Genomic DNA, 115343 nt, shown 5'->3' on the forward strand with positions numbered 1-115343 from the left:
ATTGATAGGGTCTTTCTCTGCATAAAATATGCTTTAAATTTCCAATAGAAACTAAAAATGAAAACAATCATGATCAAATATGCAATAAGCACCATTGCGGTTACACTCATCATGGCATCCTGTTCCAGTTCCAAACAAACGGTTGCCACTGATTCCGGTTCTTCTAGTTCTACAACAGAAGTAACCACTAACACCGCGAAGACACAAGCTCCCGAAGTCCCTACGGATATGGAAAATACGGATAACACGCCCGGTCATTTGAATGTTAGTCCGGCTACCCAGGCCAATGGTTCTACCGGTGCAATGAACAACCGATTGGCAAAATCAAGCTTAACAGAAAGCCTGGAAAACGACAAAACGTTATTTGCCACATTAGGAATGACCAAAGATCAAATCAACACCTATAATGCGGCAATGGACAGATTTAAGAAACAGCAAAAGAATATGGCCAGTGGAGAAATGATGGGTTCCATAGATAGTGAACGTAAAAGGCAATTAGAGGAAATACTTACTACGGAACAATATGATATGTATAAAAAATTGGCAAAAAGCGGTAACTGATACACCATATTTTACAATTGAAAAAGAAAATTGAATATTAAATACCGTAAACGGTTTGTGACAACACAAACCGTTTTTGCATTTGACCCATTTAGAAATACCAACAAAACAAGGGTATTATGTATTTTTTATAATTCATTACGGAATACCGTAAAAACTTTAAAGTTTTAGCACTTAGGTTTGGGGGCTTAAATACTACATATAATTTTGGCCATCCTACTGAAAAAGTATTTCGGGGGAACTAACTGATTTGGTAGGCATGGCCTTTATTCTAAAAAAATTAATACCAAATTCTATGAAAAAATTATTCATAATCATTCTCACTGTACTCATTTTTGTTCCTAAACAAAATAATGCTCAAGATAATGGAGCGGTGGTCGCTGGCGCCGTTGGTGCTTTGGCTGCTATTGGCGCTGGAGTAGCTGCCGTTGAACAAATGAAAGAACGTGCAGAATTAACAGCTACAGAATGGTTGCTGGCCAATAATCCAGATATTACAAGCTTTTCCTTAAAAACAATCGATTTTGAAGGCAAAAAATTAAAGGATATGTCTTCTGCATCGGTAATCACATTTAAAATTCAAGAATTTACACCAGGTGACAAACCAGAACTAAATGGTAGAAAACAAGTATTGTTAGGTTTTACAAGTCACGGTTGGATTAATGAATATGGTATTGATTTCAATAAAATCAAATGGTTTTTAATCGATGAACCCGAATGGACAAAAATGATGGTTTCATATGTAAAAGTTGCTTCTGGAGAAACCAGTGACTTTAATGTAAAATCGACATTACAGAACGGCAGAATAGTAAATAAAGGAGTTAGATTAAAAAATAAAATGACAATTCCATTTTATCAACTATCTGGTGATATGTATGTAGTCACAGATTACAATAATGAAATGAAATTTGTGTACAATGAAAAATCACTTGGTATATTCCTTAAAGACACAAAAGACTTAGTACAAATAAAGCGAAGCAGTCTCATAGAGTTACATGAATTCTTTTTTGAAGAATAGCATTAAACCAAACTACAAACTAAATCTTATTTTCAACTTAAAATTTACCATCATTATAATATACTCTTGAAAAAAGTAAATATGTATTCAATTTTGGCAAATTCACTTATGGTGCTTACCTTGTTATGCTGACACAATTTTTAAGCACCTATAAATAATGATTGCATTAATTGAAAGAGCTAATTCATTTACCGACCGTATAGCCATTAAAAGTGATAGCCAAAATTATACCTACAATCAATTATTAGAGCAATCAACATCTGTTGCCGCTCACCTACTTCAAGACCAAAAAGATTTAAATCAAGCTAGAATAGCCTTTTTAGTTCCTGCTAGTTTTTCATATGCCGCTGTTCAATGGGGCGTTTGGAAAGCCGGTGGAATTGCGGTTCCGTTATGTGAAAAGCATCCCTTACCGTCTATTCAATATGTACTGGAGGATACTAAAGTTACAACAGTCATCTATACAGAAGCATTTGAAGAATTGCTTTCACCTCTTTTTAACAACACCACTATTCAATTTCTAAATTATGCGGATATTACTCCTAAAAAATGTGAGCTGCCTAAAATAAGTCTAGACCGTAGCGCACTGATTTTATATACCAGTGGAACTACAGGGCTACCCAAAGGTGTAGTAACCACTCATGCCAATATTGAAGCACAGATTACGGCTTTGACCACCTCTTGGGAATGGAACAAAGACGACCATGTGTTAAACGTGTTACCTCTTCATCATGTGCATGGTATCATCAATATGTTAAGCTGCGCCTTGTGGAGCGGTGCTTGCTGTCAGTTTTTGCCAAAATTCAACCCCAAAGTTATTTTTGACATCTTTTTAAAGGACGAAGTCAATGTGTTCATGGCCGTACCTACCATTTATTTTAAACTGATTACTTATTATAATGAATTACCACCATCGGAAAAAACGGCTATATCACAACATTTATCAAGATTTAGGTTAATGGTTTCTGGCTCAGCGGCCCTTCCTGTAAGTGTATTGGAAGAATGGAAGGAAATCAGCGGACATATTTTATTGGAACGTTATGGTATGACCGAAATGGGAATGGCAATAAGCAACCCTTATAACGGCATGCGAAGACCGGGCCATATTGGTCAGCCATTACACGGTGTTTCCATTAGACTAGCCGATGAGAATGACCAAGCCGTAAATGAAGGTGAACCTGGAGAAATACAGATAAAAGGCCCCAACGTATTTAAAGAATATTGGGAAAAACCAGATGCTACCGCAGAATCATTTACCAAGGACGGATGGTTCAAATCTGGAGATATTGCCATTTATGATAAGGACAGCTATCAAATATTAGGAAGAAATTCCATAGATATCATAAAATCCGGAGGGTATAAGATATCTGCCCTAGAGATTGAGGAAGTTCTTCGTACACATCCACAAATAAAGGATTGCGGAGTTGTTGGCATACCAGATTTGGAATGGGGAGAAATTATAGGTGCCAGTATCATTTTAAAACATGGTAAACTGTCTACAGATGAATTGACCAAGTGGATACAGGAAAAATTACCGGCATATAAAACGCCCAGAACATATATTTTTCAGGAAGATCTGCCTAGAAATGTAATGGGCAAAGTAACCAAAAACGAAATCAAAAAAATGTTCACCCCTTAAAACACAACATGAAAATATATGGAGTAGCATTACTGGCCGTTTGCTTTCTAACGGGTAAATTCTTAGGAAATCTGTTGGGCAAACTAATTGGTATTGACAGTGATATTGGTGGTGTGGGCTTTGCCATGATTCTTTTGATCGGATCAAGTATTTATCTTAGAAAGAAAGGCTGGCTAATTCCGGAAACCGAAAAAGGCATTTTTTTCTGGAGCTCTATGTATATTCCCATTATTGTTGCAATGGCTGCGACATTAAATGTAAAAGCCGCGCTATCTGGCGGCTTTGTGGCAGTTGTGGCCGGTATCGTAACGTCGTTTGCATGTATGCTACTTGTGCCCGTACTTTCCAAAATTGGCAAAAATGATAAACATCCAAAAATTTAGAAATGGATATTATAGAAAAGGTCATTGCCAAAAACGGACTCATATTCGCATTTCTCTTTGTTGGTTTTGTAATGCTTTTTTCATTTATAATTTCCAGGAAATTATTGCGCAATAAAATTCCAGGGGTAGCCATTGCCATACTTGCAGGGCTCTCCTTAGCATTTTTGGGGGACCAAAAAGGTATTGCCAATATTCCCCTATTTGCGGGTATGGCCATTCTTGGGGGATCCATGTTTCGCGATTTTGCAGTGGTCGCTACCGCCATGAGTGCTGATATTTCAAAAATAAAACAAGCTGGTTTGGCGGGAATAATTGCACTATGCGCAGGGGTGACGGTTACCTTTGCCCTTGGTGCAACGATCGCCTATTTCATGGGATATACAGATGCGGTTAGCATGACCACCATTGCGGCCGGGGCAGGCACCTATATTGTTGGTCCTGTTACCGGTACGGCTTTAGGCGCTAGTTCAGATGTAATAGCCATTAGTGTGGCAACAGGTGTCATGAAAACCATATTTACCACTATAATGACGCCTATTATCGCAAAAAGGATAAAGCTGGACAATCCCCATGCAGCGGTTGTTTTTGGGGGTTTAATAGGTACAACAAGTGGTGTTGTGGCCGGCTTGGCCGCAACTGACGAGAAGCTTGTACCTTACGGTGCCTTAACCGCTACTTTTTATACCGGGCTAGGCTGTTTGCTCTTTCCCTCCGTATTTTATTTATTACTGACCTTATTAGGGTTCTAGTATAGAAATTCCTTACTTTAATAGCACCCCTAAATATTCATTTATCAATATTCCCTTACATGCAATATTCCGTCACCGCAACCTCAACTTCAAAATTAAAGGCTACAGTAGATATTAAACAAACGACCATTGTTTTTGGCATTACTCCAGCTACTTCAGAAACCTTGGCCAACCCGGCAGAACTCTTTCTTTCTTCGTTGGCCGCCTGTATCTTAAAAAATGTGGAACGATTTTCTGAATTTATGAATTTTGAGTATACAAACGCAGTAATTACACTGAGTGCTACACGCCTAGAAAAACCACCACGTATGGATGATATAAACTACATCTTGCATATCCATAGTACGGACCAACATATCAACCTATCCTTACTCAAAAAAAATATAGAAAAATATGGGACAATATATAATACGGTAATGAAGTCCTGTGACATAAACGGTACAATTGAAATTAAAACCGGCCAACCAAATACCTAAACTTTGGTAATACCATTTATTGGATGTCTAAATCCTAATTGAATGCATCCCTAAAATTTTGTATCTTTTTTGTCCACATTTAAACCGCTACCAATGGAAAAGGCCTTACAAACCATGATTGACCATATGCCTGAAAAAACAGGTAAATCGTTGAATGAATGGAAGACCATTCTCAAAGAAAAATCATTTGCCAAACATTCTGAGGGTGTCAACTATTTAAAAAAAGAACATGGGGTTACCCACGGTTTTGCAAATACCATTGTTACCCTTTCAAAAGAAGAAAACCACGCTCCAACAGATTTGGTCGATCAGCAATATAAAGGAAAAGAAATCTTACTACCCATTTATGAAAAGCTCCTTCTTGCAATAAAACCTTTTGGCGACGATATTACCATAACTCCTAAGAAAACTACTGTGAGTATTATTCGCAAAAAGCAATTTGCATTGATAAAACCTGCTACTAAAACCAGAATAGATTTAGGTTTAAAAATAAATGACAAACCTACTACAGAGCGCTTGCAAAATTCCGGTCCGTTCGGTACCATGTGTACCCATAGAGTTCAACTTACCGAAGCTTCTCAAGTGGATACTGAATTAATTGATTGGCTGAAAGAGGCTTATGAAAAGGCTGTTTAACACAACCTTTTCATCAATTATATCGTATAAAGTTATCATACATTTTCTTGGCACTGTACCTTTGTTATATGAGTATTGAACAGACTGCCATTAAAACGACATACTTTAGTATTATAGGCAATATTCTATTGGCCCTAATTAAAGGTTTAGCCGGGTTTTTTGGCAATTCCTATGCACTGATTGCAGATGCCATTGAATCTACCACTGACATTTTCTCCTCTATTTTGGTGTTATTGGGCTTTAAGTATGCAGAAAGACCTGCAGATAAAAACCACCCATACGGACATGGCAAAATTGAACCAATAATTACATTTTTGGTTGTTGCGTTCTTGGTCATTTCCGCTACGGTCATTGTTCATGAAAGCATAGACAATATTCTTACTCCCCATAAAGTTCCCAAACCTTGGACATTATTTGTTCTAGGTGCCATCATTTTATGGAAAGAGATCTCATACCGAATAGTTATTAAAAAAAGTATAGAGACCAATAGCACTTCCTTAAAGGCAGATGCATGGCACCACAGAAGTGATGCCATTACATCTATAATGGCATTTGTTGGTATATCCATTGCCGTTATTTTCGGCAAGGGATATGAAACCGCGGACGATTGGGCCGCTTTGCTTGCTGCTGGATTTATTTTATATAATAGCTATTTAATTCTAAGACCTGCTCTGGGTGAAATTATGGACGAACAAAGGTATGATTCCCTTTTGGAAGAAATACGCGTTACCTCCTTACAGGTGCCCGGTGTTACGGGAACAGAAAAATGTTTTATCCGCAAAGCTGGAATGAAATTTCATGTAGACTTACATGCTTTGGTAGACGGAACGATTACCGTTACCGAAGGCCATGATATTGCACATAACCTAACGGACCATTTATGCGAAAAAATTCCCGTTCTGGGCCATGTCCATATTCATATTGAACCCAATGATGCCACACATCAAGACTATTTTTAACCCCAATATTTCCAAATAGATTAGTCCCTCAAAAAAATTTTGATGCGTTCCATAAAATTTCTAACACAAAGGATATCATCGTTTTTAATTGTTAGTCTCATATTTTAAATTAAGGCATAAAAGAAACTACATTGTTTCCCCCTTATGTAGGCATCTTTTAAACCCGTACCATAATTTAAACACTAACAATTAAACAAAAGTTTATGGAACATCCTGAAAACAATAAAAACCAAAAATATACCACGTTTTTATTAATGTGTATTTGCTCTGCATTTTCCATGTATATAACCATGTATTTCAATACTTATGAAATTAGCCATATTTATTTTAGCTGGACACGTTTATACATGACCCTAATTGGCGTTTCTGGAATGGCTATTATTATGTTCCTATTTATGCGTAAGATGTATACCAACAAAATAAAGAATATGACCATAGTAGGAGTAAGTCTATTGACAATGGGGCTATCCACATTTTTGGTCAGGAATCAACTACCAATAAACGACATTGCATGGATGAAAGCAATGATTCCACATCATTCTATTGCAATACTTACAAGTAACAACGCCAATATCAATGACCCAGAGGTACAAAAGCTGGCCAATGATATCATAAAAGCTCAAGAGCGCGAAATTATGCAAATGAAAGAAATGATCAAGAGGCTAGAGAATCAATAAATAAAATGTAAGCTATATTAAATGCCTTCTATAGATGCAACAAGGCCAAGGCATCTTCTGTTTTTCCTTCTGCCAACCACTGTTGTGCCAGTTTGTGCAATGCTACAGCATCTTCATTACCATTTAGTATAGATTTCACCTCTGCATGTGCTGCAATAGCAGCAATTGCTTCTTTTGTTGGTAACTCTTCTAGATTTCCCAATCTACCCAAGTTATTACCTGTTAATACCGTACTGTTACGCACAGCTTCTGGCAACATATCTACCCCAATGCCTTTGGTTCGTATAGGTTTAGGTATTTCAAACAAAGCATCGCCATTAGCCCTGCAATACCAATTACCGCCCATACGGGCAACCAAATCTAACTTAGGAGTATCCAACTTCCCTTCGGCATCTAGAAATTCTTTCTTTACGTGTATCTGAACTACTTTTGCCAACACTAGATTTCCTGCCCCTGGACCATCACCCAATGCTATTACCTGATCCACCACACACTCAAAAGCTACGGGAGCTTCCCCTACTCTTGGTGGCTTTACCTTATCACTTGGTACTTGGGTTAATCCTGATTTTACAAATTCATTTACACCATCACCGTATTCGGTACTTGATAATGACATTTGTTCTACCATGTCATAATTCACAATATTGATTACCGTTTCCTTTACTTCCAATACATTCTCCAAGGTGTGCTTGGTGGTATTGTCACGACCTCTTCTAGAAGGGGAAAAAATCATGATTGGCGGGTTTACACTAAATAGGTTAAAATAACTGAACGGACTCAAATTTACATTGCCGTCCTTATCTATTGTGCTGGCAAAACAAATAGGTCTTGGCGCTACAGCAGATAATAAATACCCATGCAACTCTTGTTGAGATATACTTGCCGGGTCTATTGTATTTATTTCTTTGTGTTGTGACATTGTGCTCATATTCTAAATTTCTTACTGGGTAAAATAGTACCCGTTACTTCACCAAAACCAACCCTTACGCCTTCTTTTTCCGCGAATCCGTTCAAGGTTATGGTGTCATTATCTTCAATAAAAGTGCGTTTGCTTCCGTCTTTTAATTTGAAAGGCTTTTTACCTCCCCACGAAATCTCCAACAACGATCCATAGGAGCTTTCATCTTTGCCCGATATGGTACCCGATGCCATGACATCGCCTACATTTACATTGCACCCATTTACGGTATGGTGTGCCAATTGCTGCATCATATTCCAATACATATACTTAAAGTTTGAGCGACTGATTATTGTTTCTTCCGAAGATTTGGAAGACATGCCTACTTCTAATTGTATGTCATAATTTTTGGCTCCGTCATATTGTAAATACGAAAGTACAGCAGGATCTTGCTTAGGACCTTGAACCTTAAATGGCTCCAGTGCCTCTAACGTAACAATCCACGGCGACATGGATGATGCAAAACTTTTGCCCAAAAACGGACCTAAAGGTACATATTCCCATTTTTGAATATCCCTAGCGGACCAGTCATTGAACAACACCAATCCAAAAATATGTTCCGATGCATTTTCAACTGTAATTCGTTCTCCTAATTGTGTAGGTTTACCTACAATGAACCCCATTTCCAATTCAAAATCTAAACGCCCCGATGCTTGAAATACCGGTGTCTCCATTTCATTGGTTTTCACTTGACCCATTGGTCTATGAATATCGGTACCGCTAACTACAATAGAAGAAGCGCGACCATGGTAGCCTACCGGAATATGCCTCCAATTGGGCAACAAAGCATTTTCTGGATCACGAAACATTTTACCCACATTGGTAGCATGCTCTATACTCGAATAAAAATCGGTATAATCGCCTATATGCACCGGTAAATGCATCGTAGCATCTTTCTGTTGCACAAATGCTTCCGGTTGATTTTTTAATGGCGAATTTTCTATCACCAGCAACTGCTGTATATCTAAACGGACTTTATTGGTAATCTTCTTTCCTAGAGCGATAAACTTGTTTAAAGTTGATTGATTAAAATAGTTGGCATTGACCGCTAACAATCCTAACTCTGATACCACAACCAAATCAACAATTTGCGCTCCAATAGCAATACCTGCTCTTGGCTGATCGTCGTTCACCGAAAAAATGCCAAAAGGAAGATTGTAAATGGAAAAATCTGAATTATGGGGTACGTTGACCCATGTTTTTAGTGTTGTCAAGTGTTTTCTTATTTCTGTTATAACCAAGATTTGTAATAATCGCCATCATCTAATTTCATGGCATTCTCAGTAACCATCAACGGCTTAAAGGTGTCTATCATAACCGCTAATTCTTCAGACCCTTTTTGACCTATGCTACGTTCTGCAGCACCTGGATGCGGACCGTGTGGTATACCTGCGGGATGCAAAGAAATATTACCCGGTTGCACACCGTTTCTACTCATGAAATCACCATCTACATAATACAGCATTTCATCTGAATCTATATTGGAATGGTTATATGGTGCCGGAATGGACTGCGGATGATAATCGTACAGTCTTGGCACAAACGAACAAATTACAAAGGCATTTGTTTCAAAAGTTTGATGTACTGGTGGCGGCTGATGAATTCTGCCCGTAATAGGCTCAAAATTATGAATGGAGAATCCGTACGGGAAGTTATATCCATCCCAACCTACAACATCAAAAGGATGCCCTACATACACCATTTCATGCATGACCCCTTGCTTTTTTACCTTTATCAAATGTTCATTGGTATCGGTAAATGTTTCAAGGTCTTGTGGCAACTTACAATCGCGCTCACAGAACGGAGAGTGCTCCAATAACTGCCCAAACCAATTGCGATACCTTTTTGGCGTATAGATCGGAGAATATGATTCGGCATATAATATGCGATTGTCTTCACTATCAAAATCTATTTGATAAATGGTTCCTCTGGGAATGATCAGATAATCACCATATTCAAACGGAATTTGTCCAAAAATAGTTCTTAAAGTACCAGATCCTTTATGTATGAACAACATTTCATCGGCATCGGTATTCTTATAAAAATATTCGCGTAACGACTTTCGTGGTGCCGCTACCCCAATGATGATATCACTATTGACCAAAAGTGGCTCACGAGCTACTAAAAAATCGTCTTTTGCGGGTGCATTAAAACTAACCAACTTTAACGAACGTATATTCTTCTCCAACGCAATTTTAGGAGACACATCTATACTCTTTACGATCTCTTTGACCATGGTAGGTCTATTATGATGATATAATAAAGAGGACATACCGTCAAAACCAATGGTACCGAACAATTGTTCCGAATACAACTCCCCATTGGGTTTTCTAAACTGCGTGTGCCTTTTTGGCGGCAACGCACCTTGCTTATGATAGATAGGCATATACGTTCGTTTTGTTAGTTACTACTATTTTATTAAAATTAAACTATTCTTGGCTTGTCAAGAAATCTGTTGAACTTATAAGGTTCCTCTTAATTCTTGCTCACGCTCAATAGCTTCAAATAAAGCCTTGAAATTTCCTTTTCCAAAAGAAGTTGCTCCTTTACGCTGAATAATTTCAAAGAACATGGTTGGTCTTGCCTGTACCGTTTTGGTGAAAATTTGCAACAGATATCCTTCATCATCACGATCCACCAAAATACCTAGTTTTCTCAATGATTCTATATCCTCATCAATTTCACCAACTCGCTCTGTCAATACATCATAATACGTTGTAGGTATGGTCAAGAACTCCACACCTCTACTTTTTAAATCAGAAACCGTTTTTACGATATCATCGGTAGCTACGGCAATATGTTGTACACCTTCACCTTCATAAAACTCCAAATATTCATCTACCTGAGATTTTTTCATTCCTGGAGCAGGCTCGTTGATCGGGAATTTAATACGACCGTTACCATTACTCATTACTTTACTCATGAGCGCGGTATAATCGGTAGAAATATCCTTATCATCAAAAGACATTATTTGCTTAAAGCCCATTACATTGGCGTAAAAATCTACCCAATAGTTCATTTTACCTTCGTTCACGTTACCTACCATGTGATCTACAAATTTTAAGCCAGTAGAGGTTGGCTGATAATCGCTTTCCCATTTTTGGTAGCCCGGTAAAAATGTACCGTTATAGTTTTTACGCTCTACAAAAATGTGCACTACTTCACCATAAGAATAAATACCAGAACTTACCACCTTACCGTGCTCGTCTTGTTCGGTTTTTGGCTCCATGTAACTTTTAGCTCCTCTTTTCATAGCCTCGTTGTATGCATAGGTAGCATCATCTACCCACAGTGCCGTTACCTTAACTCCGTCACCATGCTTGTCTATGTGCCTACCCACATCTGTACCACTCTTTAACGGTGACGTCAAAACCAATCTAATTTTATCTTGCTCTACCACATAGGATTCAAAATCCCTACTACCGGTCTCCAAACCTTTATAAGCTAAAGATTTAAAACCGAAAGCGGTTTTATAATAATGTGCCGCTTGTTTAGAGTTACTTACATAAAGTTCTAAATAATCGGTACCGTTAATAGGCATAAAATCTTGTGCCTCTTTGTGTTTGTTTTCTCCTACTGTTGAAGTTGACATAGTATATGATTTAGTTTTATATTGTTTTTTGTTGCTCATGCAACATATATGATAAAAAAATTTATGCTGTGGTAGTTTGGCTCTTCATTAAAACCTCAATTGCGGCCAAAAGTACTTTGTTAGCCTCTCTTACCCCAAAAGATATACGCACTTTTCCCGGCGCACCAAAATTACCTACAGGGCGTACCATTATACCTTTCTTTTCTAAAAACGAGGTAAACTCCATATCATTCACCGGCGGATCTATTAGCACAAAATTACCCTGTGTTGGCCAATATTTTATATTCATTGCATCAAGTCCGTTCAAAACAAACCTTCTTTCTTCCTTAACCAATGCTACAGTTTTGTTTACAAATGCTACATCTTCCAAAGCAGCAATTGCGCCCTCTAAAGCCAATGATGACAATAGAAAAGGTTTACAAATCTTACGCATGTAATTGCTTAGTTTTAAAGGGGCATAACAATAGCCAACCCTTAGACCTGCCAAACCATAGGTCTTTGAAAAACTATTGATCGCAATTACATTTTTACCTTCTACTACAAAAGGAATTCCCGAAGTGTAATCCTCTGCTTCTGCAAAATGTCTGTATACCTCATCTAACACCAGTACTACATGGGCAGGTAATTTATCAATGAAATTTCTTAAATCTGTCAGTGGAATATAATTTCCTGAAGGATTGTTGGGCGATGCTAGAAATACCAATTTTGTTCTATCATTAATAGCCTCCAAAATACCGTCCAAATTGTAATCATAATCCTCCGTCATGGGTACGTTGATCGCCTTAGCACCCATCCAACGGGTAAAGGCCGTATAAGGTAAAAAACATGGCTGACTCACAATTACCTCGTCATCTTCGTTCAAAAATGCCTTAGAAATCATATCTATAATTTCTGAACCACTATTTGCAGTAATAAAGTTATCTACGGTAAGTACACCATCAAAATCTTTCACCAACGCCTCACGTAATCGTATATCCGTATTATCCGGATATAGACTCAAATCATCTAAGGTATTTGCCAAGGCTTCCCTAACTTTTGGGGAATACCCTAACGGATTTTCGTTAGAGGACAATTTGTGAACGGTAACACCATCGGGCATTACAATCTTCTTACTTCCGCCTTTGTAAGTGCTATCTTCTAATATATATTTCTTAAAACCTGGTTGCATATTTCTCGAACTTTTTGCCAATTTGAACTAAGTAAAAATACAACTTTTTTTTATAATTGTTGCATTAGCAACAATTTTAACGATAAACTCCTGTATTTTTGGAAGAATAACTTTGAGATTATGGACAGGACGGAGGGCTTCGGCGTTTACATTGATCGTACTTTAAAAAAAGTACAGAGCACTTTTTTACAGGTATTTGCAGAAAACAACATTGATCTTACTATTGAACAATGGGTGATCTTACAACGTGTACATTTAGAAGGAAAAGACGCTTCGCAAGCTGACATTGCCAAATCTAACTTTAGAAATAGAGCTACAACCTCTAGGGTAATCAGTGGATTATGCAAAAAAGGGTTGCTTCGTAAATCAAGATTCAGGGATGATCAAAAAAGATATAAATTGGTCATCACGGAGGAAGGTTCAGCTCTAATAAAACAAGTAATGCCCTTGATTCTTGATTTAAGAAAAGTTAGTACTCTGGGAATCACTGAAGAAGAATTCGAAATTTTCTACAAAGTACTTGACCAATTATGGGAAAATTTTGATCAATACGAAGGTCGTTCATAGTCCTAAAACTTGGCTATTGGGAAATATTAAAATTTTTAAGTGATTTTGGTTTTACCAGTCTATAAATTTCACTAAGTTTGCACCCACATTTGAAAAATCAGTGTACGGTCGCATAGCTCAGCTGGATAGAGCATCTGCCTTCTAAGCAGACGGTCGGAGGTTCGAATCCTCCTGCGATCACTTTAAAGCCCCTTTTAGGGGCTTTTTTGTTACACCTATTTCTTTCCAAAGAAAGTATATCGCAACTACAGTACTTCTACCCATTTTTATTCTTATGTATTCTTGTGGTTCAACCAATTATATACGGCCAGAACAATGGCCAAAACAAGTAAAATATGGATGACCGCTCCTAATATTTTGAATACTAAAAAGCCAAGCATCCAGCCTATTACAAGAATAACTATAATGGTCCAAAGAATTTTTTTCATCCTACTTTTATTTTGACAAACTTATATCTGTGGGCATTTTTTGCCAATTGCCATAAGATTGCATTGTTCAATGCTAAAAGTATCATGGTAAACTAAATAAGATTGGTTCTAAAAGGTTGTTTGTTAATCCTATCAAAAGCGTAAATAACCCAATACAATTTTATCCCTAATTTTTTCTTGAATTATTTCTTTTTTGGGCTAACATATAAGCTGATAATGCTAATGCGCATAACCTAGGTGTTGGAAATTGCACCATAATGAATGCAGCAAATCAATTTAATAAAACGTACAATAGATTGTATCAGATTTCTGAAAAATCTGCCCACCTACTCTATGTCCTAGAGCAATTATTGGATAGGATGGATTATAGGTTGTCCAAAAATCTGAGAATAAAACAACGCTATTCTAGCGTGCATAAATTCTACGTTGAAATTACTACGGAACTTAAAAAATTAAAGATGGTCCATGGTTGCTCAACTAGTTTATGTAGGCCGCCCGCCAAACAATGGATAGATATACAAGCGCTGTTTTCGGCACAGAGCATGTTAGAAATTGAACATGTTTTGCAAGTGGCTACCTATGAACAACTTCAACAATATGATCAAATTCTTGGTACTACGGATATTCCCTGCAATCTGGCCAATGTACTTCATCTTCAAAGAAATCAAATACACACGGAATTATATAATTATGACACTTAAATAGAATTAAAAATATGGAAATAGATAATAATGTAACAATGGATATGGATATCCAAAAGTCTACGGGCATGGGCGCTATCTTAGCGAATGGCGTGGTTACCTTTAGGGTATGGGCACCCCATGCGGAAAACGTATATGTAAAAGGGGATTTTAATGATTGGAAGGATGATGGGGTTGCTCTTGAATCTGAATCCAATGGATATTGGGCAGGGGTAACCAAATTGGCAAAAGAAGGCGATGAATATAAATATGTTATCCATAATAACGGCACTACATATGAACGTAACGACCCATATGCTTTTGAAGTTACCAATAGTAACGGCAACTCTATCATAAGACAGTTGAACTTTGAATGGGAGGATGATGGGTTTCAAATTCCGGCATGGAACGAACTGGTCATCTATGAACTACATGTAGGCACATTTAACCGCAAAAAAGAGGACCAAGTAGGCACATTCAATGATGTTATAGAGAAGTTACCCTATTTAAAGGAATTGGGCATCAATTGTATTGAACTATTGCCGGTTGCTGAATTTGCAGGAGGTATATCCTGGGGCTACAACCCGGCCCATCCATTTGCCATTGAACAAGATTATGGTGGCCCGGATGCATTTGCAAAAATGGTGAACGAATGCCATAAAATGGGCATTGCCGTAATTATGGATGTCGTTTATAACCATTTTGGCCCTTCTGATGTTGACCTATGGCAGTTTGACGGTTGGAGCGAAAATGACAAGGGAGGAATATATTTCTACAATGACCATAGAAGTGATACCCCTTGGGGCGATACCCGACCAGATTACGGCAGAAAGGAAGTGCGCCAATACTTACGGGACAATGCCCTTATGTGGATAGAAAAATATCATTGTGACGGACTTAGAATGGATGCAACATCCTATATACGCTATGAAGGTGGAGGCTTAGGATACGATACCGAGATTGAGGAAGGGAATATACTTATGCGCGATATCAATGCGGAAATAAAAGAGAAATACCCGCATGTTCTTACCATTGCAGAAGATTTAAAAGGTGATAGCCGTGTAACGGACGACCCAATAGATGGCGGACTAGGATATGGAAGCCAATGGGATATGGAATTTGTACATCCGGTAAGGGAAGTAATCCAAGATACCCATGATGATGGCAGGGATTTACAAAAAATTGTGAATGCCCTTGAATTTAAATATAGCGGAGACTACTTTAAACGTATTGTCTATACGGAATCTCATGACGAGGTGGCCAACGGTAAGGCAAGGGTCCCTGAGGAAATACAACCAGGGGATGCCGAAAGCGATTTTGCAAAGAAAAGGGCCATTCTAGGTATGGTACTCACTTTAACCGCTCCCGGTATACCCATGCTGTTCCAAGGTCAGGAATTTATAGAGGACGAGTATTTTCAAGATACGGAAGGATTAGACTGGACTAAATTGGAAAAGCATACGGGCATTAAAAATCTAATTCGAGACCTGATCAACCTTCGTACCGGAAAGAGTAATCGTAGTTTTGGTCTACGGGCACAAGGCATTACCATCTTGCATTTTAATCAAGAAACTCAAATCCTTGCCTATGTACGTCATGATGAAAATGAGGAAAATGAACCGGTATTAATCATTTTAAATTTCTCCAACAAGGATTATACGGAATATGGTATTGGTGTTGAAGATAGTTCTGATTGGAAACTAAGAATCAATTCTGTTTACAAGGAATATGACAATGCGTTTACAGCAGAAGAAATCAAGGACCTTGATATTGAAGAGGAATCTACCGATGACAAGAAATGGACCGGTTTTGTGGATATTCCCGCTTATGGCGCCTTAATATTCACTAAATAAGCAATATACCTTGGAACATTAATACTGTGCCCCGTCAATATGATTTGAACGGGGCATATTTTTTAATACTTACCGACCTTTATATTCGAATACATTTAAATTAGAAACAACGCAATCAATGTACGGGAAGATACACTACAAAAGTGGCGCCCTCCCCAAGCGTACTAACGGCATGAATATGTCCTTGGTGGTTTTCAACTATCTTTTTACAAATAGAAAGCCCTATACCGGTACCGGAATATTCTGTTTTGGAATGTAATTTTTGAAATACCTCAAAAATGGTCTTTGCATATTCTGGCGCAAATCCAATTCCGTTATCGGCCAACGCAATTCTGTAGTATGCCGTAAAGTTTTTGGAAAATTTCTCCTGTATTTCCTGAGCATTCACCTGCGTAGATGAAATAGTGATGATTGGGTCTACATCATTCTTTCTGTATTTAATGGAATTGCTGATTAGATTGGCAAATACCTGCTCTAATTTAAAGGCTATCCCTTTTACCTTTGGCAAATGGCCATTGCTTATTTTGGCATTGGTTTCTTTGATCAGCTGTGAAAGTTCATCGGTTACCTTACTCACCACCCCGTTAAGATTTACTTCTTCAAATTCACCATCCTGTCTTTCAATACCACTATAGGTCAACAGATTTTGAATGAGGTCTCGCATCCTTAGGGCCGCAATCTTTATTTTTTCAAAATAGACCACAGATTTTTTAGGCAGGGATTCCCGCGCATCATCCTCTATACGGGAAATGAACACCTGAATTTTTCTTAACGGCTCCTGTAAATCATGACTAGCCACCCTACTAAAGGATTCCAATTCCTCGTTGCTCAACTTTAGTTTATCGTAACTGTCAATTAATTGATTGTCCTTCTTGACTTGCTCGGTTATATCCTGTACAATGCCCACAGAGACCGGTTGATTTTCTATCTGTATAAATCGCCCATTAATATTAAGGTGCAATACCTTTTTATCCTTCGTGAGTATTCGTAATGTAGATATGGAAGAGGTTCCGTTTTCAATGGTTTCAACACATAAGGTATCATAATCTTCCCTGTCATCCGGATGAACCATATTCCGATAGTTCTCCAAGGTAATGGGAAAACTATTGGGCTCATACCCTAATAGCCTATAAAAATTATCCGATATGGTTACCGAGCCATCATCTAAATACCATATATAACTGCCAATACCTGCTACGATTTCCGCTTCCTTAAATATCGTATTCTGCAAACTAAGCTCCTCATTAAGCTCATAAAGGGCTTTTTCCGTTTTTTTAATATTGGTGGTATCCCATGCCGTATTGGTAATACCTCCACCAGATTTTACAATGGTGTTGCAAATAGTCTTTGTACTATCTGCAAAGGCATATTCACTTTCATGCTCTTGGGACTCTCCGGTTTTATAGCAGTGTTTCATAAGGTCCAAAAGACCATTTTCTACTACCATAGGGTACATTTCCACCAAAGTTTTACCAATATTTTCAGCTTGATCGCTTCCTGTAACTTCCTCAATGGCGTTAGAGGCGTACACAAATTTGAAATCAATTACTTTACCGTGGCCATCTTTAATGGGTTCAAAATGACTGATTACATTATTGGAACTTTTATAGACACCCTTTAAAAACGTTTCTGTCTCCTGCAATTTTTTATTCTGTTCAATAATATGGGCATTAACCTTGGTAATCTCCCGTTTTTGACTATAAATACTAATAAAACCAATGACAAATATGATCATTGATGTAATAGCTACCAATAAAGAGGACAATGGTGTTAAGAATGATTGGGATGTAAACTCTTCCCTTCTGGAGACCATTAAATAGTTTTCCTCGGACAACATATTCTTTTTGATTACCTGGGCCTTGTTCACAATTTTGGAAATACGTTCCAAACGATCTAGCTGGGGCTGTTTATTGGCAACTTCCGTACTGTCCAATATAGGTGTTACCGGTAGTTCAGATATCATGTCGTTCCTCAGTGCCCTTAATACCTTTACCCTTTCCTGTTGGGAATCATTGTCCTTGGTCAACGCTTGTAAACGCTCTAGCCCTTGGTCAATTTCAATTATGACCATATCGCCCAAGTTTTCTTGATCTTGTTGTATTTGCGCTTTTAGCTGAATGGATTCCAGTAATAAAAAATTTGAAGATAATTCTACTATGGCGCGCTGTACATCAAGCGTGTGGGTTACCTTCTCCCCAGAACTATAAAGCCGCTCTACCTGTTTATATCCTACACCGGCGGTATATAGCAATAAGGCCGCAGCCAGAATCAATAAAAATACATACGTTTTGGTAGAGGCTAAAATTCGTTTAATGTCCATACGTTTAGCTATAAATGAAATTATCCCTAGTTAACTCCTTATCGCTCCGGGACCAATCTATCCTTAGTATATTATGTATAATTTCCGTCAATTTTTTAAAGGAATCCGGCTTAGTCACATATAGGTTCGCGCCTTCGGCAAATGCACTTTCAATATCAGTAGAAGATGAAGATGTAGAATATATAGCCACTTTTATTATATCCAAATGGTTATTGGAACGAATTTCCTTTAGACACTGAAGACCATTGATTATTGGCATGTTCAAGTCCAAAAAAATCAATTTTGGCAAAATGGGTTGGTTTAAGTTCAGGAACTTCAAAATTTCCTGGCCATTCTCAAAAAGAAAGAGTTGTGTAGCTATGTTAATTTCTTCTATAGCTTCTTCAAAAAAGGACCTATCATCCTCATCATCATCTACCAAAGCTATATGTAATTTATGTTCTTTCATCTATACGGGGGTTATTGCTAAATGTAGTCGATTATCTATTATATAGCTATTTAATACTCTATTATATTTACGTAAATCCTCATAAAAATGTTCATTTAAACCAAAAAATTAAAGGAATATTTAGATTTTGTAATTGTTTATAAACTAAAATTCAAATTCACAATTGAATCCCACAATTTACCAATGTTCAATTTAAATGAAAACTATCCTATTTTGGTCAATATCCACAATGCCGATACCCCAAATATCATGTGTGCACAAATCAACTGAACAAAAAAATAAACCAAATTGATTTCTGGTGGATCGGAATGTTTTTTAAACATAATCGTCCATCCCAGTACACCTATGATACCTAGAAAAAATCCTAAAACCACTCCAGAAATCAATACGCTGAATTCCTTGGCGTAATTTATATAAAAATACAGACCCATGGCCATAAGTATCCCAATTGCCAAATGTATGGCCCATCCCCTAATGTCATTATCCTCAGCATTAGAATCAAATGTACCGCAACGATCGATCAATTTATTTAGAAGATGCGCCTCATTAAATTTATGACCGCTCACTTTTTCCAAAATATGGCTAAAAACGGTCATTACCATAGTTCCTAATATTCCAGACAATATGATCAGTATTACGTCCATACCCATGCTAAAAAGATATCCAAATATAAAAATCATACAAAATTTTATAATGTGTGCATAGCAATATCAATTGAACAAACAATTCATGTGAATGTGCTAAAAGTTGAGCGATTATCATTAAAGGCATATCATTAATGCTACTAACTTTGCTAAAACGCACATAACGTTGCGACTGTCTTTTTGTTAATAGCCCTCTAAAAAATGCGTATGCGTATGGAAGAACTTATAGGAACATTCGCTGGATTTTTTACTACCGTAGCTGCATTGCCACAAATATATAAAGCATGGCGCTCCAAGAAGGTTGATGATGTTTCTCCAAAAATGTTCTATATCATTACTATTGGTGTTTTTCTTTGGACCATATATGGCATATTAAAGGCCGATGTTCCCATAATCGTAACCAATGGAATATCCGTAGTACTAAATTGTACCATGCTCGTATTGATCTACAGATACCGTACGGTGTACAATGGATAATTTAAAGGGCCACGCTTCTTAATTGGCTGTTCTATTTACGTACAAATTAAAAATACAATATCATGAAAACATTATTTGATACTACTTGGGAAAATGTACTCTTAATCATTGCTAGCGCTATTGGTATTTACCTATCAATTATAATCTTGACAAGAATAAGTGGCAAGCGTAGTTTTTCAAAAATGTCCAGTTTTGATTTTGCGATGACCGTTGCTGTAGGTTCCATTGTAGCTACTACCATTTTATCGTCCTCCGTAAAATTGATCGAAGGCATTGTTGGTCTGATAGCCATTTATGGGTTACAAATTTCCATTGCGTTGGCACGTAGAAAAAAAAGCATACAAGAACTTGTTGACAATTCTCCCCTATTATTAATGGATGGCGAAAAAATTATCGATGCCAATCTTTTAAAGGCAAGGGTTACGGAGGGCGACCTTCGTTCAAAATTACGTGAGGCAAATGTAACGGACCTACAACAGATTAAAGCGGTGGTTTTTGAGACTACGGGAGATATTTCCGTATTGCACAAAAAAGATGACAAACCCCTTAGCTTATGGATTATGCAAGATGTAATGAGGGCATGAAACATATTCAAAAGAAGTAATTTTCTTGAAACGACATAGACACCTTTTTCTTAAAAAACAATCGTAAATCCTTTACCGTTCAACTTCATTTTTTTTGAGTTATTCCAAAGTAAAATCCTGTTTTAATTTTAGATTATTAAAAAATACAGGGTTAACGAGATCTCTAGCATAATTATATAATTAGAACGATATAACCCAAGATGCCTCTTAACCTTTCATAACTAAAAATTAAACAATGATAGATATTGATATAAAAAAAAGTGAAGAACAGGCTAAACAACCTGGCAACGAACACAAGATGGACCCTACCCCCATTACCATACGAGAAGATTATAAGGGGAGCGAAAAATTGCTTGGCAAAATAGCCTTGATTTCTGGCGGTGATAGTGGAATAGGTAAAAGTACCGCATTACATTTTGCTAGGGAAGGCGCCAAGATTGCCATCATCTATTTTAACGAGGATGAAGATGCGAAACAGACCAAAAAAGAAGTTGAAGCCGAAGGTAGTAAATGTCTATTGCTTAAAGGAGATGTAAAGGACGAGGAGTTCTGTAAATCTGCCATTACAAAGACCATTTCACATTTTGGAAAATTAAATGTTCTTGTCAATAATGCTGCCATGCAATTTCCTGCTGACCGATTGGAAAACATAAGCTCGTCCAATTTTCAAAAAACCTTTGAAACGAATATATACGCTTATTTCTATTTAGCCAAGGCGGCAATGGCTCACCTTACCGCTGAAGATACCATTATTAACACTACATCCGTAACGGCATACCGTGGTTCTGAACATTTAATAGACTATGCTAGCACCAAAGGAGCCATAGTTTCATTTACGCGAAGTCTTTCCAAGGCATTGGCATCAAAAAACATTAGGGTTAACGCTGTTGCCCCGGGCCCAATTTGGACCCCACTTATACCAGCAACTTTTGAGGGAGAAGACCTTGAAAATTTTGGTAAGGATGTACCCTTGGGAAGGGCAGGACAACCGGCTGAAGTAGGTCCGGCTTACGTATTTTTGGCCAGTAAGGATAGTAGCTACATGACAGGACAGGTTATTCATATCAATGGCGGAGAAATAATAGGGGGTTAACTTAAAATGGCATGGAATTATGGGAACAATCGATAATGATGATTTTCTAATTTTTATGGCGGAGGACGATACCGACGATCAGCAAATTTTTACGGAAGCTATAGCAGAGGTAGACCAGAATATCCGTATTCAACTTTTTGATAATGGAGAAACATTGTTACACGAAATGGATACGACCTCTACATTACCAAATATCATATTCCTAGACTTGCTAATGCCCAAAAAAAATGGAGAGGAATGTCTAAAGGAATTGCGGGCCAACAGTTCCTTTGACAATATCCCCATTGTGGTTTATTCCAATCTGTATGATATAGATAGAATATCCAACTTATTTGAATGGGGTGCAAATAGATATTTGCATAAACCGGCCTCGTTTAAAATTCTTACAACTGCTCTAGGTAGAACCATACACTCTATTAAAAACAATAGTTTAGGTGGCACAGCCATTATACATTATGCCGATTAAATGAGGTATTTAAATTACGTATTGAGTCATCATTTGAGTTAATTGGGATACAAAAAAAATAGTATTTTTTTTATATTGCAAAGCAATTGAGCTAAATGACGACCTATTAATTTGTTAACATTAAAAAAAATTACATACAATTCTTTACCCCACAAAAGCGTTTAAAATGTACAATTGTTAGTTACTATGAATCAAACCCTCATAAATGTTTACCTCGCAGATGATGATAGCGATGACAGAACATTCTTTTCTGATGCCTTGAAAGAAATACCAATTAAAACCAAAGTCTCCGAATTTAATAACGGTGTTGACTTAATGGCCGATTTGGTATCCGAAAACGAAACACGGCCAGATGTTATATTTTTAGACCTTAAAATGCCAATGATGGACGGTTTTGAATGCCTGGCGGATATCAGGGAACTGCCTCAGTATATAGACACACCGATCATTATTTACTCAACATCCTACCACCCAAAGGAAATTACGCGATTAAAGGAAATGGGTGCTTCGTTATATCTTCAAAAACCATCATCTTACAATCAGCTAAAGACATTATTGCATAAATGTTTAAGCTATATTAAAAACACTTCCAAAAACGAAACTGCAGAACCTGAGTTCGTGATATCTATTTAAATTTCAATTACCGCATTCATTTTCTATACAAACTTTAGTATATTTAGTTAATAGTAATACAAATTAACGTTAAGGCTATTGATAATGGTTAACTTTGTGGGCTAGATGTAAATATCTTGTTATAGATAAATCCAAAATAAAAGAATGCACGAATTAACTTATCGTTCCACGGCCAAGTCCAACCTCACAAAAGATGATTTAGAAAATATTCTAACGACCTCAGTTGCCAACAATAAAAATTTGAACATTACAGGGTGCCTAATCTACCACAAAGGTATGTTTGTACAAACCTTACAAGGCGCAAAAAATCACATTTTTAATGTGTTTAACAATATTGAATCCGATATGCGCCATGATGAGGTAAATTTATTATGGGAAGGTTCAGCAACTAAAGCGGTTTTTGACGGATGGCACATGGCCTATTATTCACCTGATGAAAAAACGGATGACGTAGAATTAAAGGTATTTGAAAACAATCTATTAATATTATCCTCCTACCACAACAATGATTCCGCTTCGGTAAGATTGTTCTGGAAACAAATAAAATCCTTAATATTTGAACATTGATTTTAATATAACTATAAAAAAAGCGCCAACTATGATATAGTTGGCGCTTTTGCATGTCTGTCCTTTATTTTAAATTATGCGGATAACGATACTTTTCTAGTATTCATTAAATAGGCCTTAGGCGTACAATTAAATCGATTTCTAAATATTTTAGAGAAGTAACTTCTGCTCGTAAAACCAATGGTATATACAATTTCAGAAATATTTAAATCTGAAGTCTGTATCAATTCTTCTGCTAGAACCAATCTTTCATTTCTAATAAAGTTGGTTACCGTAGTACCTTCCATTATCTTAAATCCTTCCTGCAATTTAGTTGGGGATAACCCATATTCCCTACTTAAATAGGTGACGGTATAAGGATATTCTGGTTTTCTTTTAATTGCGTTCACCGCTTCCTCTATTCTCAATAACTCACTTTTGGTTAAAATGGTAGACACTTGACCTTCATTATTGATATCTTCTCTACACTGTAAAATTTCAAGTGCCAATGTAAAGCTCACAATACCATCAATAAGTAATTTTCTAACCAAACCTTTTTGGTGAATAGAGCGTATCTGTAACAATTGCTCCTTAATTTTCAAGTTAAACGTACCAATATGCTCATAACTGTCTTCATGTAAGAAAGAAGAAAACAACTGCTGGTATAGGTCACTGCCTTTTTGTCCTTGAATTTTTGGGGCATCGTCCTCAGAAACCCTGATAATGGCAATATTAGATTTTGTCCCCTCTTTCAATTTTATATCAATAGTATCGTTTTTACCACCGATCAACACGGTTTGCAAAGCTTCCACTTTTAAGGACTTAGTAGTACCGTAATTACGTTGTACGGTAAAATCACCTTCTAAACAATAGATGAAATATAAACATCTATGACCGTTCATTTCAAGGGAAAAATTAAAGTCCTGGGCCAAACTTAAATCGTATTCCGTATAAGAGATTCCAGATTCCAACGCTACCGTCTGTATACGGCCGGTTCCTTTTTCATTATCGTATTGAAGAATACGATCTCCTTCAAAACTAGAAATACTTCCTCCTAATACGTTATTAAAATAATTTAACTGGTTGTGGACTACTTGCATAATAATGGTTTTTGAGAATTAATAATTAATGTATTATTAGTCGTGCTCATTTTTGTTGGCACACCCATATCCTGTGGAGTGTTCATGGTATTCAACTTGCTCACCATCTTTTTTCTTACCATGCCTACTCTGGCGTATTGTAGATTTTTCATAACTGACTAATATTTCTGTTACAAATATCTAGGTATTGATGGGGTTTTATGTTACATCATTTTAAGAATGAGTTACACAATTTTAAGATTGGCCAATTAAATGAGTAAGACTGAAGAAATAATGAACTCAAATAAGTACGGGCAAATACACGATAAACTCAGCGCCAACGTTGGGTTTGCCCTTGGCCATAATGGCACCGTTATGCGATTCTACAATTTTTTTACAGATAGATAACCCTAATCCCGTACCGGTAAATTCGTTTTTGCCATGCAAGCGCTGGAAAATTTCAAAGATTTTATATTCATATTGCGCTTCAAAACCAATACCATTGTCCAAAAACTGCAATTTTACATAGACATCACTACTCAAACTCAATTCTTGGGGCATTTCATTTTTAGAAATTATGGTACTCTTTATCTGTATGTTGGGTTTCTTATTCGGTTTTATATATTTTAAGGAATTGGAAATTAAATTGGTAAACAATTGTTCTAACTGAAATTGCACTCCATTGACAATGGGCAAGTCGTCAGCACTAATTTGTGCCTTCAGTTCATTGATACGTTCTCCCAGATCATCCAAAACATTGTCCAATACGTCATTTAGATTTACGCTTTTGGGCAATTCTACCACTTCCTCCACTTTGGAGTAGGACAGTAAATTGTTGATCAAGTTTCTCATACGGTCAGACGAGGATTTTACCTTTTCAAGATATCCTTGGGACTTTTGGTTCATACGTCCCTTTTCCTCATCGCTCAACCTACTAATGAACATTTGAATTTTTCGCAATGGTTCCTGTAAATCATGACTGGCCACCCTGTTAAAGGCCTCCAGGTCAGAATTGGTTCTTTTAAGCTCCGCATTTCTGGCCTGTAAATTGGATTCTATTTCAATTTGCCGGGTAACATCCCGTATAACACCAACCATATACCAGTTTACATCCTTCTTAAAACATTCTCCTATGGTATTTAAATACTTTATTTCCTTTGTTTTGGTCAATATCCTAAAGACCAGGTCCGTTCTACCTTTGTGTTCACGAGCGTCCCTAAACCCTTTTTTTACCCTTTCTACATCATTTACATGGACAAAGGAAAGTAGACGTTCATAATTAGATTCAAATTCATTGGGTTCATACCCGAACAAGCGATACACGTTGTCCGAATAATTTACGTCTGTTTTTGCCAGATTCCATCTAAAGCTTCCAATATTGGCTACAGACTCCGCCTCTGTCAATAATCTGTTCTGAACAAAAAGTTGTTCCTCATATTCTTTTTCCCTAGAAACATCTTTGGAAAACAACACAATCCCATCATTCATTTTTATGGCCCTATTGCTGAACCAAAAATCTTCATCGTTAAAATGGTACTGCTTTAGAAATTCTACATTTTCTTCCGTGGTGTAACATTCCCTTAACAACTGTAGTACCCCATTGGTACTATTCTGAGGATAATATTCCAATAATGTCTTGCCAATAATCAAACTAGGTTCTTCCCTAGTGATCTCCACCATTCTATTATTAATATATTCTATTTTAAAATCTTCTATTACACCATTGGCATTATAGGTAGGCTTCACATAACAAATAATATTATTAAAACTATCCAGAACACTATTGTTGATAATACCTCCCAACTCTTGTTCATTGAAAATGCGCTTATCATTGGCACTTTCCAAAAAGCCCGCATTGGTCTTTAATATGTCGTTTTCTATATTATACAAAAACGTTAACACAACTCCTTCCCCATTGCCTTTTAGTGTAGCATAGGTATACCCTGTTTGCTCTGCCAATGCTGCGTATAAGGGAATGTTTACGTGGTCTTGGTTTTCAAAAACCTTTTGCAATACATTTTGCAACCCCTCTATCAACGACAACTTTTCTATTTCGGCAATTGTATGGTTGACCAAGGTGTTTTTAGATGAATCCAATAGCGTTTGTGCTGCAACATTGGCATATACTATCTTGAAATCTATATCATTACTATCCTGTGAATCAATAGGCATTACATATACTATTGCGTCCTTGGAATCGTCAACAATATTTTTCAAAAAACTCATGCTAATTAAAATTTGGATATTCTAAAAGTAAGCGAAGAATAACAATCAACTACGAAATACGTAAAAATGATTTAAAACGACTAATGCTAAAACTAAAAAAGTTGTTTCTATGGAAACAACTTTCATTTATTCTTTAGGATAAAAATTAAACCTTCAATAAAAAGTTTTCTTTCTTAAAATCATTTAAGTGGTACGACCAATTCATTTTCACCACTTGCTTTAACGACTTTTTAAGTTCGTTGAAACTAGACGGTTTTTTTATATAGATATTGGCTCCTTTCTCAAAAGTTTCCTCTATATCCCTTTCCGCAGAGCTCGTGGAATATATGGCTACCATAATATCCTTTAAATGGGGTGTACTGCGTATAGCCTCCAAACATTCAAAACCGTTCATGATCGGCATATTCAAATCAAGAAATATCAGATCCGGTAAATTTTCCGTTTCCTTGTTTAAATATTCCATACAGCTTTTGCCGTTTTCAAGTAAATGCAATTGGGTATTTAATTCTATACCTTCTAGGGCATCGGCAAAAAACTGCCTATCATCCTCATCATCATCTACAAGAAGTATTCTTAATTTATTCATTTCGTTGTTTTAGGTATTGGCTGAAGAATTCTTCTCCTTTTTCTTTTTAAACTTTAAATATTGGGTAATGGTAAGCCCAGTCACTTTTTTAAATTGATTTGATAAGTGTGGTACACTACTGAAATTTAATTCATAGGCAATCTCGCTCAATTTAGCATTCTCCAATAATACCATTTCCTTAACTTTCTCAATACGCACTAATATATAAAAATTCTCAATTGAAGTGTAGGTCTGACTAGAAAATTGATTGGATAGATAGGAATAGCTGAAACCTAACTGATCGGTTAACCGATCAGACATTTTTATGTTCCTGGTATTCCCTTGCCTAACCATCTCCCTAACGCACAATTTTATGTCCTCTACCAAATCAAGATCATTTTTTGACCGCAATTCAATGGAAAAACGTTCTAGACTTTCTTTAATAAGCGCTAGATTTTCCTTACTTAAATTTTCGGTAATCTTAATTGTCCTACCCTCAATGATTTCATAATCAATTTGTACTTTACCCAAAATTTCCGCGATTAAAGCGGAAACAATTTTATCAGGGTCAAATACTAGATTAAATTCCATTCATTTTAAGTAAACTAATTCTACTTTAATTCGGCTAAATTATCCATTTTGGCAGTAATAACATAACAATTTCAAGTTAAACATTATCTTTAATGAAGAAAGTTGATGCATAAAAGAATTAGCATTTTAAATTAATCTTATATTTGAATATGCCGTTGGAAAAATCCTTTCAAAGAAATATAGAAGACATACAATCTATTGATGTCCTCCCTACCATTCTAAATGTTATCAGGGAAACTACTCAAATGGGATTTATTGCCGTTGCCAGGGTTACCCAAGAAAAATGGTTGACCTGTAGCGCATTGGATAATGTCAATTTTGGACTAAAACCGGGTGATGAACTGGTAGTGGAGACAACCATTTGCCATGAAATAAGACAGGCAAATAAACTTGTTGTCATAGACCATGTGGAGACTGATCCTTATTTCCGCAACCACCCTACCCCGTTGCAATATGGTTTTCAAAGCTATATCTCCGTTCCCATAATCTTAAAAAATGGTGACTTTTTTGGCACCTTGTGCGCTATAGACCCTAAACCCAATAAATTGAACAATGACAAGGTAATTGGCATGTTTACGCTATATGCAGACCTTATTTCCTTTCATTTACAGGCCATAGAAAACTTACGGGCAATTCGCCAGAAGGTTAGACAACAAGATGTGCGCTTAGAAGCTTTTGAATTTATATCAAGTCATGACCTTCAAGAACCGCTACGTAAGATTCAGACATTTTCAACGATTATTCGTGAACGGGAGGCCAATAATCTTCATCCAAACGTGGCCACTTATTTTAAGGGAATTGAGCGCGAAGCCAATAAAATGCGTAAAATCCTTAAAGACCTATTGGACTACTCCGAAACAGAGGAATTTGTTGATCGTTTTAAGACCACCCATTTAGAGAAAATAGTACAGCGGGCCATTACCCGTATTCAACAGGACCTTACCGCATGTGGGGGCACCATATCATTGACCAGTATGGAAGAGGTAAACGCCATACCCATACAATTGGAACAATTGTTTTACGGCCTATTGGCCAATTCAATTGCGTATAGATGTCCCAATAGGCCCTTAACCATTTCCATTGCATGTACTTCGGGCAAAGGTGGCGCATTTAATGTAGAGGGACTCAATAACCAAACTACATATTGTATGGTTACAGTAAAGGATAATGGTATTGGTTTTCAACAAAAATATGCCGAACGTATCTTTGGAATGTTCAAAAGGTTAAATGCTGATAACAATGACAAATCTACAGGTATTGGCCTTGCCATTGCAAAAAGGATCGTAGAAAACCATCATGGGCGCATTTTTGCCTATGGGGAGCCTGACAAAGGTGCAACATTCAAAATATTCTTGCCCCAGGCCTAATTATTTTTAATTTACTAAACCATATTTTTTAAGGTTTTATCCTTTATGGATTTCCGGTATAAAAATTTGAAATACCGATCCAACATTGGGCTCTCCAGTTGCACTGATATACCCATTATGGTTTTGCACTATTTTTTTAACGATAGCCAATCCTACCCCGGTACCTACATAATCTTGTTTTCCGTGCAAGCGTTGAAATACTTCAAATATCTTATCGGAAAATTGATTCTCAAACCCAATACCGTTATCGGTAATGGTTATTTTGGCATATTTGGTATTCTGTTTCAATACTAGGCCTGAAATTATTAGCTCATTGACAATTTCGCCCTTTATGGTAATAATTGGCGCAACATCTTGTTTTGAGTATTTTAAGGAATTGGAAACAAGGTTGTACATCAACTGCCTAAATTGAAATGGCACTACCTCTAGGGAGCAACTTTCCTCTACCGTTACCTGTCCGTTTTTTTTCTTGAATTCTTCCGCTAAATCATTTTTAACCTCATCAATAATATGTTGCAATTCAATTTTCTTGAATATCCTTTTTTCGGTATCGGCTCGGGAATAGGCCAAAAGATCATTGATCAACGATTGCATTCTATTGGCTGCGGATTGTATCTTTTCAAACTTGTCCTTACCTTTTTTAGAAAGGTTATCCATTTCCTTATCCAACAACACCTCTGCGAACATTTGTATTTTTCTAAGCGGCTCCTGTAAATCATGACTGGAGATATAGGCAAAGGACTGCAGTTCCTTATTCATTTTTTCCAATTGAATATTACTGTCCTCAAGCTCCCTAGTACGTACCTCTACCTCACTCTTCAGATTATTGGCAAAACACTTTTGCTGCTCTATATTCATAGCGGTTCCAATAAAACCCTTTAGTTGTTTGTCCTCATATCTGGGCACGGCCAACACCTTAAACCATTCAAATTGATCGGTACTTGCATTTTTGACCCTGTATTCCAGGGCAAAATTTGCCTCGTTACGCACAGCTTCCCCAAAGCCATCATAAACTAACTTAATATCATCTGGGTGTACCATTGACTCCCAAGTCTGCCCCGTAAAATCTGAGGACCGTCCTAATCCTATATATTTTAAAAGTTCTTTGTTGGCATATTCCACATTAACTTGCGCATCGGTTATCCAAATCCAAACTGGGGATAAATCCGCAATTTCACGAAATCGCCGCTCACTTTCCCGTAATTTGTTAGCGGCATTTACTGCTTCTGTTGTATCCGTACAAACCGTGAGGACTCCAGCAATATTACCGGATTCGTCCTTTACAGGACTATAACTAAATGTCCAATACACATCCTCTAACTGACCATTTCTAAAAATTGGAATAAGTTGATTTTCCCTCCAAATAGATTCCCCCTTTTCTGTGACCGAATGAAGTAATGGTGCAATGTCGTCCCAAATTTCCGGCCAAGCTTCCTTTCCGCTCATTCCTAAAATAGATGGATGTTTTCCATTTATTCCCAAACTTGGCCTATACGCATCATTATAAAAACATTTTAACTTTTTACCCCAGAACAAAAACATGGGAAAAGGAGAATTCAACATAATGCTTATGGTCGTCCTTAAAGTCTGGGGCCATGTTTCGGGAAATCCAATGGGTGTTTTTGACCAGTCCCTGTTGCGCATTAACTGACCCATTTCACCACCATCTTCCAAAAAATAAAATTCTTTATTCGTATCGGTCATTAAGTTTTAATTTTTAATTCGGACATAGGTTTCCCGTTAAAATCAAATTTAAAATTAAGTCAATTGGTGTACATAAACCTACTTTATTCTAAAAATAAATTGGATAGCGTTAAAAATTTAAGCTATTGTTTTAGAGCTTGTGGAAGAGTAAACTTTTACTGATAATATCCATAATTGGATGGGTTTACAACTATAAAAATAAATAACCATAAGCATTGAATCAACCAACATTTTAACTCTTAAAAATTTTTAATTCAAGTGTTTACGTAATTTTTTGTTGCAATGAAGAACATATCAAAAACAAAATTTTAGCATTCCACTAATACAAAAGATCATGATTATAAAACAATTTCAGGACAAACCTTTGGCTCATTATTCATATGCCATTTTAAGCAATAAAAGTATTGCTCTTATAGACCCAAGTAGAGACCCAAAACCCTATTATAACTTTGCCGATGAGCACAACGCACATATTACCGCTATATTTGAAACCCACCCCCATGCAGATTTTGTTAGTGGACATTTACAAATTCACAAAGAAACTAAAGCCACCATATATTGTAGTAAATTGATAGGGGCGGATTACCCCCATGAAAGCTTTGATGAAGGTGATGTTCTAACAATGGACGAAGTAAGGTTTTCCGCTGTGCATACACCAGGGCATTCTCCAGACAGTATATCCATAATAGCCCAAAAAGAAAATGATGTCCCTGTATTGTTTACCGGTGACACTTTATTCGTGGGCGATGTGGGCAGACCGGACCTTAGGGAAAAAGCAGGCTATAAAAAAGCGAAACGTCACGAGCTGGCTAAGGCAATGTTCAACACCATAAAAACAAAATTTAATCACCTTCCTGATGAAACCCTAATTTATCCCGCCCATGGTGCCGGATCACTTTGCGGCAAGAATATGGGTTCAGAATCATCAAGTACGCTAGGGAAGGAACGGGAACGGAATTGGGCATTTAAAGATTTATCGGAACAGGAGTTTATAGACCATTTATTGGACGAACAACCATTTATACCGTCTTATTTTGGATTTGATGTAGACCTCAACAAAAAAGGTGCGGAAAATATGGAGAAAAGTATTTTTGACATTCCTTTTTCCATGAACGTTGATTGCAGTGGCAATAAACAATTAGTTATAGACACTAGGGATGAGACGGATTTTAAGAACAATCATTTGCCAAATTCCATAAATATAATGGCACGTAATGAGGATGATAAGATAGAAACCTGGCTAGGAGCCCTTGTAAAGCCTAACGAGAAATTTCATCTTATTATAGAAAAAGCCAATCAAAGAAAACATATATTATCACGTATTGCCAAAATTGGGTACGAAAGCCAAATGCTTAGCATAATGACTTTGGGTGATGCCGTTAGGGAAAAATCTAAACGGTTTAATTTAGAGGAATTCAGAAAGAATACGCATGAATACACTATCGTTGATATCCGTAATAAAAGTGAATTCAACCAAGAACAATATTTTGATAATGCCATCAATATACCCCTTGACGACTTGCGGGACACTATAGATGAAATTCCTACGGACAAACCCATTGTGGTGCACTGCGCAGGAGGTTACAGAAGTGCCGCAGGCTTTAGTATTTTAGCCAAAAACGTAACCCAAACCAACGTTTTTGACCTAAGTGACAACGTAAATGAATTTAAATAGCCTTTAAAAACATAAAATTTCAAAAAAGCTTCAATTTTGACCAAAAACGATTAAAATTATACAAAAAAGCATTAAAAAGAGTCAAAAAACTCACAAAAAGCGTCAATTTCTTGGATTTTAACTTAATTATACTATGTTATACATTAATTCAAAAGCACGCTATGCGACAATTAAAAATCACGAAACAAATAACTAACCGCGATGCCAAATCTTTGGAAAAATATTTTCAGGAGATCAGCAAAATAGATTTAATCACCGCAAATGAAGAAGTGGAACTGGCTAGAAAAATTCGTGAAGGAGATCAAAAAGCGCTGGATAAATTGGTCAACGCCAATTTAAGGTTCGTGATTTCTGCCGCCAAGCAATACCAAAACAGGGGATTACGACTTACAGACCTCATCAACGAGGGCAACCTAGGATTGGTAAAAGCGGCAAAACGCTTTGACGAGACCAGGGGATTTAAATTTATATCCTATGCCGTTTGGTGGATCAGACAATCCATTTTACAAGCACTTTCCAAAAAATCGAGGGTTATACGTTTGCCCCAGAACAAGATTGCCACCAATTCCAAAATTTATCAGGTTTATTCTACCCTGGAACAGACTTTTCAAAGACCACCCAGCCCCGGCGAAATTGCATCTGAACTTGATATCGATGTTTCCAAAGTTAAAAGTTCCATTAATTCCTCGGTAAAACACGTTTCCTTGGATGCACCCTTTAGGGAAGGAGAAACCGCCAGTTTACATAATGTCATTGAATCCAATGACATGGACACTCCTGATAAAGCGGTTATTCACGAATCATTGGAAACCGATATTGACGAAGTCCTGAACAAAATTCCAGAACGCCAGCGCGATGTCATCAAACTTTATTTTGGACTTGAGGGACAACCTCCTATGAGCCTTATTGAAATTGGCGAAATTTTCGATGTCACACGTGAGCGTGTCAGACAAATAAAGGACAAAGGTCTACGGGCGCTAAGACGTAAAACCAATACCGAAGTGCTTAGGGCATACCTGTAAATTAGACCGTAATGTGGTTCTACAATTGCCGCAAAGCAGCTTTACCCAATTTTTAATCATTATAACACAAGCTTAACATGCCATATTTGGTGATGGATGGGCTAATGTTATGTTACAACAAGAAATGAAAACATGAAACTTATTTATATAAAAAGAGAGAGTATTATCAAGGAACTGTATAGAACAAAGACCGGAAGAAAAAATTCCAAGGTCACTTCTATTACAAGATATTTCTTGGGAATACCTATTAAAAAAATCCATAGCTATCAACAAATTTATCATAAGCGCAAGAACAACGCAATAGAGAAAATGCTATTCATTTAATCGAAAATATATTTTATCCATATAATCATTAGAATTCATGAAGATACTAGTAATAGGAGCTGGAAACATGGGGTTGACGTATGCAGAAGGCATGTCTAAATCAAAATTACTTAAGAAAAGAAATATCATGGTGCTAGACACCTCTGAGGAAAAACTCGAGGAATTAAGGAATAATCCACAGTTTGATGCCTTTGACGATTTAAAGAAATGTGCCCCACAGGCAGATATCATCTTTATTGCGGTAAAACCGTACCATGCAGAAAGTGTTTTCCTAAAATTGAACCCGTTGGTAAAACCTGGCCAAATACTCATTTCCATTATGGCCGGTGTCACCATAGATACCATTAAACATCTTACGGGACTCACCAAGATTGTAAGGGCAATGCCCAATTTACCTGCACAGATAGGTAGGGGACTTACTTCTTTTGTGGCCTCTGAGGATGTGTCCAGAATAGAACTGTTGACCATTGAAAGCCTTTTGGATACCACAGGAAAATCTGTTTTGGTAAGCGATGAAAATTTTATCGATGCCTCTACCGGAATTTCCGGAAGCGGACCGGCATATGTATTTTACTTTATGCAAAGTATGATGGAAGCCGCCCTAAAAATGGGATTTACCCCAAACGTCTCCAAAATTTTGGTGGCACAGACCTTTACAGGGGCCATTGAGCTTTTCAATCAAAATGAGCTATCCCCAAATTCTTGGATGGACAAGGTGGCCAGTAAGGGTGGTACTACCCGTGCGGCACTGGATTCAATGGAAAACAACAATGTAGGTGAATTAATAAAGGATGCGGCTTTCGCTGCTTTTGAGCGTGCCGTGGAACTAGGAAAAGAAAAAGTACATGTATAAACAAAAGATAGTTATAAAGGTAGGTACCAATGTAATGACCAATAAGGATAACCGTATCGTTAGACCGGTTCTGCGCAATTTGGTACAACAGATTGCAGAATTGTATGAACAGGATATTATTACCGTACTTGTATCATCTGGTTCTGTTATTGCAGGTAAGGAGGTTTTGGGCACAAGTAGTATAGAACATGACACCAAGCGTAGACAGGTCTATTCCGCTATTGGACAACCCCGCATGATGCGCCATTACTATAACATTTTTAACGATTATGGTATGAAATGCGCACAGGTATTGCCCACAAAACGGGATTTTACTCCTGGGGTACACCGGCAGAACATGATCAATTGTGTAGAGGGGCTACTATCGGAAGGGGTTATACCCATTGCCAATGAGGACGATGCGGTTTCGGTAACCATGAGTATGTTTTCGGATAATGATGAGCTGGCAAGTTTAATTGCACAGTTGATAGATGCGGACAAACTTATTATACTTACCGATATTGACGGTTTATATACCGGTCACCCCAATGCGGACAACAGCGACCTTGTGCAGCATGTCAACCCAGAGGACAATCTGGATGATTTTATAAAGGACAGTAACAAAAAGGCGGGCGAAGGCCGTGGCGGTATGGGTTCCAAGCTGGACTATGCCCAACAGGCCGCTGCCAACAATATTCCTACGTTTATAGCCAATGGCAAAAAACCCCGTACCATAATAGATATTATAGAAGGAAAAAATGTGGGTACCAAAGTTACCCTCGAAGAAAAAATAGAAGCATAATGAAATTATTATCCACAACAATAAAAAACAATGTTTTACAAAGTATGGAGCGTCTTTTGGACGAAAACAGGACGGCCATTTTAAAGGCGAACAAACAGGACTTGGATCAATTTGATCTTGAGGATCAGGCCATGTACGATAGATTGATCGTTACCAATGCTAAAATAGATGCCATGATCACGTCCATTAAGGAGGTCAGGTCCCAGGAAGATCCTGTTGGACAGACAATTTCTTCCCAAAAATTGGAAAACGGATTGGATATCACGAACAAGACCGCACCGTTTGGCACAATTATGATTATCTACGAGTCCAGGCCAGATGTTACCATAGAGGCAGCGGTATTGGCATTCAAGGCCAATAATAAAATTTATCTAAAAGGTGGTAAGGAAGCCCTACATAGCAACAAGGCACTTACCAACCTATGGCACCGAGCATTGGAGGAAAACAACTTGTCTACCAACTATATTCAGCAATTGGTCCTCAATAGGCAGGAAACCCAACAATTTTTAATGAACCCTCCTGAGAAATTGGATTTAATCGTTCCCAGGGGCGGAGAAAGACTTATTGCGTTTGTAAAGCAACATGCCAATTGTGCCGTACTGGTCAGTGGTCGTGGAAACAACTTTCTTTTTATAGACGAAGATGCCAATTGGGAGCAAAGCGTTCAAGTAATCCTAAATGCAAAGACCGCAAAAATATCGGCGTGTAATGCCTTGGACAAAATATTGATAAGTTCCAATATTGAGGATTATGCCCATAAATTAAAGGACCTCTATAAACTGCTCTCCGCAAACGGTGTGGAGACCTTGGTAGATTCCAAAGTGAATGAATTCCTTACGGAGGCAGACCCTATTGAAGACCCAAAGATTTGGAAAGAGGAATTTTTGGCCATGAAATGCTGTTTGGGAGTTGTGGATTCATTAAATGGGGCCATTGAAAAAATAAATCATAATTCCGGTGGACATTCCGCAACCATCATGACTAAAAACAAGGAAAATGCATTGCAATTTATGGAAGAGGTAGATTGCGCGGCCGTGTACCAAAATGCTTCTACCCGTTTTACCGATGGGGGACAAATGGGCGTTGGCGCGGAGTTGGCGATCAGTACGGACAAATTGCATCACCGGGGCCCCTGGGCTTGAAACAATTGGTCACCAACAAATACTACATATTTGGCGATGGCCAGATCAGGGCATAACGAATTCACTCTTTCAAAGACTAAAAATCTATATTCATGTTCGAGAAAATTGAAAACATAGAAGGTGCCTTGGTATACCATGGCAATATGCATAACCGTATATATTTTACCGATGCGGATAATACGGACCTAAATACCTTTGTTCCAAAGATCAAGGCTCTTGCCAAGCAAAGAAATTATGAAAAAATCCTGGGGCGGGCACCAGAAAGCGCAAGAGGTGTGCTGCAATCCAACGGTTTTACGGTAGAAGCAAAAATTCCCGGCTTGTACAACGGTAGTATTGACGGCTATTTTTTGGCGGATTATGTGAAGAAGGAACGGCACATTAATGATGAAAAAAGCCGTAAGACCATAGATTCGGTTAAAACGATTGCCTTTGCGGCGAGCAAACCGCAGACAGACCCGCATTTTTCCATTCCATCCAAAACCACCATTAGAGAATTGGATGCCAAGGATTTTCCCTTACTGGAAGAATTGCATAGAAAAGCGTACAAATACCACCCCGACCAGATAAAGGATGTGGAGTATTTTCTAACGCTGCAAAAACTTGACCATAGCTTTTACGGATTGTTTGAAAATAATGAGCTTTTGGTATCCGCTATCTTGGATATCCATATACATGAATCCAATATGGAAATCGTGGATTTTGTGACCCACCCGGACTATAGGGGGCAAAACCTTTCGTACTTTTTGGTTCAGGATATCAAAAAGCAAATGAAATCCACCGGGTGCAAAACCGTTTATGCCATGGTAAGGGCTACTTCCTATGGGTTGAACATCACCTTTAGTAAACACGGATTTACTTTTGCCGGTACCCTGACCAATAATTGTATGGTGCGCAATACCATGGAAAGCATGAACGTATGGTATTATAAAAACGAGTAACATCAACATTTTACCCATGTTTTAATAGGGTATTTAATGGCTGGTATTTATTATGCCGCTTCCCCCGATCAAGTACTGATTTTGAATGAAAATTAATTCAAAATCAGTACTTTTTTATTATTGTCTCACTTTATGACAATAATCCTTTGTTTACATTGAATTTTATGCTTTATTTGAAAAATGCATTTAAATTTTATGAAATCAATCAATGAAAGGTTTAGAAAATAAGAATTTCATACCCAATCTTTCTTTTGACTGTGTAATATTTGGATTCAATGGTAAATTGTTGAAAATTCTTGTACTTGAATATCATAACACGGGATTTTTTGCGCTTCCGGGAGGTTTCATAGAAGTAGACCAAAGTATAGATGAGGCCGCAAAAAAAGGAGTCAAAGATCGTACGGGGCTGGACAATGTATTTTTGGAACAATTTCATGTATTTGGGGAAGTTAACCGTGCCGACCCTGAACATATGCGGAAGATACTGATTGCCAACAATGACTTCACAGAGGAAAATAAATGGATGTTGGATCGTTTCAATACGGTAGGGTATTACGCCCTGATCAATTATGAGGAGGTTTCCCCTGCCCCAGACCAATTTTCGGATAGTATTGGTTGGTATGCCATTGACGAACTTCCGGATCTAATGATGGACCATAATCAAATTGTGGAAAAAGCGTTGATCGTACTCCGCAACAATCTCAGTGAAAAACTGATCGGAATGAATTTATTACCGCCAAAATTTACAATGAAACAGTTACAATCTGTGTTTGAGGCCATATTGGACCAAAAACTAAGAAGAACAACTTTTCAACGTAAAATGCTCTCTTTGGATATTCTTGAACGACACGAAAAACTTTTTCAAGGTAAGGCCCACAAAGCCCCCTATCTCTATAGCTTTAAATAAAACGAAAACTTTATACTTAAAACAACACTTATGAAAACATCTATCTTAAACAACCTTTTAAAAGGTACTGCTCTAGTCCTTATTATGTGCGGTACCTTAACGACCTATGCACAGAAAAAATTTGGAGGCCTTGCCCTTTACACCGTTAGGGATGATATGGGTACGAATGCCAAAGCTACCCTACAGGCCGTAGCGGATGCAGGGTATAAAAATATTGAAGCCGCGGGCTATGAAGACGGAAAATATTATGGTATGACTCCGGCAGATTTTAAGGACTTGCTTAAGTCCCTTAAGTTAAAACCGATCAGTACGCACCAAAGCTCCGTTACCCTAGACAATGCAGACCAAATGATGGCAGATGCCAAGGCTGCCGGTTTCAAATATTTTGTCGTGCCTATTCCACCCATGGGGATGTTTACGTTCAACCAGGAAAGTAGGTCTATGGGTATGAACGGTACGGTTCAGGACCTGGCTCAAATTCTAACTACACTAGGTGAAAAAGCCAACAAGGCCGGTTTAAAACTATTGTACCATAACCATGATTTTGAATTTAAGAAAAATGCCGAGGGTATTGTACCTATAGATTATCTATTGGAAAATGTAGACCCTAAACTATTGAACTTTCAGATGGACCTGTACTGGGTTACCAAAGCAGGTGCGAATCCTATTGCCTATTTCCACCAATATCCCGGTAGGTTTAAAATCTGGCATGTAAAGGATATGGACGAGCAGGGTAGATTTGCTCCGGTAGGCAAAGGTAATATAGGGTTTAAGAATATTTTGGACAACAAGGAACTTTCCGGAATGAAATACTATATGGTAGAACAGGATATGACCTTTGACGGATTAAAACCTTTGGATGCCATAAAAATTAGTCATGATGGTCTAGAGGAGATCGGATTTAAATAAACGAAACACCTAATCGATATACATCATGAAAATTCCATTTTATCACCTTTTAACGCTTGCCCTATGTATGATGACGGGCATAGCATCGGCACAAGATATCGTAATTACCGGTTCCAAGGTTCCGGTAATTGAAACCGAAAACGGACCCGTACGTGGGTACATTCACGACAATGTACATACGTTTAAAGGTATCCCTTACGCACAAGCCAACCGCTTTGAGGCTGCAACAAACCCTACAAAGTGGGATGCCGTAAGGAGTACCACCATGTACGGACCAGTTTCTCCATTAATAAACCCAACAACAACAATCCAAGATGAATCGGAATTTGTATTCGATCATGACTGGGGGTTTCCAAATGAAGATTGTTTGAGTTTGAACGTTTGGTCTCCGAACGTATCGGATGGTAAAACAAGACCGGTTCTGTTCTGGATCCATGGGGGTGGCTTTACCGCTGGATCCAGCCATGAACTACCTTCCTATGATGGTGAAAATTTGGCCAAAAATGGGGATGTGGTGGTCGTATCCATCAACCATCGTTTAAACGTTCTTGGGTTTTTGGACCTATCGGCCTACGGGGATAAATACGCACAGTCTGCCAATAATAGCATCATGGATATGGTCAAGGCATTGGAATGGGTCAAGAACAATATTGCCAATTTTGGCGGTGACCCCAACAATGTCACCATTTTTGGACAATCTGGCGGCGGGGCAAAAGTAAGTACGCTCATGGCCATGCCCAAGGCCAAAGGTCTTTTCCATAAGGCCATTAACCAGAGTGGTTCGTTCAGGACCGCAATGTTGGAAAAAGAGGACACGCAGGCCATTGCAAAGGAAACCTTGACCATTTTAGGGCTCAATGCCAATACGGTGGACAGTATTCAACATATCCCGTTTGAGACCTTGGCCAGCGCCAGTAGCCAGGCATTAAAAATTGTTGCAGAACAAATGAGGGCCGCCGGGAAACCGGTAATCGGTTTTGGTCTTAATTGGGGACCAAGCAAAGATGGCAATGTACTACCCTATCAATTGGGTACCAAGGAAGCCTTGGCCGTCTCCAAGGATATTCCGTTCATGATCGGTACCGCAAAAAATGAGTTTGCCCCGTTCGCAAACATGCGTTTTGTAGGTGTATCGGAAGAAACCATAATGGCACATATCAAGGAAACTTATAAGGACAAGGCAGATGCCTATATCGGTGCCGTTAAAAAAGCCTATCCAAAAGATACCGACCCTAAGGACCTATTGGATGTGGATACCATGTTCAGGCCCGGTGCAGTTATGGAGGCCAACGACAAATCCGCACTTAACGGCGCCCCGGTGTATATGTATCTATTTACTTGGCAGTCTCCTGTATTTGACGGAAAATATAAGGCGCTGCACTGCATGGAACTTCCTTTTGTGTTTGACAATATTGACCTTGCCAACCATATGACCGGTGGCGGTGAGGAAGCCCATAAACTAGCCAAAAAAATGAGCAAGGCCTGGATTAATTTTGCCAGGACGGGCAATCCCAACCATGATGGTTTACCGGAATGGCCCGCCTATAACAGCAAGAATACGGCTACCATGCATTTTGACACTACCTGTGAAGTGAAACCACAGTTAGATAAAGAACTTTTTGAAATTGTAAGAAATAAATAAGGTACCGGAATATGAAAATTAAGAACCATTTAAATGTCTTGACCGCCCTGGTTACAGGTGTAATCCTGACCGGATGTGGCGAAAAATATACCACTGAGGTCAAAGAGGAACTTACTTTTGTCCATAATGAGGAGGGTGCCACGTTAGGATACTCCAATACCTCTGGGGTAACGTTATTGACCTTAGACAGGTATGCATTTAAAGATTTGAACAAAAATGGAACCTTGGACGAGTATGAGGACTGGCGTTTGCCGGTAGCGCAGCGTGCCAAGGACCTGGCAAAAAAAATGAGCTTAGAGGATATTGCAGGTCTAATGCTATACAGCTCACACCAATCTCTTCCCGGTAGTAGCCGTGGATTTGGTTCTTCTACTTATGATGGTAAACCATTTCCAGAAAGTGGTGCCAAAGCCAGTGACCTTTCTGATGAACAAAAGAAATTTTTGACGGATGATCACTTACGTCATGTGCTGATCACCTCGGTAGAGAGTCCCGCCGTGGCCGCACAATGGAACAATAACGCACAAGCCTATGCGGAGGGCCTATACTTGGGCATTCCTGTAAACACCAGTTCAGACCCAAGGCATGGGAGCGATTCCTATGCGGAATTCAATGCCGGTGCGGGTGGTGATATATCTATGTGGCCCGGTACTTTAGGCATTGCGGCTTCTTTTGATCCCGCCTTGATGAAACAATTTGGCGAGATAGGCTCAACCGAATATAGGGCCCTTGGTATCGCCACGGCCTTATCGCCCCAAATAGACCTGGCCACAGAACCACGCTGGAGCCGTTTTGACGGCACCATGGGCGAGGACCCTGATCTGGCTACGGACCTGGCACGTGCCTATGTAGATGGTTTTCAGTCTACGGATGGTGGCGATTGGGGTATGGAGAGCGTCAATGCCATGGTAAAGCACTGGCCCGGTGGCGGACCCGAAGAAGGCGGCCGTGACGGACATTTTGGCTATGGCGCATACGCCGTTTACCCTGGTAAAAATATTTCAGATCACATGAAACCATTTACCGAAGGTGCCTTTAAACTAGATGGCCCTACTAAAATGGCGGCTGCCGTTATGCCCTACTATACCATTTCTGATGGCGAAGGAGAAAAGGTAGCCAATGGATACAATACCTATTTAATAACCGATATACTAAGAGGCAAATATGGCTATGAAGGTGTATTATGTACCGATTGGGGCATTACAAGAGACATGACTTCAGTATCTAAATTTGAAGGCAAACCTTTTGGTGTAGAAAATTTGACCGTTGCTGAACGCCATTACAAGGCTATCGCAGCAGGAATGGATCAGTTTGGAGGCAATAATGATATGGGACCTGTTTTGGAGGCTTATAAATTAGGGGTTGCCGAACTAGGCGAAACGGCAATGCGTGCCCGTTTTGAAGAATCTGCAGTTCGTTTATTGACCAATATATTTAGAGTGGGACTTTTTGAAAATCCGTATTTAGATGTAGCGGAAACAACGGCAATTGTTGGGAATAGCGAATATATGAAAGCGGGTTATGATGCACAATTAAGGTCCATCGTCATGCTTAAAAACCACAACAAGACATTACCGCTAAAGGAAAAAATGAAGGTATACGTACCACAACGCTATGTGGCACCCACGACCAACTGGTGGGGGATCACCACAGAACCAAAAACGGTAGATGCCTTTAACATGGAGGTTGTCGCCAAATTTTTTGATGTGGTAAGCACCCCGGAGGAAGCGGATTTTGCCTTGGTGGGCATTCATAGTCCGGACGGCGGCGTAGGGTATGATAGCGCCGACTTGGAAAAAGGAGGAAATGGCTATGTACCGATCAATTTACAATATGGCGATTATACCGCAGATACCGCACGGGAGGTCAGTTTGGCCGGGGGTAGTCCGCTGGAGGATTTTACCAACCGTACGTACAAAGGAAAATCGGTCTCCACGATCAATACCACGGATATGGATTTGGTGAACGATACCAAGAAAAAAATGGGCGACAAGCCGGTCATTGTCTCCGTAAAAGTGGCCAAACCTATGGTTTTCGCGGAAATAGAACCCAGTGCCGCTTCCATTTTGGTACATATGGGTGTTCAGGACCAGGCCTTAATGGAAATTCTTACGGGTGCGGCGGAACCTTCTGCCCTTCTCCCCTTTCAGATGCCGGCGGATATGTTGACCGTAGAGGCACAATTGGAAGATGTACCTAGGGATATGAAACCTTATACGGATGCTGATGGAAATTCATATGATTTTGCATACGGACTAAATTGGAACGGGGTCATTGATGATGCCCGTGTAAAAAAATACAGGTAACTACTCAACTAGTGTACTAAAAGCCTCGGTAAAACTGTATACCGGGGTTTTTTTTATACCACCAGTATTATTATCATAAAAAAAAAATAAGCATCCCCATTAAACCTTTAACCCATATATGTATCTAAACCCTAGTCAATATCTATGTCAAGGTATTGGCCTAAAACAACACAACCTTATAATTTTTTTACAATGAGAATGACCACCGGATTACGCATGAGAATTATCCACCGCTATCTAGGCTTTTTTTTGGCAGGTATTATGGCCATGTATGCCATTAGCGGAATCATTATGATCTTTAGAACGACCGATTTTTTAAAGAGCGAAAAAATAACCACTCAACAGTTAAAGCCCAATTTGTCCGCAGAGGAACTTAGCGGCGCACTACGGATAAAAGGCGGGGTAAAACCGGAAAGGACCTTAGGGGACATTATCTATTTTAAGCAGGGAGAATATAATACGGAAACGGGACTGGCCACCGTCAAAAAAATGGAACTGCCCTATATCCTTGATAAAATGGAACATCTGCACAAGGCTACCACCAATAGTCCGGTCTACTTTCTGAACATCTTTTTTGGCCTGTCATTGCTCTTCTTCGTAATATCCTCTTTTTGGATGTTCATGCCAAAAACAACGGTCTTTAAAAAAGGGCTCTATTTTACCTTGGGCGGCATGGTCCTGACCATTCTATTGCTCTTTGTGTAAGTTGACCTAGTAGTTTTATAAAGCATCGACCTTCATGGCATAAAAATTCATGAAGGTTTTTTTGTTGCATCCTGTCACTTTAATACCGTGATCTTAGTATCTTGTCGTGTAATAGCCAACATTTATTCCCTCGGTTGCTTTTATGGACCATTTCGCATACAGAACACGCGACCGGCATTCCCAAGTTAAAAAAACAACTAATCGCCTCTGGCATCCTATAACCCGTTAATTACAAAAACCAATCCTATGGGCATATCACATTACCTAAGAACACCACAGACTCTTTTACTGGCCATCCTTACCCTATTATCCGTAACAAATTGTTTTGCACAAGGTTTTGAAGGATATTACCGAAATCCGGCCCTGCACGACAATACCATTGTTTTTGCCGCTGAGGGCGACCTTTGGAAAGTGGCATTAAGTGGCGGAATGGCACAACGGCTTACCACCCATGCCGAAGATGAAAATTTCCCCGTCATCTCCCCAGATGGGAAAACCATAGCCTTTTCCGCAAGCTACGAGGGCCCAATTGAGGTGTACACCATGCCTATGGAAGGTGGCCTGCCCGTACGGTGGACGTATGAACGGGATGCCTCCTACACCAATACCTGGACACCCAATGGAGCGGTGGTCTACCACACACGTGCCTATTCCAAAGTTCCGGACAACCAATTGGTATCCATAGACCTGAAGACCAAGGAAAAGAAAAGAGTTCCGTTGGCACAGGCCAGTGAGGCCACCTATGACGACACTGGCAAAACCCTATATTTTGTAAGACCAGCATACCACAGGAACGTGACGAAAAGATATAAGGGCGGTACCGCAAGGCAAATCTATAAATTTACCGAAGGCACACCGGAGGCCGTAAAACTGACCACGGACTACCTGGGCGAAAGCCATCACCCCATGTGGTATAACGGCAGGGTCTACTTTATTTCGGATAGGGACGGTATGATGAATATTTGGTCCATGACCGAAAATGGGGAGGACCTTCAACAACACACAAACCATAAGGATTTTGATGTCCGCGCCGCCAGTATCTCTAACGGAAACCTGGTCTACCAAAAGGCGGCTGACCTTTGGCATTATGACCTGAACACCCAGTCCGACAAAAAGATTACCATAAAATTGGTGTCCGATTTGGACCAGCTACGCCAAAAGTGGGATGACAACCCCTCTCAATACATCACCTCTGTACATCCGGACCCTGCGGGAGAACATATTGTCATTACGGCAAGGGGAAGAATTTTTGTGGCGCCCGTAAAATCCGGTAGGTTCGTATCCTTTACGGAACAAAAGGGCGTACGCTACCGCGATGCCGTTTTCTCCCATGACGGGGAAAATATCTATGCGCTATCTGACCAAACGGGGGAGTTTGAATTTGTGCGTATGCCCGCCAATGGTCAAGGGGAAGAAAAAAAGTTGACCGGTGACGGCAGCCTATTACGTTTTGGGGGCACGCCTTCCACGGATGGCAAATACATGGCCTACAATGACCTGGAAAACAACCTGTACGTGCTTAATTTGGCAAGCGGTACCAGCACCAAAATCTCCACCAATCAAGAAGGCATTGGCACCTTTTCATGGTCGCCGGACAATACATGGCTGGCATTTGTACAGGGAGCCCCTAATACCATGGCCCAGATCAAGGTGTACAACGTAAAGACCGGTGACCTGTTTGACCTGACCACGGATCGGGCCAATAGCACCGACCCCCAATGGAGCCCAGATGGAAAATTCATTTATTTTCTATCGGATAGAAGTTTTACCTCGTTGGTCGGTAGTCCGTGGGGACCCAGACAGCCGGAACCGTATTTTGATGCCAGTGAAAAAATATACCATGTAGCCTTGAAAAAAGGTACCCGCTCCCCGTTTAGGGAAAATGATGAACTTGTAGCGGACGATACCAAAGCGGAACCCTCCACAAAAACGGATAAAAAGAAGAAGGACAGTGATGCCGGTGACAAAGAAACCATTACCGTACATATAGACCGTGTAGGCATACAGGAAAGGATTATGGAAGTACCTGTTGCGGCCGGTAATTATGCCGCGCTACAAGTAACCGATAAGGCCCTGTACCTCATGGCCAGTGATACCGGGGTAAAGGCCAAAAGCCACCTATCCTTTGTATCCATTGGCAACGAGGACATTGCCCTTAAGACCATGGCCAAGGACATCAATGGGTTTGAGCTTGCCGGGAAGGGCGCTAAGCTACTGCTTTCCAAGGATTCCAAAATCTATATGGTAGATGCGGGTACGTCTGAAATCAGCGACCTGTCCAAACACCAGGTGAATCTCAGCAATTGGAAATTTCCCATTGTGCCCAAGGAAGATTGGAAACAGATCTTTACCGATGCATGGCGCATGGAACGCGATTATTTCTATGACAAAAATATGCACGGGATAGATTGGGATGCCATGCATGCCAAGTACCTGCCCTTGGTAGATCGGGTAACCACACGTAATGAACTCTCCGACCTTATAGGCAGGTTCGTGGGCGAGCTATCCGCACTGCACACCAGTGTAAGGGGCGGTGACGAAAGGACCGATGATGCCGACATTGGAGTGGCCACCTTGGGCGCCCTGTTCAGTAGAAGCGAACCCAAAATGGGCTTTGTCATTGATTATATCTATAAGGCGGACCCAGATTACCCCGATGAAAAATCGCCATTGGACGACCCTTACCTAGATGTACGGGTTGGGGACGTCATTACCCATGTCAACGGAAAAAATACCCTTACCGCCTTGGATATGGGAGAGTTAATTAGAAACCAGGCCGACAAGCAGGTACGCCTTACCGTTATGCGCGGCAGCACTTCTAGGGACATCATCGTAAAACCGATCAGCAATGCCTATAACCTACGCTATCGCGATTGGGAATATGGCAACAGGCTCAAGGTAGAGGAAAAGGGCGACCAGGACATTGGCTACCTGCATTTACGGGCCATGGGCAGTAATGATATCAGTCAGTTTTACCGGGAGTTCTACCCGGTCTTCAACAAATCTGGCCTGATCGTGGACGTGCGGTATAATTTTGGGGGCAATATAGACAGTTTTGTGCTCGAAAAATTATTACGAAAAGCCTGGATGTACTGGAAAGGAAGGTCTGGGGAAGCGTTCTGGAACATGCCCTACGCCTTTAGGGGGCATATTGTGGTCCTCGTGAACGAGAATACCTATTCTGACGGCGAGGCCTTTGCGGACGGCTTTAAGAAATTAGGCCTGGGCACCACCATTGGCACCCGTACCTGGGGCGGCGAAATTTGGTTGGACAGCAGTAACCGATTGAGCGATAACGGACTGGCCAGAGCCCCCATGCTGGGCGTTTATAGTGAAGATGGGGAGTGGATTATAGAAGGACACGGTTTTGAGCCCGATATTGTTGTGGACAACCTGCCCCATGCCACCTTTAACGGGGAAGATGCGCAGTTGAATGCCGCCATTGAATTCCTTAAAAAGCAGATCAAGGAAGACCCAAGGGAAGTCCCTGCCCCACCGGCCTACCCGGACAAATCTTTTGATAATAACCGCAATTGATGCCGGTGATGGCGATATTATGTAGTGATGACTAGCATCTACACTAAAAAATGACATATGCATTGGGAAAATAGGACGCTACCCTGTTCTCCCGATGCATTTTTTCTGAAGTTAAAACACGCTCCACAATGACCCAAATAGATTATAACAGTTTAAGAACAGTGCGTTAGGAAAGCTATCTTCTACACGCCCTTTCAATTATTTCACAAAACAACAAGTGTATTTCCTACAATTTTACAGAAAAGCGTAAGTTTTTGTAGGGGAAACTTCTTATACTTGTAGTACCGACCAAAGTACACCCCCCTACTACTTTAGTGGAAAGTTTTGATATCAAAACTGGTGAGTATATATGTTGATATGGCAATATATAGTTACTGGTAAACTATATATACTTGTTGGGCTTAATTTAAAAAACGAAATGGGAAAACTTTTCAATCCTACTAAAAGGACTTTTGCTGGACCGTGGCTATTAAACAATAGTTCATTGGAAGAACTTCACGAAATTATTGAATATGCCGACTACGAATTAAGTAAAACACTCGATGAAAAAATTGATGCTACAGCATTAAAAGACTTTGATGATAAAAAATATGAAAGTTTTGAAGAAGCTAAAAAATATGCTTTAAAGTATTCATTTGATAGAAAAAGAAAAGATATAACGCTTATTTCGAATAATGAATCAAGATTAACTGACAATTCAATCAAAGAACTCTTAGTAGACCCAAAAGTTAAAAACTTTAAGCCAAAAGAATTGAGTGTCGATATCGAATATGGAAGTTTAGATATTTTTTCATTTAACGTCAAACAAAGATTCGATGGTGAGTTAGAATATAACGTAAAAGCCACCAAATCAGAAGTTGAAGACGAAATAAATTACAGACTTGAAAATTGGGTTGATAAGTACAAACCTTTGTTTATACAAACTTGGTGGCTCAAATTAGCTTTCCCATTAGCAATATTTGCAGGTTTAACTTTCCTCTTAACTGCTGTCAATATTTCTTCAACTTACAGACCAAATTCAATACAAGTCCATAAAGAGCAAATTGAAGCCATAATTGAGAATGGCGTTAATAAAGAAAACCAGACGGAAGCTGTTGAATTGTTATTAAAAATAAATTCAGGTTATATTTCAGATGATGTAGAGGAAGAAACAAGGATTAATCAAACAGCTAAAAGGGTATCTATAATTGCACTGGCCTTTTGTCTTATTGGAATATTTAAACCAAAAACTATTATTGGAATTGGGAAACATAAAAGAACACTGAAATTTTATAAGTATTATTTAAGATTCGTTCTTTTTGTTATTCCAGCAATATTTGTTTATCCATATATAATAGAATTTATAAAGAACTTAATATAAAAAATTAAGCCCAACAATGGCTATGAATAATTGCTTGTTCTCGCCTACTTCTGAAAATCCTCGCGGATTTTCAGTTTGGTGTGTACTTGCGATGTTAAGTGCTAAACCACGCAACTACTCATAGCCGAGACCGTTACCCGCAAGTTACATACATTAAAAACAACAAACAAAAACAACAAAGTATGTCAAATCAAATGTGGAAAAAGTTAGGATTTAGAGAAAGTCCGTATGACACAAAACCTTTAAATGTCACAAAAGATGATGTAGACTTATTATTAGGGCGAGATACTGAACAAATAGATTTTTTGACTTCGATTGAATCTGACAGCCAAGGAATTTTTATTATTTCAGGTGTTCCAGGTGTAGGAAAAACAAGTTTTTTAAATGTACAGCAATTTCTATTAGAAAGCGGTCAAGCAGATTTTGGACCTAGGTTGCTTGCTTCAAGAGTTTTATGTCCAATACAGCCATCTGATGAACCAAAGCATATTGCTGTAAGATGCATTCAAACCTATTGTAAATCTATAAAAGAATATTGTGCAATAACACAGAGTGATGTACCATCCGAAACTAAAAAAGTTGATGCTTGGGTACATCAAAATAAACCAGCAACACTTAACCTAGGCTTTTCCGTTCTTGGAAATGGATTAAATGGAGGAAGAGAGTTACACTTACCTTCAATAAATGAAACCACATATGAAACTTTGGTCGAGATTATAGGTACCATTGCCAATGAAGTCAAATCCGAATTAAAATTAGAGGGAAGTATAATCGTTTTTGATAATATGGAGAATTTACACGTTGACGATTTAAATGATTGTTTGACAACTTTTCGTGATACATTATTTACAATACCAAATATATGGTGGGTATTGATAGGGCAAAGCGGGTTATCTAGCTTAATACAGTCAACTACACCAAAAGTATTTCAAAGATTATCAGGAAGTTTAGAGCTAAAACCTATTGACGTTATAGATTTAATAAAGGCCGTAGATATCAGAGTGGATAGATTTCACACAGCAAGTGGTGGTTCCTCGCCAATAACTAAGGAGACATATTTAAAGTTGTTTGAGTCATCAAACGGTGAAATTCGATTTGTATTTAAATACTGCCATGCAACTTGCATCAATTTTATAGGTACAATAAGAAAGTTAATACTTGAAAAAGGACTTAGATTAAATGAAAAGGTATTTGATAAATTTATGGGAGAACACTTAGTGAATAATCAAATAAGTGATTCATTTGCTAATACTTGTCTTAAAAATATTATAGTCGATGAATTTAACGGATATCATTTATCGCATGATGAAAAAAAAGTGTTAAAGAAGATTGGTGAAATGAATACTGTCAGACCAAAAGATTTTGTGCATTTTAAAGAATATGGTGTAAAAACAATGCAAAAATTCACAAATAGCTTTTTGGTAAAATTAGCTGACCAAAATCTATTGTTGCGACGGCAAGAAGGAAAATCACTAACCTATGAATTACGAGGTATTTCCGTTTTTGCACTTGAATATGGTTTATTAAATGGTGCATAAAGTCTGCAGACCACAAAACCTCTGAAAAGCCCTAGTCCAATTCTTTAAAGTTATTGAATATTTTCTATTTTATTTTAAACCACGCAACTAACCATATACAAATACGGTGTAAATAATGTAAACTAACAACGTGTAAAAAATATCAAAAGACCACTTCTAATAAATGAAAGTTTATGTAAAATGTCCTAAATGTAAAAATGAACTCGGATATTCAACAAATGCAAATACGCGAGTGGAGTTTGCGATGCAAGACGGTGAGAACAAGAAACTGACTTGTAAAAATTGCGGACGGGCAACGGATTTTCACGTGGACGAACTTAACGCAAAAGCATCACATTTAGCGACAATTGGTGCCGGACTTATTTTCTTCATTGGCACACCGCTTATGTTCCTATTTGTAAGCCCCATATTTACAGGAAGTCGGAATCATTATGTAATTTTCATAGTTGGAGGATTTTTACTTGTCCCAGTAGTTGCATACGGAATTATAAAAAAACAAGACCAAGTAAGAGTGAGCTCCTTCAATCGGAAAAAACTAAAAGGCCGGATTCACAACATCTAAAAAATACATTTTACAAGAGCTAAACATAATGCGGACTTTAGGGCAAAACCAAAAGGTCTGTGTATATTTATAATGTCGTTGAATCTTAGGGTTTTAGCTTTGATTAAAAAAGCAAACCTACCTGCCGGCAGGCTGGCGGAAACGAAAGGTCTCCTTGCCTCCGCACTACGCTTAACCAAGTCGTTGCATGTAGTAAGGCAACACTATAAACTAACATTAGTAAAGAATGAAATCTATTTTAGTAATCGGTCTGTTATTCGTAATTAGTTGCTCCAATAAAACCAAATCGGCAAAAACCTCAACCCCATTGGAGGGTCAAGGAAATTTAATAGCAGTTCTTGACACGATATGGAATGCTGAGCAGCGACCAATTACACTAAGGGATTCCCTTATGAAAATTTATGGTGCCGAATCTAAACTAGTTAAGGAACAGCAAGAAATCTATGAAAAGAACCATATTATTAATGAAAGAAAAGTAAAGGATATTCTAGACACCTATGGATGGCCTTCGAAAGAAATAGCAGGTGAGCAAGGAAATTGGACCATATGCAATGTGATACAACATTCTGATAACAAGGTCAGAATACACTATCTACCCATGATGAGGAAGGCCGTAAAAGAGAAAAAGTTAGAACCTCGGTTTTTAGTTAGGGCAGAGGACAGAATAGCCACCGAAAGCGGAGATCTACAAATTTATGGCGGACAAATGAAGTACTACCCAGAGACCAAGAGCTTTAACTTGTGGCCTGTTTTTGAGCCAGAAAATATAGATAAGAGAAGAACGGCTATCGGACTGGATTCAATCCATATCTTTCTAAAGAATAGATTTGATTTTGAATGGAATCTTGAAGAGCAAATTAAACGCACGGAAGAGTTTAAAAGAGAACGTGACAAGAAAAAATAACGAAATGCCAACAATACCTTTAAAATCATAGCTAGTTCCTCGCTACGCTTTATTTACCAACCATCAAACACCACTAAAAAAATGAAAATGAAACTATTCTTCTCAACCGTAATGGGGTTAATGCTCTACGCCAATACATCCGCCCAACAAATACAATTAGATTCACTTGATGCACAAATTCACCAACTTATAAAAGACTTTGACATACCAGGTCTTTCTATTGGTGTTGTACGGAACGATTCACTACTATTTTCCAAAGGTTACGGAAACTTAGAACTACACAAAGACGAGAAAGTAAATGAAAATACCATTTTTGGAATAGGTTCTATTTCCAAATCCTTTACAGCTTTAACCTTGGGAATTTTGGTAGATGAAGGGAAAATTGATTGGGATGATAAGGTCAAAACGTATCTCCCGTATTTTGAACTATACGCTCCGTATGTAACGGACAATTTTACGATTAGAGATGTACTCACCCATAGAAGCGGGCTTAAAGATGTTAGTGGAGGTACGCTTTGGTATCACTCGGATTATACAAGGGAAGAAATCATAAAGCGCCTAAAATATTTAGAACCCATATCTGGTTTTCGGGAAAAGCCGGCCTACCAAAATGTAATGTATGTAGTTGCTTCAGAAATCGTGAAAACAGTTTCTGGAATGTCATGGGATAATTTCGTGAAAACCCGGGTTTTTGATCCACTTAAAATGGATAATACCACATCCCTATCCGCAGAAAGAGAAGCTAACAGTAATCTGGCCCAGCCACATATTTGGAACGAGGATTATGAAAAAGTGGCCATTGAACAGGAAAAAGGGGACAATCTTGCTCCTGGTGGCTTTATTTATTCATCGTCTAACGATATGTCCAATTACATGAGAATGCTGCTAAATAATGGAGTCATAGATAATGACACTATTGTTAGTCCCGCAATAATTGATGAAATTTTTAAGCCTCAAATTATATATCCTATTATGGGGCCTCCCTTTAACAATGAGTTTACATCGTATGGATTTGGCTGGTGGTTAACACCAAAAAATGGCCATAAAATAATTGAACATAGTGGTGGTATTGATGGAATGGCAGCAAATCTTGTGATGATAAAGGATATGAATTTAGGGTTTGTAATACTTACCAATGAAGCGGAAGAGCCGGCCACATTTTTATTAACTGCAAAAATTTTAGAAAAGCTCCTTGATGACAAGTCGTATGACCTATATTCCAGGATAAAGGATTGGAGAGACGCCAACCTAAAAGAGCATAAAGAAAGCCCATTGACCATTGCCAAAACGCCCAAGACAAAACCTTCATTAAGCATTCAACAATATGCAGGAAAATATAGCGACCGCATGTATGGTGACATTTTAATAGATGATACCGAGGGTGGCGGATTAGAAATTACATTTTCTCATTCCGCAGTATTCAAAGGTAAACTGGAGCATTGGCATTTTGATACGTTTAAAATAGATTGGGACGATATTAGAATTCCTGACGGATTTTTGACGTTCAACTTTAATGCAAAACGAGAAATACTAGGATTCTCCATTGACCAAGAAAATCTACTTGATGTAGATTTTGGGGAATTGAACATTTTGAAAAATAAAAACTGAGTATACCATTGTGTAATATTGTGCTCCATTAGGTCGTCACAGCAGTTACACAAGATCTTTGGCCGTAATTAAAAATGATACAGGAAATAGATACCATACATAAATCTGAATACCAACAAGTGGTACGTGTTTGGGAGTCTTCCGTTAGAGCGACTCACCACTTTCTAAAAGAGGAAGATATTGAATATTTTAAACCTCTGATTTTAAATACCTATTTGGATGCTGTTGAACTAAGATGCGTAAGAAATAATGAAAAGAACATAGTTGGTTTTCTTGGAGTGGCGGACAAAAATTTGGAAATGCTATTTATTCATCCTGACTTTAGGGGAAAAGGAATAGGAAAAAAGTTGTTGGATTATTCAATTCAACAAATGGGTGTAAAAAAAGTTGATGTAAACGAACAGAATGAACAAGCTGTAGGATTTTATAAGCATTTTGGGTTTGAAACTATTAGACGCTCTGAATTGGATTCTTCCGGAAAACCTTATCCTACTTTACATATGGAGTTAAAAGAATAACTACTGGAAACAAAGTATTACTGCAATTACCGCTGGCTTCTACTACTCTTGGACTTCGCTCAGGGCAGGCTAGAATCTACTTGGAATTGCAAATGTCAGTGGTTAACCTGAAAATATTCGCTAATAAAACCTGAAACTGATGGTTATATGAGTCCCGTTGTGCCACAAAAAAGGATAGAATTATGAAAAAAATTGCCACCTTAATAATTTTTATTTTATGTCAAACAGTTCATGCTCAAATTGAAAAAGATATTCCAATATTTCATAGACTTATAATAGTAAACTCTGAAAATGAATTGATGGTGGTCAAAATAGAAAATGCCGATTTTTGGGTAACTCCAGGAATTTACCAAACTAAGGAACTATCAATTAAAAAAGGCCTGGATAGTATTGCCTCAACATACGGAATTACTTTAGAGAACATTAAATTGAATGGCGTTTTTATATTGAAGAGAGCGCTTAATGGAGAAAAATCAACATCAATTCGAAATGTTTATACAGCGAAAAGTAAAGAAGGAATAGTAAAGAAACCTAATGGAATTGAAGAAATAAAATGGCTAACCCTTAACGAAGCAATAGAACAGATTACTTTCCCTCACATTAGTACAATGATTAAAAAAATTATGATTAGACCAAATGAGGTTTGGGGCGGAACAATACTTCAATACAAAGAAAATGAAAATTGGAAGTCAAAAATATTGGAAGAATTCTACACTTTGTGAATTAAGATTATTTATCGTAATAAAAAAAAGTAATACACTTCCATAAATAAAACATAGCTATTACTGACTATACCGGAGGTTGGTGTGCTTATATAAGACCACCAAATTTATAAATTTTGCTCGTGCATAATCCTAAAATTCAGCGTTTTTTATATACTACATGTCATATCCAAGACCGCTACATTTCAAATACTAAAACAAACCTTCATAATTTCGCTTTTGACAAACTAAGCAAAACTTCAAATAAAAGGGAGCATAGCTTAAACGCCCCACAACACCCTGCAACAAAACATCCTATGTATTTCCTAATTTTTATAGAAAGGCATAAATTTTTGTAAGGAAAACTTCTTATACTTGCAATACCGACCAAAGTATACCCCAACTACTTTAGTGGGAATAGTTTATAAAAAAATAAATAGGTATTGGTGATTATATATCTTGATATAGCAATATATAATTACCGGTAACTATATATTCTTGTTGTATGTCATGCAGGAAAAGACAATAAGTCAACAAATATTAGTTTAACATTTAAAATCATCAGTAAAATGAATTGTGAGATATCATATTTAAATATAAAGAGAATTACCCTTCTTCAGAGTTTGTCATTTACAGTAATTCTATCCTTTATATTTATAGGGTGTGGTAGTAAAGTCAAAACTGAAAGTACCTCTAATACAACAATCGAACCTATCGAAGAAGTATCAATAAAGGAAATCGATGAGAATCATTATTCTTTATTCACATCAATAACAATTGATGCGACTACAAGTGAAGTTTGGGAGGTATTGACAGACTTTGAGAATATGTCCAATTGGAGTTCTACACTTCAAAAAATTGATGGAATTACGATGGAGGATGAACAAGAGGTCAATATAATTTACAAAGTAGATGGGCAAGATCAGGTAATCCCACATAAACTTATCTATTCTGAAAATAAATATTATGGTTGGTCAGATACAATTGCCGTATTGCCTGGAGTTATTGATAGACATTTATATGAAGTTCAGGAAAATGGAAAATTCCGCACGAAATTTATTCAGTCAGATGAATTTAGAGGATTTAACCCTAACATAAGCAATATCGATTTAGCGAGATTTGTACTTCCACAATATTTGATTTTTAATAGAGAACTTAAAGCCGAAGTAGAGCGAAGAATTAATAATTGAATAGGAAGTAAAGCACGACATACAACAAAGTATAAAATCATAGCCGCCTATCGACAGGCTACGCTTTATATACTGACCGTTGTTAGGCATTTGAAAAGAATGTAAACCAGAATGAAATATAAAACTCTTATTCTAGATTTTGATGGCACATTAGCCGACACAAAAGAAAGCATTATATAAACTATGAAATTTGTTGCCCATAGTTTTAACCTCCAAAACGTTGATGAAAATATAATAGAAAGTTTGATAGGGTTACCATTGTAAACTACCTTCGAAAAAGCCTTTTCACTTGACGAAAAATTGATTGAGGAGGCGACTTTGATTTATCGTGAACATTATAATGAAATTGTAATCGATACAATTTCTCTTTTTGATGGTGTAAAAGAAACCTTGTTGGATTTTCATTCTAAAGGAATAAATTTAACCGTTGCATCAAGTAAAGGTAAAGCTGCATTAATTAAGATTCTTAAAAAGCAAAACATCTATGATATATTCTCATTGGTAGGTGGAGAAGAGGATGCAAAAAACAAAAAACCAGCACCTGACATTGTAAATCTCATAATCGATAAATACAACTACCAATTGAATGAATGCTTAGTTGTTGGTGATACAATCTTTGACAATGAAATGGGACAAAGGGCTTATGTAGATACGTGCGGAGTAACGTATGGTAACAACACAAGGGAAAAATTAGAAAAACAAAAACCTAACTATGTAATAGATAGTTTTATAAACTTAATTGAGATTGTATAAATAAAAAAACGTGCTACAACCCAACCTATAAACAATACGGTCCACGGGCTTAATCATTAGGTTTGTGTATTTTTATGATGTCCGCAAAATCTTTTGAATTTTGTTTTATAGTGAAACAAAGAAAAAAAATTCGCTATGTGAGTGGTGGAAAGTAAACGCCAGTTTGCCACTGTACTGTTCATAGCTCCAAACGTAATTTAAGAACGCCACCAACTGAATTAAAAATTCTATGAAATATTTCTCTTTAATTCTGACGTTTTTATTTGCTTTGAGTTGTAATGATCCAAAAGGGAAAATTAATAGTACTGCATTTGAATTATCTGAAATACCAGAGTATTTATATGGATGTTCGTGCCTTTTTTCAAAAACTAAAGAAGAATTTGAATCGGGAAAATATATATACTTTGATGACTTTGGAGACAATTGTTTAATCTCAATTGACAACAAAATTGTTTTTCTCAAACCAAATGGAAATAACTACAGCAATGCGTATTTTACTGCTTACATTCAAAATAAAATACAGATTGACGAAGGGTATGAGAGTACATCATATAATGCGGAACTGATTCTAGTTGATAAAAAAGAAAACAAACAGATTTATAACGTTTATGGACTTTGTGGTTGTTGACAAATCTGAAATTAAAAAACTACACACAACAAAACCGAAACGCAATCCGGACTTTAGGGTAAAACCGAAAGGTTTGTGATGTTTATAAAGTCGCTAAATTGAAAATTACGCATTCGCGAAATATTTAAATTAACTTTAGAAAAAAAAGAAAAAGCAAAACCAAAAGCTTTAGCTTCGTGCGTAGGCGGAAACGAAAAGTTTCCTTACCTCCGCACTACGCTTAGCCCAACCGTTACCTGCAAGCTAAAAAAATGCTGAACTACGATAAAATATATCTGATTGGGGAAACACATTCCAGTCGGCCATTTAGAGGAGAAATTGACAAGTACGATTTGGCAGAACCTGAAATTTCTCGCGGAGAAAATAAAGTGTCTGAAATAGTTTTTGTCAAACATTCAATGGGCGGAAAAACTCTTTATGATGTTATTTGGACAACTAATGCGTTTCCACTTATCGTAAGTGATAGAGTAATTGAATTATTTAAATCAAACGGAATTACGGGTTGGCAAACTTATACCGTTAAAATCTACTCAAAAAAGAATGAGCTTATCGACCAAAAATATTATGGACTAATAATAACTGGAAGATGTGGATATCAAGATTACTCTCAGAGCTCTATCGTAATGGACAAAATTGGAATTACGACCGAACCGCATGCAAAAGGATTTTATTTTAAGGACAATTATTGGGACGGAACGGACCTATTTATGTGTAAAACAGATGAAAATGGGGAATCAACAATGTTTAGGTTCTGCTCCCAAAAAGTAGCCGATTTAATAAAAAAGGAAAAAATAAAAAATTTATCACTTAAAAAAACAACTGACTTTTCATTGTCAATTTCACTTTACGACATCAAACTTACTGATAAACAGAAGTTCGAAATGGAAATATTAAAAACCAGCAGGAAACACGGTGTATAATTAATTGCGGGCGGACATTTTTCGTTGGAAAAACCCACAACTTATCATATACAAACCGCTACATATCAAATATTTAAACAAACCTTCTGAATGTCGTTTTTTGACAAACTAAGCAAAACTTCAAATAAAAGGTAGCGTAACTTAAACGCCCCGCAACACTCCGCAACAAAACAATCAGTGAATTTCAGCAGTTTATACAAAAACTCAGGTTTTTGTAAAAGAAAATACCTATACTTGCAATACAGATAAAGTACTCTCCCCCAACTACTTAAGCGGAATTAGTTTTTATAAATTGGATATTGGTATTGGTGATTATATATCTCTACAGGGCAATATATAATTACCGGTAACTGTATATACTTCTTGGTAGCAAGCAAAAAAATGAACATATCTATAGCTGAAAAAAAAGCCCTCAAAGCAATATTAGAATTACAAAAATCTTGCTATGTAGAAGAAGCGGAACTATATAATGATTATTCAATTCCTCAGTTGACTCAAAACTTAGAATCGATTGAACTTGATTATGTAAACGAAAAAATCTTAAAAGTTGAATGTGATGTAAAAATAGTAGGTTCGGTTAGAGGTTTTTAGAATCTAACACTTTTAAAATTTGCAGTTAAATTGTTGACAAGGATTTTCGAAATAAAGGATTAGGCAAACTATTAATGAATCAGATTATAAAATGGGTTTGAGAATGCAAATCGATACGAATTATTCACTGGACACAAAAGTGTTAGGAACATATTTTTATATAATAGACTTGGATATACCAAATTTCGTAAACAATGGATAAACTAGAACTTATTTTTCTTGAAAAATCTAAGGACTTGGACAAATGAAAGTAAGCTAGCTATTAACAACATGTACAAAACATAATCAAACATAAAGACCAAGACAATGAAAAAATTAATCCTAATTGCAAGTTTGTTGACAAGCATTTTAGCACAAGGTCAAGAATACACATTTATTTCTGATGGTTTAACATTACTACCCATGCAAGAACTGGTAAAAAAAGAACCACCTGCAGATTTTGAACCAGTTTATTATGAGGATGGAACACAAGTAGCCTTTAAAGAAGTGTTGCCACTAATAATGGACCAAAAATTAATACCACGCATGTTTGTTAATGAGAATGGAGAATATAAAGCGTTGGTCGTTAAAAGCACGCTTAAAAATGAAGACATAAGAATTGTATATGAAAATATTCCTGAATCATTAGCGAAGTCAGGTTATTCATTTGGAAACCCTGAGAGTGACACGGTAATCATAAACATAGATGGTGGTCCTGAAAATGATCTTAAAACGTATGTGTTTGAATTTACATTTAACGTTCAAGGTGGAATTGATGAAAACAATTATTTCTTGATCAATATGCGTGAATCACAAACACTTTACCCAGAGGAAACGGAAAAGCAAGAAATATCTTGGGATCAGGCAAAAATGTATAATGCTAAAACGGCCAAAACACTCAATGACCTTATAGGTTTCTTTAAATCGCAAAATAAAAAAGTTTACGTTGTGGGTGGTTCTTATGGTTCATTTGTGGGCTTAAAATCCATAGTTGATTATAAAAATACCGCAGATGGTTATTTACTTATGGTTGGCAGATTGGATATGACACAGGAGGTAAGTAATGCTTATTCAAAAGGATTAAAAGCAACGTTTGAAGAAGATGCTGTAACACCCATAATAGGTGAAAAGTCTGACAATATTTACACGGTAAATATGCGAAAAATAGCTTCAGCATTGAGCAGAGATGAAAAATATACCGAATTATTAAAAGACACCGACCTCTCAAATGTCATCTACATTTACAGTGAAATTGACCAAAGCGTTGGTAAACTAACAGAAAAGGAAATAGCATTCCTCAAATCTAAAAATGCTGAAGTAGTAAGCGTCAAAATTAAACACGGAAAATATTTTGAACTACTTCTAAAAGAAGGACTGGCAATGTTGTTAGATGATTAAGAATCATAAAATTATGTTTTACAATAATGACTATATGTAGTTGCTTGTGCTCTCCTACCCCTAAAAGCCCTCACCCATTTTCAGTTTGGTATGTACTTGCAATCTTAAGTGCCAACCCTCGCAACTACTCATCGTCGAGACAGTTACCTACCAAATAATGAAATGAACGTTCTGAATTTAGCTTCTGATAAACTAAGAAAAGCATCCTATAAAAGGAGCGTAGCCAAAAAATGCACAACCACACTCCGCAACAAAACAACCTGTGCATTTTCTACAATTTTATAGAAAAGTATAAGTTTTTGTAAGGGAAAAATCTTATACTTGCAATACAGATAAAATACTCTCCCCCAACTACTTAAGCGAAAATAATTATAGGTTCTGGTGATTATTCACTTTAATATCGATGGATATAGTTACTGGTATTTATATACAATTGTTGCAAGTAATTTAAAGACCACGACCATTATGAAAAATCTAATAATACATAGTATTGTATTTTCACTGCTATTACCGTTTTTTTCATGTAGTGAAAATGAGACAACACAACCACCAGAAGAAACTCGCTCAGCAAATAAGGAATTGCTGAATCTTGTATTAGCGTATAATGATGTAGACTACTCCACGACCATATCCAATTCTACTGTAACCAATAATTCAGCATTTCCTTTTCCTGCGGAACAGGTATTCCTGAAATCATTTCAAATATCACAAAATGCAACAATCAATCTAACCATTAATCAATCCTTTAATATAGCCGAGGGCCCTTTTAATATTATTGTCACCGCAGAGGACGGAAGTAATCAAAACTATTCTTTAAACTTGACCAAAGATGAGGGATTAGGAATAAGCCCTAATAGTAACATTGAAAATGGCAGTTCATATTCACTACAAAGTTCTAATGTGTATGTGGACGGAGCACAGTTAACCCAAGATTTTGATAGGTTTCATTTAAAAGCATATTCAGATTTTAATAATGACGGAAATATTGATGTGCTAATTTCAAGTGGACTATTCCAAAGTTTTGACTATTCCCCAATTAAATTATATCTGGGAGACGGTACAGGATTTAATACTGACTATTGCGAATGTGGGGGTTCCTGTTCCGGATTTTCATGTTCTAGTTTTACAGAAATGCCAAATGCACTACCAAGTGGTTATGAAGGGCTGCAGCATCCCAGAAAAATATTGACCGGAGATTATAATGGAGATAATCTTATGGACGCTTTTATCATTGGACATGGATATGATGCTTATCCTTACCCAGGGGAATCACCTATTCTACTTTTAAATAATGGAAATGGTTTTAACTATCAAAAGCTAAACAATATATCAGGTTTCTTTCATGGTGGCTCTTCTGCAGATTTTGACAATGATGGAGATTTGGATATATTTATTAATGGAGTTCCAAGCATAGAAGAGTCCTTATTTTTAATGAATGATGGTTCTGGAAACTTTTCAAGTACAACTGAATTTATTGATGAAGAGTTTCATCATAACACAAAATATTATACTTCAGAATTCATTGATATTGACAAAGATGGGTTCATTGATCTATTATTGGCCGGTCATGAACACCAAGGAGCAAATTCCATTATTTTGTGGGGTAATAGTTCTGGTAAATATTATGGGGATTTAAGTAGTACAATTCCGCAAGTAAGCGGTTATAATATTGTTGTAGATATTGATGCTATAGATTTAGATAATGATGGTGATAAGGATTTAATCTTAAACAGAGTTGATTCCAATAACTTTTACCAAAACTATTATATACAGGTTGTTGAGAATGAAGGAGAGCATAAATTTTCTGATTGTACAACTACTTCTATCTCCAACAACACAGGAACCAATTGGTTCATTTGGGTGCATATTCAAGATTTAAATAATGACGGTAATTCAGATATTTACCTTGAAAATGACCATCTGGATAATCTTAAATGGTTTGGAGATGGCAATGGAAAGTTTAATTAAAACTACTTGCTAAATTGGCCGTATAACTTTGGGGCAAACGTCATAAAACGAGCGTATAAACATAAAAACAAAGGTAGGGTGCCTAACCGATAAATAAAGGAATAAAATCTGCAACTGAACGTATTTAAAACCGTTGGCAACAAACTCAAAAAAATAATGAACTTCAATATTTTAAATACCAAATTCCGATTAGAAGACGATAGGGTTTTATTACTCCCTTTTGAAAATGAAAGGAATGAGGAACTAAAAAAGATAATCTTCGTAGACGAGATTTGGGAATTTATGGGCATGACTATGAATACTGAATTGGAATTCGATAATTATATAGCCAATACGATTAAAGACAAAGCAAACGGAATTTATTATCCCTTTTTAATTATTGATAAAAAATGACCAAAAACACCAAGTTGTAACATTTTATATATTAAAACGTCCTACAGTCACAAAAAAGTTATTTAAGATGAAAGACTTTGAGGTCAACATAAAAATTAAACTTGCGGCTCTTTGGATCGCTGCAACATTTTGTTACTTGTACGGAGATTATTTTGAGTTATATACCCCCGGTAAGGTTGAAAACTTGATTAGTGGTGATCATGTTTTAAATTCCCCAATGTCACTATTTATAGCCTCTTTGATTATGGTCATCCCTCCATTAATGGTTGTTGCTTCAATAGTTTTAAAACCCAAACCGAATAAGTGGCTTAACGTTGTTTTTGGAACAATTTTTACGATTATGATGGTACTCATTGCATTTGGAAGTTTGACCCCTTGGTATAGTTTTTATGTCTTTCTAGCTTTAACAGAAGCGTTATTGACAGTTCTAATTGTTTGGAATGCACTTAAATGGCCGAAAGAAAATAAATATACCAGCAACTAATAATGTTCACGAAACCATAGCCGCCCATTGGAAAGCTACGCATCATGCACTATTGGTTGAAAGCAATTTAAGAAACCCGCCAAAAAAATAAAGTTGTTAAGATAAAATGAATCTAAACGAATACTTAGCTAACCGACTAAAGGAAATTTTTACTGAAGGAAAATGGGTTTTAGGTACAAATTTCAAAGAACAAATCATTGACCTTGATTGGAAACAAGCAACTCAAAAAATAGATGACTATAACACTATTGCTGATTTGACCTTTCATATAGATTATTATATAGCTGGCGTGAAAAAAGTGCTAAAAGGCGGATCACTTGATATACGAGACAAATATAGTTTTGATTACCCACCCATAAAATCTGAACAAGATTGGCAGAATTTAGTGCGTAAGTTTTGTCTTGACGCAGATGAATTTATTGAACTTGTTGAAAACATGTCAGAAGAAAAACTATTGTCGGACTTTATAGATAAACAATATGGGACTTATTGCCGGAATATTGACGCTATGATTGAACACTCATATTATCATCTCGGACAAATCATACTCATTAAAAAACGGATTCAATAAAAACTATATAAAGCGGAGCGTAGCCTAAACGCCCCACCAAACTCCGTAACTTAACAACCCGTGCATTTTCTACAATTATACAGAAAAGCGTAGTTTTTTGTAAGGGAAACTTATTATACTTGTAGTACCGACCAAAGTATACCCCAACTACTTGATTGGAAATAGTTTATAAAAATTAAGTAGGCACTGGTGATTATATACCTTGATAGAGCAATATATAGTTACTGGTAAGTATATATACTTGTTAGGGGCAATTTGAAAAAAAACTTATGAGAATAATTTTACCATTTTTGATGATATTTATTATTGGGTGTTCCAATCAAAAGAAAGAAAGCGGAACAAAAACCCAAATCAAATCTGATTTAGAAAAATATGATGAATTAATTTGGAGTGGAATGCTTCATTTTAAGGATAAGGACTATGTGAATTCATTATCAAATTTTCAAGACGCATTTGAAATTAAATCTGATGAAAATGTGTCAGATTACTTTTATGCTGCAGCTTCTGCTTTAAACCTAAAAAAGGATAAAATTGCAAAAGAATTAATTATTACCGCAATCAAAAAAACAGATGCATCAGAAAATTATTTCGACAGTTTTGATGAATTTAATCCGTTCCGAGAAAAACAACTTTTTGCAGAAATAAAAACTCATTATTCAAAGTATAAATCCGACTTTGTAAATAACCTTAAACATCCAAAGATATATAACGAAATTAAGCTTTTAGCGCAAAGGGACCAGAAAGTTAGAACTGATGGAAGTAGCGTTGAAGAAATGCAAAGAATTGATAGTTTAAATATTAAAAGACTAATTGAAATAAACAAAGAATATGGTTGGTTTGATAAACAATGGATATTATTATGGCACCATAGAGGAATTCATCGAGATAGTAATTACGTTTGGAATTATTTTAGACCTTTGATTAATAAAAAAATTGAGAAAGGCGAATTGAGAAAGAGTTATTGGGCTAGTTTCGATGATGAAAAATCAATGTTTAGTGAAGATGGTGTTCAAATCTACGGAACGTACTGGAATAATTATGACCAATTTCCTATTCAAAGCATAGATAAAGTTGATAGTTTGCGAAAATCCATAGGACTTCCACCATTAGCATATATGGAAAAGGTATATAATGTGGAATTACCGAAAGATTACGCAGAAAAACTGCCCCTAACAATGTATATAAAAAATAGCGTAAATCATTGATAACACTATGGTTTAGGCGTTTTTTAGAAAGTCGCCAAATTTTTAAATTTGACGATTTCCAAAAAAAGATAAATAGTAAAATTTTAAAATTCGGCTTGTGTTAGTCCGAAAAGAAATCGCTTATTTTCAGCGCTACTGTTCATATACGGAGCCGTTGTGTGAAATTTGAAAAAAGCTATATTCATAACATTAATATTGGGAATTCTGATTTCTTGCAAACAGAAAAAAGAACCAAAACAGGCGGAAAATAAACCGACTGAAATTCCTGCGTGGAAAATTGATTTAGACACAATTTTGGAAAGAAATAATCCCAAAAGTCTTGACTTAACAAAACATCAACTTTTTATCGACACAACACGAAATTCGGAGATTTACGAAAAGTTAATTAAATGGAAACCGAATCAAATGGTTAATGATGAAATTTCTTTTTACAAGAAAGAAATTTCAAAAAAACACAAACTCAAAAAAGTATACTTAAAGGGATTTCCAAGACATTGGATTAGTTTAAAAAAGTTGAATAACGAATTCGTGATTTACAAACCTTGTGACGGAAATACGCCATCATACCAAATCAATGAAAATTCTGTTCTTTTCTTTCATCAACTTGAAGCAGATGCTGACTTAATATCTGAATTGAAAAAATTGAGAGAAAACGAAATCGCTTTAGAATTAAATACTATTCCGCAGAAAACTAAATCTGAAAAAGCAGAATTAACAATAAAACCGACTGAATTTAAAAACGTTTATGAATTGACATATAGTTTTGATAAGGTTGTAAGTAAACAGTACGTTACACCAAACGATAAAGTGACGGAATTTGATATAATTGTAAATAATTGTCCGACAATGAAAAGAATGGAATTTAAAGGATTTGACAAAGATTAGCGGTATAAAAACGTGTGGCAACAACATGTATAATTAATGGCTAGTTCTCGCTTACCGACAAAAATCCTCGCGGATTTTCTATTCAGTTTTTATTTGCTAATTTAGGTGCTAAATCACGCAACTAATCTTATACATATGCGTTAGCTCCAATTATGAAAAAGCTACTTACACTTTTCATTGTACTCTTGACAAATAGCTTATTTGCTTGCGTGTGTATGCGACCTTCTCTCATGGATTTAACTGCAAAAGCTGATTTTATTGCTACTGCAAAAATTCTTAGCGTAAACAAAGATTCTGAAAATGAAGATATTCATAACATTCAAATAGAAATACTAGAATTATTCAAAGGCCCAAAAGTTGACTCACTTAAATTACATAGTCGTTTGAACAGCAGTTGTGGATTTTATACACCTATAAACACAACGTGGTTAATATTTGCTTATCAAGAAAAAGGCGGAAAGTTATCTTTTGGTTATTGTTCTGGGTCAGAAACGATGAGTAAAAAATGGGATTCAGAATTACATTCCAGAAAATATTCTAAAGCAGAGTTGGATAAATTAAATGCTAGTTACTTGGATAAAGTCAAATCAAAAATTGAGGTACTTGAGTATTTAAGAGAACACAAAATAAAGCCAATCAATGAGTTTGATTTGAAGCCTCATTTTATCGACGACTGTATACAGAACATTAGGGGTTTTGATGAAAAAACAGAACGTTTCTCATTGTTAGAATTGACAGTAAACGAAGACCTCTCTATTCAAAAGGTTTTAGCTTTAAAAGAATTTGAAAATGAAGAATTAGCATTGAGTTTAATGGAATGTGTAAAAAGCAAAATCCTTGTATCGGCAGGAAAAGATAAAGCAATACCTAACAAATCAAAAATGATAATTGAACTTTATTATTACCCTGCTAATGGGAAAATGGCAAGTTTTATTTCACAGTATTTCCTGTAAATAACTGGTGCTGACACAACCTAAACGTAATGCGGACTTTAGGGTAAAACCCAAAGGTCTGTGTATATTTATAAAGTCGCACAATCTTTGGGATATCGCTTTGGAAAAAAAAGAAAAAACAAAACCAAAAGCTTTTGCTTAGCGCATAGCTGGAAAGCCGTAGGATTTCTGCGTCGCACTAATCAAAGCCTAAACGTTGTCTACAAGCTGAAACAATTAAAAGAACCTTATGAAAAATTTAATCATTCTACTTTTTCTTATGCCAGTTGTATTAATGGCACAAGATAATTCTTTGACAATATTTAAATCATTGGAAAATTACACTTGGAAAGCAGAAGGAACATGGGGAGATGGAAGCAAATTCAAACAAGAGATAAGTTTGAAATTTTCATTAGACAACAAAATAGTTATAGTTGAATCCTTGGGATTCACGAATAAAGAACAAACTGAATTCGGTTTAAGAAATCACGGAATTAGACAATATGACGAAAAATTAAAAAAAATAAGGTTTTGGGAGTTTGATGTTTTTGGCAATCTAACAGAAGGAATTGTGGAGAGCGAAGAAAAAAACTTGAAATACATGTATGATTACGGAGGAACATTTGTTACGGAAATGTGGATTTATAAAGATGAAAAAACATACGACTTCATTGTAGGAGTTTATGAAAATGGAGAATGGACACAAAAATTTCTTGAAACTGAATTTATAGGTAAACGTAAATAAAGCCAGACAGCCTACAATGATTATAAGTAATTGCTTGTTCTCGCCTACTTTGGAAATTCCTGCAGAATTTCCAACTTGGTGTATACTTGCAAAAATAAGTGATAACCCACGCAACTACTTATAGCCAAAACCGTTAGCGCTAATATAAAAAATGAGAATAACATCTATAGCAGTATTTTTAATTCTCTTTATTTCTTGCAAAGAAAACAAAGGAACCAATACTCTAAATAAAGAGCAAGCGGTAAATAAGCACATTATAAAACCAGAATTTCAATCAATTATTGATTCTTCTGATGTTAAAGGTTCAATATTGATTTACGATTTAAACAAAGACATTTATTATTCAAATGACTTTGAATGGGCAAACAACGGAAATTTACCAGCATCTACATTCAAAATCGCAAATTCAATTATCGGACTTGAAACTGGTGTGATTGAAAATGATAGTGTCATATTTAAATGGGATGGGGAAAAAAAATGGTTGAAAAATTGGGAACAAGACCTAATTCTTAGAGATGCTTTTCAATTTTCCTGCGTTCATTGTTACCAAGAAGTTGCAAGAAAAATTGGTTCAAAAAGAATGAACGATTATGTATCCAAACTTAATTATGGAAATCTAGAAATTGACTCTACCAACATCGATAAATTTTGGTTAGAAGGAGAATCAAGAATAAGTCAAAAGCAACAAATAGAATTCCTGAAAAGGTTCTACAATTTTGAACTTCCTATTTCCAAAAGAACTGAGCGTATAATGAGGAATATTATGCTCATTGAAGAAACTGACCAATATATACTTAGTGGAAAATCTGGTTTATCAAATAATAACGGAGAATATAATGGTTGGTTTGTTGGTTTTGTTGAACTCAAAAACAACACATACCTATTTGCCACAAATTTAGAGCCTAAAAATGAGTTTGATTTTGATTCTTTTATTAAAAAAAGGTTGGATTTAACTCTTCTTGGTCTTAGAAAATTGAATGTTCTGTAATAAATACTGGTGATAACAATGCCTAAACGTAAGTATAAAATAGTATAACAAACCTTCAAAGTTTCGTTTTTGACAAACTAAGAATAATCACCTATGAAGGGGAGCATAGCTTAAACGCCACACCACACTCCGTAAAAAAAACAAGTGTATTTCCTAAAATTTTACAGAAAAGCGTAAGTTTTTGTAAGGGAAACTTCTTATACTTGTAGTACCGACCAAAGTTTACCCCCCTACTACTTTAGTGGAAATAGTTTATAAAAGTTATATAGGTATTGGTGATTATATCTCTTGATAGGGCAATATATAATTACCGGTAACTATATATACTTGTTGTACTGCATTAGAATAAGCACTGCTCAAACAAATGAAAGTAACTGAACGAACAATAAAATTTCTAGGAAAAACCCTTTGTGGGGACAATCATATACTGCCTTATAAAACAGGTCAAGAGTTAGTCGACTTTTTCGTTGAATTTGGAGCAGATGACCAATATGGTGAAGGTTTTCCAAGTAGATGGAGATATACAGAAGACAAAGTGAGACAATTCAACGGCACTCAAGAATTAAAATTGATAATAGAGAACTCGGTTGACCCAAGAGACTTAATGGAAGCAGGTGCTGACCTTGAAAAACTTGATGACATAATTAAACCAATCAATGATTATTTAAGATTTGACGGGTTCGAATTGAAGAAAGTTGGTGACTTTTTTAAAGTCTATGACTCAAAGGGAATAATCGTTGAACCTGAAACTGTTAAAGGTCTTAATCATGAATTCATTCAAGAGCAAATAACAAAATGTCATTATAAAATTGACCAAGGAGATTTTAATGGGGCAATTACTAATGCTCGAAGTTTGGCAGAAGCTGTGATGATTGAAATAATTGAACAGCATGAAGGAAAAGAAATCAAGAATGATGGAAAGCTTGAAAATCTTTATAAACAAGTAAAGAAAATTCTAAACTTGACCATTGACCCAAAAAAATTTCCCCAAACTATCATTCAAATTCTTTCCGGACTAGATTCGATTACAGGAGGTTTGGCAGGACTTAGCAATAATTCAGGCGATAGACATGCCAATAAATTTAAAACTATGAAACATCACGCCAGATTAGCGGTGAATTCGACCATGACATTAGTTGACTTCTTATTAGACAGTAAAGAATATCAAAAAAAATAACGCAGTACAACAATGTACATGACGATCATGCTCCTAAAGTCGCACGACGCATGTACTAACCGTTGTGGTGCATTTAGAAATCGAGATTCAACAAACCAAAAGGTATAATTTAATACCTTTGCAAACAATATGAAATACCCATTAGAAAACTTAACAGATACTGAATTTGAAACCTTAGTCGCATTAATTTGTAGCGAGATTTTAGGAACTGGTACTATCGTTTTTTCTGATGGTAAAGATGGCGGAAGGGACGCTGAATTTAAAGGAACAGCTAATAATTTTCCTAGCAAATCAAAACCTTGGAGCGGTAAAATTATTATTCAAGCAAAACACACTAATAGAAACAATGCAAGTTGTTCAGAAAGTGACTTTCAATCAATTCTAAAAACAAGTGTTATTCCAGCTATCCAAAAATTAAAAAAGAAAAATGAAATAGATTATTACTTACTTTTTACAAACAGAAAACTAAGTGGTGTTCAACATCCTAAAATTGAGGACATTTTTGATACAAAAACTGGAATTGAGAATAGAGTGATTGGTTTAGAGCAAATTGAATTATGGATAACTTCACATCCTTCAATTGCAAAGAAATTAAATCTTAACAAACTACTTTTACCTCTAAATTTTGATGAAAATGATTTAAGACTTATCGTAAATTCTTTTAGCAAATTAGACAAGAAAAAAGGAGAGTTATCAAAAATTCCCGAAAATCGTGATATTGAAAATAAGAACAAATTAAACGCACTAAGTAAAGAATATTTTGACAACGTAATCAAAAAAAATCTAATCTATTTTGGACAGATAAGGGCATTTCTAACAGACTCAATCAATAAAGAATATTTAGATAAGTATGAAAATACTATCGATGATATAAATGCAAAAATTATTGTACACAGAACTGATTTTGAAAAATTTGAAATGATATTAGAGTTCTTATATGACTTCATAGTTGAAAATAATACGGAGTTAAAAAATAAACGTAGATTGGTTCGATTATTTCTGCACTATATGTATTATAACTGTGACATTGGAATTAATGAATAAATTATGCTAACACCAACAAAACATACCAACATTAAATATTCTGTAATTTATATTGCAGGAAAAATTTTGGGCTTCCTAAAAAAGGAAACCTTAATAAAGTATGAAGATTTAAAAGAAATGTTAGTAAGTGAAATTGGAATAAATGCAAAAAACAATATCGATTATTCTTTAACATTTTTATTTTCTATTGGCAAAATTGAATATTTGAAAAACATTGACGCGATTACGTTAATCAACAACAATAATGAAGATTAGTAAAATATATTCTAATAAAAATTTCAAAAATATTGAATTTAATGAAAAATTCAATGCTGTTGTTGCGTTCATAGAAAGTGATAAGAAAGATGACACACATAATTTAGGTAAAACTTCCCTAATTAGAGTTATTGATTTTTTACTCTTATCAAGTTATAATAAGAATACAGATAAATTATTAGGTAATAATCTTTTTATTGGTCAAGATTTTTACGGAGAATTTAAACTAAATAACGGAAAGTATTTAGTCGTTAAACGTTCTATAAATACCGCTACTAAAATATCTTTTAAACTAAACAACGCTAAATTAGATAGTTTCAAATTTGATATTGATTGGGATGAAGAATTAACATTAAAAAAAGCGAAAGCAAAATTTAATAAATGCTTAGGTTTTAATGTTTTACCAAATTGGGATTACAGGAAATCAATAACCTATTTTTTAAGAAGTCAACAAGACTATTTAGATGTTTTTAAATTAAACAAATTTAAAGGCAAGCATAAAGATTGGAAACCATTTGTTTTTGATTTACTTGGTTTTAATGGAACTCTAATTTTAGAAAAATTAGAAATTGAAGAGGAAATAGATGACTTAAAGAAAAAAATACAAACTTTAAGGTTAGAAGCACAAATAGATACTTCTGAAAAAGACAGATTAGAAGGGCTTTTAGAAATAAAAAAAATTGAACTTTCAGAGATTAAAAACCAAATAGATAAATTCAATTTTTTTAAAGAAGATATTCTTACAAACAAGCAACTTGTTGAAGAAATAGATATAAAACTTCAGGCATTCAATACTGATAGGTATCGAATTTCATATGAAATTAACAAAATAGAATCTTCATTGTCTGAAATAAATGATGATGTTGACGATAAAGAAATCAATAGTCTATTTGAAGATGTAAACTTGTATTACCCTAAGCAATTAAAAAAGGAATATGACGATTTAATTAATTTTCAAAAATCCTTAACAACAGAACGCAAAGAGTATCTTTCTGAAACTTTAAGTCTGTTGAAAGTTGATTATACCATATTAAACAAAAGTATTAAAGAGATTGAATCACAAAAAAGTGACTTATTATCTTTATTAACTGAAAAAGACAGTTATTTTAAATTTAAAGAGTATCAGAAAAAAACAATTGGTATTGAGGTCGAAATTGAGCGTATTAAAGATAAATTAAAAGCGATAGACAGCACTTTAATTTTAGAAAATGATATTAAAGATAAGCGAGAAATAATAAATGATAAAATTTCAGAATTAAAGAAATCTTTAACTGAAAGAAAACACTCAAATATTAATAAAGTTTTTAACTCTATCATTAAAGAAATATTAGATACAAATGCTCTGATTTCATTGAAGTTAAACAATCAAGGGAATGTTGAATTTAACGCTGATTATCAAAACAAAACTGATTTATTAAAAACTTCTGAATCACAAGGGACAACTTATAAAAAATTACTTTGCGTTGCATTTGACTTATCGCTATTAGTTAATTATTCTGATAAATCATTTTACAAATTTGTTTATCACGATGGAGTTTTAGAAGGTTTGGATGACAGAATTAAAATTAGATATATAAAACTAATAAAAGAGTTTTGTGAAGAATATGACTTACAATATATAGTCACTTTAATAGATTCTGATTTACCGAAAGATATGCCTGATTTAATTGAAGATAAAGATATTTGTCTAAGACTGAATGATAAAGACAACTCTGGAAAGTTATTTTTGAATAGTTTCTAAAAAAACGACACCACAACACCGTATATGATTAATGGCTAGTCCTCGCCTACTTACGAAAATCCTAGCGGATTTTCTATTAGGTTTTTATTTACTAAATTAAGTGCTTAAACACGCCACTAATCATATACAAACACGTAAACCATCTAACCCCATGATATATCTCCTAATAGGTATAAGCATTTTATTCATAATCATCGGTTTTCTCGTAACAGAGCGTAATGCACAATATGTTCTTTCTGGGTACAATACCATGAGCGAGGAAAAAAAGAAGCAATTCCCCATAAAATCATACCTGCAATTTTTTAGAAATTTCCATATCATTTTAGGAGCCTCGTACTTAGTCATAGGGTATTTGTTGTTTCTTCTTAACGAAAATATATTCCAGGTTTTTCTTCCCCTATATCCTGTTTTGGCCTACCTCTACTTCAATAGAAAAAGTGGTAAATTTTTAAAACAGCAAACACCTTAGCAACAAAACAACCAACCAAACATACCCAAATCCCCAATCAGCAGCATTCCTTGCCCATCCCCCTACATTCCGCTATCTTTAGCTATATCCCATCACATCAAAAAAAATACGGTCATGAAAAATTCTCTATTGCTACTTCTATTTTTGGTTCTTGCCCATGGTACGCTACGGGCGCAACAGGACCCGTTTCTTAAAGATGCCATAGAGCGCTTGGAAAACTCCCGTAGCTACCTGTTGCTCATTGCGGAAATGATGCCAGAGGAAAAATATGGGTACAAGGCTACCGAGGAGTCCCTAAGCTTTTCGGAACATTTTATGCACATAGGTTTTGCGCTGGACTGGCATAGCCAGTCGCTCATTGGTGGTAGGGAGGCACGAATATACCAAACCGATACTATTTTTAAACCTGCCCAAAAGACCAAGGCACAGATGATGGCACGTTTGGACCAGACCTTTACCGAGGCCATAACCCTATTACAGCAGGTAGACCCCACGGTACTGGAAGAGCAGCTGGACTATTTTGGACTTACGAGAACCAAGCGGCAGATCGTTATGCTCCTGGCGGACCACATTACCCACCACAGGGCCCAAATGCTGGTATCCATGCGGTTGAACGGTCTGGTGCCGCCCCGTTATGTGCTGTACCAATAAGAAAGCTATTCCTGCTTTTTCTTATCGCCGTTCATGAGCATAAGCACAATGCCCACAAGGGCAATACAAACGCCTGCAAATACAATGATCATGATCACGCCGTTGCTCCAATTGACCAAGGGTAGCTGTTGTAACATCATAGATTCTACTTTTAAGGGTCTAAAAATAACACAGGCCGGCCACCTAGGATATGACCATTGTCAGGAAAAGAAACCGTTTTTAAAATTTGTTCCCGTTCATGGCATAAGAGTACCACCAAACATTGTAGGCTTGGCATGGGTTCTGTATTTTTATAGTTGAATTTGGTAGTATTAAAATGATGGTAGATAAAATTAAGTGTCCCAATTGTGCACACGAGTTTGATGTGGAAGAGGCCCTATCCGGCAAAATGCAGGCGCATTTTAAGGCCGAGTATGAGCGTAAAGTGTCAGAACAGGCAGAAATATTCAACAAGGAGCGTAACAAGCTTGCCCTGGAGAAAGAGGAGTTTGAACGAAAGAAGGAAAAGGAAAACGAGCTTTTTAAGGAAAAGTTGGAGCAGCGCCTTGCCAAGGAATCGGAAAAAATACAGAAACAGACCAATGAAACCTTTGAGCAACAATTGCGTGCCCTGCAACAGGAAAACGAAAAGCGCAAGGAAGAGAACAGGGCCTTGCGCGCCCAAGAGCTGGACCTGCTAAAACGGGAGAACGAACTCAAGGAAAAAGCGGAGGACCTAAAGCTGAACGTACAGAAAGAACTGCTGGAAAAGCAGTCCGTCATAGAGGAAAAGGCCAAGGCCAAGGAACGTGAGGCCATGGCATTGAAGGAAAAGGAATACCAAAAACAATTGGAGGACCAGAAAAAGCTCATTGACGAAATGAAGCGCAAGGCGGAACAGGGCTCCATGCAAATGCAGGGAGAGGTTCAGGAACTTGCCCTAGAGGAACTGTTGAGGAGTACCTACCCCTTTGACGAAATCGAGGAGGTGGGCAAAGGTATACGTGGTGCGGACTGTATACAGACGGTCATCAATTCCCTGCAACAGACCTGTGGGTCCATTGTCTATGAAAGCAAACGTACCAAAAATTTCAGCAACGACTGGATCAATAAATTAAAACAGGACCAGATCAACTGCAAGGCAGACCTTGCCGTGATCGTTACGGAGACCTTTCCACCGGATATGGACCGTTTTGGTGCCAAGAACGGGGTGTGGATCTGCGGATTTAACGAAGTAAAAAGTGTGTCCTTGGTATTGCGGGAACTATTGCTGAAGACCCAATCCATAAAATCATCTGACGAGAACAAGGGCGATAAAATGGAGCTGCTCTACTCCTACCTGACCAGCAACGAATTTGTACAGAACATTAACCGCATCATTGAGAACTATGATGCCATGATCAAACAGCTGAACTACGAGAAGAAAGCGGCCTACAAGAATTTTGCCGTACGGGAGAAACAGATTTGGGGCGTACAGGAAAACATTAACGTGCTCTTTGGCTCCATTAAAGGTATTGCGGGCAACTCCCTTTCTACCTCTACCATCCTTAATTTACCGGATGCGGAGATCGATGATTAACGACAGTACACACGGTGCCGGGCAACCTTGATGTCCTTGTTGATTTTTAAACGGGACCAGCGGTCATTCCTACTAGTTTGAACGCGGCCCTTATACACGTGTACACCACTGGAAACCGCTATGGCAGAAAAGTTTAAAACGTATTTTAGAAGACCATTGTTGAGGATACTTGTTCTCTTGCTGTTCACTTCATCTTGGTCCTGCCAACAGGAGAAAAAAGGGTCCAATGATGAACTATCTACCATGTGGTCGTCCTTTTTATCCGATTTAGCGGCAAGGGATAAGGTGGCATTTAAAAACGCATCGGGCAACGTCATCCGTTGCTATGACTGCCTGGAGAACACCCCTACGGAAAGGGAATACATTAATAGGCTAAGAGATACGGATTCCCTCTGGTACGAGACCATTTATCAGGACCTCATCTATATTACCGTTGATAGTTTTATTGCGAAGGATTATGATATTCTGTTCAACAAGCCGTTCATCAATCTACTTCGCACCAATGAAACAATACAACTAACGGATACTATTGATGATACCATTACGGCAGATATTTTAGTGACCACCACCCCGCCAACACTAAATTTTGAAGGTGCCCAGCACAGTTTTACGTTCATTAAAACCGATGCCGGATGGAAAATTACGGAAGTGGCTACCATACCCTGACCAGTGGGATTTCTTAACGGTCTATCCAACTTTTAAAATGCGATGCCTTTGCCTTGCTCACCACAATACGCTCCGCACAGGGCGGATGCACTTCTACCAAAAGTTTGCTGTTAAAATGGAACTTGATGGTGGTAATGGCTTCCCTTCTAACGATGAACTGCCTATTGGCCCTGTAGAACAAATTGGGGTCCAAGGCATCTTCTATATCCTCTAACTTAATATCCAACACAAAGGACCTGTCCTGAGCGGTTACGGCCTTAACTACGCCCGTATCTATATAAAAATAGGCAATATCCGATGTTTTTATGGGCAACAACTGATCACCGATAGTCACCAGAAAGGTCTGTTTGTAGGACATGGGTTTATGCTGTATGAGCTGCAACAGGCTTTTCATCTGCCCCTCATCCATGCCCGTTTGTTGGCGCTGTGCCTTAAACCGCTCCAAAGCATCCTGCAGTTCCTCCCCATCTATGGGCTTTAGCAAATAATCAATGCTATTTACCTTAAAGGCCTTTAAGGCGTACTGGTCATAGGCCGTGGTAAAGATGACGGGTATGTTGGGCGTTACCTGGTCAAAAATCTCAAAGGACAGGCCATCTGCCAAATGAATATCCATAAAGACCAGCTCTCCGTCATGGGGCTGGGAAAAATAGGCGACCGTGGCGGTTACGGTATCCAGAGTAGCAATGACCTCAATCTCCGGGTCGATCTTGGTCAATAGATAGGACAGGTTATCACTTGCCGCAAGCTCATCTTCCACAATAATTACCTTCATGACTTTTCAATTAAGGGGAGTTCTACTTTAAAAATACCATCTGTTGTGGAAATGACCACCTCCTGTTTCAAAAGCAGTACATAGCGCTTTTTTAGATTGATCAATCCTGTTCCGGTCCCTTCCGCCAAGGTACTGCGCCCACGAATGGGATTCTCCACTATAATCTTTCCGTTGTGCGAATATACCTTTACCGTCAATGGATTGGTAGCGGATATTTCATTGTGCTTAACGGAATTCTCTACCAACAACTGCAAGGCCAAGGGCGGTAACCGGTGACCCAATACTTCCGGGGCAATATCAATTGCAATGCGTAAACGGTCCCTGTACCTTGTATTCATCAAAAAGGCATAGCTTTCCAAAAATTTAAGCTCCTCTTTCAAGGTTACCAAATTGGTGTCACTGCTTTGTAATATATAGCGGTACATATAGGACAGCTTGTTCACGAACTGTGTGGCCTTTTCGTTCTCACGGACCAAGGAGGTCAATGAATTCAAGGAATTGAACAAAAAGTGCGGGTCGATCTGGTTTTTCAGTGCGGCCAGTTCGTTTTCCAGATTCTGTTGCTTTAGCTGTTCGTTCTCAATACGATCATCTTGCCGATCGGTCTTAAGCCTTAGGGATCGCGCAATAAAAAACAATACCACGGACAGGTTGATCAGGGTAAAATTGACGAAGCCAATTTCCCTATGGTCCATTTCCTTGCCAAAACATACGGGGTAAAGCATCCTTATCAGTACAATGACCAAAAGTAATACGAGCACATTTAGTAGCACGACCACCATCCATTTTACAGGGGTCGGCCATTGAAACCTATCAAAATCCACATTGGTATTCAGCTGGATAACGGCCCATGAAAACCCAAAAAAGAAGAGATATCGGTATAAAAAATCGGCCACCCATAAAAACGAGAAATCCATATTACCCTCCATTATGGCATTGTAGAGGTAAATGGTCTTGGGCAGGGAAACCAAAATACCCAAGAGCAATGCCGTCTTGACAATTTCTCCTTGCTTGACCTTGGTAATGCCCATGTATTTGTATGTATCTGTAATTGGAAAAGGTTTTTTCAAATGTACTGTATTCTATAGTGAATTCTTACGAACAATGTACAGGCCCCAAAAAAACTTGAAGACCTGCACAAAAAACTAAACAAACTTCTTAAAGCGCATGCGCGGAAAAGTCTTTGGGCAGATACGCGGCGGTATTGAACCCTAGTTCCACTGGTTCTTCTTGTTCAAATACCTGAAAATCCGCCTCGGTCAAATTGGCACCTGCATAGGCATCAAAACCAATGGGCAAATAATTATAGACCTCAAAACCCAACACTACGGCCTGTTCGTCCTCAAGGACCGTTAATTCATTTAGGTCCGTAAGTTCCGGTTGAATATATGTGCTCATTTCCTGCTCTACGGCCGCAATGGTATCCGCAAAAAGTTCATTGACCTGATGCTCCATTTGGTGGTGTTGGTGTATGCCCTTAAAGGAAAAAAATCCTACGGCCACTATGACCACGACTACTAATTTCTTGATATGTTTCATGATACTTATTTTTAGGTGTACTTATTTTCTATACCCCAAAGGTATTCCTAAAGCTCCCCCAATAAGTATTTATATACCCGAAGCGACCATATTACCAAGTAAAGCAACCAGAGGGCAAAATGAATTTTTCCACATGTCAAAAAACATGCACGTTTATGGCAATAGATTAGGGTTGAACCACATAGGAACCACCTACACCATTTTGTTCACTTGAACCATATCCCTTAACCGGTATGTAAAAAAGGATTTATTTGGAGAACCATTTCCGCACGGTCTCATCGGCCAATTTGTTGTTGGGGGTAAAGGCATTATTGTCCACCCCCCGGTATTCCAAATAGCTCGGATATTTCCACCAAAGGATGCCCTGGCACCAAGGTTCATTCTCTATACCCTGAAAAATGATTTCATAACACCGCTGCTGCATTTCTTGGTTGATGCTTTCATCTGCCTCGGCATGTGGGTTCTTCCAAGGGGCATCTATACTTCTAAACCCAATTTCGGTAAATACAATGGGCTTTTTAAAACGATCGTAAACGGTCTTGATCTTGGTCTTGATGGTATCGAACTTTGCGGCCATTTCCGCATTGGTAGGATTGTCCTTTTTACTGAGCGGATAATATGAATTAAGGCCAATAAAATCCAGGTCGTCCCAAAACGCAATATTCTCGAACTCCTCTCCCCAGTTTGCCGCATAGGTAATCTGGCCCGAGTACAGCCCCCTGGTTTTTTGGATCATTTTTCGCCAGGCATCGGGGTGTAACAAAGTGGCCTTGGTAAATTCTACGCCGATACATAGCGCATCTATATCATAAATCTCGGCTAAAAACGCATAATGCTTGATCCAGCGGTAATAGTGGTCAAAGAACAGCTCCCAATCCGCATCGGTCTGCATATCGATACCTCCGGGCCAACTACCGCCCACAAATATTTGGGGCTTCAGTACGGTATACATATCCATAGTACGGGCCACGGATGCTGCATGTACAACGGACTCGTCATTCTCACCTCCGGCATGGTCGCTAAAACGGAACGCCGTGGGGGTATGGATATCATTGATCCCACTATAGGGTACGATCGCTACAGCATTACTGCCCATACCCTTTTGCTTGCGCAACGATTCCGTTGCCTTACCGGAGCCATAACCGTTGTAGATGTTATACCCCTCATGGGCAAAATTGAAGCCTTTTACGTACGGAAGCGCTTTGACGGGTCGCTTTTCCGGTGAGTGATTGTTTGCTACAGTAAGCAGATAATCTTGCCACTGGAGTTCCAAAAGTTCCAATTCCTTGGGAGTTAGGTCAAGATCGGCATAGGCAGCAAGATATTTTTCCCTACCCCATGTATCCAGCAAAAATTCGGTGAACAGACCTGCCATACAATCGCGAACCAGGGCAGATTCCCATTGAAGAAAATCATTGTCCAACAATTGGGAAACGGTCAAAAAATTGTCAGATGCTATCAATTGCCCCGCCCAATAACGGTACCCTTTCTTCTGCCATGTTTCCGTAAAATATATGGGCAGCCCCTTGGTGAGGATATCCATATTGGAACTTCCCAATTTGCGATGCAACAACAAGGCATAATCCTTACCCGTATGATTACCCTTATACACTTCATTGGCAATGATATGAACCGTATTGCTCAAGGTATCCATATGGGCTTGATCGGTATTGCCCGTCATTAAGCCCTTTTCCTCCATATTGGCATAATAATGATAGGTAATCTTGGAGGCGGCTACCGTACCGGGAACAACATCATTGATGGTGGCGGTCATGCGTTGCATACGGTCCAGGGTTTCCCGGCAGTAGCAACATCCGTAGCATTATTGTGGGCCACAAACCTATAGGATTCCGTATTCAAGAGTTCCTTGGGTCCTTTGGAAAAATCAAAAAAGGTGGTGGCGTCTATCTTCCATTGCGCATCAAAATCGCCTAACACCACACGCTTGGGGCCATGGTACACTTCATAGTCCAAGTTTTGTCTATAAAATCCCTGTCCGCCATTGGTAATCCTTTCGGCAAAAAAGTTGAAAATTCGTGTGGGGTCCGTGCCCGTTATAAACGTAAAGGGCAGTGTAGGGTTCAAGGGACTGGGATAAAAGCCCACCGATAGGAGCGCATTGTCATTTGCTATACTCTTGGCACCGATCTTAATTTTTGCTTTATCCACATAAAACGGAGTATTCGCCAAAAAGCGTTGTAAGACGGCATGCTCATCTATGGCACCGACCATGAAGACTACCTGTTGATGCAAATCTTCCTCATTGACGGATGACGCATTTTTAAAGGTGACCTTGGCACTTCTCCATGATGAGGTCACCTCTTGGCGGGAAAGGGGCTCCAACAGTTCCTTATAGCGTTGTGCCAATAGGGAATCCGTAGTGCCGTAGACCACCATGATTTCACGTTTATCAAAAAAACTACGGCGTAATTGGCGTTTTGTAGGTACGGAATCCAAACCCGTAACATCTGGGGCATGCTCAGCACCGGACATTAACTGAACGCTTGCCATACCCACTGCCAAAAGAGCAATGACCAACGTAACGACAATATGTTTTCTTTTCATGTCTACCTTAATCCCTATTACTTGTTTAAGATAGTGAAAGGATAAAAACCAAGCGACAATACCGGCATATTTAACTATTCCTATAAAAAAACATAGTATTGTTCATTTTAAATCTTTTCTTGTATAACCAAAGCTGTGGTGTAACTTTGATGCGAAACCAAGCTCAGACACATGAAAATTTTGACCCTCCCCCTATTGTTCCTTTGCACGTTTATATCGTGTTGGGGCCAACACAGCCAAACCATAGCCTTACAGAAATTCAATGAACTAAAAGTGTACGATCGTATCAGTGTAAGCCTGGTCAAGGACAACGAGAACAAGCTTGTAATAAGTGGCGAGGACAAAGATGATGTTAGCATTCAGGAAAGCAATGGGCAGTTAAAGATTAAAATGGCGATCCATGAATTTTTGTCCGGGAATACCGTTACCATAAAACTTCATTATACGGAACCCCTAACCGTTATCGATGCAAACGAAAATGCGCGCATCATTTCTGAAAATAACGTACGTGCCGGAACATTGGATATAAAGGCTCAGGAAGCCGGACTAATTATACTCAACCTAGAAGCGACCACGGTACATATTAAAAGTACGACCGGCAGCGAGATCAAACTTTCCGGAACTACCCTAACACAGGATATCCATATTAATACCGGGGGTAAGGTAGATACCAAAAAACTAAAAAGTGAAAATACCGAGGTTACCGTACTGGCCGGAGGACGCGCCGAAATATTTGCCACTGAAAAGGTGACGGCCAAGGTAAAGGCGGGCGGAAACATCATTATTCATGGTAATCCAAAAATTGTGGACCGGGACGATACCTTTGGAGGCGTAATTACTATACTGCAGTAATTATTGCTCTATGCTCTGGGCATGGAAACCCACCAGCTCATTTTCCTGAAATTGGGGCGTGACCTCAATGGGGTTGCAGCAGACCTCACAATCCTCCACATAGGTTTGTTGCCCCACGGATGGGTCAAGAAGCATGGAAACCTCTTCCCAACAATAGGGACATTGAAAAAAATGCTCGTACATACGCTGTTAAATTCCCTTTAGCTCGTTGGCCAATTTCTTTAAGGTCATGGACTGTATTAAGTTATCCGCATTGGAAGTAAAAATGGTATGCTGGCCCAATTTTAGATAAAGGGTGTCTTCCTCGGTATCCAAATAAACATCTGAGACGGCAGCATTAATTTCTTCCAATTTTACGTCAAAACGTTTTTTTAGGGTGATGCGCTCCCCCTGTTTGGTCAGTTCAAAACCGGTATAATCAAACAGTCGTTTTAATCCGCTAAAAAAGGTAAAACCAATAAATACCAAAGATGCCATGGCAAATTTATAGGCCAAGGTGAACACATCCAACTCATCGCCATTGATAAAGGTCATGACCAGGTTTATACAACCATATATTCCCAAAAGAAAGACCAATATCCCAATTACAATTCCGATAATATCCGTAAACAAGGCTTTATTGGTGCGCGTTATGGTCAATTCGTCCGAATTTCTTTCCGCCGTAAAACCAAAATCCTTTAAATAATCCAGATTGTTGATTTCTGACAGTTTACGGGCAATGGAATTTTCCAAGGCAGTGGTATCCGTGGCAATAGCACGGGTATTCAACTCGTCCCTTAGTTTCAACTGTGATTCAAAAGTCAACAACGATTCCTGCTGTAATATTACAACAAGTTCGCTATCCGTTTTATCGCTATACATATTCATACCTCCTAATTAATACCCGTTACAGTTCTACGTTCAATAACTGGCCGGTAAGCTGCAGTAATTGTAGTTCGGCCAATTTGGCGTCATATTTTGCTAGATTTTTATTGGTCTGCGCATTCAACAAATTGATCTGCGCCTGCCTAAATTCAATAGATGTAATACTTCCCAATTGAAATTGTTCCCGAGAACGTTCAAAATTGTTCTGGTTGGTAAGTACGTTCTGCTCTTGAATCTGATAAATCTTTAACCTGTTCTCGTAAATGGCCAATGCATTTTGAATATCCCTGTTCACCTCCAATTCTACCTGCTTACGAAGCAACTCTTGATTGGCATAGGTAATTTTTGCATTCTTGACACGTACCGTTGTACCGCCGCCGTCAAATAGGTTCCAAGTAAGGCTTGCACCCAAGCTCATACTGCCTACATTGGAGTTTGTGCCCGGAAAAACGGCTCCCGTCAAGAAAGCTGACGGTGCGTTCTGGTTTCTGTTCCACCCATATGAACCGGTAAGTCCTATCGTTGGTAGATAACCGGATTTGTTGACCTTAATATCATACGCATTAATATTTAAATTGGTCTCTGTCTGTAGAATGGCCACGTTATTGGAAATGGAATTCTCTATATATTCCATAATCTGAAACTTAGGGATAAAAACAATGGTGGTGTCCACTTCATATTCCTCGTTCAGGTTCTGGTTCAATACCACGTTAAGATCACGTTTGGCGTTGGCCAGTTGCTGTTCCGTATTCAACAGATTAATACTGTCATTGGTAACATCTACCTGGGCATTCAATATATCCAGCTTTGTATTTTGTCCGTATTCAAATGAATATTCCGCTCGCTGTATACGATCTTTAGAAATATTCAGCGCCTGCATCTGTACGTTTTTGTTTTCCGTTAATCTGGCGATCTCAAAATATACACTGAACATTTGCAACATGGTATTCTCAATGGTCTCCCGTGCCTGTAAAGTGCTTAACTGGTACTGCTCCTTTAACCGCTTAAATGTATAGAACCTTCCCAACCCATCAAAAAGGGTATAGTTTAAATTTATGGCCGCGTTATACCGCTGGCTTTCGGCATCATTTACTTCAATATCTCCCCTTGGGCTACCATCATCGTTCAACTGACCGGGAAATTCCGTTCTGGTATCATTGTTATTATATGTTGCGCCCGCAGTACCCGTTAAGGTTGGTAGGTAGCCAGAATTTAGAACACTTGCGTTATTCTCCGCAATATCTATCTGGTTCTTTGCTATTTCAATGCCAAAATTATTCTCCAAGGCCTTGACCACGGCCTCTTCCTTTGAAAGCTTTTTCTCTTGGGCAATTGCCCCAAAAACTGGAAACAATACCCATACAAATATCAATCGTAATCTCCTCATTGTGCTATACCTTCTAATTGCTGGTTCAATTTTCATCCTATTCACTATCATGGGAATGCTGCATATGGTTTTCCAAATGTGCCGCTTCTTTTTTCTCCACAATGGCACGCTCTACCTCTTCCTTGGTAATCTTATGGCCAGAAGCCAACATTCTGTTCTTGGATTTTAAATTATTGCTGAACGATAGGAACAAGGGGAGCATTAACAAAGTCAGTACCGTTGCAATACCTATACCATACGCAATGGATATGGCCATAGGTTTTAAAAATTGGGCCTGTCTACTGGTCTCCAACATGAGCGGTGCAAGACCGGCAATTGTAGTAATGGACGTTAGGAAAATGGCCCTAAACCTAGATTTACCGGCTTCAAATATGGCATTATCAAACGTCATACCTTCGCGTAAATTGGAATTGAACTTACCGATCAACACTAAGCCGTCATTTACCATAATACCTACAAGGGCAATGATTCCCAGCAATGAAATTACGTTGATCGGAAAATCATGGATCCAGTGACCCCAAGCTACGGCCGTAAAACTGAACGGCACCAATAATAGTAGCATTAGGGGCTGACTAAAGCTCCTGAACGTAAACGCTATGGTAATATAAATCAATAAAAGCACGGTAAACCCAACCAGTTTCAATGAACCCGTGAGTTTGCCCAACTCCCTGTTCTGTCCCTCATAAGAGGCACTAACCGTAGGATATTTTGATTGTATTTCCGGCATAATGACATTCTGTATCTCTGTCATGATCTCCGTAGGACTGTCCTTAACATCCTTCATATCCGCAGATACCTGAATTTCTCGTCTGCCCTCTAACCTATTGATCGCAACATCACCACGCTCAATGGTGTATTCCGCAATTTCCTTAAGCGGTACACGCTCACCGGTAGGGGTTACGATTCTCATATCGTCCAAATTGGTGATCGAGGAACGTTCATCACGTTCATACCTTACCCACACCCTGATCTCATCCTGAGACCTTTGAAAACGTTGCGCCTGTACGCCAAAGAACCCAGATCTTACCTGTGCCATGATAGCACGTAGGTCCAAGCCCAACAAATAGGCATTCTCCTTTAACGTTAAGCGTATTTCCTTGATTCCCGCCGGATCGTTATCCGATATATCCTTTAACCTAGGATTGGTCACCAAGGTATTCTTTAATTCGGTCTTTGCGGCCTTAAGCTCTTCAATATTATTGCCCAAAAGGGATACGGAGACCGGAGAACCACCAAAGTTACCTCCAGAACCGTAAATTAAACTCTCTACACCAATTACGGGACCCACAAGTTCCTCTAACCTGCTGGTAACCATATCCGCAGAAATGACGTCCGGTCTTTCCTCACCAGGTAATAGGTTAAGCGTTAATTGGGCGGTAGATGACCCCGGACCCAATTGCCTGATTATATTTTCGAACAACACCTTGTCCGTACCCTTTAAATACTTTTCGGTCAATTCCTGATTTACGATTTCCGCTTTTTCCTCGATCATGGAAATAATAGAATCCGTGATCTTTTCATTGGTACCGTTTGGCATTTCCAGTTCAATACCTACCCTATCACTGGCAACCCTTGGAAAAAATGCGGTCCTGATAATTCCCCCGCCAACAGAGCCAATGGTCAAGATAAAGGCAGCGGCAAAAATACTGAACATAAATACCTTGTACTTCATGGAAAAATGTAGAACGGGCGTATACAGGGTATCACGCATCCATGTCATAAGTCGGTCCCCAAATTCATTGATGACCCTTAATTTGGCAAACGCATTTGCAAATCCTGTTTTTGGTTTATCATCTATGGGCTGTAATGCCTTGGAGTGTGCCAAGTGGGCCGGTAGTATAATCAAGGCCTCTACCAGTGAAACCACTAAAGTCAAGATTACGATTACCGATACCTCGCCAAAAAATTCCCCGATCCTACTATCCAAAAACAAGAAGATAGAAAATGCCAATATGGTGGTAATAATGGCCGATATAATAGGTGGCAATACCTCCATAGTACCATCTACAGCAGCTTGTACCGGAGATTTTCCTTTTTCGTAATGCTGATAGATATTCTCTGCGATCACAATACCGTCATCTACCAAAATACCGATAACGATGATCATACCGAACAACGAGAGCACATTAATGGTTACATTAAAAAATCCTGCAAATACGAACATTCCCAAAAATGCTACCGGTAGTCCAAATGCAACCCAAAAGGCCAATCTGGTATTAAGGAACAACGATAGGAATATCAAAACCAATATCATCCCCATAATAGCGTTCTCAGTCAACAATTGGGTACGTTGCACGAGCGTGGTAGATTGGTCTGATACAATATCCAGCTTTACGTTGTTATATTTTTGGTTGAATTCCTCTACGTATTCCTTCACCAGTTCCGCAGAGGCAATTAAATCCTCGTTATTGGTACTGGTAATTGTTGTACTTACGGAAAGATTACCGTTAAAATAGGTTGCATTGGGCGATTCCGCAAAACGATCCTTTACGGTTGCAACATCCTTTAAGCGGATTATAGCCCCGGACGGATCGGCCTTGACCACCAAATTGGAAAGTTCATCGCCAAAATAAGAACGATTGTTTGCCCTGATCAAATATTCTTCGGCATCGGTCTTTATATTACCTCCCGTTACCAATATATTGGCGTTACTGACCGCATTGGCCACTTCGGTAAATGTTATATTATAGGCCAATAGATTGTTTTCATTGACGGCAATCTCTATTTCCTCTTGCGGAAAACCGGTTATGGAAATTTGTGATATGCCCGGCATGGCCCGTAAATCATTCTCAATTTCCCTGCCCACGCTCTTTAGTGTGGCCAAGGGAATATTATCACCACTAATGGCAAAGGCAATGGTTTGGCGTACGGCCTCTAATTTTGATACGATCAACGGTTCCATACCCGTAGGAAAGGTGGGTACCCGATCTACCGCATTTTTAACCTCCAAGAGCATAAAATCTATATCCTCCCCCTTTTCAATTTCCACATTGATGGTACCACTGTTCTCCCTTGATGTTGAGGTAACACGGTCTACACCTTGTAATCCTTTTAAGTTATCCTCTATTTTAAGGACGATACCTTCTTCCACTTCCTGTGGAGATGCACCTGGGTAGGTAATGGTTATTGATATATTCTTGGAATCCGTTAAAGGAAAGAACGATGACTTTAAGGACTTTGCACCCACAATACCAAATAGTGCAAAGGAGATTACCACTACATTTACGGCAACGTGGTACCGTATAAAGTATTCTATCAGTTTGCGCATTATCCTTTGGTATTATCTGGTTGTTCAGCGTAAATTTTAACGGCCATACCGGTATAGGCCCCGATCAATGGCTTGCTCATAATCGTAACCCCGTTGGGAACATTTTTAAGGACCACACGTTTATCCGAAAAATAGACCGGATCAACATCTATGATATCCAGAACGGAATCCCTTACCACAAAAATCTGGTTTCCTTCCAACAATAAATTTCTATCTATTTCTATAGCGTTTTCCTCTTTTTTGGCATCCAAATTCGCTTCTAAATACATGCCTTCTCGCAAATTCTTATCTACGACCTCTATATAAGCCTTTACCGTTTGCGATGCCTGGTCTATATTTCCGTTTATTCGTGAAACCTTTCCTTTGTAGATTACATTATCATCTAGACTGGTAAGTTCTACGGACTCTCCTACTTTTAAAAGGTCCGTGTAGGACTTACTGATGGATACCTCCAATTCATATACTTCCGGATTAATGAACTCCCCTAACTTTTGTCCCGATCGCACCAAAGTACCTTCTGTTACCAAAGCCTCTGTCAACACACCGGTAAATGGCGCAGCAATACGATATTTTGACAAGCGCTGTTCCAAATTCTTAACATTGTAATAACTGGTCAATATACCCCTACCGGATATAAAGAACTTTTCCTTCTCCGTAGTCATCTCAGGCAGTGCCGGGGTGCTTTTGGACATATCAAAATTCTCCAGATATTTTTGCCACTTTGGATAAATATCCGGATAATCTAACCGCAAATCCGGCATTACCGAAGTTAACTGGTTAAATAGATTGCTCTTGGCAGATTGGACACTTGCCGCATATTCATCGGCATCTATATTGATAATAGTTTCCCCTTGCCTAAAGGATTGCCCTTCCTTGAACAGCTTACTGCCCTTTTTAAATACGCCCTGTACTTCTGCATAAAGTTCTACACGCTGTTTGGCCGATAGGTTACCATTGGCCGTTACCACAATAGGAACGGTACCGTTTTCAACAACTTCCGTAAATACGGTCTTGACCACCTTCTCTGATCTTGGCTTAAATGTTTTCTTGCTATCAATGATAACCTTGGAAAAAAAGATGGATATGACAATTAATAATATGCCTAAACCGGTAAAAATAATTTTGCGCATTTTGTTGTTATTTATAAAACATATCTAAAAAATACAAAGTCAAATATACCCCCCACCAACCTACTTGACCATAGTTTTACCTTGAAACGGCCAAAAAGCAAAGTGAAACGACATTATCCTAAATTGAGTTATAGTCCAGAAACTTCATTTCCCCCATGCTAGCCCTAGCAACCCTATTACTATATTGACGATCATAAAAGCTATTTAATAAGGCTTTTAGAACATTTTGAACACTATTCCCTAAATTCTTAAAAAACATTGTCAAAACATGAACGTAACCGCTTTTAAACCTGCTATTTATTTGATTATGAACAGATTTAAAAACAAAAAGCGAAACTACAAAAAAAGACATATGGCATTTGTTTTGAGCATGGTTAAAGAAATCATAAAGTATAGGTATCGTCTACTATATACTGCATAAAAAAAGGGATGCTTGGCATCCCTTTTTTATCTATATTTTATTCTAATTAGTGTTTTACATCCTCAAACTTGGTATCTACCAACCTTGTTTCGCTAACACCTACTTTACTGAACTTCATGTTCAAAAACTCATCATCACTATCAAAAACAGCCAACTTTTGCGACTGTAACTGCATTAATGAATTCAAGGACCTGAAATCGTTTCCTTGTAACTGTATAAATTCCAGGTTATTTAAACTTGCTACACTACTTGGCAAATCTCCTTCAAACTTATTATAGGATAGGATCAATTCCTTTAGATTCATCAACTTGCCAAGTTCAACATCTATTGTTCCGGCCAATTTATTGCCAAATAACTCTAATTGCTCCAATTTGGACAATTTTTCAATAGATTTTGGCAAATGGCCTTCTAGATAATTACTGGAAAGATTCAATATTTTTAAGTTTTGCAAACTCCCTATTCCATCAGGTATTTCTCCTTCCAATAGGTTATTGAACATGGACAGTTCCTCCAGATTATGCATTTTGGTATAATCCGCAGGAAGACTACCGCTAAATTTGTTCATTTCCAAACGTATGGTCTTCAATGTACCGACCTTAAAAATTTCTTGGGGCAAATTACCCTCAAGAGCGTTGAACGCCAGGTTTAGGGTCTCTAAATTGGTAAGCGCAGTTATACCTGCGGGAATTTTACCTTTAAGATTGTTTCTATACAGTTTAAGGCCTACAACATGATTGTTTTCTATTTGTACGCCGTACCATGTAGTGGGATCCTCGTTTAAATTCCATGGGTTCTGCCAGTTTTCACCAAGCGTACTTTTATGGAACTTAATTAAATATTGTTTTTCACTTTTTGGTATTTGGGCAATGGACGTAAAATTACAGGCCAGCACAAAAAGGACGGTTAAGCTTTTGAAGGTATTTTTCATAATGAAAAATTTTTGTTGGTTTTGGGGGATTAAATGATGCTCATCTTCTGTCAACTCTGTTAAAAAACAGGGCTGCCATAAAAAAGCAGTTATTCTATAACGTATTAAAATTGATTTTATGATAGATTATTGTGTTAAAAATACACAACCAAGAAAGAGATGTAGTTGTACATCTCTTTCTATCACCAAACTAACTAAAAGTGTAAACTACTCTTACTCTTCAATATCATCTTCAAATTTAGTATCCGCCATTTTGGTCTTACTAAAGTTGATATCCTTAAATTCAAGTTTTCTATCGTCCTTGTCATAATCAAAAACCAAATACTCCTTGGTCTCCAAAAACTCTAAAGCCTTAAAAGAACTAAAATTGTTATTCTGTATCTGAAATACTTCCAAACTTGCCAGTTGGGCAAATTCACTGGGTATTTCGCCATTTAAATTATTATTGGCCAAAACCAATTCCTTTAGGTTAGACAAATTGCCCATATCATTGGGTATGGCACCTTCCAATTTATTTTCAAACAATCCCAAAGTTTCCAATTGGGTCAATTGTCCTAATGAACTAGGTATATCACCATAGAAATTATTGCTGGACAAGTTCAATATCTTAAGTCCCCTTAAATTGCCTACCGTGGCAGGTATCTTACCGGTTAAAAAATTATTGAATGCAGAAAGCTCCTCTAGTTGGTACAGATTACCTATTTCCATTGGTAGCTCTCCTTTTAACCTGTTCATCTCCAGCTTCAACACCTTTAGGTTATTTAAGCTGGCTATTTCTTGGGGAAAATTCCCTGTCAATGAGTTAAAGGCCAAATTTAGCACCTCTAAATGTTCCAACTTTCCTATTTCAGAAGAGATTGGCCCCATTAGATTATTGTGAAATAAATTGATCTCTACAACTTTGTCATCTACCACCTTTACACCGTACCATTGTGAAACCGGCTTTTTCAAATCCCACTTTTTAACCCAATGCTGACCATTTGTACTTGTATAAAAATCCATTAAGGCCTTTTTCTCCTTTTTGGAAATTTCTGCAAAACATACGGTAGTCAGTAAAAACAAACTGAAACTTAAAGAGTATATTTTTTTCATATGTTGGTGGTTTTTAGCATCCAATACTTAGGAATTGTCCTACAAATTTGAACTATTAACGCTGAAAACTAAAATTTTATCGTTGTGCAACCACCGTTTGTTGTGAAAGTTACCTTTTCTGTTGTAAAACGTGTTAAAACAGGTGTCTATAAAAATACCTTAACTTAAAGACTCTATATCCATTGTAAGATTTTCCCACTGCTGCATGAGCTTTTCCAGTTTATCCTTTTTAGCCTGATAGGAATCAAAAAAGTTAGGTTTTTGAATGGTAGTATCATAATCTACCAATAGATTGTGGTCAATTTCCTTGATTTCCTTCTCTAGACTGCCCACCTTACTTTCTACGGAACTAAGTTGATTTTTTAAACTTTTAAGCTTCTTTTGATCCTGAAATGAATTTTCCATGGGCTTGACCTTTTCTACGGCCACTGCTTGTTTTTTTTCTATGGCCCTGAAATTTTCCACTTTTCGCTGTTCCAAATAGAAATCCACATCGCCCAGATATTCATTTATCCTAGAATCCTTGAATTCATAGACCTTATTGGTTAATCCTTGAAGGAAATCCCTATCGTGGGATACCAATATCAACGTACCCTCAAAATTTAAACATGCCTGTTTTAATACGTTCTTGGATTTGATGTCCAAGTGATTGGTAGGTTCATCCATCACCAATACATTAAAAGGCTGTAACAGCATTTTGGCCAGGGCAAGGCGGTTACGTTCACCCCCTGACAATACCTTAACATACTTTTCCACCTCATCTCCCCTGAACAAAAAAGAACCTAAAATATCCCTTACCTTACTTCGGTTACTTTCATTGGCCGCGTCTATCATAGTGTCCAATATGGTTTTGTTACCATCTAGATATTCCGCTTGGTTTTGGGCAAAGTACCCTATTTGCACATTATGGCCCAATTTTAATCGTCCCTCATGCTCCAGCTCACCAACAATAATTTTTGCCAAAGTAGATTTTCCCTGTCCGTTCTGACCAACAAAGGCCGTTTTGCTATCGCGCTCTATAAGCAGGTTAATATCATCAAGAACCAAATTGCTTCCGTATGATTTTGACAACCCTTCTATTTCTACCACTACCTTACCGGGTGTGATGGACACTGGAAAACGAAGGTTCATTACGCTATTATCATCTTCATCTACCTCTATACGCTCAATTTTATCGAGCTTTTTAATAAGGGACTGGGCCATTGATGCCTTTGTAGATTTGGCCCTAAATTTTTCAATTAAACGTTCTGCCTGTTGAATCTCCTTTTCCTGGTTCTTTTGGGCGTTTAACTGTTGTTGTTTAATCTCGTTACGCAAGACCAAGTATTGGGTATATGGTTTGTTATAATCATAGATTCGTCCCAAGGATATTTCTATGGTCCTATTGGTAACATTGTCCAAGAACATTTTATCGTGAGATACGATGACCACGGCGCCCGTATAATTATTTAAAAATTGCTCGAACCAAATGATCGATTCAATATCCAAATGGTTGGTTGGCTCATCCAGCAAAAGCACATCGTTACTCTGCAACAATAGTTTTGCCAATTCAATTCTCATTCGCCATCCACCTGAAAAAGTTTCGGTCTTTTTATCAAAATCTTCCCGCTTAAATCCTAAGCCCTGTAATATCTTTTCTGTTTCGCCTTGATAATTATAACCTCCCAAAATCTCATAATGCTGGGAGACATCGTTAAGGTCTATGATCAGCTGACTATACGAATCCGTTTCATAATCCGTACGTTCTGCCAGTTGATGATTGATCTCATCTAACCTAAGCTCCAATTTTTTGATTTCCTCAAATGCCTGATAGGCTTCTTCCAAAACGGTTCTTCCCTGTACAAAATCTATATCTTGCCTAAGAAAACCGATTTTAATATCCTTTTCTACCGCTATAACCCCGGTATCCAGAGCCATGTCCCTATTCAACAATTTTAGCAGTGTAGATTTTCCCGCACCGTTTTTACCTACTAAGCCTACTCTATTCCCTGCATTTAGACGAAAAGAGATTTCCTCGAACAAATATTCTCCGCCAAAGGAGACTGATAGGTTATGAACGTTTAACATAAAATATAATTCTTCTGTTTTAAATTTTTACCCATAACAAATGATAGGGCAAACTGTATACTTATAATTTTTTGGACGGTTATCAAAAGGATAAAAAGAGCCGCCTTTTTGTATCTTTACATAAAGTTTTGCAAATGTTAAAAAAAGGAAACAAACTCTACAGCATTTTAACAGGAAGTTGTCCCCGATGTCATCAAGAAAGTATGTATTTGGATAAAAACCCCTATCATTTAAGCAAAATTTTTAAAATGCATGAAAAGTGCGGTCATTGTGGTTTTAAATATAAGATAGAACCCTCTTTTTTTTATGGGGCCATGTATGTTAGTTATGCGGTAGGAATTGCTTTTGCGGTTGCCGCCTTTGTAATTGCAAGGCTTTTTATTGGTGCAGACCTTATACAGACTTTTATAGCCATTGTTTTAACCATGATTGCCTTTATGCCGGTTATCATGCGGCTATCCAGAAATATATGGATCAACATTTTTGTGAAGTATGAAGCTAGTACCAAGGCCAATACACCTTAATTGGGTAAAAATCTATTAATGTCCATTTCCTTATCCAAAGGCCTTTGCATTTCTATATGTTCAAAAAGTGCCTTGGATGCCCATGGACCTATGATAATCCCGTGAGAACCAAAACCGTTCAACACCCACATATTAGGGTATTGCGGATGTTTACCTACCAAGGGCCTTCTATCCTTTACCGTTGGCCTAACCCCCGCTTCTTGGCCTACGACCGTATATTTGCATTTTAAAAGGGTATTCAATTTATTGATGATTTCCTTTTCTGCCCACAGGGTAATGTCGTTATCCTTATCACCCCTGTTATAAGTAGCCCCAACCTTATACCGATCATTTCCTAATGGAATAAGGAACAGGGAAAATTTTACAAGACTTTCTTCCTTTAATTCCTTGGATTCTATAATGAGATACTCCCCTTTTGAACCCTGTAAGGGCAAATACTTAAAATATGGATTTGTAGTAAGTCCAAAGCCTTCACAAAAAATGATATGCCTGGCCGTGATAGCACCATACACCACATCTTTGCTACCAAATTTCAATTTATTGTAATCAAGGGTCCCATAGTGCATTATTCCTTGTTCTACCAACCACTGTTCATAGGTATCTAGCAATAATGAAGTATTCAATTTTCCGGTATGCAGTACTTTTCCCAATTTGTTGGGCACGTTAAGATGAGGATTATTATTAGTGACCAATTGGGTATCCAAAAATAGCTTTAGCCGTTCCTTATCCGCAGCCTCATACCATAAATTCTGTTCCTCTATTGAAGCAAATTTTCGTAATACGCTTAATCTCCTGTTAAAATGAACTCCTAAAAACTGCTCTAATTGAGTATAAAATTCCGTGGCATAAAACAATTGTTCATCTGCTTTCCAAGAAAGTGTAAACCGCTTTAGGATTATAGGATTGTAAAGGCCTCCTGCCACCCTAGAGGATGTTTGCGACCGATCATTGAACACTACAAACGTCTTGTTGTTTCGCCGTAAAGTTTCACAAAAAGAAGTTCCGGCCAACCCTAACCCTACCACTATATAATCTACCATTGGGCAAATGTAATCACAAAACCATAAAATGTTTTATAAAAACAAAAAACCCAATCTTAGGATTGGGTTTTTAAAAATGAATTGGATTTTTATATGATGCTTAATAAGCCCACATATCTTGTTCTTTATCTCTGATTGTTTCCTTGATACGTTTTGCCTCAAGCAATTGAAACAATGCATTGTCAGAAATATAGGAATCAATTTCCCTATCTCCCTGTACGTTATCCTCTTTATAGATAACCGCATTGAACCTACGTGCATTCAGCAACATATCAAAAGATATGGGTTGTGCAGAGTTTTGTTGGTTGAACACCTTTGCCTCATGTAAAATCTCACGGGCATCTGGGTACCATACCCAAAACAATTCAACCATATCTGGGTTATCGTCATCCATGAAGTTGACATCCGGTGCTACCGGAGCAATCCCCAAAAGACGATACTTTAATTCTCCCTGCCTTTTGTCAAAATACCAAATTCCTTTAATATGGTACTCTTCAATGTCTGCCGCGGAAATACTTCTACGAGTAATGTACTCTTCAGAAACCGTTTCTCCGGCATTCATTTGTTCGTATCCATAATCCAAGGTATCAACCATTTGCAAGGCATCCTTTAAATCGTCATACGATCTTTTTTTAGTGAAATAAGAATCTGTATACGTTTCTAATTTTCCACTCTTTAAATTTTTAATTAGAACATGATATAAAGACCTTCTATCCGGTCCAATATCCATGGTATCCGTAGGATAATATAGCGGAAAGTTTACACGCTCATCCAAATCTACGGTCTCCCATAAAGTTTTGGACCAAAGTATATCCCTATCATCTACATAACCATATTCCAAGGGTGCATCGTTATCTACGGCTTTCTGCGCTTCTGTACGAATACCAACCTCTTCAGGTTTTTTGGCATTCAAAACATTTGCCTGGGCCATCATAGATATGGGCAACAATGTTACCGCCCCGATTACAAAAACATTTTTCCAATTCATGTTTGTTTCACTTTAAAATTAACCGGGCAAGATCAACTTACCCGGTATCATTCCATTTATTTAGTTTGTAATCTCCACAACAACTGGAGATACTTTCTTCAACTTGTAACTTTTGTTATTGGTGATGTATGCTTCAATATCGAAAATCTGCACGATATCACCTCTTTTGGCACGTTGTAGAGCCGCTTTAGCTTTACTGTCCATTTTGTTTCCTCTAACAGAAACAGTTGGCTGTCCCGGCACCTTGAATTTGAAACCGCTTACCGCAAGGTTCAAATCAAAATCAAAATCCTCTAGACCCGCACCTATAGTAGCGATCTCTACGTTTCTTTTAGGAAGTTTAATGCTACCAGTCTGCTTACTAATACTACCTTCTGGCCTTGGAATATCCTTGATCCTGAATTCAGATTTAGAAGTTATAGGCTGACCATCTGGCAACGTACCTGAAGCTGTAATGGTAACCGTTCTACCCGTTCCTGGGTTCATTACGTATTTACTACCGCTAACCGCTTTAAGACCAGGAGCAGAAGCCCTTACCTTATTATTTGGTATACCTGGTATAGAAATAGACATTGGGTTGGCAACACCTCTATATACCACGTTCATCTTGTCAGCAGCGATCAATGCCGCATTTGGCTTAGAAATGGTAGCAAAAGAATTGTTCACCTCTACAGGAATTTCTTCACCGTCTTGCTTAAAGTAGATCGTACCTTTTACTTCATGATCACCGGCAGAACCAGAATTGATAAGCATTTTTACACCACCTGCCTCTAATTTATAATCAGAACCTTCAGATAATTTTCTACCGTCCAAGGTTAACTCAGCTCTTACTGGAGTAGAAGAGTTATCCGTTTTGCTGATGATGATCTTACCATCGTACTTTTCACCTGCATAATAAGCAGATTTAGTAGCTGCAAGGGATGTAGCAAAGTTCTTTAAAGATACCTGACTGGTCAACTCACCTTCTAACATAGATTTTAAAGCTGCTTCTTCAGTAACTTTTACATCTGCTTGAAGAGCGGTCAATTTAGCCAATGAAGCTACTAAAGGATAACCTTCATAATGATAGTTTATCCAATCTTGCATACCATCTTTAGCTTGTACCTTACCTTCTGCATTTCCTGTTTGGAAACGATCTATAACCGAGCTCTTTAATGAAGCTGGTACGATAGCCGCAACATTATCCCTATAGTCAGTAAGTCTTTTCATGAACTCTTTGCCTCCTTCTGAAAGATTGTCCCCTTGAAAGAACTTTTGATCTAAGAAATCTGAATTGTCCATTCTTGCATAATCCTTTGGATTCTCAAGACCTTCCGTCATTCCAGTTTTAAGCGACTCTAGATAATCATAATACTCCTGAGACATTGCTTTGATCTGTTGAGCATTCTTGTACAGCTTTTCATATTTAGCCGCATCTTCAGATGCTTTGGTTTCCAGACTACCCAAGAACGCTTCGTTACTTGCGGTTGTCATTGCGTTTGAAGTCTCTAGCTTTTCATTCATTATACCGAATGCGGCCAATACTTCCTTACTCATATTTAGTGCCAACATCGCGATGAAGATCAAATACATTAAGTTGATCATCTTCTGACGTGGTGTTGCTTTTCCTCCTGCCATGGATTTTTAGATTTTAATTATTAATTAATTTGGGGTTTGGTAAAAAATCCAATTAGTTTTTACTCATTGCAGATAACATACCACCGTACACACCGTTCAATGAAGAAAGGTTGGTAGACAAAGATGCCATTTGATCTTTTAGCGCACTTGCATTCTGAACTACTTCCTCGTTTACTGAAGCTTGTCTGCTAGCACTTTCCAACTGTACTTTATAAAGACTGTTCAAAGACTCCATTTGAGCTGCAGCCTGAACCATTTCACTAGAATATTTCTTTGTAGACTCCATTGCATCCACTGTTGGAGCGATACCTTTGGCAGCACCTTCAAAATTCTTAATACTAGTTCCCAAGCTTTCCATAAGACTTGCATCTACGCCAGCTTCTTTTAACAAATCATCTAATTTCTTAGATAAAGACGCTTCTGCTTCTTTTACTTCTGCAGCTTGACCTTTTTTAGGGGCTTTGCTTTCACCACCAGCCAATTCTGGGTATACCAATGACCAATCTAAATCGTCATCTACTGGTTCAAATGCACTGATCGCAAATATAAGGGCCTCCGTAATAAGACCTACCGCTAATAATAGACCACCTGTTAGTGGACCAAATTCCCAGTGTAGAATTTTAAACAATGCTCCAATAATTACTACTGATGCTCCTAGGCCATAGGCCATGTTAAATAATTTTTTTGTGGATTTTGACTGTGCCATGATTTTAATTTAATTAAGGTTTAATAAAAAAGATTTGGTTAAAAATTTAATTTGAATTTATTATAAAACTGTTAATATTTCTATTTATTGTGTAGAGTCCTCTTCACCCATATAATCTTGTACGGTCCTGAAACCTATGTAACTACGGGCAGAATCTGCATATTCGTAATCCCTGGTACTTACTTGTAAGAAGTATGCAACATCTTTCCAAGAACCACCTCTAATTACTTTTCTGGTATTGGACTGATCACCTCCGTTAGGGTTCATTGTGGATACGTAATCATATGCACTTGGGTCATAACTAGAGTTTGTCCATTCAGAAACGTTACCGGCCATGTTGTACATATTAAAATCGTTTGGTTCATAGGATTTAGCCTCTACGGTATACAATGCCGCATCTGCCGCATAATCACCACGCTGGGGTTTAAAGTTGGCCATGAAACAACCTGTATCACTAATTACATATGGACCACCCCAAGGATATGTTCCACCTTCAATGCCTCCTCTGGCAGCATATTCCCATTCTGCCTCTGTAGGTAGCCTAAATTGGTTGACGAACTGTCTTCCACGACTCTTATTATCATCATTCTTGAACTTGGTTCTCCAATTACAAAATGCTTTGGCCTGTTTCCAAGTAATACCTACTACAGGATAATCACTATAGGCATCATGCCAAAAATAATCATTGTGCATTGGCTCGTTATACGAATAGGAGAAATCCCTTATCCATACCGTGGTATCAGGATATATCTCGACTTCTTCCGTACGTATAAATTCTTTTCTGCTTTTGTTTCCTTTGATCGATGCACGTGCAGCAGCTTCTATATCCATCCAATTGTACTTGTATTTCAACTGTTTTACATCAATAGTACGCTGTCCGTTGTAAGACTCCTCCTCAGACAAGTAGATGCTGTCCATAATCTCGGTATAATATTCATCTGGATATTCCGAAGTGTCCCAAATTAAATCCTCATCCTTGTTCAAGGCCCTACCTTCATAACCGGTTTTGCCCATTCCTGAATAATTGTCCAACATATATTTGTCATATACTGAAGACCTGGTCGTATCCGCATCCTTAAATGCATAATCACCAATACCACCTTCTTCAGGACCAATTCCCAACTCATCGGCCAAAATGGCCAATTTGGTTCTTACGATAGAATCCTTTACCCACTCTACGAATTGACGGTATTCGCTATTCGTAATTTCGGTATCATCCATATAGAAGGAACGTACCGTAACCGTTTTGGTAGGTGCGTTCAACAATTTTGCTTGGTCTTCTTCACTTTTACCCATAATGAAAGAACCTCTTGGGATAAGTTCCATTCCATAAGGTTTTTCGGGATACCACTTTTTTCCCTGGACTCCAGTTAGCTCACCTTTCTGTTTAGACCCACAACTTGTGAGTAAAAAAACAAACGCTATAGAGGATAACAATAGCTTCTTCATACTTTAGGTTAAATTTCGATTATGGTTTAACTATAGAATACAATGGTTTATTCTAACATCTAAAACTATGTTTTAAATAAAATATTGTATTAAAGTCTTTTAATGCTTTAAAAATATTCTCGTTCAATTAAAGCCTTTCTTATAGGCCTTGTACCACCTTTCAGGAATCTGTTGATTACATGCATCTACATAATCCTTCTCGGTGCATGGTAATAACGCAGGTGTATGACCTTTAGTATGTGAAGTGTAAATAGATGGTACTTCTGTCCACCATCTTTCTGTTAGTAAGCTTTTATAAAAGACCAATTCTTCGTCTTCGCTAGGTACGTTGTATTTGACAAAATCGTCTGATTTTGAGTAAGGAGACTCTTGAATCCTGTAATTGATTCCTTCTATGAAGTACCATATAATCTGGGAAATTAGCTGCTGGGACTGGACATTGTTGTCCATTTCATAAATTCCAAAAACCGACACCTTATCGCTAAGCCCGGCATATCTTGCAATGGCACAAATTTCGCGGCCATCAAAACCATTTGGCGAAAAATTGGCAGAATGGGATAATTCACTCGCCTTAACTGCACGCAAATCCAAACTCACCATATGCGCGTTTCTTAATACGGGTTCTGCCAAGGTAAGATCATTGGCCACTTCCCCTAATCTGTAGGCATCAAAAAACAAGCGTTCCATTAAATCAATTTCCTCTTGGGCATTGAAATAACTTTGATAACCAATATTTGAAAAATTAAAAAGATTATTTGGCTTATCCGTAATAATCTTGCTCATATAGGAATGTGACGAGATCAATTCATCATCAATGCCAAAATCAAAACGGCTGTCAATGGCCACCAAATTGATCATATCCTTAATACCATCAAATGCCCTGTAAGCCGGATAGGTAATATCTTGTGTTGCGCCAAGGATAATGGGGGTGATTTGCTCTTCCAACAAGCCCGCTACTACTTCCCTTACCACAAAATAAGTGTCTTCAACCGTAGCACCTTCCTCTATATCACCCAAATCTACCAGAGTGGCGTTCCAATTACCCACCAGAAGTTTATACAATTGTAACCGTATACCGGAAACGTCCAATTTTTCATGCTTTTTTTCATAAGCATTCCTGGATTCCCTAACCCCTAAAAAAGCAACGGTGGCATTCGCCAATACGGGCAACCCGTCATTTTCAGTGTGTATATAGGTGTTTTTACCAATGGCTTGGTTGGGCAGCAACTCATTGTGGGCCAAAACCTTGTCCTGCACCGGAACTAAAAAATCAAAGGCCATGTAGTAATCTTTATTTTGGGTTGTACCTTAGGTTAACTGTTTTGATCTCCATGAAAATACTACTATTTCCATGAACAAAAATATTATTTTTTTGTTTTTGGTTTTGCCTTTGCCTTAGGTTTCGCTTTTGCCTTTGCCTTCTTTTTAGGGGTTTTCTGCTCGATCAATTTTTGAGCCTCCTCCAGGGTAATCTTTGTAGCATCGACCGTTTTGGCCAATTCTACCTTGATCTTTCCCTTGATGATATTATGACGGCCCCATCTTGCCTTTTCTACCCGTATACCTTCTTCTTCCCAATTATGGACTACCTTGTCAATCTCTTTCTGCTTTTTGGTCTCTATCAGCTCAACAATATCGTCCTTGGAAAGATGATCAAAATCATACTTTTTATTGACATTGATGAACATGCCGTTCCATTTTATAAATGGTCCAAATCTACCGACGCCCTTGGTGACCTCTTTCTCCTCGTACATGGCAATAGGTGCATCTGCTTTCTGTTTTGCCTGTATCAGCTCAATGGCCCTATCCATTTCTATATCAAAAGCACTTTCACCTTTATCCATGGAAATGAATTTCTCCCCAAATTTAACATAAGGCCCAAACCTGCCCACATTGGCCAAAACTTCTTCTCCCTCATAAACACCCAGCCTTCTTGGTAATTTAAACAGATCCATAGCCTCTTCAAAGGTGATGGTGTTTAGAGAATGTTCCGGTAACAGACTGGCAAAAGTTGGTTTCTCCTCATCATCAACGGTTCCTATCTGTACCATAGGTCCAAATCTTCCCAACCGGACCGATACTTGCTTACCGCTTTTAGGGTCTTTGCCCAAAATTCTTTCTCCGCTGGCCCTATCCGCATTTTCTTCTACATCAAGCACATTGGGATGAAAATCCTTATAAAAGTTTTTCATCATCTTTTTCCAATCCTCTTCACCAGAAGCTATTTCATCAAAATCCTCTTCTACCTGCGCGGTAAAATTATAATCCAGAATATTTGCAAAATTACTTACCAAGAAATCGGTAACGATCATACCAATGTCCGTTGGCACCATTTTTCCTTTATCCGATCCTACATTTTCGGTAAGATTCTTTTCATTAATCTGATCGGCCTGCAAAACCAATTGTGTGTACTTCCTTTCCATACCTTCTACAGTGCCTTTTTCCACATACCCTCTATTAAGAATCGTAGAAATCGTAGGGGCATAGGTAGACGGTCTACCAATACCCAACTCTTCTAATTTCTTTACCAATGAGGCTTCCGTAAAACGGTATGGCGGACGGGTAAAACGCTCCGTTGCGCTAATAAAATTATTGATCAGGCGCTCCCCATCTTTCATGGCCGGAAGCATACCTTCCTGTTCTTCCGCCAAATCCTCATCATCTACACTTTCCATGTAGACTTTTAGAAAACCATCAAATTTTATGACCTCACCATTCGCGGTAAATTCTTCCGTATGTGTGTTTGCCTTGATTTTTACATTGGTGCGTTCCAACTGTGCGTCGCTCATTTGCGATGCTACGGTACGTTTCCAGATCAGGTCATATAATTTGGACTGATCTCTTTCCAAAGATGGGGATTGATTTCCCATATCCGTTGGCCTAATGGCCTCATGTGCCTCTTGGGCTCCTTTGGACTTACCTACAAAATTTCTGGTCTCACTATATTTTTCACCGTAATTCTTTACAATTGCCTCCTTTGCCGAAACCAACGCTTCGTTAGATAGGTTAACACTATCCGTTCTCATATAGGTAATTAAACCTGCTTCATATAAACGTTGGGCCACCTGCATGGTTCTCCCAACCGAAAAGTAAAGTTTTCTAGATGCTTCTTGTTGTAAGGTAGATGTCGTAAATGGTGCAGAAGGCGACTTTTTTGCCGGTTTCTTGTCCAATTTACTTACGGAAAAATCGGCCGCTTTATTTTGCTTTAAAAATGCTTCCGCTTCTTCCTTGGTAGAGAATGTCTTGTTAAGTTTGGCGGAAAAAACGCTACCGGCCTCAGTTTTAAACTCGGCCGCTATCTTGAAAGAAGCTTGGGGTTCAAAACCCTCTATATCACGCTCACGTTCAACGATCAAACGCACCGCTACGGACTGTACACGCCCAGCAGAAAGTCCCGGTTTGATCTTTTTCCATAAAACAGGCGATAATTGATACCCTACCAAACGATCTAAAACTCGTCTTGCCTGTTGCGCATTTACAAGGTTAAAATTAATCTCACGCGGATTTTCTATGGCTTTTTGTATAGCCGCCTTGGTAACCGAGTTGAAAACGATCCTTTTTGTTTTCTTCTTATCAAGACCAAGCTCTTCTGCCAAATGCCAGGAAATGGCTTCTCCCTCACGGTCCTCATCACTTGCAAGCCATATGGTTTCCGCTTTATCGGCAAGTCCCTTAAGTTTTTTAACCAAGGCTTTTTTGTCCTTGTCCACTATATATTTTGGTGTGAAATCATTTTCGACATCCACTCCCAATTCCTTAGAGGGTAAATCCGCTATGTGTCCAAAGCTTGATTCTACCTTAAAATCCTTTCCTAAAAACTTCTCAATAGTCTTGGCCTTTGCAGGAGACTCAACAATTACTAAATTTTTCGCCATCAACCTTGTTTATACCTACAAATGTATACTAAAATTTAAACTTTGGAATTTCAAACATTTATTTCTTCCTGTTATTTATTAGAACTACGGCCATAAAATCATTTTTTTACTACTTAAAAAAAATTAGTCCGCCATTTTCATTATTCCCTATTTTTTAAAATGGACGGACAATTGCCACAACATAAAAATTAACCTGGCCACTACCTTCCACGACCTCAAAAAGCATAAAAAAAGGAAGTCAATGGCTTCCTTTTACTTTCTATTTTATGGTATAGTGGCTACAGCTCCAAAGTACTTAACAACTTAATATCACTGTCCACATATTCATATTGATATAACGTTTGGTCCCCAATCATCAACAAACTAGAGGATAATGGAATTACGTCATAAGCTACAATATCTTTAAAATGGCTGACCATGGTAATATTTGGAGCATTGCTTTTATCATACACTTTTAAACCGGCCCCGCCATCACAAATAAACAATTGATCTCCTTTTACCCCTAAACCGTTTGGTCCTTCCATAGGATAAATAACCTTTAGCTCTGGGTTTTTTAAGTTAGAGACATCTATGATATAAAGACCACTTTCCGTACCGCCGCACATGTTACCCCCTTTGAGGGTTACGTATGCATAGGTCCCATCTACCACTACAGGATCACAAGCGGTGCCATGCCTAAATTCGGAAATAAACTCAGGTTTTTCCGGATCTTTGATATCATAGATATACATTCCTTGCCTGCCACCCAAAAACAGTATTTCACCTTGGTTAAATATGGTTTCAATATCCCAGCCCACCTGCACGTCTTCCAGGACCTTAGGTTGCTCCAAATCCGCAATGTCGAAAATATTTAAATCGCTATAATCCACCACATATAAATAATCCCCAATAATTTTAAAACGGGCCAAAGAACCGCCCTGGCCCACCGCATCTTGTTGGGAATTCAACGTATTTTCGGACACAAAGGCCAAATCACAATTATCACAGTTAAATTGTTTCTCATAATCGGCTACGGACCTTCTCTCCATGTTAACTTCCCAGCCAACCACAATATCCTTGTCATAATCAATATCCCCATATTCATAAATATCCGCTTGGGGAAAAGTTACATTGGTCATCCAAACACCATTATTATAAATGGCATTCTCCATTTTACTGATCAAACTAATTGCACTGATATCCGATATATTGAACACGACCAAGTCTCCATAACTATCCGCATATAATTTATCATCCTTTATGGATATATCATTATTGCCTTCCAGTTTTATAAAAGCGATACGCTCTGGATTTTGAGGTGAGGAATTATCTATTACATGAAAACCTAAGCCCACATCATTGACAAAGATATAGTTCTTATAGGCATATACTTTTCCTGAAGACACTACAGGTATCGGCTCCATAATATCTATGGCTTCTGCCTTGAACGAAACAGCATTCTTTAGAATAGGACGTGCCACTAAATAATCTTCATATGGACCATCATTGTCACATGAACAGAATACTGCCAATACTACTAGAAATACTATTAAGATTTTTGAATTCATGGTCTTGGTTATTTAAACATTTACCATAAGATGCTAAAATTCAATATTAGTTGCGTTACACCATATTAATTTAAATAAGCATCCTCCACAAAACCAACTCCGTCCTTGTACATAAAATAGGTGGGCACCTTGCTGAACATTGCAGTAAAAAAAATCCCTACACAGCATAACAACAATCCCAATTCAGCTACTATACCCGCAACCAATACCAACAAAAATATGATTAACCAATTCTTGTTTCCCAAGATAAAACTTGCTTTCACCATACCAAATGCAGATAATTCGTTGGAAAAAGCCAAAAAGGCGGGCAATAGTGAAAGCGGAACAATGACATAGAACAACCCTACACCGCAGGCCAGCATTCCTAAAAGTGCAACACCCATAATATATAGGGCAAGTATAAATACTTTACCAATTCTGCCATCCCTAAAAAAATAAAAATAGTCGTCAACACCATCTTTTTCTTCATCCTTTTGCCTACAAATCCTTAAGAAAGCCGCATTAATTGCCAGACTAAAGGTGCTTACCCCAATAATTACTATAGGTGACAAAATACCCATTGCAACCGCAACCATAGGTGGCAACTCATTATGCTCCAAAGCATATGGGTCAGTGATACCTGTGGCAATCATGGGAATATAAAGTATTATATAAAAAGGAAGTATTGTCAAGAATGTGAGCAGTAAGGCAATAAAACCCTGAACCCATATTTTTTTAAACAATTCTATGGATCTATTGAATATACTTCCAAATTCCAAATTTGGTCTAGACTTTATTTCAGTAATTTTTTTCTCTAAATTCATGTTATAGCTGGTTGTTGTGTTATCAACAAATTTAAAATATTAACGGTTCCAAAGCCTAAAAATACCCTAAATAAGTATGTCAACTTGTCATATTTTTGATTATAATGGTATCTTTGCCAACCAAATATTTTTGTGAAGTAATAAGTAGAATGGAGAAAACCATAGATGAAAAGGTGCAAGGCACAACACTGGCCGTAGCAGCTAGAAAAGAAAACAAACGCAACTTGTTCATAGAGAGTTACGGTTGTGCAATGAACTTTGCTGACAGCGAGATCGTTGCATCTATCCTGGCCAACGAAGGTTTTAATACTACACAAGTATTGGAAGATGCAGATTTGGTCCTTGTAAATACTTGTTCTATTAGGGACAAGGCAGAGCAAACAATACGTAAACGATTAACGGAATATAATAAAGTAAAAAAATCAAGACCTCACCTAAAGGTCGGTGTTCTTGGCTGTATGGCAGAGCGTCTAAAAGATAAACTTTTGGACGAAGAAAAGATTGTAGATATGGTTGTGGGGCCAGATGCCTACAAAGACTTGCCCAATCTTATTAAAGAGGTAGACTCTGGCAGGGATGCGGTAAACGTCATACTTTCAAAGGACGAAACCTACGGAGATATTGCCCCAGTAAGGCTGAACACCAATGGGGTTACCGCCTTTGTTTCAATCACTAGGGGATGCGATAACATGTGCACCTTCTGTGTAGTACCCTTTACCAGAGGAAGAGAACGTAGTAGGGATCCGCAGTCCGTTTTGGCAGAAATCAACGAACTATGGAAAAAAGGATTTAAGGAAATTACCCTTTTAGGACAAAATGTAGATAGCTACCTATGGTACGGTGGTGGACTAAAAAAGAATTTTGAGAACGCTTCCCCAATGCAAAAAGCGACAGCCATCAACTTTTCCAAACTTTTGGAAATGGTAGCCTTGGCACAACCCAAAATGCGTATTAGATTTTCTACATCAAACCCGCAGGATATGACTTTGGACGTGATCAAAACCATGGCCAAATATAAAAATATATGCAACCATATTCATTTACCGGTTCAAAGCGGAAGTAACCGTATTTTAAAGGAAATGAACAGGTTACACACCATTGAGGAATATTTTGAGCTGATCGATAATATAAGGGAGCTTTTGCCAGATTGCGCCATTTCCCAAGATATTATTTCCGGCTTCCCTACGGAAACGGAAGAAGACCATGCCGCCACCTTAAAAGCCTTGGAATATGTAAAGTATGATTTTGGGTATATGTATGCCTACTCCGAAAGACCGGGAACGTTGGCAGGAAGAAAGATGGAGGACGATGTACCCGAACCTACCAAAAAAAGACGCTTATCTGAAATAATTGCGCTGCAAAGGGAACATTGCCAATTTAGAACGGAAAAGCATGTGGGTAAAATCCAGGAAGTCCTTATTGAAGGAACGTCAAAGAAATCTGAAAATGAATGGATGGGCAGAAACTCACAAAGTACGGTCGTGGTATTTCCAAAGGAGCATTATAAGATCGGTGATTTTGTCAATGTCAAAATTCACGATTGTACCTCTGCAACACTAAAAGGTACTGCGTTAGATTATTCCGAAAACAATTAAATTAGTACAGAGCCATTTTCTATGGAAAGCATACAAAGTATAAAACAACGTTTTGAAATCATAGGTCAAGACCCTAAGCTCAATAGGGCATTGGAGAAGGCTATGCAAGTTGCCATTACGGATATTTCCGTTCTGGTTACCGGTGAAAGTGGAGTAGGTAAAGAGGCTATCCCAAAGATCATTCATTCCTTGTCCCATAGAAAGCACGCCAAATATATAGCGGTAAACTGTGGTGCCATACCGGAAGGAACTATAGACAGTGAACTTTTTGGACATGAAAAAGGGGCCTTTACCGGGGCAACCCAAACCAGAAGCGGTTATTTTGAGGTCGCGGACGGCGGAACTATTTTTTTAGATGAAGTTGGCGAACTGCCCTTGACCACCCAAGTTAGATTATTAAGGGTATTGGAAAATGGAGAATTCTTAAAAGTAGGTTCCTCCCAAGTCCAAAAAACCGATGTTCGTATTGTTGCGGCCACCAATGTCAATATGTTCGAGGCCATTAAAAAAGAACGGTTTAGAGAAGATCTGTACTATCGTCTAAGTACCGTTGAAATAAATATCCCCCCATTACGCGAACGTCAGGGAGATGTACATTTATTGTTCAGAAAATTTGCGTCTGACTTTAGCCAGAAATATAAGATGCCAACCATTAGGCTAGATGAGCAAGCGGTATCCTTACTGAATAAATATAGATGGCCAGGAAATATAAGGCAGCTTCGTAATATTGCCGAGCAAATTTCCGTATTGGAAGAAAATAGGTCCATTACCGCAGCTACCTTGAACGGGTACCTGCCCAATAACACCAGTACCAATTTACCCGCGGTAGTCTCCAACACTAAAGCAGAAAGCGATTTCAGCAACGAGAGGGAGATTTTATATAAGGTATTGTTTGATATGAAGGGCGACCTGAACGATCTTAAAAAATTGACCATGGAATTGTTGAAAAACAACGATTCACAAAAAGTACAAAAGGACAATGAGAACCTGATCCGTAAAATTTACGGAAACGACGATGAGGAGGATATAGATCTGGACCAAGACTCCCAAGAAGAAACCAACTTAAATGTATTGCACCTACCTGAACCCAAGGAAGATCATATCCTTACTTCGGATGCATACGAGGACAAATACCATTTTGCCGAAGAGATAGAGGAAGAGGAAACCTTGTCCCTACAGGAGAAAGAAGTAGAACTGATTAAGAAATCCTTGGAACGCAACCGTGGCAAAAGAAAGGCGGCAGCAGCAGAATTAGGTATTTCAGAACGAACGCTCTATCGAAAAATTAAACAGTACGATCTATAGAACTTATGAACATATTTACGATTAAATACATAAAAAAGGCTGTTATTTTCTCATTGCCCCTAGTATTACTTTTAGGTTGTGGTATCTATAACTTTACGGGCGGTAACGTGGGGGAAGCCAAAACCTTTCAAGTAAATTATTTCCAGAACTATGCAACCCAGAGTCCGGGTTCTACTTTTGAACCGGGCGTAGATAGGGATTTTACACTTGCCTTGCAGGATAGGATCATGAACCAGACCAGTTTGGACCTTATTACTTCCGGTAATCCACACCTTTTATATGAAGGGGAAATAACCGAATACAAAATTTCACCCATGTCCGCCACTGCACAGCAGACCGCAGCACAAAACAGGCTTTCTATGCGCGTGAAGGTTAGATTTTACAACAGATTAAAAGAAGATGCAGCTTTTGACCAAAGTTTTTCGTTCTTTTATGACTATCCTGCCGACGTGCAGTTGGCATCCATAAAGAGTGAAGCGCACGAAGTAATATTTGAACGACTTACACAGGATATTTTCAACGCATCATTGGCAGACTGGTAACCTATATGAACGTAAAGGATTTTACATATTTTCTAGAACATCCTACCAAAGTAGTAGAACCGATCCACACGAAACATCTGGAGGATATTATTGCGGAATACCCTTATTTTCAAGCGGCACGTGCCTTACATTTAAAAGGACTTAAAAATCTTAATAGTTATAAATACAATAAGGCATTAAAGACAACGGCAGCCTTTACCACAGATCGCGATGTTCTTTTTGAGTTCATCACCTCAAAGGATTTTTTAAGGTATGACCGTACGGATAATACTGTAATTGAACCGGAATCCAGAGTAAAGCCCCCTAAGGAACCAACCGCCCCTTTAATTGAAAACTCCGTGGACAAACCCTTACCGCAGGACACCACGGATGCCGAGCATATTCTAGACCCGGAATTGTTCCAATCCAAACCTACTACGGTTACCAAAGAAGAAGAAACCTTGGAAATAGGTAAACCGCTAACATTTAATGAAAAGGAAAAATATTCCTTTTCTGAATGGTTGAGCCTTACTTCAAAAAAACCAATAAGCACCGCAGGAGCGGAACAAACCAGTTCTACCGTAAAAGCTGAAAAGGTGTCTGAGAAAAAAGCTAAACCGGTTCAAAAGTTAGACGCCATAAAAAAGAAAAAATTTGAGCGCATAGACAAGTTTATAGCCAGCAATCCAAAAATAGATCCTACGGAGCAAAAAGGAACCAAACTTGATATCTCCAACTCTATAAAGATAGACAAGAACGAGCTGATGACAGAAACGCTGGCAAGGGTTTATCTTGAACAAAAGAAGTACAAAAAAGCCATACAGGCCTTTAAAATTTTAAGTTTGAAATATCCGGAAAAAAGTAGTTTCTTTGCAGACCGAATTAAGGCAGTAGAAAAAATTCAAAAAGATAATAAATAATATAGGATGAGTACATTTTCAATATTTTTAATCCTTATCATCGTCGTTTGCTTGTTATTAGTGTTGGTGATTATGGTACAGAACCCAAAAGGTGGCGGACTTTCCTCTTCTTTTGGTGGTGGCGGAACGCAAATTGCAGGCGGTGTCAAAAAAACAGGCGATTTCTTGGATAGAAGTACCTGGACATTGGCCGGTTTGTTGATCGTTCTTATACTTGCTTCCAACATTGCGCTTAAAGGTAATTTTGGCACTTCGGATTCAAAATTATTGCAAGGCGATGATATTGAAACTGTTGTTCCCGAAACTTTGCCTGAAGAGGTTACACCGGTAGAAACGGAACAAGTAACCCCTACGGACAGTTTATAATCCAAAAGATAAATTATAATAAAATGCCAGCTTCTGACAAGCTGGCATTTTTTGTTTACAATTTGTCAGTAAATAGGCAATGGCATAATTTCTGCCTTTAGAGACATACACAAGTTAAAAATCAATTTAAAATTTAATAATTATGGCTAAAGTTAATATCAAACCATTGGCAGACAGAGTACTTATTGAGCCAATGGCCGCTGAGACTAAAACTGCGTCTGGGCTTTACATTCCTGACACTGCAAAAGAGAAACCGCAAAAAGGTAAAGTTGTTGCCGTGGGACCAGGAACAAAAGATGACAAAGTTACCGTTAAGGTTGGTGATACCGTACTTTACGGAAAATATGCCGGGACCGAACTTAAATTGGAAGGAACCGATTATTTGATGATGAGAGAAAGCGATATTCTTGCCATCATCTAGTATTTTTCAGGAATCGATTAAATTGTTTTAAAGTAAAAAAAATTAAACCATTACCTTACTTGTTATTCCTAGTATTAACTGGTAAGAACTAAAAACTAAAATCCATAAAAATGGCAAAAGACATAAAATTTGACATAGATGCAAGAGACGGCCTTAAAAGAGGCGTTGATGCTTTGGCAAATGCAGTTAAGGTAACCTTGGGACCAAAAGGTAGAAATGTTATTATCAGCAAATCATTTGGCGCTCCCCAAGTAACAAAAGATGGTGTTACCGTTGCAAAAGAAATTGAATTGGAAAACCCATTGGAGAATATGGGTGCACAAATGGTTAAGGAAGTTGCTTCCAAAACCAACGACCTTGCCGGTGACGGTACTACTACCGCAACCGTATTGGCGCAAGCAATCGTAAAAGAAGGATTAAAGAACGTTGCTGCAGGTGCAAACCCAATGGACTTGAAAAGAGGTATAGACAAAGCTGTTGAGGCTATCGTTGCAGATTTGGCAAAACAAGCCAAAAAAGTGGGCGATTCTTCTGAAAAAATTAAGCAAGTAGCCTCTATTTCCGCTAATAACGATGAAACTATTGGTGACTTGATCGCACAAGCTTTTGGCAAAGTTGGTAAAGAAGGTGTAATTACCGTTGAAGAAGCCAAAGGAACCGATACATATGTAGACGTTGTAGAAGGTATGCAGTTTGACAGGGGCTACCTTTCTCCATATTTCGTTACCGATTCTGAAAAAATGGTTTCTGAGCTGGACAGTCCTTACATCTTATTGTTCGACAAGAAAATTTCTTCAATGAAAGACTTATTACCGGTATTGGAGCCAGTTGCACAATCTGGTAAGCCTTTATTGATCATTGCTGAAGATGTTGATGGTGAAGCATTGGCTACTTTAGTAGTTAACAAATTAAGAGGTTCTTTAAAAATTGCCGCAGTTAAGGCACCAGGTTTTGGTGACAGAAGAAAGGCAATGTTAGAAGATATAGCCATCTTAACAGGCGGTACCGTTATCTCCGAGGAAAGAGGATTCTCTTTGGACAACACTACGCTAGATATGTTAGGTACTTGTGAAAAAGTACAGATTGACAAGGACAATACTACGATCGTAAATGGTGGTGGTGTTGCAAAGGATATCAAAACAAGGGTTAATCAGATAAAATCTCAAATTGAGACAACAACTTCTGATTACGATAAGGAAAAACTTCAAGAGCGTTTGGCCAAGTTGGCCGGTGGTGTTGCCGTACTTTATGTTGGTGCAGCTTCTGAAGTTGAAATGAAGGAGAAAAAAGATAGGGTTGACGATGCATTGCATGCCACAAGAGCTGCCGTGGAAGAAGGAATTGTTGCCGGTGGTGGTGTTGCTTTGGTAAGAGCAAAATCAGTTCTTTCCAAAGTTTCTACGGACAATGAAGATGAGGCCACTGGTCTACAGATCGTAGCCCGTGCCATAGAAGCTCCGTTAAGAACTATCGTTTCTAACGCTGGTGGTGAAGGATCTGTAGTAATCGCAAAAATACTTGAAGGTAAAGGAGATTACGGTTATGACGCCAAATCTGAAAAGTATGTTGAAATGATGAAGGCCGGTATCATAGATCCTAAGAAAGTCACTAGGGTAGCTTTAGAAAATGCCGCTTCTGTTGCCGGTATGATCTTGACTACGGAATGTGCCTTGACCGATATTAAGGAAGATGCTCCTGCTATGCCTCCTATGGGTGGCGGTGGCGGAATGCCAGGCATGATGTAGGTCGACAGCGTCGACAGGCAATTATTTGCTTGTTCTAATAGTTTATATTTTTTTTAAAACCGCTCTTGAAATATCAAGAGCGGTTTTTTTTGATTTTAAATATGAGCAACAAAAAAACCACCTTCTTTATTTACAGAAGGTGGTTTTCATGTCCAAATGGTAAGCCTACCTGTAGGCTAGTTACCGACTACTTCTTTCTAGGAGCAGCTTTTGGAGCAGCCTTTTTTCCAGCTTTTGCCGGAGCAGGCTTTGCAGCTGGTTTCCCTGCTGATTTTGCTTGTGCCATTAGTATAGAATTTAAATAAATCTATGCTAATGTATTTCACAATTTGATCCGTGATAATTTCGTTGGCAAAATATTAACTAAAACTTTTTTAGCAATTTCAAAGCATAGCCATAACCTCAATAAATATGAGGGTTTCCATCACTTTTAATGATGTGCGCCATCATCAGAATTATCCTCTCGGTACTTGCAACAAGGGTGTACGCTATTGTATGCCTCATCAGTAGCCTTTAATTCCTTTGTATCATGGCCAACGGCAACAATAGCGGTCTTTATTTTCATGGCATCTGTCTTTCGCTCGTCCATAATTATATTTAACTGATGCGTGGGTATATCCCAATTGGCATACTTTACCCCTTTTACGTTTAACGCAGCTTCCTCTATACGCTCTTTACACATAGCGCATTTTCCATTTACGTCAAAAGTCATCTTTTTATTCTTTTCCTGTGCAAAAGTCATAGCCGCAATGAATATCATCGTAATAGATAGTAAGGTAGTTTTCATAGTATTTCTATTGATATATTAAATTTTAAATCTAAAACCTGCATAAAACATTCTTCCCATTATAGGTGCATATACTATAGTTGTATCAAAATTAGGACCAAAAGGGTCATCTGCCCCTAAAACGGGCGTAATTTGTTGTACATCCGATAGGTTTTCTCCCCCTAAATATAGTTCAAACGTATTTGAAAATACTTTGGTCACTTGAGCATTCATTAGATTGTATGTTGGGGAAAAAGCAGGTAATTGGTATTCCACCGGGTTAGCACTTGTATCTGGCAACCGCGCTTCTCCAAAACTGTGAAGGGTATAATCAAATTTCCATTGCGCACCATTATCCTTATCCTCGGTCTCATACCCTAAATTAACAAAAAAACGGTGTTGTGCTTGTAATGGTTTCTGTAGATTTCCGCTTTTATAATCTGTAAATACATCATAAAACTTGTACGATGTTCTAAAATTAAGACGCGTTAAAATCTCATAATTTAATTCTACTTGAAAACTTTTGGCACTACAGTCTCCTTCCAAATTATAAAACGAAACTTCTTGTGGATTTTCCCAATCTACCACAATTTGATTAGTAAAATCGGTCACATAATAATCCAAGGAAATATCTCCCTTTCTGTTGAAAAAATTAAATCCCTGTAGAAAACTAACTCCATAATTCCATGCATCTTCTGGCTCTAAACCATACACGTAGCCACCCGAACCTGCAATATTAATTTGCCTAGCGGAGGCGAACAATTGCTGATTTTCCGCAAAAATATTTGCCGCTCTTTTTCCCCGCCCAAAAGACCCGCGTAAACTACCACGTTCCCATGGGGTATAACGTATATGGAATCTTGGTGTCACAAATGTCCCTAACCGATTATGTTCATCAACTCGAAGCCCCGCGGTTAAACTTACCTTGTCCAAATTCTCGTAACTATACTCAAAAAATGCTCCTACCGACCTATCTTCCCTAGAATAATCATCAGTAGTCACCACCTCATCATAACCATCATAAGCGAAGGTTATACCAGTCTTAAACTTATTTCTGGTATCGCCAATAATGGAATTAAATAAAAGGTTGCTATAGATACTTTCATGATTGATATCATACGTTCTAATACCAAAATAGGAATCTTGCTTATGCAGACTATAGGCTGACTGAAAACCAAAACTTTGAAACGGAAGCTCTGGAAAAACATAACCCAGTTTTAACGAAGTATCAAACCTGCGGGTATTTATTTCACTACCCCACACTTCGGCTCCGCTCAGTGCAGGAACTTCGGCTCCGCTCAGTGCAGGAACTTCGGCTCCGCTCAGTGCAGGAACTTCGGCTCCGCTCAGTGCAGGAACTTCGGCTCCGCTCAGTGCAGGAACTTCGGCTCCGCTCAGTGAACCACCATTATCAACGCTATCGGTATTAGGATTAAAATCTACTTGCCCTACCTGCTTCTCATCATTCAAAAAACGAACATTTAAGAAACTTACAAAACCTGTTTCAGGATTCTGATACTGCCAACGGTTCATCACATTTATTTGCTCCCCCAAAGGCGCATCTAAAAATCCGTCTTCATTATTATCTTCTTTTTGAGTTCTTTTGTTACCATGAATATACAATCCTGCACTCAATTTATCGGTCAGCTTTTTATTGAAATGTGTATTCAATTCATAACGCCCATTTTGGTTGGCATAGCCATTTACAAAAACTGCATTATCGGTTAACGGCTTTACCAACTCGGTATTAATCTGACCTGATATACTTTCGTAACCATTGACTACACTACCCGCCCCTTTTGTAATCTGTATACTTTCTATCCACGTACCAGGCGTAAATGTTAATCCGTAGGCTTGAGATGCACCACGTACCATAGGAATATTTTCTTGGGTAATCAACAAATACGGACTCGTTAATCCTAACATTTGAATTTGCTTGGTACCGGTTAATCCATCAGAAAGATTTACATCAATTGCCGGATTGGTTTCAAAACTTTCTGCCAGATTACAGCAAGCGGCTTTTAACAACTCATCACTGTTTACCGTAATAA

The 115343-nt window shown here is 37.9% G+C and carries 113 protein-coding genes, 1 tRNA gene and 1 pseudogene (1 of these 115 cut by a window edge); 75 read left to right on the forward strand and 40 right to left on the reverse strand.

Annotated elements, in window-relative coordinates; all coding sequences use genetic code 11:
* Positions 1-57 precede the first annotated feature (57 nt).
* From Q2T41_RS05975 to Q2T41_RS06015, 9 genes are all read left to right on the forward strand, one after another.
* The gene (locus Q2T41_RS05975; protein ID WP_304435322.1) at positions 58-561 is read left to right on the forward strand and encodes a hypothetical protein; all 504 of its coding nucleotides are present in this window, start codon (positions 58-60) and stop codon (positions 559-561) included.
* Between the two features lie 295 nt (positions 562-856).
* Positions 857-1579 carry a hypothetical protein gene (locus Q2T41_RS05980; RefSeq protein WP_304435323.1) on the forward strand — a complete coding sequence of 241 codons (723 nt, stop codon included), beginning with the start codon at positions 857-859 and terminating at the stop codon, positions 1577-1579.
* Positions 1580-1736: 157 nt separating this feature from the next.
* Entirely contained in the window at positions 1737-3218 is a 1482-nt protein-coding gene (locus Q2T41_RS05985) for an acyl-CoA synthetase (RefSeq protein ID WP_304435324.1), read from the forward strand.
* Between the two features lie 8 nt (positions 3219-3226).
* Positions 3227-3601 carry a malonate transporter subunit MadL gene (gene madL, locus Q2T41_RS05990; protein ID WP_304435325.1) on the forward strand — a complete coding sequence of 125 codons (375 nt, stop codon included), beginning with the start codon at positions 3227-3229 and terminating at the stop codon, positions 3599-3601.
* Positions 3602-3603: 2 nt separating this feature from the next.
* Positions 3604-4350 (forward strand): malonate transporter subunit MadM, encoded by a 747-nt coding sequence (gene madM, locus Q2T41_RS05995; protein ID WP_089262629.1) that lies wholly within the window; start codon positions 3604-3606, stop codon positions 4348-4350.
* A gap of 59 nt (positions 4351-4409) precedes the next feature.
* Positions 4410-4826 (forward strand): OsmC family protein, encoded by a 417-nt coding sequence (locus Q2T41_RS06000; RefSeq protein WP_304435326.1) that lies wholly within the window; start codon positions 4410-4412, stop codon positions 4824-4826.
* 93 nt (positions 4827-4919) lie between these two features.
* Complete coding sequence (locus tag Q2T41_RS06005; protein WP_304435327.1) at positions 4920-5462, forward strand: DUF4287 domain-containing protein; 543 nt, start codon at positions 4920-4922, stop codon at positions 5460-5462.
* A 68-nt stretch (positions 5463-5530) separates the two neighbouring features.
* Complete coding sequence (locus Q2T41_RS06010) at positions 5531-6421, forward strand: cation diffusion facilitator family transporter (protein WP_304435328.1); 891 nt, start codon at positions 5531-5533, stop codon at positions 6419-6421.
* 203 nt (positions 6422-6624) lie between these two features.
* Positions 6625-7098 (forward strand): DUF305 domain-containing protein, encoded by a 474-nt coding sequence (locus Q2T41_RS06015; protein ID WP_304435329.1) that lies wholly within the window; start codon positions 6625-6627, stop codon positions 7096-7098.
* Positions 7099-7126: 28 nt separating this feature from the next.
* Here Q2T41_RS06015 and Q2T41_RS06020 read toward each other — a convergent pair whose 3' ends face one another.
* The 5 genes from Q2T41_RS06020 to Q2T41_RS06040 form a co-directional block, all read right to left on the reverse strand.
* Positions 7127-8017: a flavin reductase family protein gene (locus Q2T41_RS06020; RefSeq protein WP_304435330.1), complete on the reverse strand. Its 891-nt coding sequence runs from the start codon at positions 8015-8017 to the stop codon at positions 7127-7129.
* 5 nt (positions 8018-8022) lie between these two features.
* Positions 8023-9270 carry a fumarylacetoacetase gene (gene fahA / locus Q2T41_RS06025; protein ID WP_304435331.1) on the reverse strand — a complete coding sequence of 416 codons (1248 nt, stop codon included), beginning with the start codon at positions 9268-9270 and terminating at the stop codon, positions 8023-8025.
* Positions 9271-9287: 17 nt separating this feature from the next.
* Entirely contained in the window at positions 9288-10442 is a 1155-nt protein-coding gene (locus tag Q2T41_RS06030; protein ID WP_304435332.1) for a homogentisate 1,2-dioxygenase, read from the reverse strand.
* Positions 10443-10517: 75 nt separating this feature from the next.
* Entirely contained in the window at positions 10518-11648 is a 1131-nt protein-coding gene (gene hppD, locus Q2T41_RS06035) for a 4-hydroxyphenylpyruvate dioxygenase (protein ID WP_304435333.1), read from the reverse strand.
* A 61-nt stretch (positions 11649-11709) separates the two neighbouring features.
* Entirely contained in the window at positions 11710-12816 is a 1107-nt protein-coding gene (locus Q2T41_RS06040; protein WP_304435334.1) for a pyridoxal phosphate-dependent aminotransferase, read from the reverse strand.
* Positions 12817-12936: 120 nt separating this feature from the next.
* On the opposite strand from Q2T41_RS06040, the gene Q2T41_RS06045 reads away from it, so the two are divergent.
* Positions 12937-13383, forward strand: a complete 447-nt coding sequence (locus Q2T41_RS06045) for a MarR family winged helix-turn-helix transcriptional regulator (RefSeq protein WP_304435335.1) — start codon at positions 12937-12939, stop codon at positions 13381-13383.
* 106 nt (positions 13384-13489) lie between these two features.
* Positions 13490-13563: transfer RNA gene (locus Q2T41_RS06050), tRNA-Arg, on the forward strand.
* Positions 13564-13655: 92 nt separating this feature from the next.
* On the opposite strand, the gene Q2T41_RS06055 is transcribed toward Q2T41_RS06050, so the two are convergent.
* Positions 13656-13811: a lmo0937 family membrane protein gene (locus tag Q2T41_RS06055; protein WP_304435336.1), complete on the reverse strand. Its 156-nt coding sequence runs from the start codon at positions 13809-13811 to the stop codon at positions 13656-13658.
* A gap of 257 nt (positions 13812-14068) precedes the next feature.
* Between Q2T41_RS06055 and Q2T41_RS06060 the strand changes: the two genes are divergently transcribed.
* Together Q2T41_RS06060 and Q2T41_RS06065 are read left to right on the forward strand one after the other, a co-directional pair.
* On the forward strand, positions 14069-14512 hold the full coding sequence (locus Q2T41_RS06060; protein ID WP_304435337.1) for a hypothetical protein: 444 nt from the start codon (positions 14069-14071) through the stop codon (positions 14510-14512).
* A 14-nt stretch (positions 14513-14526) separates the two neighbouring features.
* Positions 14527-16344 carry an alpha-amylase family glycosyl hydrolase gene (locus Q2T41_RS06065; protein ID WP_304435338.1) on the forward strand — a complete coding sequence of 606 codons (1818 nt, stop codon included), beginning with the start codon at positions 14527-14529 and terminating at the stop codon, positions 16342-16344.
* Between the two features lie 115 nt (positions 16345-16459).
* On the opposite strand, the gene Q2T41_RS06070 is transcribed toward Q2T41_RS06065, so the two are convergent.
* From Q2T41_RS06070 to Q2T41_RS06080, 3 genes are all read right to left on the reverse strand, one after another.
* Positions 16460-18664, reverse strand: a complete 2205-nt coding sequence (locus tag Q2T41_RS06070; RefSeq protein WP_304435339.1) for an ATP-binding protein — start codon at positions 18662-18664, stop codon at positions 16460-16462.
* 4 nt (positions 18665-18668) lie between these two features.
* On the reverse strand, positions 18669-19112 hold the full coding sequence (locus Q2T41_RS06075) for a response regulator (RefSeq protein ID WP_304435340.1): 444 nt from the start codon (positions 19110-19112) through the stop codon (positions 18669-18671).
* 203 nt (positions 19113-19315) lie between these two features.
* Positions 19316-19792, reverse strand: coding sequence for a hypothetical protein (locus Q2T41_RS06080; RefSeq protein WP_304435341.1), 477 nt, complete (start codon positions 19790-19792; stop codon positions 19316-19318).
* A gap of 177 nt (positions 19793-19969) precedes the next feature.
* Here Q2T41_RS06080 and Q2T41_RS06085 point away from each other — a divergent pair, with 177 nt between their 5' ends.
* The 6 genes from Q2T41_RS06085 (at position 19970) to Q2T41_RS06110 (ending at position 23576) form a co-directional block, all read left to right on the forward strand.
* On the forward strand, positions 19970-20233 hold the full coding sequence (locus Q2T41_RS06085; protein WP_304435342.1) for a SemiSWEET family sugar transporter: 264 nt from the start codon (positions 19970-19972) through the stop codon (positions 20231-20233).
* Between the two features lie 62 nt (positions 20234-20295).
* Positions 20296-20817: a DUF421 domain-containing protein gene (locus tag Q2T41_RS06090; RefSeq protein ID WP_304435343.1), complete on the forward strand. Its 522-nt coding sequence runs from the start codon at positions 20296-20298 to the stop codon at positions 20815-20817.
* Between the two features lie 235 nt (positions 20818-21052).
* Complete coding sequence (locus Q2T41_RS06095; RefSeq protein WP_304435344.1) at positions 21053-21910, forward strand: SDR family oxidoreductase; 858 nt, start codon at positions 21053-21055, stop codon at positions 21908-21910.
* Between the two features lie 19 nt (positions 21911-21929).
* Positions 21930-22376 (forward strand): response regulator, encoded by a 447-nt coding sequence (locus Q2T41_RS06100; RefSeq protein WP_304435345.1) that lies wholly within the window; start codon positions 21930-21932, stop codon positions 22374-22376.
* Positions 22377-22562: 186 nt separating this feature from the next.
* Positions 22563-23009 carry a response regulator gene (locus Q2T41_RS06105; protein WP_089262591.1) on the forward strand — a complete coding sequence of 149 codons (447 nt, stop codon included), beginning with the start codon at positions 22563-22565 and terminating at the stop codon, positions 23007-23009.
* Between the two features lie 144 nt (positions 23010-23153).
* Positions 23154-23576, forward strand: a complete 423-nt coding sequence (locus Q2T41_RS06110) for a BLUF domain-containing protein (protein WP_304435346.1) — start codon at positions 23154-23156, stop codon at positions 23574-23576.
* 74 nt (positions 23577-23650) lie between these two features.
* Here the strand turns inward: Q2T41_RS06110 and Q2T41_RS06115 are convergent, their stop codons facing one another.
* From Q2T41_RS06115 to Q2T41_RS06135, 5 genes are all read right to left on the reverse strand, one after another.
* Positions 23651-24655: a helix-turn-helix domain-containing protein gene (locus Q2T41_RS06115; RefSeq protein ID WP_304435347.1), complete on the reverse strand. Its 1005-nt coding sequence runs from the start codon at positions 24653-24655 to the stop codon at positions 23651-23653.
* The gene (locus Q2T41_RS06120) at positions 24646-24777 is read right to left on the reverse strand and encodes a hypothetical protein (RefSeq protein WP_304435348.1); all 132 of its coding nucleotides are present in this window, start codon (positions 24775-24777) and stop codon (positions 24646-24648) included. Before Q2T41_RS06120 ends, Q2T41_RS06115 begins: the two co-directional genes overlap by 10 nt.
* A 157-nt stretch (positions 24778-24934) precedes the next feature.
* Positions 24935-26860, reverse strand: a complete 1926-nt coding sequence (locus Q2T41_RS06125; RefSeq protein ID WP_304435349.1) for an ATP-binding protein — start codon at positions 26858-26860, stop codon at positions 24935-24937.
* Between the two features lie 145 nt (positions 26861-27005).
* Entirely contained in the window at positions 27006-27446 is a 441-nt protein-coding gene (locus tag Q2T41_RS06130) for a response regulator (protein WP_089262583.1), read from the reverse strand.
* Between the two features lie 9 nt (positions 27447-27455).
* Complete coding sequence (locus Q2T41_RS06135) at positions 27456-28016, reverse strand: helix-turn-helix domain-containing protein (protein ID WP_304435350.1); 561 nt, start codon at positions 28014-28016, stop codon at positions 27456-27458.
* A gap of 149 nt (positions 28017-28165) precedes the next feature.
* Here Q2T41_RS06135 and Q2T41_RS06140 point away from each other — a divergent pair, with 149 nt between their 5' ends.
* A complete protein-coding gene (locus Q2T41_RS06140; RefSeq protein WP_304435351.1) occupies positions 28166-29383 on the forward strand; it encodes a sensor histidine kinase in 1218 nt (405 codons plus the stop codon).
* Between the two features lie 36 nt (positions 29384-29419).
* Here the strand turns inward: Q2T41_RS06140 and Q2T41_RS06145 are convergent, their stop codons facing one another.
* A complete protein-coding gene (locus Q2T41_RS06145) occupies positions 29420-31087 on the reverse strand; it encodes a PAS domain-containing sensor histidine kinase (RefSeq protein WP_304435352.1) in 1668 nt (555 codons plus the stop codon).
* A gap of 334 nt (positions 31088-31421) precedes the next feature.
* Here Q2T41_RS06145 and Q2T41_RS06150 point away from each other — a divergent pair, with 334 nt between their 5' ends.
* The 42 genes and pseudogenes from Q2T41_RS06150 (at position 31422) to Q2T41_RS06350 (ending at position 73989) form a co-directional block, all read left to right on the forward strand.
* Positions 31422-32762: an MBL fold metallo-hydrolase gene (locus Q2T41_RS06150; protein WP_304435353.1), complete on the forward strand. Its 1341-nt coding sequence runs from the start codon at positions 31422-31424 to the stop codon at positions 32760-32762.
* A 161-nt stretch (positions 32763-32923) separates the two neighbouring features.
* Entirely contained in the window at positions 32924-33784 is an 861-nt protein-coding gene (locus tag Q2T41_RS06155) for a sigma-70 family RNA polymerase sigma factor (RefSeq protein WP_304435354.1), read from the forward strand.
* 132 nt (positions 33785-33916) lie between these two features.
* The gene (locus Q2T41_RS06160) at positions 33917-34108 is read left to right on the forward strand and encodes a hypothetical protein (RefSeq protein ID WP_143815227.1); all 192 of its coding nucleotides are present in this window, start codon (positions 33917-33919) and stop codon (positions 34106-34108) included.
* A 37-nt stretch (positions 34109-34145) separates the two neighbouring features.
* Entirely contained in the window at positions 34146-34961 is an 816-nt protein-coding gene (gene proC, locus Q2T41_RS06165; protein WP_089262569.1) for a pyrroline-5-carboxylate reductase, read from the forward strand.
* Entirely contained in the window at positions 34954-35742 is a 789-nt protein-coding gene (proB, locus tag Q2T41_RS06170; RefSeq protein WP_304435355.1) for a glutamate 5-kinase, read from the forward strand. The genes proC and proB overlap by 8 nt, the downstream gene beginning before the upstream one ends.
* Positions 35742-36940, forward strand: a pseudogene (locus Q2T41_RS06175) (glutamate-5-semialdehyde dehydrogenase). Before proB ends, Q2T41_RS06175 begins: the two are co-directional and overlap by 1 nt.
* Before the next feature lie 36 nt (positions 36941-36976).
* Positions 36977-37825 (forward strand): putative beta-lysine N-acetyltransferase, encoded by an 849-nt coding sequence (ablB, locus tag Q2T41_RS06180; protein WP_304435356.1) that lies wholly within the window; start codon positions 36977-36979, stop codon positions 37823-37825.
* A 208-nt stretch (positions 37826-38033) separates the two neighbouring features.
* Positions 38034-38732, forward strand: a complete 699-nt coding sequence (locus Q2T41_RS06185; RefSeq protein ID WP_304435357.1) for an NUDIX hydrolase — start codon at positions 38034-38036, stop codon at positions 38730-38732.
* An 84-nt stretch (positions 38733-38816) separates the two neighbouring features.
* Positions 38817-39641, forward strand: a complete 825-nt coding sequence (locus Q2T41_RS06190; protein ID WP_304437410.1) for a sugar phosphate isomerase/epimerase family protein — start codon at positions 38817-38819, stop codon at positions 39639-39641.
* Between the two features lie 25 nt (positions 39642-39666).
* On the forward strand, positions 39667-41283 hold the full coding sequence (locus tag Q2T41_RS06195; protein WP_304435358.1) for a carboxylesterase/lipase family protein: 1617 nt from the start codon (positions 39667-39669) through the stop codon (positions 41281-41283).
* An 11-nt stretch (positions 41284-41294) separates the two neighbouring features.
* On the forward strand, positions 41295-43589 hold the full coding sequence (locus Q2T41_RS06200; protein ID WP_304435359.1) for a glycoside hydrolase family 3 protein: 2295 nt from the start codon (positions 41295-41297) through the stop codon (positions 43587-43589).
* A 144-nt stretch (positions 43590-43733) separates the two neighbouring features.
* A complete protein-coding gene (locus Q2T41_RS06205; RefSeq protein ID WP_304435360.1) occupies positions 43734-44294 on the forward strand; it encodes a PepSY domain-containing protein in 561 nt (186 codons plus the stop codon).
* Positions 44295-44540: 246 nt separating this feature from the next.
* Positions 44541-47831: a S41 family peptidase gene (locus Q2T41_RS06210; RefSeq protein WP_304435361.1), complete on the forward strand. Its 3291-nt coding sequence runs from the start codon at positions 44541-44543 to the stop codon at positions 47829-47831.
* Between the two features lie 349 nt (positions 47832-48180).
* On the forward strand, positions 48181-49191 hold the full coding sequence (locus tag Q2T41_RS06215) for a hypothetical protein (protein WP_304435362.1): 1011 nt from the start codon (positions 48181-48183) through the stop codon (positions 49189-49191).
* A 182-nt stretch (positions 49192-49373) separates the two neighbouring features.
* Positions 49374-50729, forward strand: a complete 1356-nt coding sequence (locus Q2T41_RS06220; protein ID WP_304435363.1) for a hypothetical protein — start codon at positions 49374-49376, stop codon at positions 50727-50729.
* 163 nt (positions 50730-50892) lie between these two features.
* Positions 50893-51291, forward strand: coding sequence for a hypothetical protein (locus Q2T41_RS06225; protein WP_304435364.1), 399 nt, complete (start codon positions 50893-50895; stop codon positions 51289-51291).
* A 226-nt stretch (positions 51292-51517) separates the two neighbouring features.
* On the forward strand, positions 51518-52195 hold the full coding sequence (locus Q2T41_RS06230; protein ID WP_304435365.1) for a DUF6624 domain-containing protein: 678 nt from the start codon (positions 51518-51520) through the stop codon (positions 52193-52195).
* Between the two features lie 87 nt (positions 52196-52282).
* Positions 52283-53803: a serine hydrolase gene (locus tag Q2T41_RS06235; protein WP_304435366.1), complete on the forward strand. Its 1521-nt coding sequence runs from the start codon at positions 52283-52285 to the stop codon at positions 53801-53803.
* Between the two features lie 74 nt (positions 53804-53877).
* On the forward strand, positions 53878-54321 hold the full coding sequence (locus Q2T41_RS06240) for a GNAT family N-acetyltransferase (protein WP_304435367.1): 444 nt from the start codon (positions 53878-53880) through the stop codon (positions 54319-54321).
* A 182-nt stretch (positions 54322-54503) separates the two neighbouring features.
* Positions 54504-55043, forward strand: a complete 540-nt coding sequence (locus Q2T41_RS06245) for a hypothetical protein (RefSeq protein ID WP_304435368.1) — start codon at positions 54504-54506, stop codon at positions 55041-55043.
* Positions 55044-55591: 548 nt separating this feature from the next.
* A complete protein-coding gene (locus Q2T41_RS06250) occupies positions 55592-56212 on the forward strand; it encodes an SRPBCC family protein (protein ID WP_304435369.1) in 621 nt (206 codons plus the stop codon).
* A 300-nt stretch (positions 56213-56512) separates the two neighbouring features.
* Entirely contained in the window at positions 56513-56965 is a 453-nt protein-coding gene (locus Q2T41_RS06255) for an HAD family hydrolase (protein ID WP_304435370.1), read from the forward strand.
* A gap of 229 nt (positions 56966-57194) precedes the next feature.
* Positions 57195-57593 carry a hypothetical protein gene (locus tag Q2T41_RS06260; protein WP_304435371.1) on the forward strand — a complete coding sequence of 133 codons (399 nt, stop codon included), beginning with the start codon at positions 57195-57197 and terminating at the stop codon, positions 57591-57593.
* 251 nt (positions 57594-57844) lie between these two features.
* Positions 57845-58513: an imm11 family protein gene (locus Q2T41_RS06265; RefSeq protein WP_304435372.1), complete on the forward strand. Its 669-nt coding sequence runs from the start codon at positions 57845-57847 to the stop codon at positions 58511-58513.
* 381 nt (positions 58514-58894) lie between these two features.
* On the forward strand, positions 58895-59104 hold the full coding sequence (locus Q2T41_RS06270) for a hypothetical protein (protein WP_304435373.1): 210 nt from the start codon (positions 58895-58897) through the stop codon (positions 59102-59104).
* Positions 59105-59133: 29 nt separating this feature from the next.
* Positions 59134-59205, forward strand: a complete 72-nt coding sequence (locus Q2T41_RS20715) for a GNAT family N-acetyltransferase (RefSeq protein WP_367186905.1) — start codon at positions 59134-59136, stop codon at positions 59203-59205.
* Between the two features lie 205 nt (positions 59206-59410).
* Positions 59411-60481, forward strand: a complete 1071-nt coding sequence (locus tag Q2T41_RS06275; protein WP_304435374.1) for a hypothetical protein — start codon at positions 59411-59413, stop codon at positions 60479-60481.
* A 465-nt stretch (positions 60482-60946) separates the two neighbouring features.
* Positions 60947-62449 carry an FG-GAP repeat domain-containing protein gene (locus tag Q2T41_RS06280; RefSeq protein WP_304435375.1) on the forward strand — a complete coding sequence of 501 codons (1503 nt, stop codon included), beginning with the start codon at positions 60947-60949 and terminating at the stop codon, positions 62447-62449.
* 156 nt (positions 62450-62605) lie between these two features.
* Positions 62606-62842 carry a hypothetical protein gene (locus Q2T41_RS06285; RefSeq protein WP_304435376.1) on the forward strand — a complete coding sequence of 79 codons (237 nt, stop codon included), beginning with the start codon at positions 62606-62608 and terminating at the stop codon, positions 62840-62842.
* A gap of 67 nt (positions 62843-62909) precedes the next feature.
* Complete coding sequence (locus Q2T41_RS06290) at positions 62910-63326, forward strand: DUF6326 family protein (RefSeq protein WP_304435377.1); 417 nt, start codon at positions 62910-62912, stop codon at positions 63324-63326.
* A gap of 106 nt (positions 63327-63432) precedes the next feature.
* A complete protein-coding gene (locus Q2T41_RS06295) occupies positions 63433-63897 on the forward strand; it encodes a DUF1572 domain-containing protein (RefSeq protein WP_304435378.1) in 465 nt (154 codons plus the stop codon).
* Positions 63898-64166: 269 nt separating this feature from the next.
* Positions 64167-65102 carry a hypothetical protein gene (locus tag Q2T41_RS06300; RefSeq protein ID WP_304435379.1) on the forward strand — a complete coding sequence of 312 codons (936 nt, stop codon included), beginning with the start codon at positions 64167-64169 and terminating at the stop codon, positions 65100-65102.
* 195 nt (positions 65103-65297) lie between these two features.
* On the forward strand, positions 65298-65987 hold the full coding sequence (locus Q2T41_RS06305) for a hypothetical protein (protein WP_304435380.1): 690 nt from the start codon (positions 65298-65300) through the stop codon (positions 65985-65987).
* A 230-nt stretch (positions 65988-66217) separates the two neighbouring features.
* Positions 66218-66940 carry a hypothetical protein gene (locus Q2T41_RS06310; RefSeq protein WP_304435381.1) on the forward strand — a complete coding sequence of 241 codons (723 nt, stop codon included), beginning with the start codon at positions 66218-66220 and terminating at the stop codon, positions 66938-66940.
* A 229-nt stretch (positions 66941-67169) separates the two neighbouring features.
* The gene (locus tag Q2T41_RS06315) at positions 67170-67664 is read left to right on the forward strand and encodes a hypothetical protein (RefSeq protein ID WP_304435382.1); all 495 of its coding nucleotides are present in this window, start codon (positions 67170-67172) and stop codon (positions 67662-67664) included.
* A gap of 151 nt (positions 67665-67815) precedes the next feature.
* A complete protein-coding gene (gene blaOXA, locus Q2T41_RS06320; RefSeq protein WP_304435383.1) occupies positions 67816-68652 on the forward strand; it encodes a class D beta-lactamase in 837 nt (278 codons plus the stop codon).
* Positions 68653-69016: 364 nt separating this feature from the next.
* Entirely contained in the window at positions 69017-69829 is an 813-nt protein-coding gene (locus Q2T41_RS06325) for an abortive infection family protein (protein ID WP_304435384.1), read from the forward strand.
* Positions 69830-69958: 129 nt separating this feature from the next.
* Positions 69959-70873: an ABC-three component system protein gene (locus Q2T41_RS06330; protein WP_304435385.1), complete on the forward strand. Its 915-nt coding sequence runs from the start codon at positions 69959-69961 to the stop codon at positions 70871-70873.
* A 3-nt stretch (positions 70874-70876) separates the two neighbouring features.
* On the forward strand, positions 70877-71128 hold the full coding sequence (locus Q2T41_RS06335; protein WP_304435386.1) for an ABC-three component system middle component 8: 252 nt from the start codon (positions 70877-70879) through the stop codon (positions 71126-71128).
* Positions 71118-72869 carry a DUF2326 domain-containing protein gene (locus Q2T41_RS06340; RefSeq protein WP_304435387.1) on the forward strand — a complete coding sequence of 584 codons (1752 nt, stop codon included), beginning with the start codon at positions 71118-71120 and terminating at the stop codon, positions 72867-72869. The genes Q2T41_RS06335 and Q2T41_RS06340 overlap by 11 nt, the downstream gene beginning before the upstream one ends.
* A 151-nt stretch (positions 72870-73020) precedes the next feature.
* Positions 73021-73338 carry a DUF3784 domain-containing protein gene (locus Q2T41_RS06345; RefSeq protein WP_304435388.1) on the forward strand — a complete coding sequence of 106 codons (318 nt, stop codon included), beginning with the start codon at positions 73021-73023 and terminating at the stop codon, positions 73336-73338.
* A 114-nt stretch (positions 73339-73452) separates the two neighbouring features.
* Entirely contained in the window at positions 73453-73989 is a 537-nt protein-coding gene (locus tag Q2T41_RS06350; protein ID WP_304435389.1) for a DinB family protein, read from the forward strand.
* 5 nt (positions 73990-73994) lie between these two features.
* On the opposite strand, the gene Q2T41_RS06355 is transcribed toward Q2T41_RS06350, so the two are convergent.
* Positions 73995-74129, reverse strand: coding sequence for a hypothetical protein (locus Q2T41_RS06355; protein WP_261375001.1), 135 nt, complete (start codon positions 74127-74129; stop codon positions 73995-73997).
* Between the two features lie 176 nt (positions 74130-74305).
* On the opposite strand from Q2T41_RS06355, the gene Q2T41_RS06360 reads away from it, so the two are divergent.
* Together Q2T41_RS06360 and Q2T41_RS06365 are read left to right on the forward strand one after the other, a co-directional pair.
* The gene (locus Q2T41_RS06360) at positions 74306-75547 is read left to right on the forward strand and encodes a DUF2130 domain-containing protein (RefSeq protein ID WP_304435390.1); all 1242 of its coding nucleotides are present in this window, start codon (positions 74306-74308) and stop codon (positions 75545-75547) included.
* 120 nt (positions 75548-75667) lie between these two features.
* Positions 75668-76213 carry a hypothetical protein gene (locus tag Q2T41_RS06365; protein WP_304435391.1) on the forward strand — a complete coding sequence of 182 codons (546 nt, stop codon included), beginning with the start codon at positions 75668-75670 and terminating at the stop codon, positions 76211-76213.
* Positions 76214-76226: 13 nt separating this feature from the next.
* Here the strand turns inward: Q2T41_RS06365 and Q2T41_RS06370 are convergent, their stop codons facing one another.
* The 3 genes from Q2T41_RS06370 to Q2T41_RS06380 form a co-directional block, all read right to left on the reverse strand.
* Entirely contained in the window at positions 76227-76988 is a 762-nt protein-coding gene (locus Q2T41_RS06370; RefSeq protein WP_304435392.1) for a LytR/AlgR family response regulator transcription factor, read from the reverse strand.
* Positions 76985-78058, reverse strand: coding sequence for a sensor histidine kinase (locus tag Q2T41_RS06375; RefSeq protein ID WP_304435393.1), 1074 nt, complete (start codon positions 78056-78058; stop codon positions 76985-76987). Before Q2T41_RS06375 ends, Q2T41_RS06370 begins: the two co-directional genes overlap by 4 nt.
* Positions 78059-78146: 88 nt before the next feature.
* On the reverse strand, positions 78147-78527 hold the full coding sequence (locus tag Q2T41_RS06380) for a hypothetical protein (RefSeq protein WP_304435394.1): 381 nt from the start codon (positions 78525-78527) through the stop codon (positions 78147-78149).
* Here Q2T41_RS06380 and Q2T41_RS06385 point away from each other — a divergent pair.
* Complete coding sequence (locus Q2T41_RS06385) at positions 78526-78741, forward strand: hypothetical protein (RefSeq protein WP_304435395.1); 216 nt, start codon at positions 78526-78528, stop codon at positions 78739-78741. The two genes, Q2T41_RS06380 and Q2T41_RS06385, sit on opposite strands and share 2 nt — an antisense overlap.
* A gap of 33 nt (positions 78742-78774) precedes the next feature.
* On the opposite strand, the gene Q2T41_RS06390 is transcribed toward Q2T41_RS06385, so the two are convergent.
* Both Q2T41_RS06390 and Q2T41_RS06395 read right to left on the reverse strand, forming a co-directional pair.
* The gene (locus Q2T41_RS06390) at positions 78775-80310 is read right to left on the reverse strand and encodes a glycoside hydrolase family 113 (protein ID WP_304435396.1); all 1536 of its coding nucleotides are present in this window, start codon (positions 80308-80310) and stop codon (positions 78775-78777) included.
* On the reverse strand, positions 80298-81092 hold the full coding sequence (locus Q2T41_RS06395; RefSeq protein WP_304435397.1) for a hypothetical protein: 795 nt from the start codon (positions 81090-81092) through the stop codon (positions 80298-80300). Before Q2T41_RS06395 ends, Q2T41_RS06390 begins: the two co-directional genes overlap by 13 nt.
* Positions 81093-81263: 171 nt before the next feature.
* On the opposite strand from Q2T41_RS06395, the gene Q2T41_RS06400 reads away from it, so the two are divergent.
* The gene (locus tag Q2T41_RS06400; RefSeq protein WP_304435398.1) at positions 81264-81944 is read left to right on the forward strand and encodes a head GIN domain-containing protein; all 681 of its coding nucleotides are present in this window, start codon (positions 81264-81266) and stop codon (positions 81942-81944) included.
* On the opposite strand, the gene Q2T41_RS06405 is transcribed toward Q2T41_RS06400, so the two are convergent.
* From Q2T41_RS06405 to Q2T41_RS06440, 8 genes are all read right to left on the reverse strand, one after another.
* Complete coding sequence (locus Q2T41_RS06405) at positions 81945-82127, reverse strand: CPXCG motif-containing cysteine-rich protein (RefSeq protein WP_089260645.1); 183 nt, start codon at positions 82125-82127, stop codon at positions 81945-81947.
* A gap of 6 nt (positions 82128-82133) precedes the next feature.
* Complete coding sequence (locus Q2T41_RS06410; protein WP_304435399.1) at positions 82134-82811, reverse strand: hypothetical protein; 678 nt, start codon at positions 82809-82811, stop codon at positions 82134-82136.
* Between the two features lie 19 nt (positions 82812-82830).
* Positions 82831-84231 (reverse strand): TolC family protein, encoded by a 1401-nt coding sequence (locus Q2T41_RS06415; RefSeq protein WP_379921118.1) that lies wholly within the window; start codon positions 84229-84231, stop codon positions 82831-82833.
* Position 84232: 1 nt separating this feature from the next.
* Positions 84233-87463, reverse strand: coding sequence for an efflux RND transporter permease subunit (locus tag Q2T41_RS06420; RefSeq protein WP_304435400.1), 3231 nt, complete (start codon positions 87461-87463; stop codon positions 84233-84235).
* Complete coding sequence (locus Q2T41_RS06425; RefSeq protein ID WP_089260648.1) at positions 87463-88593, reverse strand: efflux RND transporter periplasmic adaptor subunit; 1131 nt, start codon at positions 88591-88593, stop codon at positions 87463-87465. The genes Q2T41_RS06420 and Q2T41_RS06425 overlap by 1 nt, the downstream gene beginning before the upstream one ends.
* A gap of 467 nt (positions 88594-89060) precedes the next feature.
* Positions 89061-89942, reverse strand: a complete 882-nt coding sequence (locus Q2T41_RS06430; protein ID WP_304435401.1) for a leucine-rich repeat domain-containing protein — start codon at positions 89940-89942, stop codon at positions 89061-89063.
* Positions 89943-90155: 213 nt separating this feature from the next.
* The gene (locus tag Q2T41_RS06435) at positions 90156-91034 is read right to left on the reverse strand and encodes a leucine-rich repeat domain-containing protein (RefSeq protein WP_304435402.1); all 879 of its coding nucleotides are present in this window, start codon (positions 91032-91034) and stop codon (positions 90156-90158) included.
* Between the two features lie 159 nt (positions 91035-91193).
* Positions 91194-93101 carry an ABC-F family ATP-binding cassette domain-containing protein gene (locus tag Q2T41_RS06440; RefSeq protein ID WP_304435403.1) on the reverse strand — a complete coding sequence of 636 codons (1908 nt, stop codon included), beginning with the start codon at positions 93099-93101 and terminating at the stop codon, positions 91194-91196.
* Positions 93102-93235: 134 nt separating this feature from the next.
* Between Q2T41_RS06440 and Q2T41_RS06445 the strand changes: the two genes are divergently transcribed.
* The gene (locus tag Q2T41_RS06445; RefSeq protein ID WP_089261234.1) at positions 93236-93625 is read left to right on the forward strand and encodes a DUF983 domain-containing protein; all 390 of its coding nucleotides are present in this window, start codon (positions 93236-93238) and stop codon (positions 93623-93625) included.
* Here Q2T41_RS06445 and Q2T41_RS06450 read toward each other — a convergent pair.
* From Q2T41_RS06450 to Q2T41_RS06490, 9 genes are all read right to left on the reverse strand, one after another.
* Positions 93622-94665, reverse strand: coding sequence for an NAD(P)/FAD-dependent oxidoreductase (locus Q2T41_RS06450; protein WP_304435404.1), 1044 nt, complete (start codon positions 94663-94665; stop codon positions 93622-93624). The two genes, Q2T41_RS06445 and Q2T41_RS06450, sit on opposite strands and share 4 nt — an antisense overlap.
* 100 nt (positions 94666-94765) lie before the next feature.
* Positions 94766-95653 carry a type IX secretion system ring subunit PorN/GldN gene (gene porN, locus Q2T41_RS06455; RefSeq protein ID WP_089260653.1) on the reverse strand — a complete coding sequence of 296 codons (888 nt, stop codon included), beginning with the start codon at positions 95651-95653 and terminating at the stop codon, positions 94766-94768.
* 60 nt (positions 95654-95713) lie between these two features.
* Positions 95714-97270, reverse strand: coding sequence for a type IX secretion system motor protein PorM/GldM (porM, locus tag Q2T41_RS06460; RefSeq protein WP_089260654.1), 1557 nt, complete (start codon positions 97268-97270; stop codon positions 95714-95716).
* Between the two features lie 52 nt (positions 97271-97322).
* Positions 97323-97976: a type IX secretion system motor protein PorL/GldL gene (porL, locus tag Q2T41_RS06465; protein ID WP_089260655.1), complete on the reverse strand. Its 654-nt coding sequence runs from the start codon at positions 97974-97976 to the stop codon at positions 97323-97325.
* Between the two features lie 84 nt (positions 97977-98060).
* A complete protein-coding gene (porK, locus tag Q2T41_RS06470; RefSeq protein ID WP_089260656.1) occupies positions 98061-99425 on the reverse strand; it encodes a T9SS ring complex lipoprotein PorK/GldK in 1365 nt (454 codons plus the stop codon).
* 123 nt (positions 99426-99548) lie between these two features.
* Positions 99549-100706: a formimidoylglutamase gene (locus Q2T41_RS06475; protein ID WP_304435405.1), complete on the reverse strand. Its 1158-nt coding sequence runs from the start codon at positions 100704-100706 to the stop codon at positions 99549-99551.
* Positions 100707-100789: 83 nt separating this feature from the next.
* Positions 100790-103303, reverse strand: coding sequence for a type I DNA topoisomerase (gene topA / locus Q2T41_RS06480; protein WP_304435406.1), 2514 nt, complete (start codon positions 103301-103303; stop codon positions 100790-100792).
* A gap of 278 nt (positions 103304-103581) precedes the next feature.
* On the reverse strand, positions 103582-104850 hold the full coding sequence (locus Q2T41_RS06485) for an LVIVD repeat-containing protein (protein ID WP_304435407.1): 1269 nt from the start codon (positions 104848-104850) through the stop codon (positions 103582-103584).
* A gap of 65 nt (positions 104851-104915) precedes the next feature.
* Positions 104916-105653, reverse strand: coding sequence for a hypothetical protein (locus Q2T41_RS06490; RefSeq protein WP_304435408.1), 738 nt, complete (start codon positions 105651-105653; stop codon positions 104916-104918).
* A 149-nt stretch (positions 105654-105802) separates the two neighbouring features.
* On the opposite strand from Q2T41_RS06490, the gene miaB reads away from it, so the two are divergent.
* The 8 genes from miaB to Q2T41_RS06530 all read left to right on the forward strand — a co-directional run bounded on the left by miaB (position 105803) and on the right by Q2T41_RS06530 (position 112831).
* Entirely contained in the window at positions 105803-107248 is a 1446-nt protein-coding gene (miaB, locus tag Q2T41_RS06495) for a tRNA (N6-isopentenyl adenosine(37)-C2)-methylthiotransferase MiaB (protein WP_304435409.1), read from the forward strand.
* A gap of 21 nt (positions 107249-107269) precedes the next feature.
* Positions 107270-108553 carry a sigma-54 interaction domain-containing protein gene (locus Q2T41_RS06500; protein ID WP_304435410.1) on the forward strand — a complete coding sequence of 428 codons (1284 nt, stop codon included), beginning with the start codon at positions 107270-107272 and terminating at the stop codon, positions 108551-108553.
* A gap of 5 nt (positions 108554-108558) precedes the next feature.
* Positions 108559-109095, forward strand: coding sequence for an LptE family protein (locus Q2T41_RS06505; RefSeq protein ID WP_304435411.1), 537 nt, complete (start codon positions 108559-108561; stop codon positions 109093-109095).
* A 5-nt stretch (positions 109096-109100) separates the two neighbouring features.
* Complete coding sequence (locus Q2T41_RS06510) at positions 109101-109994, forward strand: DUF8458 domain-containing protein (RefSeq protein ID WP_304435412.1); 894 nt, start codon at positions 109101-109103, stop codon at positions 109992-109994.
* Between the two features lie 6 nt (positions 109995-110000).
* Positions 110001-110360 (forward strand): preprotein translocase subunit SecG, encoded by a 360-nt coding sequence (gene secG / locus Q2T41_RS06515; protein WP_089260664.1) that lies wholly within the window; start codon positions 110001-110003, stop codon positions 110358-110360.
* 142 nt (positions 110361-110502) lie between these two features.
* A complete protein-coding gene (locus Q2T41_RS06520) occupies positions 110503-110781 on the forward strand; it encodes a co-chaperone GroES (protein WP_089260665.1) in 279 nt (92 codons plus the stop codon).
* Positions 110782-110891: 110 nt separating this feature from the next.
* On the forward strand, positions 110892-112526 hold the full coding sequence (groL, locus tag Q2T41_RS06525; protein ID WP_089260666.1) for a chaperonin GroEL: 1635 nt from the start codon (positions 110892-110894) through the stop codon (positions 112524-112526).
* 101 nt (positions 112527-112627) lie between these two features.
* The gene (locus tag Q2T41_RS06530) at positions 112628-112831 is read left to right on the forward strand and encodes a hypothetical protein (RefSeq protein WP_304435413.1); all 204 of its coding nucleotides are present in this window, start codon (positions 112628-112630) and stop codon (positions 112829-112831) included.
* A 125-nt stretch (positions 112832-112956) separates the two neighbouring features.
* Here the strand turns inward: Q2T41_RS06530 and Q2T41_RS06535 are convergent, their stop codons facing one another.
* Positions 112957-113313, reverse strand: coding sequence for a heavy-metal-associated domain-containing protein (locus Q2T41_RS06535; protein ID WP_304435414.1), 357 nt, complete (start codon positions 113311-113313; stop codon positions 112957-112959).
* Between the two features lie 18 nt (positions 113314-113331).
* Positions 113332-115343, reverse strand: the 3' portion of a protein-coding gene (locus tag Q2T41_RS06540; RefSeq protein WP_304435415.1) for a TonB-dependent receptor. Its footprint extends 367 nt past the window's final position; the window shows 2012 of its 2379 coding nt (coding positions 368-2379); its start codon lies off the right edge, out of view; its stop codon occupies positions 113332-113334.

The organism is Maribacter confluentis, assembly GCF_030505015.1.
Lineage (GTDB): Bacteria > Bacteroidota > Bacteroidia > Flavobacteriales > Flavobacteriaceae > Maribacter > Maribacter sedimenticola.

Excerpts from the sequence above, each read along its gene's own strand:
- Q2T41_RS05975 (WP_304435322.1), top strand. The coding sequence starts at position 58 with ATGAAAACAATCATGATCAAATATGCAATAAGCACCATTGCGGTTACA.
- Q2T41_RS05980 (WP_304435323.1), top strand. The coding sequence starts at position 857 with ATGAAAAAATTATTCATAATCATTCTCACTGTACTCATTTTTGTTCCT.
- Q2T41_RS05985 (WP_304435324.1), top strand. The coding sequence starts at position 1,737 with ATGATTGCATTAATTGAAAGAGCTAATTCATTTACCGACCGTATAGCC.
- madL (WP_304435325.1), top strand. The coding sequence starts at position 3,227 with ATGAAAATATATGGAGTAGCATTACTGGCCGTTTGCTTTCTAACGGGT.
- madM (WP_089262629.1), top strand. The coding sequence starts at position 3,604 with ATGGATATTATAGAAAAGGTCATTGCCAAAAACGGACTCATATTCGCA.
- Q2T41_RS06000 (WP_304435326.1), top strand. The coding sequence starts at position 4,410 with ATGCAATATTCCGTCACCGCAACCTCAACTTCAAAATTAAAGGCTACA.
- Q2T41_RS06005 (WP_304435327.1), top strand. The coding sequence starts at position 4,920 with ATGGAAAAGGCCTTACAAACCATGATTGACCATATGCCTGAAAAAACA.
- Q2T41_RS06010 (WP_304435328.1), top strand. The coding sequence starts at position 5,531 with ATGAGTATTGAACAGACTGCCATTAAAACGACATACTTTAGTATTATA.
- Q2T41_RS06015 (WP_304435329.1), top strand. The coding sequence starts at position 6,625 with ATGGAACATCCTGAAAACAATAAAAACCAAAAATATACCACGTTTTTA.
- Q2T41_RS06020 (WP_304435330.1), bottom strand. The coding sequence starts at position 8,017 with ATGTCACAACACAAAGAAATAAATACAATAGACCCGGCAAGTATATCT.
- Q2T41_RS06030 (WP_304435332.1), bottom strand. The coding sequence starts at position 10,442 with ATGCCTATCTATCATAAGCAAGGTGCGTTGCCGCCAAAAAGGCACACG.
- hppD (WP_304435333.1), bottom strand. The coding sequence starts at position 11,648 with ATGTCAACTTCAACAGTAGGAGAAAACAAACACAAAGAGGCACAAGAT.
- Q2T41_RS06040 (WP_304435334.1), bottom strand. The coding sequence starts at position 12,816 with ATGCAACCAGGTTTTAAGAAATATATATTAGAAGATAGCACTTACAAA.
- Q2T41_RS06045 (WP_304435335.1), top strand. The coding sequence starts at position 12,937 with ATGGACAGGACGGAGGGCTTCGGCGTTTACATTGATCGTACTTTAAAA.
- Q2T41_RS06055 (WP_304435336.1), bottom strand. The coding sequence starts at position 13,811 with ATGAAAAAAATTCTTTGGACCATTATAGTTATTCTTGTAATAGGCTGG.
- Q2T41_RS06060 (WP_304435337.1), top strand. The coding sequence starts at position 14,069 with ATGAATGCAGCAAATCAATTTAATAAAACGTACAATAGATTGTATCAG.
- Q2T41_RS06065 (WP_304435338.1), top strand. The coding sequence starts at position 14,527 with ATGGAAATAGATAATAATGTAACAATGGATATGGATATCCAAAAGTCT.
- Q2T41_RS06070 (WP_304435339.1), bottom strand. The coding sequence starts at position 18,664 with ATGGACATTAAACGAATTTTAGCCTCTACCAAAACGTATGTATTTTTA.
- Q2T41_RS06075 (WP_304435340.1), bottom strand. The coding sequence starts at position 19,112 with ATGAAAGAACATAAATTACATATAGCTTTGGTAGATGATGATGAGGAT.
- Q2T41_RS06080 (WP_304435341.1), bottom strand. The coding sequence starts at position 19,792 with ATGATTTTTATATTTGGATATCTTTTTAGCATGGGTATGGACGTAATA.
- Q2T41_RS06085 (WP_304435342.1), top strand. The coding sequence starts at position 19,970 with ATGGAAGAACTTATAGGAACATTCGCTGGATTTTTTACTACCGTAGCT.
- Q2T41_RS06090 (WP_304435343.1), top strand. The coding sequence starts at position 20,296 with ATGAAAACATTATTTGATACTACTTGGGAAAATGTACTCTTAATCATT.
- Q2T41_RS06095 (WP_304435344.1), top strand. The coding sequence starts at position 21,053 with ATGATAGATATTGATATAAAAAAAAGTGAAGAACAGGCTAAACAACCT.
- Q2T41_RS06100 (WP_304435345.1), top strand. The coding sequence starts at position 21,930 with ATGGGAACAATCGATAATGATGATTTTCTAATTTTTATGGCGGAGGAC.
- Q2T41_RS06105 (WP_089262591.1), top strand. The coding sequence starts at position 22,563 with ATGAATCAAACCCTCATAAATGTTTACCTCGCAGATGATGATAGCGAT.
- Q2T41_RS06110 (WP_304435346.1), top strand. The coding sequence starts at position 23,154 with ATGCACGAATTAACTTATCGTTCCACGGCCAAGTCCAACCTCACAAAA.
- Q2T41_RS06115 (WP_304435347.1), bottom strand. The coding sequence starts at position 24,655 with ATGCAAGTAGTCCACAACCAGTTAAATTATTTTAATAACGTATTAGGA.
- Q2T41_RS06120 (WP_304435348.1), bottom strand. The coding sequence starts at position 24,777 with ATGGTAAGAAAAAAGATGGTGAGCAAGTTGAATACCATGAACACTCCA.
- Q2T41_RS06125 (WP_304435349.1), bottom strand. The coding sequence starts at position 26,860 with ATGAGTTTTTTGAAAAATATTGTTGACGATTCCAAGGACGCAATAGTA.
- Q2T41_RS06130 (WP_089262583.1), bottom strand. The coding sequence starts at position 27,446 with ATGAATAAATTAAGAATACTTCTTGTAGATGATGATGAGGATGATAGG.
- Q2T41_RS06135 (WP_304435350.1), bottom strand. The coding sequence starts at position 28,016 with ATGGAATTTAATCTAGTATTTGACCCTGATAAAATTGTTTCCGCTTTA.
- Q2T41_RS06140 (WP_304435351.1), top strand. The coding sequence starts at position 28,166 with ATGCCGTTGGAAAAATCCTTTCAAAGAAATATAGAAGACATACAATCT.
- Q2T41_RS06145 (WP_304435352.1), bottom strand. The coding sequence starts at position 31,087 with ATGACCGATACGAATAAAGAATTTTATTTTTTGGAAGATGGTGGTGAA.
- Q2T41_RS06150 (WP_304435353.1), top strand. The coding sequence starts at position 31,422 with ATGATTATAAAACAATTTCAGGACAAACCTTTGGCTCATTATTCATAT.
- Q2T41_RS06155 (WP_304435354.1), top strand. The coding sequence starts at position 32,924 with ATGCGACAATTAAAAATCACGAAACAAATAACTAACCGCGATGCCAAA.
- Q2T41_RS06160 (WP_143815227.1), top strand. The coding sequence starts at position 33,917 with ATGAAACTTATTTATATAAAAAGAGAGAGTATTATCAAGGAACTGTAT.
- proC (WP_089262569.1), top strand. The coding sequence starts at position 34,146 with ATGAAGATACTAGTAATAGGAGCTGGAAACATGGGGTTGACGTATGCA.
- proB (WP_304435355.1), top strand. The coding sequence starts at position 34,954 with ATGTATAAACAAAAGATAGTTATAAAGGTAGGTACCAATGTAATGACC.
- ablB (WP_304435356.1), top strand. The coding sequence starts at position 36,977 with ATGTTCGAGAAAATTGAAAACATAGAAGGTGCCTTGGTATACCATGGC.
- Q2T41_RS06185 (WP_304435357.1), top strand. The coding sequence starts at position 38,034 with ATGAAAGGTTTAGAAAATAAGAATTTCATACCCAATCTTTCTTTTGAC.
- Q2T41_RS06190 (WP_304437410.1), top strand. The coding sequence starts at position 38,817 with ATGTGCGGTACCTTAACGACCTATGCACAGAAAAAATTTGGAGGCCTT.
- Q2T41_RS06195 (WP_304435358.1), top strand. The coding sequence starts at position 39,667 with ATGAAAATTCCATTTTATCACCTTTTAACGCTTGCCCTATGTATGATG.
- Q2T41_RS06200 (WP_304435359.1), top strand. The coding sequence starts at position 41,295 with ATGAAAATTAAGAACCATTTAAATGTCTTGACCGCCCTGGTTACAGGT.
- Q2T41_RS06205 (WP_304435360.1), top strand. The coding sequence starts at position 43,734 with ATGTCAAGGTATTGGCCTAAAACAACACAACCTTATAATTTTTTTACA.
- Q2T41_RS06210 (WP_304435361.1), top strand. The coding sequence starts at position 44,541 with ATGGGCATATCACATTACCTAAGAACACCACAGACTCTTTTACTGGCC.
- Q2T41_RS06215 (WP_304435362.1), top strand. The coding sequence starts at position 48,181 with ATGTTGATATGGCAATATATAGTTACTGGTAAACTATATATACTTGTT.
- Q2T41_RS06220 (WP_304435363.1), top strand. The coding sequence starts at position 49,374 with ATGTCAAATCAAATGTGGAAAAAGTTAGGATTTAGAGAAAGTCCGTAT.
- Q2T41_RS06225 (WP_304435364.1), top strand. The coding sequence starts at position 50,893 with ATGAAAGTTTATGTAAAATGTCCTAAATGTAAAAATGAACTCGGATAT.
- Q2T41_RS06230 (WP_304435365.1), top strand. The coding sequence starts at position 51,518 with ATGAAATCTATTTTAGTAATCGGTCTGTTATTCGTAATTAGTTGCTCC.
- Q2T41_RS06235 (WP_304435366.1), top strand. The coding sequence starts at position 52,283 with ATGAAACTATTCTTCTCAACCGTAATGGGGTTAATGCTCTACGCCAAT.
- Q2T41_RS06240 (WP_304435367.1), top strand. The coding sequence starts at position 53,878 with ATGATACAGGAAATAGATACCATACATAAATCTGAATACCAACAAGTG.
- Q2T41_RS06245 (WP_304435368.1), top strand. The coding sequence starts at position 54,504 with ATGAAAAAAATTGCCACCTTAATAATTTTTATTTTATGTCAAACAGTT.
- Q2T41_RS06250 (WP_304435369.1), top strand. The coding sequence starts at position 55,592 with ATGAATTGTGAGATATCATATTTAAATATAAAGAGAATTACCCTTCTT.
- Q2T41_RS06260 (WP_304435371.1), top strand. The coding sequence starts at position 57,195 with ATGAAATATTTCTCTTTAATTCTGACGTTTTTATTTGCTTTGAGTTGT.
- Q2T41_RS06265 (WP_304435372.1), top strand. The coding sequence starts at position 57,845 with ATGCTGAACTACGATAAAATATATCTGATTGGGGAAACACATTCCAGT.
- Q2T41_RS06270 (WP_304435373.1), top strand. The coding sequence starts at position 58,895 with ATGAACATATCTATAGCTGAAAAAAAAGCCCTCAAAGCAATATTAGAA.
- Q2T41_RS06275 (WP_304435374.1), top strand. The coding sequence starts at position 59,411 with ATGAAAAAATTAATCCTAATTGCAAGTTTGTTGACAAGCATTTTAGCA.
- Q2T41_RS06280 (WP_304435375.1), top strand. The coding sequence starts at position 60,947 with ATGAAAAATCTAATAATACATAGTATTGTATTTTCACTGCTATTACCG.
- Q2T41_RS06285 (WP_304435376.1), top strand. The coding sequence starts at position 62,606 with ATGAACTTCAATATTTTAAATACCAAATTCCGATTAGAAGACGATAGG.
- Q2T41_RS06290 (WP_304435377.1), top strand. The coding sequence starts at position 62,910 with ATGAAAGACTTTGAGGTCAACATAAAAATTAAACTTGCGGCTCTTTGG.
- Q2T41_RS06295 (WP_304435378.1), top strand. The coding sequence starts at position 63,433 with ATGAATCTAAACGAATACTTAGCTAACCGACTAAAGGAAATTTTTACT.
- Q2T41_RS06300 (WP_304435379.1), top strand. The coding sequence starts at position 64,167 with ATGAGAATAATTTTACCATTTTTGATGATATTTATTATTGGGTGTTCC.
- Q2T41_RS06310 (WP_304435381.1), top strand. The coding sequence starts at position 66,218 with ATGGATTTAACTGCAAAAGCTGATTTTATTGCTACTGCAAAAATTCTT.
- Q2T41_RS06315 (WP_304435382.1), top strand. The coding sequence starts at position 67,170 with ATGAAAAATTTAATCATTCTACTTTTTCTTATGCCAGTTGTATTAATG.
- blaOXA (WP_304435383.1), top strand. The coding sequence starts at position 67,816 with ATGAGAATAACATCTATAGCAGTATTTTTAATTCTCTTTATTTCTTGC.
- Q2T41_RS06325 (WP_304435384.1), top strand. The coding sequence starts at position 69,017 with ATGAAAGTAACTGAACGAACAATAAAATTTCTAGGAAAAACCCTTTGT.
- Q2T41_RS06330 (WP_304435385.1), top strand. The coding sequence starts at position 69,959 with ATGAAATACCCATTAGAAAACTTAACAGATACTGAATTTGAAACCTTA.
- Q2T41_RS06335 (WP_304435386.1), top strand. The coding sequence starts at position 70,877 with ATGCTAACACCAACAAAACATACCAACATTAAATATTCTGTAATTTAT.
- Q2T41_RS06340 (WP_304435387.1), top strand. The coding sequence starts at position 71,118 with ATGAAGATTAGTAAAATATATTCTAATAAAAATTTCAAAAATATTGAA.
- Q2T41_RS06345 (WP_304435388.1), top strand. The coding sequence starts at position 73,021 with ATGATATATCTCCTAATAGGTATAAGCATTTTATTCATAATCATCGGT.
- Q2T41_RS06350 (WP_304435389.1), top strand. The coding sequence starts at position 73,453 with ATGAAAAATTCTCTATTGCTACTTCTATTTTTGGTTCTTGCCCATGGT.
- Q2T41_RS06355 (WP_261375001.1), bottom strand. The coding sequence starts at position 74,129 with ATGATGTTACAACAGCTACCCTTGGTCAATTGGAGCAACGGCGTGATC.
- Q2T41_RS06360 (WP_304435390.1), top strand. The coding sequence starts at position 74,306 with ATGATGGTAGATAAAATTAAGTGTCCCAATTGTGCACACGAGTTTGAT.
- Q2T41_RS06365 (WP_304435391.1), top strand. The coding sequence starts at position 75,668 with ATGGCAGAAAAGTTTAAAACGTATTTTAGAAGACCATTGTTGAGGATA.
- Q2T41_RS06370 (WP_304435392.1), bottom strand. The coding sequence starts at position 76,988 with ATGAAGGTAATTATTGTGGAAGATGAGCTTGCGGCAAGTGATAACCTG.
- Q2T41_RS06385 (WP_304435395.1), top strand. The coding sequence starts at position 78,526 with ATGATACTTATTTTTAGGTGTACTTATTTTCTATACCCCAAAGGTATT.
- Q2T41_RS06380 (WP_304435394.1), bottom strand. The coding sequence starts at position 78,527 with ATGAAACATATCAAGAAATTAGTAGTCGTGGTCATAGTGGCCGTAGGA.
- Q2T41_RS06390 (WP_304435396.1), bottom strand. The coding sequence starts at position 80,310 with ATGCAACGCATGACCGCCACCATCAATGATGTTGTTCCCGGTACGGTA.
- Q2T41_RS06395 (WP_304435397.1), bottom strand. The coding sequence starts at position 81,092 with ATGAAAAGAAAACATATTGTCGTTACGTTGGTCATTGCTCTTTTGGCA.
- Q2T41_RS06400 (WP_304435398.1), top strand. The coding sequence starts at position 81,264 with ATGAAAATTTTGACCCTCCCCCTATTGTTCCTTTGCACGTTTATATCG.
- Q2T41_RS06405 (WP_089260645.1), bottom strand. The coding sequence starts at position 82,127 with ATGTACGAGCATTTTTTTCAATGTCCCTATTGTTGGGAAGAGGTTTCC.
- Q2T41_RS06410 (WP_304435399.1), bottom strand. The coding sequence starts at position 82,811 with ATGAATATGTATAGCGATAAAACGGATAGCGAACTTGTTGTAATATTA.
- Q2T41_RS06415 (WP_379921118.1), bottom strand. The coding sequence starts at position 84,231 with ATGAAAATTGAACCAGCAATTAGAAGGTATAGCACAATGAGGAGATTA.
- Q2T41_RS06420 (WP_304435400.1), bottom strand. The coding sequence starts at position 87,463 with ATGCGCAAACTGATAGAATACTTTATACGGTACCACGTTGCCGTAAAT.
- Q2T41_RS06425 (WP_089260648.1), bottom strand. The coding sequence starts at position 88,593 with ATGCGCAAAATTATTTTTACCGGTTTAGGCATATTATTAATTGTCATA.
- Q2T41_RS06430 (WP_304435401.1), bottom strand. The coding sequence starts at position 89,942 with ATGAAAAATACCTTCAAAAGCTTAACCGTCCTTTTTGTGCTGGCCTGT.
- Q2T41_RS06435 (WP_304435402.1), bottom strand. The coding sequence starts at position 91,034 with ATGAAAAAAATATACTCTTTAAGTTTCAGTTTGTTTTTACTGACTACC.
- Q2T41_RS06440 (WP_304435403.1), bottom strand. The coding sequence starts at position 93,101 with ATGTTAAACGTTCATAACCTATCAGTCTCCTTTGGCGGAGAATATTTG.
- Q2T41_RS06445 (WP_089261234.1), top strand. The coding sequence starts at position 93,236 with ATGTTAAAAAAAGGAAACAAACTCTACAGCATTTTAACAGGAAGTTGT.
- Q2T41_RS06450 (WP_304435404.1), bottom strand. The coding sequence starts at position 94,665 with ATGGTAGATTATATAGTGGTAGGGTTAGGGTTGGCCGGAACTTCTTTT.
- porN (WP_089260653.1), bottom strand. The coding sequence starts at position 95,653 with ATGAATTGGAAAAATGTTTTTGTAATCGGGGCGGTAACATTGTTGCCC.
- porM (WP_089260654.1), bottom strand. The coding sequence starts at position 97,270 with ATGGCAGGAGGAAAAGCAACACCACGTCAGAAGATGATCAACTTAATG.
- porL (WP_089260655.1), bottom strand. The coding sequence starts at position 97,976 with ATGGCACAGTCAAAATCCACAAAAAAATTATTTAACATGGCCTATGGC.
- porK (WP_089260656.1), bottom strand. The coding sequence starts at position 99,425 with ATGAAGAAGCTATTGTTATCCTCTATAGCGTTTGTTTTTTTACTCACA.
- Q2T41_RS06475 (WP_304435405.1), bottom strand. The coding sequence starts at position 100,706 with ATGGCCTTTGATTTTTTAGTTCCGGTGCAGGACAAGGTTTTGGCCCAC.
- topA (WP_304435406.1), bottom strand. The coding sequence starts at position 103,303 with ATGGCGAAAAATTTAGTAATTGTTGAGTCTCCTGCAAAGGCCAAGACT.
- Q2T41_RS06485 (WP_304435407.1), bottom strand. The coding sequence starts at position 104,850 with ATGAATTCAAAAATCTTAATAGTATTTCTAGTAGTATTGGCAGTATTC.
- Q2T41_RS06490 (WP_304435408.1), bottom strand. The coding sequence starts at position 105,653 with ATGAATTTAGAGAAAAAAATTACTGAAATAAAGTCTAGACCAAATTTG.
- miaB (WP_304435409.1), top strand. The coding sequence starts at position 105,803 with ATGGAGAAAACCATAGATGAAAAGGTGCAAGGCACAACACTGGCCGTA.
- Q2T41_RS06500 (WP_304435410.1), top strand. The coding sequence starts at position 107,270 with ATGGAAAGCATACAAAGTATAAAACAACGTTTTGAAATCATAGGTCAA.
- Q2T41_RS06505 (WP_304435411.1), top strand. The coding sequence starts at position 108,559 with ATGAACATATTTACGATTAAATACATAAAAAAGGCTGTTATTTTCTCA.
- Q2T41_RS06510 (WP_304435412.1), top strand. The coding sequence starts at position 109,101 with ATGAACGTAAAGGATTTTACATATTTTCTAGAACATCCTACCAAAGTA.
- secG (WP_089260664.1), top strand. The coding sequence starts at position 110,001 with ATGAGTACATTTTCAATATTTTTAATCCTTATCATCGTCGTTTGCTTG.
- Q2T41_RS06520 (WP_089260665.1), top strand. The coding sequence starts at position 110,503 with ATGGCTAAAGTTAATATCAAACCATTGGCAGACAGAGTACTTATTGAG.
- groL (WP_089260666.1), top strand. The coding sequence starts at position 110,892 with ATGGCAAAAGACATAAAATTTGACATAGATGCAAGAGACGGCCTTAAA.
- Q2T41_RS06530 (WP_304435413.1), top strand. The coding sequence starts at position 112,628 with ATGAGCAACAAAAAAACCACCTTCTTTATTTACAGAAGGTGGTTTTCA.
- Q2T41_RS06535 (WP_304435414.1), bottom strand. The coding sequence starts at position 113,313 with ATGAAAACTACCTTACTATCTATTACGATGATATTCATTGCGGCTATG.